101 protein-coding genes and 1 other RNA gene (1 of these 102 running past the window's edge) are annotated in these 115,343 nt (G+C 50.7%); 24 read left to right on the top strand and 78 right to left on the bottom strand.

Annotated features, from left to right (window positions below; genetic code table 11):
• On the bottom strand, window positions 1-3,169 hold the 5' portion of the coding sequence (locus tag V3O24_RS18505; RefSeq protein WP_331308318.1) for an EAL domain-containing protein. Its footprint begins 740 nt before the window's first position; the window shows 3,169 of its 3,909 coding nt (coding positions 1-3,169); its start codon is at window positions 3,167-3,169; the stop codon falls past the left edge of the window.
• 246 nt (window positions 3,170-3,415) lie between these two features.
• Window positions 3,416-4,957 carry a murein biosynthesis integral membrane protein MurJ gene (gene murJ, locus V3O24_RS18500; RefSeq protein ID WP_331308317.1) on the bottom strand — a complete coding sequence of 514 codons (1,542 nt, stop codon included), beginning with the start codon at window positions 4,955-4,957 and terminating at the stop codon, window positions 3,416-3,418.
• A gap of 98 nt (window positions 4,958-5,055) precedes the next feature.
• Here murJ and rpsT point away from each other — a divergent pair, with 98 nt between their 5' ends.
• Window positions 5,056-5,319, top strand: coding sequence for a 30S ribosomal protein S20 (rpsT, locus tag V3O24_RS18495; protein ID WP_331308316.1), 264 nt, complete (start codon window positions 5,056-5,058; stop codon window positions 5,317-5,319).
• Between the two features lie 73 nt (window positions 5,320-5,392).
• Here the strand turns inward: rpsT and proB are convergent, their stop codons facing one another.
• The 4 genes from proB to rplU form a co-directional block, all read right to left on the bottom strand.
• Window positions 5,393-6,514 (bottom strand): glutamate 5-kinase, encoded by a 1,122-nt coding sequence (gene proB / locus V3O24_RS18490; RefSeq protein ID WP_331308315.1) that lies wholly within the window; start codon window positions 6,512-6,514, stop codon window positions 5,393-5,395.
• Window positions 6,501-7,535 (bottom strand): Obg family GTPase CgtA, encoded by a 1,035-nt coding sequence (gene cgtA, locus V3O24_RS18485; protein WP_104422057.1) that lies wholly within the window; start codon window positions 7,533-7,535, stop codon window positions 6,501-6,503. The genes proB and cgtA overlap by 14 nt, the downstream gene beginning before the upstream one ends.
• A 147-nt stretch (window positions 7,536-7,682) precedes the next feature.
• Window positions 7,683-7,940 carry a 50S ribosomal protein L27 gene (gene rpmA / locus V3O24_RS18480; protein ID WP_104422058.1) on the bottom strand — a complete coding sequence of 86 codons (258 nt, stop codon included), beginning with the start codon at window positions 7,938-7,940 and terminating at the stop codon, window positions 7,683-7,685.
• A 17-nt stretch (window positions 7,941-7,957) separates the two neighbouring features.
• Complete coding sequence (gene rplU, locus V3O24_RS18475; protein ID WP_331308369.1) at window positions 7,958-8,269, bottom strand: 50S ribosomal protein L21; 312 nt, start codon at window positions 8,267-8,269, stop codon at window positions 7,958-7,960.
• A 256-nt stretch (window positions 8,270-8,525) separates the two neighbouring features.
• Between rplU and ispB the strand changes: the two genes are divergently transcribed.
• Window positions 8,526-9,536 carry an octaprenyl diphosphate synthase gene (gene ispB / locus V3O24_RS18470; RefSeq protein WP_181049802.1) on the top strand — a complete coding sequence of 337 codons (1,011 nt, stop codon included), beginning with the start codon at window positions 8,526-8,528 and terminating at the stop codon, window positions 9,534-9,536.
• A 33-nt stretch (window positions 9,537-9,569) separates the two neighbouring features.
• On the opposite strand, the gene V3O24_RS18465 is transcribed toward ispB, so the two are convergent.
• From V3O24_RS18465 to V3O24_RS18440, 6 genes are all read right to left on the bottom strand, one after another.
• Complete coding sequence (locus V3O24_RS18465; RefSeq protein ID WP_104422059.1) at window positions 9,570-9,986, bottom strand: hypothetical protein; 417 nt, start codon at window positions 9,984-9,986, stop codon at window positions 9,570-9,572.
• A gap of 171 nt (window positions 9,987-10,157) precedes the next feature.
• Complete coding sequence (gene phoU, locus V3O24_RS18460) at window positions 10,158-10,874, bottom strand: phosphate signaling complex protein PhoU (RefSeq protein ID WP_104422060.1); 717 nt, start codon at window positions 10,872-10,874, stop codon at window positions 10,158-10,160.
• Between the two features lie 13 nt (window positions 10,875-10,887).
• A complete protein-coding gene (gene pstB, locus V3O24_RS18455) occupies window positions 10,888-11,721 on the bottom strand; it encodes a phosphate ABC transporter ATP-binding protein PstB (protein WP_104422061.1) in 834 nt (277 codons plus the stop codon).
• A gap of 3 nt (window positions 11,722-11,724) precedes the next feature.
• Window positions 11,725-13,386: a phosphate ABC transporter permease PstA gene (gene pstA / locus V3O24_RS18450; RefSeq protein WP_331308314.1), complete on the bottom strand. Its 1,662-nt coding sequence runs from the start codon at window positions 13,384-13,386 to the stop codon at window positions 11,725-11,727.
• Window positions 13,383-15,680, bottom strand: coding sequence for an ABC transporter permease subunit (locus tag V3O24_RS18445; protein ID WP_331308313.1), 2,298 nt, complete (start codon window positions 15,678-15,680; stop codon window positions 13,383-13,385). Before V3O24_RS18445 ends, pstA begins: the two co-directional genes overlap by 4 nt.
• A gap of 184 nt (window positions 15,681-15,864) precedes the next feature.
• Window positions 15,865-16,848, bottom strand: a complete 984-nt coding sequence (locus tag V3O24_RS18440) for a phosphate ABC transporter substrate-binding protein PstS family protein (RefSeq protein ID WP_331308312.1) — start codon at window positions 16,846-16,848, stop codon at window positions 15,865-15,867.
• Window positions 16,849-17,121: 273 nt separating this feature from the next.
• Here V3O24_RS18440 and V3O24_RS18435 point away from each other — a divergent pair, with 273 nt between their 5' ends.
• Both V3O24_RS18435 and V3O24_RS18430 read left to right on the top strand, forming a co-directional pair.
• The gene (locus V3O24_RS18435) at window positions 17,122-18,663 is read left to right on the top strand and encodes a CHAD domain-containing protein (protein ID WP_104422065.1); all 1,542 of its coding nucleotides are present in this window, start codon (window positions 17,122-17,124) and stop codon (window positions 18,661-18,663) included.
• A 140-nt stretch (window positions 18,664-18,803) separates the two neighbouring features.
• Window positions 18,804-19,106: a BON domain-containing protein gene (locus V3O24_RS18430; RefSeq protein WP_104422066.1), complete on the top strand. Its 303-nt coding sequence runs from the start codon at window positions 18,804-18,806 to the stop codon at window positions 19,104-19,106.
• Window positions 19,107-19,175: 69 nt separating this feature from the next.
• On the opposite strand, the gene V3O24_RS18425 is transcribed toward V3O24_RS18430, so the two are convergent.
• The 15 genes from V3O24_RS18425 to V3O24_RS18355 all read right to left on the bottom strand — a co-directional run bounded on the left by V3O24_RS18425 (window position 19,176) and on the right by V3O24_RS18355 (window position 32,974).
• On the bottom strand, window positions 19,176-19,499 hold the full coding sequence (locus V3O24_RS18425) for a hypothetical protein (protein WP_104422067.1): 324 nt from the start codon (window positions 19,497-19,499) through the stop codon (window positions 19,176-19,178).
• Window positions 19,500-19,978: 479 nt separating this feature from the next.
• Window positions 19,979-20,590 (bottom strand): urease accessory protein UreG, encoded by a 612-nt coding sequence (gene ureG, locus V3O24_RS18420; protein ID WP_104422068.1) that lies wholly within the window; start codon window positions 20,588-20,590, stop codon window positions 19,979-19,981.
• Window positions 20,591-20,598: 8 nt separating this feature from the next.
• Window positions 20,599-21,273, bottom strand: a complete 675-nt coding sequence (locus tag V3O24_RS18415) for an urease accessory protein UreF (RefSeq protein WP_331308311.1) — start codon at window positions 21,271-21,273, stop codon at window positions 20,599-20,601.
• On the bottom strand, window positions 21,263-21,694 hold the full coding sequence (ureE, locus tag V3O24_RS18410) for an urease accessory protein UreE (RefSeq protein ID WP_104422283.1): 432 nt from the start codon (window positions 21,692-21,694) through the stop codon (window positions 21,263-21,265). The genes V3O24_RS18415 and ureE overlap by 11 nt, the downstream gene beginning before the upstream one ends.
• A 2-nt stretch (window positions 21,695-21,696) precedes the next feature.
• Window positions 21,697-23,400, bottom strand: coding sequence for an urease subunit alpha (ureC, locus tag V3O24_RS18405; protein ID WP_331308310.1), 1,704 nt, complete (start codon window positions 23,398-23,400; stop codon window positions 21,697-21,699).
• Window positions 23,397-23,714, bottom strand: coding sequence for an urease subunit beta (locus V3O24_RS18400; RefSeq protein ID WP_331308309.1), 318 nt, complete (start codon window positions 23,712-23,714; stop codon window positions 23,397-23,399). The genes ureC and V3O24_RS18400 overlap by 4 nt, the downstream gene beginning before the upstream one ends.
• A gap of 231 nt (window positions 23,715-23,945) precedes the next feature.
• The gene (gene ureA / locus V3O24_RS18395) at window positions 23,946-24,254 is read right to left on the bottom strand and encodes an urease subunit gamma (RefSeq protein WP_331308308.1); all 309 of its coding nucleotides are present in this window, start codon (window positions 24,252-24,254) and stop codon (window positions 23,946-23,948) included.
• Window positions 24,255-24,487: 233 nt separating this feature from the next.
• The gene (locus V3O24_RS18390) at window positions 24,488-25,309 is read right to left on the bottom strand and encodes an urease accessory protein UreD (protein ID WP_331308307.1); all 822 of its coding nucleotides are present in this window, start codon (window positions 25,307-25,309) and stop codon (window positions 24,488-24,490) included.
• A 54-nt stretch (window positions 25,310-25,363) separates the two neighbouring features.
• On the bottom strand, window positions 25,364-25,624 hold the full coding sequence (locus V3O24_RS18385; protein ID WP_331308306.1) for a DUF2442 domain-containing protein: 261 nt from the start codon (window positions 25,622-25,624) through the stop codon (window positions 25,364-25,366).
• Window positions 25,625-25,839: 215 nt separating this feature from the next.
• Window positions 25,840-26,622, bottom strand: coding sequence for an ABC transporter ATP-binding protein (locus V3O24_RS18380; protein ID WP_331308305.1), 783 nt, complete (start codon window positions 26,620-26,622; stop codon window positions 25,840-25,842).
• Entirely contained in the window at window positions 26,622-27,401 is a 780-nt protein-coding gene (gene urtD, locus V3O24_RS18375) for an urea ABC transporter ATP-binding protein UrtD (protein WP_331308304.1), read from the bottom strand. The genes V3O24_RS18380 and urtD overlap by 1 nt, the downstream gene beginning before the upstream one ends.
• A complete protein-coding gene (gene urtC / locus V3O24_RS18370; protein ID WP_331308303.1) occupies window positions 27,398-28,480 on the bottom strand; it encodes an urea ABC transporter permease subunit UrtC in 1,083 nt (360 codons plus the stop codon). Before urtC ends, urtD begins: the two co-directional genes overlap by 4 nt.
• 3 nt (window positions 28,481-28,483) lie before the next feature.
• On the bottom strand, window positions 28,484-30,076 hold the full coding sequence (gene urtB, locus V3O24_RS18365; protein WP_331308368.1) for an urea ABC transporter permease subunit UrtB: 1,593 nt from the start codon (window positions 30,074-30,076) through the stop codon (window positions 28,484-28,486).
• Between the two features lie 235 nt (window positions 30,077-30,311).
• Window positions 30,312-31,610: an urea ABC transporter substrate-binding protein gene (gene urtA / locus V3O24_RS18360; protein WP_331308302.1), complete on the bottom strand. Its 1,299-nt coding sequence runs from the start codon at window positions 31,608-31,610 to the stop codon at window positions 30,312-30,314.
• Between the two features lie 131 nt (window positions 31,611-31,741).
• Window positions 31,742-32,974 carry a hypothetical protein gene (locus tag V3O24_RS18355; RefSeq protein ID WP_331308301.1) on the bottom strand — a complete coding sequence of 411 codons (1,233 nt, stop codon included), beginning with the start codon at window positions 32,972-32,974 and terminating at the stop codon, window positions 31,742-31,744.
• A 203-nt stretch (window positions 32,975-33,177) separates the two neighbouring features.
• Here V3O24_RS18355 and V3O24_RS18350 point away from each other — a divergent pair, with 203 nt between their 5' ends.
• From V3O24_RS18350 to V3O24_RS18335, 4 genes are all read left to right on the top strand, one after another.
• Complete coding sequence (locus V3O24_RS18350; protein ID WP_331308300.1) at window positions 33,178-33,918, top strand: hypothetical protein; 741 nt, start codon at window positions 33,178-33,180, stop codon at window positions 33,916-33,918.
• Between the two features lie 801 nt (window positions 33,919-34,719).
• A complete protein-coding gene (locus V3O24_RS18345; protein WP_331308299.1) occupies window positions 34,720-37,773 on the top strand; it encodes a response regulator in 3,054 nt (1,017 codons plus the stop codon).
• Window positions 37,763-38,698, top strand: a complete 936-nt coding sequence (locus tag V3O24_RS18340) for a response regulator transcription factor (RefSeq protein ID WP_331308298.1) — start codon at window positions 37,763-37,765, stop codon at window positions 38,696-38,698. The genes V3O24_RS18345 and V3O24_RS18340 overlap by 11 nt, the downstream gene beginning before the upstream one ends.
• Before the next feature lie 126 nt (window positions 38,699-38,824).
• On the top strand, window positions 38,825-41,212 hold the full coding sequence (locus tag V3O24_RS18335) for an ATP-binding protein (protein WP_331308297.1): 2,388 nt from the start codon (window positions 38,825-38,827) through the stop codon (window positions 41,210-41,212).
• A 92-nt stretch (window positions 41,213-41,304) separates the two neighbouring features.
• Here V3O24_RS18335 and V3O24_RS18330 read toward each other — a convergent pair whose 3' ends face one another.
• Window positions 41,305-42,861, bottom strand: a complete 1,557-nt coding sequence (locus V3O24_RS18330; RefSeq protein ID WP_219820737.1) for a virulence RhuM family protein — start codon at window positions 42,859-42,861, stop codon at window positions 41,305-41,307.
• 125 nt (window positions 42,862-42,986) lie between these two features.
• Here V3O24_RS18330 and V3O24_RS18325 point away from each other — a divergent pair, with 125 nt between their 5' ends.
• Window positions 42,987-43,847 carry a hypothetical protein gene (locus V3O24_RS18325; RefSeq protein ID WP_331308296.1) on the top strand — a complete coding sequence of 287 codons (861 nt, stop codon included), beginning with the start codon at window positions 42,987-42,989 and terminating at the stop codon, window positions 43,845-43,847.
• Window positions 43,848-44,161: 314 nt separating this feature from the next.
• Here V3O24_RS18325 and V3O24_RS18320 read toward each other — a convergent pair whose 3' ends face one another.
• The 8 genes from V3O24_RS18320 to coaBC all read right to left on the bottom strand — a co-directional run bounded on the left by V3O24_RS18320 (window position 44,162) and on the right by coaBC (window position 55,098).
• Window positions 44,162-46,420, bottom strand: a complete 2,259-nt coding sequence (locus V3O24_RS18320) for a TonB-dependent receptor (protein ID WP_104422088.1) — start codon at window positions 46,418-46,420, stop codon at window positions 44,162-44,164.
• A gap of 505 nt (window positions 46,421-46,925) precedes the next feature.
• Complete coding sequence (locus V3O24_RS18315) at window positions 46,926-47,516, bottom strand: Uma2 family endonuclease (RefSeq protein ID WP_331308295.1); 591 nt, start codon at window positions 47,514-47,516, stop codon at window positions 46,926-46,928.
• A 245-nt stretch (window positions 47,517-47,761) separates the two neighbouring features.
• Complete coding sequence (locus tag V3O24_RS18310) at window positions 47,762-48,337, bottom strand: SPOR domain-containing protein (protein WP_331308294.1); 576 nt, start codon at window positions 48,335-48,337, stop codon at window positions 47,762-47,764.
• Between the two features lies 1 nt (window position 48,338).
• The gene (gene argS, locus V3O24_RS18305) at window positions 48,339-50,099 is read right to left on the bottom strand and encodes an arginine--tRNA ligase (RefSeq protein ID WP_331308293.1); all 1,761 of its coding nucleotides are present in this window, start codon (window positions 50,097-50,099) and stop codon (window positions 48,339-48,341) included.
• Between the two features lie 275 nt (window positions 50,100-50,374).
• Window positions 50,375-50,770 carry a hypothetical protein gene (locus V3O24_RS18300; RefSeq protein WP_104422092.1) on the bottom strand — a complete coding sequence of 132 codons (396 nt, stop codon included), beginning with the start codon at window positions 50,768-50,770 and terminating at the stop codon, window positions 50,375-50,377.
• A gap of 126 nt (window positions 50,771-50,896) precedes the next feature.
• On the bottom strand, window positions 50,897-53,422 hold the full coding sequence (locus tag V3O24_RS18295) for a phosphomannomutase/phosphoglucomutase (protein ID WP_331308292.1): 2,526 nt from the start codon (window positions 53,420-53,422) through the stop codon (window positions 50,897-50,899).
• 24 nt (window positions 53,423-53,446) lie between these two features.
• Complete coding sequence (dut, locus tag V3O24_RS18290; protein WP_104422094.1) at window positions 53,447-53,902, bottom strand: dUTP diphosphatase; 456 nt, start codon at window positions 53,900-53,902, stop codon at window positions 53,447-53,449.
• Window positions 53,899-55,098 (bottom strand): bifunctional phosphopantothenoylcysteine decarboxylase/phosphopantothenate--cysteine ligase CoaBC, encoded by a 1,200-nt coding sequence (gene coaBC / locus V3O24_RS18285; protein WP_331308291.1) that lies wholly within the window; start codon window positions 55,096-55,098, stop codon window positions 53,899-53,901. Before coaBC ends, dut begins: the two co-directional genes overlap by 4 nt.
• An 86-nt stretch (window positions 55,099-55,184) precedes the next feature.
• Here coaBC and radC point away from each other — a divergent pair, with 86 nt between their 5' ends.
• Together radC and V3O24_RS18275 are read left to right on the top strand one after the other, a co-directional pair.
• Window positions 55,185-55,859 carry a DNA repair protein RadC gene (radC, locus tag V3O24_RS18280; RefSeq protein WP_104422095.1) on the top strand — a complete coding sequence of 225 codons (675 nt, stop codon included), beginning with the start codon at window positions 55,185-55,187 and terminating at the stop codon, window positions 55,857-55,859.
• Between the two features lie 3 nt (window positions 55,860-55,862).
• On the top strand, window positions 55,863-56,114 hold the full coding sequence (locus V3O24_RS18275; protein ID WP_331308290.1) for a hypothetical protein: 252 nt from the start codon (window positions 55,863-55,865) through the stop codon (window positions 56,112-56,114).
• A 292-nt stretch (window positions 56,115-56,406) separates the two neighbouring features.
• Here the strand turns inward: V3O24_RS18275 and amrA are convergent, their stop codons facing one another.
• Window positions 56,407-56,964, bottom strand: a complete 558-nt coding sequence (gene amrA, locus V3O24_RS18270) for an AmmeMemoRadiSam system protein A (protein ID WP_331308289.1) — start codon at window positions 56,962-56,964, stop codon at window positions 56,407-56,409.
• Entirely contained in the window at window positions 56,951-57,730 is a 780-nt protein-coding gene (amrB, locus tag V3O24_RS18265) for an AmmeMemoRadiSam system protein B (RefSeq protein ID WP_331308288.1), read from the bottom strand. The genes amrA and amrB overlap by 14 nt, the downstream gene beginning before the upstream one ends.
• A gap of 324 nt (window positions 57,731-58,054) precedes the next feature.
• On the opposite strand from amrB, the gene amrS reads away from it, so the two are divergent.
• Window positions 58,055-59,140 carry an AmmeMemoRadiSam system radical SAM enzyme gene (gene amrS / locus V3O24_RS18260; RefSeq protein ID WP_331308287.1) on the top strand — a complete coding sequence of 362 codons (1,086 nt, stop codon included), beginning with the start codon at window positions 58,055-58,057 and terminating at the stop codon, window positions 59,138-59,140.
• Between the two features lie 287 nt (window positions 59,141-59,427).
• A complete protein-coding gene (locus tag V3O24_RS18255) occupies window positions 59,428-59,601 on the top strand; it encodes a hypothetical protein (protein ID WP_181049803.1) in 174 nt (57 codons plus the stop codon).
• Window positions 59,602-59,706: 105 nt separating this feature from the next.
• Here the strand turns inward: V3O24_RS18255 and V3O24_RS18250 are convergent, their stop codons facing one another.
• The 6 genes from V3O24_RS18250 to V3O24_RS18225 all read right to left on the bottom strand — a co-directional run bounded on the left by V3O24_RS18250 (window position 59,707) and on the right by V3O24_RS18225 (window position 65,617).
• Window positions 59,707-60,408, bottom strand: a complete 702-nt coding sequence (locus V3O24_RS18250) for a helix-turn-helix domain-containing protein (RefSeq protein WP_331308286.1) — start codon at window positions 60,406-60,408, stop codon at window positions 59,707-59,709.
• Between the two features lie 190 nt (window positions 60,409-60,598).
• Window positions 60,599-61,354, bottom strand: a complete 756-nt coding sequence (locus V3O24_RS18245; protein ID WP_104422099.1) for a DUF5765 domain-containing protein — start codon at window positions 61,352-61,354, stop codon at window positions 60,599-60,601.
• A gap of 263 nt (window positions 61,355-61,617) precedes the next feature.
• A complete protein-coding gene (locus tag V3O24_RS18240; protein WP_331308285.1) occupies window positions 61,618-63,240 on the bottom strand; it encodes an NAD+ synthase in 1,623 nt (540 codons plus the stop codon).
• A gap of 180 nt (window positions 63,241-63,420) precedes the next feature.
• Window positions 63,421-64,596, bottom strand: a complete 1,176-nt coding sequence (locus V3O24_RS18235; RefSeq protein WP_331308284.1) for a YncE family protein — start codon at window positions 64,594-64,596, stop codon at window positions 63,421-63,423.
• 93 nt (window positions 64,597-64,689) lie between these two features.
• On the bottom strand, window positions 64,690-64,962 hold the full coding sequence (locus tag V3O24_RS18230; RefSeq protein WP_104422101.1) for a DUF4242 domain-containing protein: 273 nt from the start codon (window positions 64,960-64,962) through the stop codon (window positions 64,690-64,692).
• Window positions 64,963-65,014: 52 nt separating this feature from the next.
• Window positions 65,015-65,617: a TetR family transcriptional regulator C-terminal domain-containing protein gene (locus V3O24_RS18225; RefSeq protein WP_331308283.1), complete on the bottom strand. Its 603-nt coding sequence runs from the start codon at window positions 65,615-65,617 to the stop codon at window positions 65,015-65,017.
• Between the two features lie 247 nt (window positions 65,618-65,864).
• On the opposite strand from V3O24_RS18225, the gene V3O24_RS18220 reads away from it, so the two are divergent.
• On the top strand, window positions 65,865-66,356 hold the full coding sequence (locus tag V3O24_RS18220) for a hypothetical protein (protein WP_331308282.1): 492 nt from the start codon (window positions 65,865-65,867) through the stop codon (window positions 66,354-66,356).
• The gene (locus V3O24_RS18215; RefSeq protein WP_331308281.1) at window positions 66,349-67,566 is read left to right on the top strand and encodes a (Fe-S)-binding protein; all 1,218 of its coding nucleotides are present in this window, start codon (window positions 66,349-66,351) and stop codon (window positions 67,564-67,566) included. The genes V3O24_RS18220 and V3O24_RS18215 overlap by 8 nt, the downstream gene beginning before the upstream one ends.
• A gap of 49 nt (window positions 67,567-67,615) precedes the next feature.
• On the opposite strand, the gene speD is transcribed toward V3O24_RS18215, so the two are convergent.
• Together speD and V3O24_RS18205 are read right to left on the bottom strand one after the other, a co-directional pair.
• Window positions 67,616-68,422 carry an adenosylmethionine decarboxylase gene (gene speD / locus V3O24_RS18210; RefSeq protein WP_104422105.1) on the bottom strand — a complete coding sequence of 269 codons (807 nt, stop codon included), beginning with the start codon at window positions 68,420-68,422 and terminating at the stop codon, window positions 67,616-67,618.
• 5 nt (window positions 68,423-68,427) lie between these two features.
• The gene (locus tag V3O24_RS18205; RefSeq protein WP_104422106.1) at window positions 68,428-68,844 is read right to left on the bottom strand and encodes an OsmC family protein; all 417 of its coding nucleotides are present in this window, start codon (window positions 68,842-68,844) and stop codon (window positions 68,428-68,430) included.
• A gap of 137 nt (window positions 68,845-68,981) precedes the next feature.
• On the opposite strand from V3O24_RS18205, the gene crp reads away from it, so the two are divergent.
• On the top strand, window positions 68,982-69,638 hold the full coding sequence (gene crp / locus V3O24_RS18200; RefSeq protein ID WP_331308280.1) for a cAMP-activated global transcriptional regulator CRP: 657 nt from the start codon (window positions 68,982-68,984) through the stop codon (window positions 69,636-69,638).
• Between the two features lie 2 nt (window positions 69,639-69,640).
• Here crp and V3O24_RS18195 read toward each other — a convergent pair whose 3' ends face one another.
• From V3O24_RS18195 to V3O24_RS18070, 26 genes are all read right to left on the bottom strand, one after another.
• Window positions 69,641-70,510, bottom strand: coding sequence for a DUF3014 domain-containing protein (locus V3O24_RS18195; RefSeq protein WP_104422108.1), 870 nt, complete (start codon window positions 70,508-70,510; stop codon window positions 69,641-69,643).
• A 310-nt stretch (window positions 70,511-70,820) separates the two neighbouring features.
• Window positions 70,821-72,632 (bottom strand): translational GTPase TypA, encoded by a 1,812-nt coding sequence (typA, locus tag V3O24_RS18190; protein ID WP_104422109.1) that lies wholly within the window; start codon window positions 72,630-72,632, stop codon window positions 70,821-70,823.
• 185 nt (window positions 72,633-72,817) lie between these two features.
• On the bottom strand, window positions 72,818-73,210 hold the full coding sequence (locus tag V3O24_RS18185) for a rhodanese-like domain-containing protein (RefSeq protein ID WP_104422110.1): 393 nt from the start codon (window positions 73,208-73,210) through the stop codon (window positions 72,818-72,820).
• Window positions 73,211-73,523: 313 nt separating this feature from the next.
• The gene (locus V3O24_RS18180; RefSeq protein WP_104422111.1) at window positions 73,524-74,444 is read right to left on the bottom strand and encodes a LysR family transcriptional regulator; all 921 of its coding nucleotides are present in this window, start codon (window positions 74,442-74,444) and stop codon (window positions 73,524-73,526) included.
• Window positions 74,437-76,395, bottom strand: coding sequence for a nucleoside-diphosphate sugar epimerase/dehydratase (locus tag V3O24_RS18175; protein ID WP_331308279.1), 1,959 nt, complete (start codon window positions 76,393-76,395; stop codon window positions 74,437-74,439). Before V3O24_RS18175 ends, V3O24_RS18180 begins: the two co-directional genes overlap by 8 nt.
• 68 nt (window positions 76,396-76,463) lie before the next feature.
• Window positions 76,464-77,462 carry a glycosyltransferase family 4 protein gene (locus V3O24_RS18170; RefSeq protein ID WP_331308278.1) on the bottom strand — a complete coding sequence of 333 codons (999 nt, stop codon included), beginning with the start codon at window positions 77,460-77,462 and terminating at the stop codon, window positions 76,464-76,466.
• A gap of 216 nt (window positions 77,463-77,678) precedes the next feature.
• Window positions 77,679-78,665 carry an SDR family oxidoreductase gene (locus tag V3O24_RS18165; RefSeq protein ID WP_331308277.1) on the bottom strand — a complete coding sequence of 329 codons (987 nt, stop codon included), beginning with the start codon at window positions 78,663-78,665 and terminating at the stop codon, window positions 77,679-77,681.
• Between the two features lie 3 nt (window positions 78,666-78,668).
• Window positions 78,669-79,808: a glycosyltransferase family 4 protein gene (locus V3O24_RS18160; RefSeq protein WP_331308276.1), complete on the bottom strand. Its 1,140-nt coding sequence runs from the start codon at window positions 79,806-79,808 to the stop codon at window positions 78,669-78,671.
• Window positions 79,805-80,038, bottom strand: coding sequence for a hypothetical protein (locus tag V3O24_RS18155; protein ID WP_331308275.1), 234 nt, complete (start codon window positions 80,036-80,038; stop codon window positions 79,805-79,807). Before V3O24_RS18155 ends, V3O24_RS18160 begins: the two co-directional genes overlap by 4 nt.
• Window positions 80,039-80,057: 19 nt before the next feature.
• Window positions 80,058-80,897 (bottom strand): glycosyltransferase family 2 protein, encoded by an 840-nt coding sequence (locus V3O24_RS18150; protein WP_331308274.1) that lies wholly within the window; start codon window positions 80,895-80,897, stop codon window positions 80,058-80,060.
• Window positions 80,894-81,772 (bottom strand): alpha-1,2-fucosyltransferase, encoded by an 879-nt coding sequence (locus tag V3O24_RS18145; RefSeq protein WP_331308273.1) that lies wholly within the window; start codon window positions 81,770-81,772, stop codon window positions 80,894-80,896. The genes V3O24_RS18150 and V3O24_RS18145 overlap by 4 nt, the downstream gene beginning before the upstream one ends.
• Window positions 81,773-81,813: 41 nt before the next feature.
• Window positions 81,814-82,566 carry a DUF268 domain-containing protein gene (locus V3O24_RS18140; RefSeq protein ID WP_331308272.1) on the bottom strand — a complete coding sequence of 251 codons (753 nt, stop codon included), beginning with the start codon at window positions 82,564-82,566 and terminating at the stop codon, window positions 81,814-81,816.
• 1 nt (window position 82,567) lies between these two features.
• On the bottom strand, window positions 82,568-83,482 hold the full coding sequence (locus V3O24_RS18135) for a glycosyltransferase family A protein (protein ID WP_331308271.1): 915 nt from the start codon (window positions 83,480-83,482) through the stop codon (window positions 82,568-82,570).
• Entirely contained in the window at window positions 83,476-84,594 is a 1,119-nt protein-coding gene (locus tag V3O24_RS18130; RefSeq protein WP_331308270.1) for a glycosyltransferase family 10, read from the bottom strand. Before V3O24_RS18130 ends, V3O24_RS18135 begins: the two co-directional genes overlap by 7 nt.
• Window positions 84,595-84,610: 16 nt before the next feature.
• Window positions 84,611-86,056 (bottom strand): hypothetical protein, encoded by a 1,446-nt coding sequence (locus tag V3O24_RS18125; RefSeq protein WP_331308269.1) that lies wholly within the window; start codon window positions 86,054-86,056, stop codon window positions 84,611-84,613.
• Window positions 86,053-87,000 (bottom strand): NAD-dependent epimerase/dehydratase family protein, encoded by a 948-nt coding sequence (locus V3O24_RS18120; protein WP_331308367.1) that lies wholly within the window; start codon window positions 86,998-87,000, stop codon window positions 86,053-86,055. Before V3O24_RS18120 ends, V3O24_RS18125 begins: the two co-directional genes overlap by 4 nt.
• Window positions 87,001-87,016: 16 nt before the next feature.
• A complete protein-coding gene (locus V3O24_RS18115) occupies window positions 87,017-88,726 on the bottom strand; it encodes a thiamine pyrophosphate-binding protein (protein WP_331308268.1) in 1,710 nt (569 codons plus the stop codon).
• Between the two features lie 24 nt (window positions 88,727-88,750).
• On the bottom strand, window positions 88,751-90,064 hold the full coding sequence (gene rfbH / locus V3O24_RS18110; RefSeq protein ID WP_331308267.1) for a lipopolysaccharide biosynthesis protein RfbH: 1,314 nt from the start codon (window positions 90,062-90,064) through the stop codon (window positions 88,751-88,753).
• 13 nt (window positions 90,065-90,077) lie between these two features.
• Complete coding sequence (rfbG, locus tag V3O24_RS18105; protein ID WP_331308366.1) at window positions 90,078-91,157, bottom strand: CDP-glucose 4,6-dehydratase; 1,080 nt, start codon at window positions 91,155-91,157, stop codon at window positions 90,078-90,080.
• Window positions 91,151-91,918, bottom strand: coding sequence for a glucose-1-phosphate cytidylyltransferase (gene rfbF, locus V3O24_RS18100; protein ID WP_104422125.1), 768 nt, complete (start codon window positions 91,916-91,918; stop codon window positions 91,151-91,153). Before rfbF ends, rfbG begins: the two co-directional genes overlap by 7 nt.
• Complete coding sequence (locus V3O24_RS18095) at window positions 91,915-92,145, bottom strand: hypothetical protein (protein WP_104422126.1); 231 nt, start codon at window positions 92,143-92,145, stop codon at window positions 91,915-91,917. Before V3O24_RS18095 ends, rfbF begins: the two co-directional genes overlap by 4 nt.
• Before the next feature lie 4 nt (window positions 92,146-92,149).
• Window positions 92,150-93,553, bottom strand: coding sequence for a mannose-1-phosphate guanylyltransferase/mannose-6-phosphate isomerase (locus V3O24_RS18090; protein WP_258076519.1), 1,404 nt, complete (start codon window positions 93,551-93,553; stop codon window positions 92,150-92,152).
• Between the two features lie 299 nt (window positions 93,554-93,852).
• Complete coding sequence (locus V3O24_RS18085) at window positions 93,853-94,311, bottom strand: EVE domain-containing protein (protein WP_104422128.1); 459 nt, start codon at window positions 94,309-94,311, stop codon at window positions 93,853-93,855.
• 31 nt (window positions 94,312-94,342) lie between these two features.
• Window positions 94,343-94,522, bottom strand: a non-coding RNA gene (gene ssrS, locus V3O24_RS18080) — 6S RNA.
• Window positions 94,523-94,543: 21 nt separating this feature from the next.
• The gene (locus tag V3O24_RS18075; RefSeq protein WP_104422129.1) at window positions 94,544-94,843 is read right to left on the bottom strand and encodes a cell division protein ZapA; all 300 of its coding nucleotides are present in this window, start codon (window positions 94,841-94,843) and stop codon (window positions 94,544-94,546) included.
• Window positions 94,840-95,061, bottom strand: a complete 222-nt coding sequence (locus V3O24_RS18070; RefSeq protein WP_104422130.1) for a TIGR02449 family protein — start codon at window positions 95,059-95,061, stop codon at window positions 94,840-94,842. The genes V3O24_RS18075 and V3O24_RS18070 overlap by 4 nt, the downstream gene beginning before the upstream one ends.
• Before the next feature lie 150 nt (window positions 95,062-95,211).
• Between V3O24_RS18070 and V3O24_RS18065 the strand changes: the two genes are divergently transcribed.
• The 5 genes from V3O24_RS18065 (at window position 95,212) to V3O24_RS18045 (ending at window position 100,353) form a co-directional block, all read left to right on the top strand.
• Window positions 95,212-95,751 (top strand): UPF0149 family protein, encoded by a 540-nt coding sequence (locus V3O24_RS18065; RefSeq protein ID WP_331308266.1) that lies wholly within the window; start codon window positions 95,212-95,214, stop codon window positions 95,749-95,751.
• Between the two features lie 47 nt (window positions 95,752-95,798).
• Window positions 95,799-97,109, top strand: a complete 1,311-nt coding sequence (gene pepP, locus V3O24_RS18060) for a Xaa-Pro aminopeptidase (protein ID WP_331308265.1) — start codon at window positions 95,799-95,801, stop codon at window positions 97,107-97,109.
• Window positions 97,109-98,320, top strand: a complete 1,212-nt coding sequence (gene ubiH / locus V3O24_RS18055; protein WP_331308264.1) for a 2-octaprenyl-6-methoxyphenyl hydroxylase — start codon at window positions 97,109-97,111, stop codon at window positions 98,318-98,320. Before pepP ends, ubiH begins: the two co-directional genes overlap by 1 nt.
• Window positions 98,321-98,324: 4 nt before the next feature.
• A complete protein-coding gene (locus V3O24_RS18050) occupies window positions 98,325-99,545 on the top strand; it encodes a UbiH/UbiF/VisC/COQ6 family ubiquinone biosynthesis hydroxylase (RefSeq protein ID WP_331308263.1) in 1,221 nt (406 codons plus the stop codon).
• A 265-nt stretch (window positions 99,546-99,810) separates the two neighbouring features.
• Window positions 99,811-100,353, top strand: coding sequence for a hypothetical protein (locus tag V3O24_RS18045; protein ID WP_331308262.1), 543 nt, complete (start codon window positions 99,811-99,813; stop codon window positions 100,351-100,353).
• A gap of 524 nt (window positions 100,354-100,877) precedes the next feature.
• Here the strand turns inward: V3O24_RS18045 and V3O24_RS18040 are convergent.
• On the bottom strand, window positions 100,878-102,314 hold the full coding sequence (locus V3O24_RS18040) for a DUF2971 domain-containing protein (RefSeq protein WP_331308261.1): 1,437 nt from the start codon (window positions 102,312-102,314) through the stop codon (window positions 100,878-100,880).
• Window positions 102,315-102,755: 441 nt separating this feature from the next.
• Between V3O24_RS18040 and V3O24_RS18035 the strand changes: the two genes are divergently transcribed.
• The gene (locus V3O24_RS18035) at window positions 102,756-107,084 is read left to right on the top strand and encodes a DEAD/DEAH box helicase (RefSeq protein WP_331308260.1); all 4,329 of its coding nucleotides are present in this window, start codon (window positions 102,756-102,758) and stop codon (window positions 107,082-107,084) included.
• A gap of 219 nt (window positions 107,085-107,303) precedes the next feature.
• On the opposite strand, the gene V3O24_RS18030 is transcribed toward V3O24_RS18035, so the two are convergent.
• Window positions 107,304-108,647 (bottom strand): sigma-54 dependent transcriptional regulator, encoded by a 1,344-nt coding sequence (locus V3O24_RS18030; protein ID WP_331308259.1) that lies wholly within the window; start codon window positions 108,645-108,647, stop codon window positions 107,304-107,306.
• Entirely contained in the window at window positions 108,644-110,272 is a 1,629-nt protein-coding gene (locus V3O24_RS18025) for a HAMP domain-containing sensor histidine kinase (RefSeq protein WP_331308258.1), read from the bottom strand. The genes V3O24_RS18030 and V3O24_RS18025 overlap by 4 nt, the downstream gene beginning before the upstream one ends.
• A 293-nt stretch (window positions 110,273-110,565) precedes the next feature.
• Between V3O24_RS18025 and sucC the strand changes: the two genes are divergently transcribed.
• Window positions 110,566-111,735, top strand: coding sequence for an ADP-forming succinate--CoA ligase subunit beta (gene sucC / locus V3O24_RS18020; protein WP_331308257.1), 1,170 nt, complete (start codon window positions 110,566-110,568; stop codon window positions 111,733-111,735).
• Window positions 111,732-112,598 (top strand): succinate--CoA ligase subunit alpha, encoded by an 867-nt coding sequence (gene sucD / locus V3O24_RS18015; RefSeq protein WP_331308256.1) that lies wholly within the window; start codon window positions 111,732-111,734, stop codon window positions 112,596-112,598. The genes sucC and sucD overlap by 4 nt, the downstream gene beginning before the upstream one ends.
• Window positions 112,599-112,672: 74 nt before the next feature.
• On the opposite strand, the gene V3O24_RS18010 is transcribed toward sucD, so the two are convergent.
• Genes V3O24_RS18010 through cbiB form a run of 3 tightly spaced genes read right to left on the bottom strand, consistent with a single transcriptional unit; the run spans window position 112,673 to window position 115,141 of the window.
• Window positions 112,673-113,701, bottom strand: a complete 1,029-nt coding sequence (locus V3O24_RS18010; RefSeq protein WP_331308255.1) for a lytic murein transglycosylase — start codon at window positions 113,699-113,701, stop codon at window positions 112,673-112,675.
• Between the two features lie 49 nt (window positions 113,702-113,750).
• The gene (locus V3O24_RS18005; RefSeq protein ID WP_331308254.1) at window positions 113,751-114,248 is read right to left on the bottom strand and encodes a bifunctional adenosylcobinamide kinase/adenosylcobinamide-phosphate guanylyltransferase; all 498 of its coding nucleotides are present in this window, start codon (window positions 114,246-114,248) and stop codon (window positions 113,751-113,753) included.
• The gene (cbiB, locus tag V3O24_RS18000; RefSeq protein WP_331308253.1) at window positions 114,245-115,141 is read right to left on the bottom strand and encodes an adenosylcobinamide-phosphate synthase CbiB; all 897 of its coding nucleotides are present in this window, start codon (window positions 115,139-115,141) and stop codon (window positions 114,245-114,247) included. The genes V3O24_RS18005 and cbiB overlap by 4 nt, the downstream gene beginning before the upstream one ends.
• Between the last annotated feature and the right edge of the window lie 202 nt (window positions 115,142-115,343).

Raw genomic sequence — 115,343 nt, 5'->3', positions numbered from 1 at the left:
CAAGTGCGCTGGTTTCCAGCACCTCCAGCTCCAGCGAGAACGGTTTGATACCGGGATACCGCGCCAGCAGAGTGCGCAGCCGTTCGACAAAGTCACCTTGCTGTAACTGCCGAGCACCGACATTGACGCTGACCGGAATATTCAGTCCGCCCTCTCGCCAACACTCCAGTTGAGTCAGCGCGGTGTCGATGACCCACTCGCCCAACTCGACAGCCAGCGGATGATCCTCGATCACAGGCAAAAATACCGCCGGCGGCAACAGCCCTCTGTCCGGATGTTGCCAGCGAATCAGCGCCTCAACGCCGATGACCGTACCTTCGCGCATATTCACCTTAGGTTGGTAATACAGCACGAACTCCCGTTCCGCCAAGGCATGCCGGATGCGTTCCAAACTTTCATGATGCCCACGGGTAAGCCGGTCTTGCTCGGTGTCGAAAATGTGGTAGCTATTTTTACCGGCCAGCTTGGCCTGATACATTGCCTGATCCGCTTGGCGCAGTAATTGATCGGCGTCCACATCATCCTGCTGCTGGGGATAGAAAGTGACGCCGACGCTGGCCGACACCTGGAGGAGCAACGCACCAAAATGCACGGGCTCGGCCGCCGCAGTGAGCAGGCGGGTGAGCATCGTTATGCTGTGTTCGCTGTCGGCCAAGTCGAGCAGAACGGCGACGAATTCGTCACCGCCCAAACGGGCAAGGGTGTCGCCTTCACGCAACGCCTGCTTCATGTTTGTGGCTACGGACATCAGCAACTGATCGCCGGCATCGTGTCCATGGCTGTCGTTGATAGCCTTGAAACCATCCAGGTCGATATAAGCCACCGCCAGTTGCCGTCCGCGTCGCTGAGCCTGGGTCATGGCCTGATGAAGACGATCAGCCAGCAGCACACGATTAGGCAAGCCGGTCAAAGCGTCGTAATGGGCGACATGCTCAAGATACTGCTCATTCTCCTTGAGCGCGGTAATATCGGTGGAAATCCCCATTAATCCCCAAATCGCCTTGCTCTCGCCGTCTTCGTAAATCGGCGTTTTGACTTCCAAATAGACGCGTCGCCCTCCCTCGGCATAGATAACCTCAACTTCCTCCGTCGTTTGCTCGCCTTTGAACACACGAGAGTCAATCTCTCGCAGCTGCTTGATTGTATCCGGCGGGAAAAAGCGGCTATCGTCGCATCCCACCAGTTCATCGGCTGAACAACCAAACAACTCCAACGTTGGGCGATTGGCATAAACGTAACGGAATCGGGTGTCTTTCATGTAAATATATGAGGAAACATGATCCAGCGCATCGCGAAATCGCTGATTTTCGGTGTTCGCGGTTTTCAACATCAATTCCGCCTGTTTGCGTTCGGTAATATCCGCCGCCACGCCATGGAGTCCGACAATAGCGCCACTCTCATCTCTGACAGCCTCCCCACGCGCCCATAGCCAGCCATGCGCCCCATCGGCCCTGATAGTCTCCAGCTCAAGTTCGTAAGGTATTCCCAAGCTTTTTGCCTTGGCTATTGCGTTATTCACTTTATTCCAGCTCGAAGGGGTAAACAACCGAAACTGCTCGGTGTAATCCGGCGGCGGCGACTTTGAGTTGAGACCGTATATCCGGTAAAGCTCCTCCGTCCAATGAACCTGATTGGTAACCAGATCCAGCTGCCAGCTGCCAACCTGGGCGATACGCTGAGCTTCTTGCAGCTCTGTTTGACTTTGCCGGAGTTCATCCTCCAGTAACTTGCGCTCGGTAATATCCGTATGCGTACCAATCATGCGCAAGGGTTTGCCGTCATCACTGCGGCTGACCACCACGCCTCGATCGAGCATCCATTTGTAACTGCCATCCTTGCAAATGACACGGTGTTCGGTGGCGTAAAGTGGAATCCCGCCCTCAAAATACGCTTGCAGAGTGAGCAACGTTTCGGCTATATCGCTGGGGTGGACACGTTTTTTCCATTCATCCAGGCTATTACCGATCTCGTCTTCGGAAAAACCGAGCATTTCCTTCCAGCGCTTGGAAAAAAACACCGTGTTATCCGCCAAGCTCCAGTCCCATACCCCGTCGCCGGCGCCTTCGAGCGCGAACCGCCAGCGATATTCGCTTTCGGCCAACAATTGCTCACGGCGTCTGATCTCTTGGGTCAGGTTATTGGCGATACCGGCAGCATTGACTTGGGTATTGATCACCGACAACATCAAGCCGAACAGCAGGATGCTGAACGCAACACCACCGAACAAGGCGGTCCAGGCCGGCGCATAGCCGATATCGAATGTTGCGCCCATGCGATCAAATGCCAACAGCCACTGTCGGCCGTTAAAATCAATGGTTCGCTGCTGCTGGAGCAGCACTTGCATGTCCGGCGTTGCGACGATCTTGCTGGTGAATAGCAACGATGCTGGGGTTGCTTGCGGCCCGTCGTAAATCTGCAGGTTGATAGCTTGGCCTTCACGATGCTGCCAATCGCCCAAGATCCCGGCCATCAGATCGTTCATCCGGTATGGCGCATAAACCCATCCATTCAGCGCTGCTCGTCTATGCTCGACGGTGTCGTGAACCATGCCCTTGCGATAAACGGGGACATACATCAAGGTTCCCGCCTGAACTTCGACGCTGGTTTCCTGCACCAATTCGACCTTACCGGACAACGCCGCTTCGCCGGTATCCCGCGCCTGCTCCATCGCGGTTCGCCTTACCGGCTCGGAGAACATGTCGTAACCGAACGCGCGCAAATTGCGGTCGCGGAAAGGTTCGATATAAACGACAGCGGTGTAAATGGCGCGGTCGCCCGATGGACTCAAACTGTAATCGGGGAATCCTTCACGGCGAATGCGGGCGATGTGGTCGCTCAGCTGATCGGGTGTAATGACTTGGGCAAAGCCGATACCCTGTACGCCGGGAATGCTGCCCTGCACGCTCAATATTTCCGTGTAGGCGCGCCAGTCTTGGCGAGTAACGGCGTCTGACGCATTAAGAAGGGCAGCGCCGCCGCGCAGCGTTAAGGCGTAAGCGCCAAGACGCTCCTTAATCTTCAGGGCGACTTGGTCGCAGGTAAAGGAGAATTGCCGTAGAGCATCCGCCTCCATACTCTGTTTAATTTGAAGGCTGGCGAAAACAGCGGCCAACACCCCAAAACCAAGCAGCGCGCAGGCGAGCCAAATTTGTTTGGTGGTTCTGTTCATACGCAACCCGCTGGTTTAAGGGCATCCCAAGCACTATAGCAAAATCAGGAACAATTGCCATCCAATAATACATAGCCTTCGACTTTAGCGCCCTCCCCAACTGAGCCCGGCACAAAACGAAGGATCAATACTGAGCGCTTTGGAAATCTCTATCGGTCTTGCCTACCTCTAGCGAGCTACTTTATCGTTGTCGGCATTGTTTAAATAGGAGTTTTACAATGTAAAGTTAAGTCCAAGTTATTAAATTTAACTATGTTTCTGTCCGACAAGATGCTTTACTCTTAAACCCGTTAACAGCAATGTCGCGGTATAAACGATCAATCCTATCCCTATCCATTTAACCAGATTGATTACTCGCGCTGTCGAATTCCAGCCATACCACCAACCGGCATCAACAAAATGATACAAGCCGGTGGACATTACCCCGGCAGCCAGCGATACCCTGGCTAAAAACAGCCACCAACCCTCAGCCGGATGATAAACCTTGTCCCTGTGCAATTTTCTCAACAACAAAGCGGCATTAAAAAAAGCGCCCAGCGAAGTCGCCAACGCCAGCCCCGCATGAGCCAGCGGAAAAACCAACGCCAGATTCAGGCCTAGACTGACCAGCATCGCATAAACGCCGTAGCGAACCGGCGTTTTCATGTCGCCGCGCGAGGTAAAGCCCGGCACCAGCACCTTGATCAGGATAAAACCCAACAAACCCAGCGAATAAGCCTTCAAGCTTAATCCTGTAAAATGCACGTCGCTGACGCCGAATTCATTATATTGAAACAGCGTCGACAGCATCGGCTCTGCCAGCATCACCAATCCAATGGTGGCGGGCAAGCCTACCAAAACGACCAGCCGCAATCCCCAATCCAGTGAATTTGAAAAAGCGGCGGTATCTTCCGCAGCATGGCTTTTGGCTAAATTCGGCAAAATGACCGTCCCCAGCGCAAGGCCCAAAATACCCAACGGAAACTCCACCAGGCGGTCGGAATAATACAGCCAGGACACGCTGCCGACGGTTAAGAACGACGCAATCAAGGTATCCAACAGCAAGTTAATCTGCGTCACTGAAACGCTAAAAATCGCCGGCAGCATCAGGCTTATAATCCGTTTAACACCCGAGTCGTTAAAGCCCAGCCTCGGTCTTGGCATCAGGCCCAAGCGCATCAACGCGGGAAGCTGAAACAACAGCTGCACGACGCCCGCCGCAAAAACGCCCCAGGCTAGGGCCGTAACCGGCTCGCCCATCAAAGGCGCCAGCCAGGTCGCGGCGGCTATCATGCAAATATTGAGGAAAACCGGCGTTAAGGCGGGAATCGCAAATTTCCCATGCGCATTTAATATGCCCCCGGCAAAAGCCACCAGCGCGATAAAAAACAAGTAGGGGAAGGTGATTTGCAGCAATTGCACGGACAATTCATACTGGGTTCCCTGCCACATAAAACCGGGAGCCAGCAGCATGATCAATGCAGGGGCCGCCACTACGCCGATCACCGTAATCAGCAGTAAAAGCACCGACAGGGTTCCGGCTGTTTTATCGATAAACTGTTTTAACGCGGCCTTGCTGCCCCGCTCTTTATAATCGGACAGCACCGGAACAAAGGCGTGTGCAAAAGCGCCCTCGGCGAATAAACGGCGCAAAAAATTGGGAATCTTGAATGCGACAAAAAATGCGTCTGTTGCCGAATCTACGCCGAAAATCTGTGCAATCAACATATCCCGGATAAAGCCGAGTATCCGTGAAATCAAGGTCATACTGCCGACCACCACCGTCGACTTAAAAAGCTGCCTGCTCAACGCCGCTCCCGTTATGATGCGTTAAAAAGTTTGACAATAATAGCATTTATAAAGATAATGTAAGGCTTAATTAACTTACCACCAAGAATCGAGAAACTATGGCTAATACAGCACAAGCTAAAAAGCGTGCGCGACAAGCGGAAAAAAGCCGTATTCGCAACGCAGGACAACGTAGCAACTTACGCACATTTATAAAAAAGATCATTGCCGCAGTTAAGCTGGGCGACAAAGAAAAAGCGCAAGCCGCATACAACACTGCTGTGCCGATTATCGATTCCGCAGTTACCAAAGGCATTATTCACAAGAATAAAGCCGCACGCGGTAAAAGCAGACTGAACGCAAAAGTAAAGGATATCGCTTAATCGCTTTAATCTTACTCAATAAAAAAGGCCGGACTCATTGAGTTACGGCCTTTTTTATTGCTTATCGAATCGCCTAAATTATCACCAAGTTGTCCCGATGTATCAACTCAGAATCGTCGAAATAGCCCAGAATACCCTCAAATTCCGAACTGCTCTTGCCTGCTATTAATTGGGCGTCGACATTGCCGTAATTAATCAGCCCACGCGCAATCTCCAAGCCGCTTTCATCCATACAAGAAACCAACTCGCCGCGCTCAAACCGGCCCGATACCGCTTTAACGCCGACAGCCAGAAGGCTTTTGCCTTCATTTTTCAACATCCTGACCGCGCCCGCATCCAGGACTAACTGCCCCTTAACCTGCAACTGTCCGGCAAGCCAGCGCTTCCTGGCTACCAACGGCTCTATGTCCGGCAATAGATGGGTACCCAAATCGGCTCCAGCAATGACGGCGGTAATAACATTATCGACAGCGCCCGCAGCAATCACCGTGGCCGCCCCGGATCTGGACGCCAGCCGCGCCGCCCGCACTTTGGTGCACATGCCGCCCCGACCCAAGCCGCTACGGCTGTCACCGGCCATCACATCCAACCGATCATCATTAGCACTGACCTCGGAAATCAATTTCGCCTCGGGATTTAAACCGGGATCGGCCGTAAACAAACCCTTTTGATCGGTCAAAATAATCAGCAGATCGGCCTCGACCAGATTAGCAACCAGCGCCGCCAGCGTATCATTATCGCCAAAGCGGATTTCTTCGGTCGCCACCGCATCATTTTCATTAATAACCGGCACCACGCCAAGCTTAAGCAAAGTCAGCAACGTGCTTCTGGCGTTTAAATAGCGCTGTCTGTCCGACAGATCATCATGCGTTAACAGCACCTGCGCCGCATGCAGCCGATGCTGCTGGAAATTATCGTCAAAAACGCGCACCAGGCCCATTTGGCCGACAGACGCCGCCGCCTGCAATTCATGCAAGGTCTTGGGTCGCGCCTTCATGCCTAGACGGCACATGCCTTCCGCGACGGAGCCTGAAGAAACCAGGATCACGTCGATAGATTGCCGCCTTAAACCAGCCATCTGCTCAACCCAGGCAGCAATGGAGACCTTATCAAGCCCCTGCCCACCCTTGGTCAACAAAGAGCTGCCTATTTTGACGACAACCCGCTTAACGTTGGCAAAATCAGTCCTGCTCACTTTTTTCCCGCCGTTGCAGTTCCAAAAAATTCATGATGGCGAACATCAGCTCTCTCGTACCATCCCCATTAATCGCCGCAATCTTAAAGACCGGCCCTGTCCACCCCAGCTCATCGACAATCGTCTGGCACCGTTGATCGACTTCTTCCTCAGGCAGACGATCGATCTTGTTCAGCACCAGCCAGCGCGGTTTGGCGGCCAGCTCATCACTCCATTTCTCGACTTCATGAATGATTTTCTTAGCAGCCTGCACCGGCGACTCCGCACTTTCGTATGGCTCGACATCAATCACATGCAACAGCAAGCCGGTGCGCAGCAAATGCTTGAGAAAATGCAAGCCGAGACCCGCACCTTCAGCAGCCCCTTCGATAACACCGGGAATATCGGCAATAACAAAACTGCGCAAATCATCAACGCTAACCACACCCAGATTGGGATGCAAGGTTGTAAACGGATAGTCGGCAACCTTGGGCGTTGCCGCCGATACCGAGCGAATCAAACTGGATTTTCCCGCATTGGGCATGCCCAGCAAGCCGACATCGGCAATCAGCGTCAATTCCAGATTAAGCCTGCGATGCTCGCCCTCTGTGCCTTTGCTTGCCTTTTGCGGCGCCCTGTTAATGCTGCTTTTAAAGCGCGTATTACCCAAACCATGAAAACCGCCTTGGGCAACCAGCAAGGTCTGACCGATTTTGGTTAAATCGCCGATGACCTCCCCCGTTTCCGCATCGGAAACCAGCGTCCCGAGCGGCACCGGCACATAGCAATCATCGCCTTTCCGGCCGGTGCAATTACGGCCCATGCCGTTCTGCCCGCGTTGCGCCCTATGCACGGCATGATAGCGAAAGTCCACCAGCGTATTTACATTCTCTGCCGCAATCAGATAAACGCTGCCGCCGTCACCACCGTCACCGCCGTCCGGGCCACCCATCGGAATGTATTTTTCGCGCCGAAAACCGATAGCGCCATTGCCGCCATCACCCGCCTCAACACGAACTTCCGCCTCGTCAACAAATCTCATAAATCACACGCCGCCAAACTTCAAATCCAACCGATAAAAACAAAAAAAGCCCCGCCATAACAACGGCGGAGCTTTTTTAAAGTTGCCGGGCTACACTACCCGGCTCAACTGTCCCGCCATAATTATAGCGCGATACAGTCGTATGTCTTATGCAGCAACAATACTGATAAATTTGCGGTTATTAGGCCCTTTAACCTGAAAAACCACTTTGCCGTCAGTCGTTGCAAACAAGGTATGATCTTTTCCGCAGCCTACATTGTCACCCGCATGAAACTGGGTTCCACGTTGACGAACAATAATATTACCCGCTGTTACACTCTCACCGCCGTAACGCTTAACACCTAATCTTTTCGCATTAGAGTCGCGTCCGTTACGGGTACTACCACCAGCTTTCTTATGAGCCATCTGTAACTCCTAATATCTTAAGCGGAAATGCCAGTAATCTGGACTTCCGTATAGTACTGACGATGCCCCATTTGTTTCATGTGGTGCTTACGTCTTCTGAATTTAATAATTTTGACTTTTTTGTGCCTGCCTTGAGACAGGACAGTCGCTGTAACTTTGCCGCCTTCAATAAAAGGCATGCCAACTTTAACAGCATCGTCAGACTGAATCATCAGCACTTTATCGAACTCAACGCTGTCGCCTGTGCCTAGCTCCAGTTTTTCTATTTTTAAGAAAGTACCTTCTTCTACGCGGTACTGTTTACCACCTGTTTGAATTACCGCATACATCGGCGCAAGCTCCATCAAGCATTAATCTGTTTAAAGTGAACAAAAAATTATATTTTTAAATCCAAGGCAAGTCAATCTAAATTAAATTAACGCCCTAAATATTTAATAAAATAGCATAAAAAAGCCATTATCATCAACCCGCTCAAACAATAGCATGGGCGGTTAACCCCTTATTAAGTTATAATAGTTTAGCAGACTTTGATTTTCATGGCTATTGCTATGAAAAATAACCCAAACTTACACGCAACACGACATAATGGCATCGCATTCACAATCCCCCGCTAACGCTCCTGCTCCCATTGATTTCGATTCAATTAAGCAATTAACTACGGTTGAGGCAAAAGCCGTCGATCAGCTCATTATTAACGAGTTAAGTTCCGACGTTATCCTTATTAACCAGGTAGGCCACTATATAGTCGGCAGCGGCGGCAAAAGATTACGCCCGATGCTATTGTTACTGGCAGCCAAGGCACTGGGGGGCACCAACGATAAGCACCTGCTTATGGCTGCTGTCATTGAGTTTATCCACACCGCCACACTGCTGCATGACGACGTTGTTGACGACTCCGACCTCAGGCGAGGTAAAGAATCCGCCAATGCCGTCTGGGGTAACGCCGCCAGCATATTGGTAGGCGACTACCTTTACTCCAGCGCGTTTGAAATGATGGTGCGTACCGGCAATATGCAGGTAATGGAAATCCTGTCAAAAACCACCACAGCCATCGCCGAAGGCGAGGTTCTGCAACTTTTAAACTGTAATAATCCCGAGACCACGGAAGAAAAATACCTCGAAGTTATTGCCCGGAAAACCGCCATTTTATTCAGCGCCGCAACCAGATTAGCCGCCGTTCTCTCCGGGGCATCAGCTGAAACAGAACAAGGTCTGGCTCAATACGGACAACATCTAGGCATTGCTTTTCAACTAATTGACGATGCACTCGATTACAAAGCCAGCAAAGATGAGCTGGGCAAAAATCTCGGCGACGACCTTGCCGAAGGTAAACCGACCTTACCACTGATTTACGCCATTCAAAACGGCGACGAAAACGAAGCCAAAATCATTATTGACGCAATCAAAAATGGCAACCGCGACGCGTTTAACGAGGTTTTCACCGTGGTGCAACGCACTAAAGCCATTGATTACACAGAACAGCGCGCGGACGAAGAAGCGCAAAAAGCGATAGCGGCATTAAGCGTCCTGCCTGACTCCGCTTACAAAGAAGCATTGACTTTATTGGCAAAATTTTCCGTCCAACGAAATTATTAAACCGGGCAAGCCCCAGCTGTCGGCGGAACAAAACTACGCAGACTTATCTTTTAAAAGCGCGTTGTAAGCATGCGCTTTTTCAAGCAGCAGGTTATATTTACGTTCAACCTTATCCATTATTTCGGTTAAAAACTGCATCACCTCGGGGTTTTCAACGCCTTCCGCCGCCGACAACACATAAGCCTCCAATTCGCTAACCGCATCGGCATCGACTATCTCATCAAGCAGCGCCGCAGCATCGGAAACATTCACCGCCTTAACCAATTTATTTGCAACCAAACCTTGCTGCAATAACTGTTGCAAGGCTTCAACCGCCTGAACCATCTCCTGCGCTTTCTCATTAACCCCCTGAAGCAGGGTTAAATGATCGGTGAACTCAAGAAATTCGTTGACCGCTTTTTTCAGCTCATACAAGCGAAGCTCATGTTTTGCCTTGATTGTTTGTCGCATAGCCCTATCCAATTCTCCAAAAAGTGATACTGAAACAGCAATAATTACCCTGATCAGTTCAAATAATACCTGATAGCTCTCGGAATATCCGCTTTTCAGAACACGAATGGGAATAATGACGGCGAACTCAGACTCCGGCCGTTACAATATATGAAACGACCCTTCACTTTCCTACTCTTTCATTTTTCTTTCCAGCTCTTCCTGGGTCAAATGCCGGACATCTTCGCCTTTCACCATGTAAATCAGATGTTCGCAAACATTGCAGGCATGATCGCCGATTCTTTCCAGTGAACGGGCCACCCAGAGCACATTCAGCATCCGGGTGATGTTTCTCGGATCTTCCATCATTTTCGTGATCAACTGCCGGATAATACTGCCGTATTCGCGGTCAACATTTTCGTCCAGTCCGGTAATCGCCGTTACATCCTCTATATTCATCCTGGCAAATACATCCAGAGCCCCGTGCAGCATTTCCTGAACCAATTCAGCCATGTGCTCCAACTCATAATATTGGTCGTGCTTGTTGCTGTCGGCATTCGATAATTGTATCGCCATTTCGGCAATGCGCTCAGCCATGTCGCCGACGCGTTCCAGCTCGTTAATCACCTTGATGACGGCGATCAACAATCTTAAATCGAACGCCGCAGGCTGTCTCAACGCTAAAATCTGCATACATTCCTGATCAATCGCCATTTCCAGCGCATCAACCTGATTGTCCTGCTTGATAACCAGCTCGGCCATCTCCACGTCACCCGTCGTGAACGCGGTTACAGCCAGCTCTATTTGCTGCTCAACCAACCCGCCCATCGTTAAAACTTTGTTGCGCACATCTTCCAGTTCTTTATTAAACTGACCTGATATATGCTGCCCTATTTTGCTGTTGTCCATTACTTGCTCCTGGTTAGCCGTACCGACCGGTAATGTAATCTTCGGTCTGTTGTTTTCTAGGGTTGGTAAACAACTCGCTGGTCGTCCCCATCTCAATCAATTCGCCCATAAACATAAACGCCGTGTAGTCGGAAACCCGTGCGGCCTGCTGCATATTGTGCGTCACAATAACTATAGTGTATTTTTCTTTAAGCTCGTTGATCAGCTCTTCAATTTTTAAGGTTGAAATAGGATCCAGCGCCGATGCAGGCTCATCCAGCAACAGCACTTCAGGCTCTATCGCAATCGCCCTGGCGATCACCAGACGCTGCTGCTGCCCGCCTGACAAACCCAACGCGTTATCGTTCAATCGGTCTTTGACTTCATCCCATAGTGCGGCGCCGCGCAAGGCGCTTTCGACCGTTTCTTCCAATATCCGCTTGTCGTTGATGCCCTGAATCCTAAGGCCGTAAGTGACATTTTCGAAAATGGACTTGGGGAATGGATTGGGCTTTTGAAATACCATGCCGACGCGTCTGCGTAACGCGGCCACATTGACGGTCTTGTCGTAGATGTTTTCATTATCCAGCAGAATCTTGCCTTCGATGGTAACGTTATCAACCAGATCGTTCATCCGGTTGATGCAGCGCAGCAATGTGGATTTGCCGCACCCGCTGGGCCCGATATAGGCGGTCACCTTTTTCTTGTGCATTTCCATGCTGACGTCATGCAACGCCTGTTTTTGAGCGTAGAAAAGATTTAAATTCTCTACCTTGATGCAGGGCTCGTTCGGCTCATCAGTTTTTTTCTGATCGCGTAAAATTGAACTTACATCAATACTATGTGTACGTGCGTGTTGTGCTGTCATTTTTTAACCTTCCAGTGCCCGGTATTTTTCTCGCAGATGATTCCTGATTAAGATAGCTGATAAATTCAGCCCAACAATGACCAGTACCAACAATAATGATGTCGCATAAACCAACGGTCTTGCCGCCTCGACATTGGGGCTTTGAAAGCCGACATCATAGATATGAAATCCTAAGTGCATAAATTTTCTGTCCAAATGCAAGAAGGGATAATTGCCGTCCAACGGCAACGTCGGCGCCAGCTTGACCACGCCAACCAGCATTAACGGCGCCACTTCGCCGGCCGCCCGCGCCACCGCCAGAATCAATCCGGTCATCATCGCAGGGCTTGCCATCGGCAATACCGTCAGCCATAAAGTTTCCAGTTTAGTCGCGCCCAGGGCCAGACTGCCTTCGCGTATAGACCTGGGAATACGCGCCAAACCTTCTTCGGTCGAGACAATAACGACCGGCAAAGTCAGCAAAGCCAGCGTGATCGATGCCCACAATAACCCCGGCGTACCGTAAACCGGCGCAGGCGCGGCTTCCGGGTAAAACAATTGATCGATGTTGCCGCCCAGAATATAGACGAAAAAACCCAAACCGAATACGCCGTAAACGATGGAAGGCACACCCGCCAGATTGTTGACCGCAATCCTGATCAAGCGGGTGATAAAACCCTGCTTGGCATATTCGCGCAAATACACCGCCGCAATGACGCCAAACGGCGTCACGATAACCGACATCATCAGCACCATCATCACCGTACCGAAAATGGCAGGAAAAATCCCGCCTTCCGTATTGGCTTCACGCGGATCATCCGTTAAAAATTCGACCACTTTAACGCCGTAATGGCCGATTTTGTCGAACATACTCATTGTGTTTGGCCAGTAAACCCTGACGACTTTAGCCAACGGAACTTCAACTTCCTGGCCGCTTTCGGTTTTTGCGACCAAGCTGTCCCTTCTTATCTGCTTGTACAGCTCGAGTAACTGGGCTTGATATTTTTTATATTCAATTTCAAGCTCCGCCTTCTCGACGCTTATCCGTTGCTCGGCCGCCGCATCCCAGCGGTTTTTCAGTTGCAATCCTTTCTGCTCGAGCCTTAACTGATCCAGCTTGTAATTGATCCCGCCGACTTCTTTTTTTTCCAGATGAGCTATTTCGTCAAAAACCGCTAAAGCCTCATTTATCCGGGTCTGAGCGACAGGCCCGGCCTGCTCGCCTTCCGCGATAACCTTGCCGCTTTCCTTGACCGCAACCAGCTGACCGTAAAAATTGCCCCACTCGCGGCGTTCCACCACCATCAACTCGGCGGGAGACTGTTGCTGCTTAATATTGCGCTCCAGTATCCAACGGAAATCGGTGCCTGTAATATCGCGATTACCGGTTTTAACCAAGTATTGCACCAGGGTATCTTCGTCATCGGCCATGATGTGACCACTGGACTTGGCCATCGCCGCCGGCGTGATACTGGTATCGACATGCTCGCCGATAATCGTCCGGGTTTGTCCGTCCGGTTCCTGATAGCTGAATTGTACGACTGGAGCGGGCCAGAAATGGCCCGCTCCGCGAACGACAATCAAGCCCAGCACGCCGACCACCATAATAAGACAGGTACTGACCGCCGCCGCATTGAGCCATACCCAGGGGGCGCCGCTTTTAAACCATGCTTTAATCCTGATCATAATGAACTGTATTTTTCCCGTAAGCGCTGACGAATAACTTCGGCCAGCGTATTAAAAACAAAGGTAAACATAAACAGCACCAGGGCCGCTAAAAACAAGACCCGGTAATGCGTACTGCCTACTTCCGATTCCGGCATTTCCACAGCGATATTCGCCGCCAGGGTACGCATACCCTGAAAAACGCTCAAATCCATTACCGGTGTATTTCCGGTCGCCATTAACACAATCATGGTTTCCCCGACGGCCCGGCCGAAACCGATCATAATGGCGGAAAAAATCCCCGGACTCGCGGTTAACAGCACCACCCTGATCATGGTTTGCCAAGGCGTAGCGCCCAGCGCCAGAGATCCGACAGTCAAATGCTTCGGGACGCTGAAAATGGCGTCTTCGGCAATCGAAAAAATGGTCGGGATAACCGCAAAGCCCATCGCTACACCGACGACCAACGCATTGCGCTGGTCGTAACCGATGCCGAATTCAGCCTTAAACCAGTCGCGCAAGGTGCCGTGAAACAAAAACGTTTCCAACGGTACGCTGACCTTAAAGGCAAACCAGCCGCTCAGCAAAATAACCGGAACCAATAACGCAGCGTCCCAACCTTCCGAAAGTCTGTGGGCAATGGGCTTGGGTATAAACTGCCAGGCAAAAGCAAACAGCATGACGCCTACAGGAATAATCATCAACATAGCGAACAGCCCGGACAGGTGTTCTTCCATAAACGGCGCCAACCAAAGGCCGGCGAGAAAGCCCAAAATAACCGTCGGCAGCGCGCCCATGATTTCAATCGAGGGTTTCACGTATTGGCGCATCTTCGGCGCCATAAAATAAGCGGTGTAAATCGCCCCCATCAGCGCCAGCGGTATGGCGACCAACATCGCATAAAACGCCGCCTTCAGGGTGCCGAAAACCAATGGCGTTAAGCTGTATTTGGGTTCAAAATCATTATTTGCCGAAGAAGATTGCCAGATGTAATCGGGTTTGGGATAGCTTTCATACCAGACTTGCTGCCAAAGCGATCTAATCGAAACCTCGGGATGTTCATTATCGATATGCCAGAAGTGCATTTTGCCGTCCGCCGACTGCACCAACATCGCATTGGCTCGCGGCGACAACACCGCCGCCGTCGGCAAGGCGCCGCTTATGCGTTCCTTAACCATTTCCCGTTCGGCGGTTGAATGATAAATGCCCACGATCCCGTCGGCATCTGTCGTCATAAAGCCTTTCCGGCGTTGTTCGGCATTAATTGCAACAACCGCCTTATCGGACACTTTAAATGACCTGATTTTTTGCATTGCCGGCCGGTTCAACTTGTCTTTAACCATACTCCATTGCGACACCAAGCCGCTGGAATCGCCTATCATCAGCGAAAGATCGCCGTTTAAAAAAGCCACGCTGGTGATTTTTTGTCCGGCGCTTACCACATTCTGTTGCTGCCTGATAGCCGGGCTGTTTTTGTCACTGATGTCGAAAAAGCCCATCTGCCCGTCGTTGCTGATCAGATACAGGTTGGATTCCTCCTTGTCGATTAAAATATCGGCAATATTCGCCGCCGGCTGTTCAAAAATTGAATCCGTCCGTGTCAATGCCGCTTCCTCGGCAAACAGCGATTGTTCTTTTTGGAAATTGACCAGGCGGATTTTACCGGCGCCCTGCGGCGTATCGGCTGTTTTTACGACGATCGTTGTTGCATCATTGCCCGCCTTAACCGCTATTTTCTCCAAGGCCGCACCGGACTCGTCCATCACCAAAGGCTGTTCGCCCAGCGGATATTTAAGCGACGGAGTAATAACCCGCACGTTGTCAGGGTAAGTAACTTTATATTGATGCTTAACGACAACCGCCCTACCGTCGGATAAACCGTAAATGACCGCACCCTCATTGATAGGGCTGCCTTGGGCAAAGCTGGTGATATGCGCCCCCTCGGGGATTGCCACCGCCTGCGTTAACAACGTTTTACCGCTGGCCACCTCAAAAAACACCACGTGCCCGCTATCGGTAAAACGGGCTCCCACCTCGTTTTGCTCTTCCATTTCCAGCAGCAAGGTGTTGCCTAAAGCCTGCTCCGGCACTGCGTATTCGCTGACCGGTTGCGCGGTCGCCGAAATAAACAAGGGGTAGACCACATACAGCAAATAAAAGAAAATCAGTACGATAGCGACGATTACACCCAACCCGCCGACCACGACGCCATAGCGGGCCAAGGCATCTTTAACGAGTCGCCAACGTTGATAAAGCTCACCGGAACTGATTTTTATGGAAGGAGGTTGTTTTGTAGGGGGGGTTATTTCTGACATGCTAAAGAGACTAGAAATTAAATGTGACAATGATATAACAAAAAAAAACGGTCAAGACTCACAAAGCAAATCTGGACCGCATTTTTGTCCGTTGTTTTTCTTTCTGAGGGGGAAGATAACAACACATTCAGACCGACATCCCTGTCTATGCGTCCTTGCGCAACACTACATCCAATCCTTAATCTTATTTAAGCGTAGCCAGTACCTTGTCGACAACTTTCGCCGGCAGGGGAATATAACCGTCTTTTATGACCACTTGCTGACCTGTTTTTGACAATACCATTCTGATAAATTCATTGTCTAACGGCGCCAGCGGTTGGTTCGGCTTCTTGTTGACATAAATATACAAGTAGCGTGTCAACGGATAAGTGCCGGCAATTGCATTTTCAGGCGTTGCATCGACAAAAGTCTTGCTGCCCTTCTTTGCCAGAGGCACCATTCTAACGCCTGATGTGGAATATCCCATACCGGAGTAGCCGATACCGTTAACCGATGAAGTGACCGACTGCACAACCGATGCAGAACCGGGCTGCTCGTTTACATTGTTTTTAAAGTCGCCTTTGCATAAAGCGTGTTCTTTAAAGTAACCGTAAGTGCCTGAAACCGAGTTACGGCCGTATAACTGGATGCTCTTTGATCCCCAAGCCGCAACACCTGCATCGCCCCATGATTCAATGCTTTTTTCGCCGCCGCATTTATTGGTGGAAGAGAAGATCGCATCGACTTGTTCCATGGTCAGACCCTTGACCGGGTTGTCCTTGTTGACAAGAACCGCCAGCGCATCAACAGCTACCGGAATAGCGGTAGGCTTGTAGCCGTATTTTTCTTCGAAAGCTTCGAGTTCGTCATCCTTCATCTCGCGGCTCATAGGACCAAGATTTGAGGTGCCTTCAGTCAACGCCGGAGGCGCAGTAGAAGAACCCGCAGCCTGAATTTGAATATTTACGTTAGGATAAACGCGGTTGAATTCTTCAGCCCAAAGCGTCATCAAGTTGGCCAGCGTATCGGAACCGACGCTGGACAGGTTGCCGGAAATACCGCTGGCTTTTTGATACTCGGGAACCGCTGCATCAACCGTTTGCACGGCGCCCGCCACACCACTAAACAATGTAGCAACACCAAAACCCATTGCAGCAACCAACGCTTTGGCTTTAAAAGATACTTTCATAATCAACTCTCAAAATAATTTAAAGTGGCGCTATTATGTAAATAGTATATGACAACAATATTACAGTATAATCTTTTTCATTATCCATCGTATCGATTCAGGGAGCGCAACATCTCAGTTGACTCTCTTAAGCGCCGCTTAAAACCGCCTCTAATAAGCGCCTTTCGGGTGCCGGCCAATTGATATTCAAAACTGTCATTAAATATTAATACTACGCAGTTATGATTGAGAGTTCACATGTCAGACTACTCCTGCACCCGCTCCGTGGCAAATATGTCCTTACAATTTGAATTTCCCGTCAATTTAACCGCCGAACAATTTATCGCTAAATTAAGTCATGAGGCAGGAACCCAACTCGCGTCAACGCAGACTTCCAGCAAAACCTACTATGACAGCTTTGACTGGCGTTTATATTCAAACGACATCACTTGCGAGTTTAATCGGACAAAAACCGCCTCATCCTTAACACTAAGATCGATTAAAAATGCTCGGCTTATCGCTACCTCGCCGCTTAAGAAAGTCCCTTTATTCGGCAAAGAATTCGAACCGGGAACAATCCGCGACACCCTGGAGCCGTTACTGGAAATGCGCGCATTATTAGCCGTTTGCACACTGGACTATGAAATTTATCATCTCAACATCATTAATGAAGATGAAAAAACCATACTCCGGCTGATAGTCGAAGAATACGGCCATTTCAATAACCGCGCCCTGCTGCAACCGGTAAAAGGCTACGACAAGGCGGCCGAACACATCACCGGGCTATTGACCGGCACACTGGGATTAACCGCCACCGAAGAACCCGTCCTGCTAAAAGCCTTGCAATTCCAGGGGCGCAAACCTAAAGATTATTCATCAAAATTGAATATCAACCTGGACCCGGACATGCGCGCCGATATTGCCGCAAAATATATCTACAGCCACCTGCTAAAAGCCATTAAAGCCAACGAGCAGGGCACGATTGCCGATACCGACAGCGAATTCTTGCACGACTTTAGGGTTGCGGTCAGAAGAACCCGCGCCGGACTCAGCCAGATCAAAGGCATATTGCCCGACAACATTAACGCCTATTATGTTGATTTTTTCTCCTGGCTGGGCCAGATCACCGGACCGGCAAGAGATTTGGATGTTTATCTGCTGAATTTTGACCGTTATAAAAGCAGCCTGCCTATTTCTATCAGGGAAGACCTCAATCCTTTATACGATTTTCTACTCGCCAAACAGCAGAAAACCCAGAAAGAGCTGGCAAAAAAACTGCAATCGGACAAGTACCTGTCCACCTTATCCGAGTGGGAGCAGTATCTTAAAGAGCCCTCGTACAAAAAAATGCTTGAGCAAAATGCCAAGCTGAGCATTAAAGAACTCGCCGACCGGAGAATATGGAAAGTTTTCAGCCGCGTGTTGCAGGAAGGCGATGCGATTACCGGCTCGTCACCCGCCGAAGCCCTACATGATTTAAGAAAATCCTGTAAAAAGCTGCGCTATTTGATAGAGTTTTTCCAAAGCCTTTATCCCGAGCAGCAAATAAAACACCTGATTAAGCACCTGAAAGGACTTCAGGAGGTTTTGGGCGACTTTCAGGACTACGCCGTTCAGGAACATAATCTAAAACTGTTCAGCGAAGAAATGATGGCGCTTAACCTCCCCGCCAATACTTTTTTAGCCATGGGCGTGTTAATTCAGGATCTTGATAGCCATAGAGACAGGGCCCGCCAAGACTTCGCGTCGAGGTTTGAAGATTTTAAGCAGGAGGAAAACCGGGCTACATTCAAATTGCTGTTCGCTCCGGCAAAATCTCACAATCATCCTCATTAAGCGTGGAATACATCTATCCGATATTATTGTATTATTTAGACGTGGCGTTATTTTCAGCATGGGCCGTTCTGGTATCTTAACACCGGAAATAACCGTTTTTTAAACTGACATCCGATCAAACTATATTAAGGTTAAACATTATGAGTAAATGCAAGTTGATAATAGGTCTTTTATTGGTCATGTTGATTGCCGGTTGCGCCGGAGGGGCTAAACATGAAAGTACCGGGGAATATATAGATGACGCGGTGCTGACTACCAAGGTTAACACGTCAATATTGGGCGATTCCAGGCTTAAACTACTGCAAATCAACGTTGAAACTTTCAAAGGCGTTGTGCAGCTGAGTGGGTTTGTTGATTCCGCTGCCGCCGCCGCCAGAGCGGTGGAACTTGCAAGAACGGTTAAAGGCGTTAAGTCGGTTAATAACAGCTTAATTGTGAAATAATTGTGTAGGTCGGATGACTCCTGCAAGGATGCGGGAGTACAAACTGATCCCGGTTTAATCGGTCTTACATCAGGCTAACGCCAGCTCATGCTCGTCCAATGCAAATCTTGATATAACGGCCGCCTCGGCCGCTTCAACCTGTTGACGCGCCCCGGCAACGGTTCCTTCGCCGCTCTCGGTTGACGTTCCAGACGCGATTCCACTTTCTGCATTCATGCAATCGTCGGCAACCGCTCCCGCGGCCATGCCGTCGTCACTTTGCCCATACAGATACAACAGCTCCATAATTTCAGCGCTCAGAGCAAAATCAAAGTTGGCGCTAAGTTCGTCGAGTCCGGTATCGTGTACGGGTAAAAACTGCTGCGCCTTGGCCGCCACCCAATTGATAATCATCAAATTGCCTTTTCATTTTGTTAAGTTCCACTGATTATGCAATATTCCAATTAAATTTATGTGACAGTTACAAGACAATAAGATGACATTAAAGTTTCAACGCCTCAGCTGAATTCATAAACCTAGAAAAATCATTTCGTCCACGAAAAACACCAAAATTTCAAAGAGTTATCAAGTCGCGGCTCGTCACCCAAAGGGTGAGCTACTAAATAACTATAGCGTTTCGTTTTGTTTCGTGTCTTTCGTACTTTTCGTGGATAAACTGCGGTTTTTAGGATAAAGGTAAACTGTACGAAGGAACGGACGATTTTAGCGGTGCGAAATATGTTCGGCGCGCTTAAGTAACCGTTCAAAAGTCTTTTAAACATTTTTTACTCACCACGAAGGACACGAAGTTAACTATTTTTCTTCGTGATCTTCGTGGTAAATAAGGAGACAAGTGGTTTTTTCATTTTGTTAAAAAACTTTTGGCTACCTACTTAATCCAGCATTCCCGCCTGAATAATAAAATCTTCAACCGCTTTAAGGCCTTCCCGGCTCTTCAAATTGGTAAATACAAACGGCCGTTCTCCGCGCATCTTGCGCGCATCGCGGTCCATAACCTCCAGAGACGCACCGACATAAGGCGCCAGATCGATCTTGTTGATAACCAGCAAGTCCGAACGGGTAATTCCGGGGCCGCCTTTGCGCGGTATCTTGTCGCCTGCCGACACATCGATCACGTAAATCGTCAGATCGGCCAGTTCAGGGCTGAAGGTCGCACTGAGATTATCGCCGCCGCTTTCGACCATGATAAAGTCGAGATTTTCAAACTTCATGCTTAATTCATCGACCGCCGCCAGATTCATCGACGCATCCTCCCGGATAGCGGTATGCGGGCAGCCGCCGGTCTCCACACCCAAGATGCGTTCTTCCGGCAGCGCCTGGCTGCGGATCAAAAACTGCTGGTCTTCCTTGGTATAAATGTCATTGGTCACCACGCCGATTTCAAAATTGTCGCGCATTTGCTTGCACAACGCATCGACCAAAGCCGTTTTACCGGAACCAACCGGGCCGCCGATACCTACTCTTAATATTTGTTTAGCACTCATATAATCCCTCAGGAACGAAATAATCTGGAATACTGCATTTCATGCCGGCTGCTGGCTAAAGCCAAGCCAAACGCGCTACCGCCGATGTCATGATCGGCAATGCTGAGCGCCTCGTCAGCTAAAGCCGGAATTTTACCGGCCAAATCGGTCAACAACCGTTGCCCGGCGACTTGTCCCAACGGCACCAGCTTGACCGCGCATAACACCTGGTTCTCCAACCAGCTCCACAAATAACCGATGACTGTTTCGCGTTTGGGAACGCCCCAGTTCACAGCGGCAAAAGCGAATACCGTAGCCAGCGTGGTTTCGGGTTTGCGTATCCAGGGCTGCATACCGTCAATCACCAATGAATCCAGCAGCCGCGCCAAGGCTTGGCCGGTGTGCCGGTCTTCGGCCCTTAATTCGGAAGTCTCCCGGCAGGCAATCAGGGTTCCGCTCCAATATTCAACCCGTTCAACATCGCCGCATTCCCAGGCGTCGTAAAGCCGCGCCAATATCGGCAGATCGACACGCGCCAAACAAATCGCCATCAAGCCGTTAAGCCATTCGCCGGTATCGCTTGCATTGCTTATCCAGCCATCGTCAACCGCGCGTTCCAAGCCCTGGGAATAACAGAACATGCCTATCGGCAAGCCGGGGCTGACCAGTTGCAGCAAACGCAATAAGGCCAGATCAGTGACCATGGCCGTGGTACGCGCCCTGCTCCGGTTCGAAAGGCAACACTTCATGGCTGACCGTCAAGCCCAGCCCTTCCAGCATATGATCCAGCACGTGATCGGTCAGGAAGCGAAGCTCGCCCGGCAGAATCTGCAACGCGACATGGCGGTTGCCCAAGTGATAACAAGCCTTGGCGAAGTGTAGCGCGTCATCGGTGCGCACCACCGATAGCGGCTCCGGCGCCGCATCGACCAGCACCCGGTAACGGTCGGGGCCGGTCAGCACCGAGCCTTTGCGCAACACTTGGCCGCGCGGCAAAAACAGCCCAATTTTGGCGCCGCTGTCGGTTTTAAGCAGCAGGCGGCTTTTCTGGCGCGATTCATACGGCAACGTGATCACATCGTCCGGGGCGGTCTCCAATGGAGCCAGTTCAGTCAATTTCAGCATAATCAAAACAAAAAATAACGTTGGGCAAAGGGCAGCACATCGGCCGGTTCGCAAGTCAGCAGCAAGCCGTCGGCCCTGACCGAATAAGTTTGCGGATCGACTTCGATATGCGGTTGGTAGTGGTTATGGATCAAATCTTTTTTGCCGATGGTTCGGGTGCCTGCGACTACGCCTATCCTTTTGTTAAGTCCTAAAGTTCTTGGAATATCGGACTCGACCGCGATTTTAGGCAAAAAGAACATCGAAGTCGCCGATGCGGTCCTTCCGAACGACCCGAACATCGGCCGGTAATGCACCGGTTGCGGCGTCGGAATCGAGGCATTCGGGTCGCCCATCGGCGCGGCGGCAATAAATCCGCCTTTAAGAATCAGGCTGGGTTTGACCGCGAAAAAAGCCGGGTTCCACAACACCAAATCCGCCAGTTTACCGACTTCGACAGAGCCGACTTCGTGCGCGATGCCGTGGCTGATGGCCGGATTAATCGTGTACTTGGCGATATAACGCTTGATGCGGAAATTATCGTTAAGCGGCGAATCTTCCGCCAGGCTGCCGCGCTGCGCCTTCATTTTATGCGCGGTCTGCCAGGTGCGGATAATCACTTCGCCGACCCGGCCCATCGCCTGGGAATCCGAGGAAATCATCGAAAACGCGCCCAAGTCATGCAGAATATCCTCGGCCGCGATGGTTTCTCGGCGAATCCGCGATTCGGCAAACGCCACGTCTTCGGCAATGCTTGGGTCAAGGTGATGGCATACCATCAGCATGTCCAGATGCTCGTCGACGGTATTGATCGTGTATGGCCGGGTCGGATTGGTCGAAGACGGCAGCACGTTAGCCTCGCCGCAAGCCCTGATAATATCCGGGGCATGGCCGCCGCCTGCGCCTTCGGTATGGTAGGTATGGATAGTGCGGCCTTTGAACGCGGCAAAGGTGTCTTCGACAAAACCGGATTCGTTCAAGGTGTCGGTATGAATCGCGACCTGCACATCGAAGCGGTCGGCCACCGAAAGACAGCAATCGATAGCCGCCGGTGTCGTGCCCCAGTCTTCATGCAGCTTCAAGCCCATCGCACCGGCCCGGACCTGTTCTTCCAACGCAACCGGAAGACTCGCATTGCCTTTACCGAGCAAGCCGAAGTTCATCGGAAACCCGTCCAGCGATTGCAGCATGCTGTGAATATTCCACGGCCCCGGCGTGCAGGTTGTCGCATTGGTGCCGGTCGCGGGGCCGGTGCCGCCGCCGATCATCGTGGTCACGCCGGACATCAGCGCTTCATCGATTTGCTGCGGGCAGATGAAATGGATATGCGCGTCGATGCCGCCGGCGGTCAGGATTTGTCCTTCCCCGGCGATTATTTCGGTGCCGGGGCCGATGACAATATCGACGCCCTGTTGCGTATCGGGATTTCCGGCCTTGCCGATGGCGGCAATGCGGCCGTTCTTGATGCCGACATCGGCTTTGATAATGCCCCAGTGGTCGACGATCAGCGCGTTGGTTATCACCAAATCCATCGCCACGGTGGAATCGACCTGGCTTTGGCCCATGCCGTCGCGAATGACTTTGCCGCCGCCGAATTTGACCTCGTCGCCGTACACCGTGCGGTCGGCTTCGACTTCTAAAAACAAGCCGCTGTCGCCCAAACGCACCCGGTCGCCGGTGGTCGGCCCGAACATATCGGCATAAGCTTGCCTGCTGATCCTGCTCATAAATTGTCCTCCAATGCGCCCATCACGTCCTGACGAAAGCCGTAAATCCTGCGCAATCCGGCAAAGGCCACCAACTGTATTTCGCGTTGCTGGCCGGGCTCAAAACGCACCGCGGTACCGGCCGGAATATCCGGCCTGAATCCGCGCGTCGCCGCACGGTCAAACTGCAAAGCCGGATTGGTTTCAAAAAAATGATAATGCGAGCCGACTTGAATCGGCCGGTCGCCGCTGTTCGCAACCACCACGCTAATCGTCGCGCGGCCTGCGTTCAGTTCGATGTCGCCATCGGCGGGGATGATTTCTCCGGGTATCATGACTACTCCTAATGCATATACGTAGGTAGCCAAAAGTTTTTTAACAAAATGAAAAAAAACATTTGTCTCCTTATTTACCACGAAGAACACGAAGAAAAATAGTTAACTTCGTGTCCTTCGTGCTCTTCGTGGTGAGTAAAAAATGTTAAAAGACTTTTGAACGATTACTTATTTGGCGTAGGGCGTACCGTGCGCGCCCGTTCCGCTGCTTATCGGCGCGCACGGCACGCCCTATTTGTATTCGATCGGGTTATGGACCGTGACCAGCTTGGTGCCGTCCGGAAAGGTCGCTTCAACCTGCACGTCGGGCAGCATTTCGGCGACGCCGTCCATTACATCGTCGCGGTACAGCAGGGTGCGGCCTAATTCCATCAATTCGGCGACCGTGCGACCGTCGCGAGCGCCTTCCATAATCGCGGCGCTGATAAAAGCCACGGCTTCCGGATAGTTGAGCTTCAGGCCCCTGGCTTTGCGGCGTTCGGCCAGCAGGCCAGCGGTAAATATCAGCAGTTTGTCTTTTTCGCGGGGTGTTAATTGCATTGTTTTAGTCCAATTTTATTCAGATGTTTTCCTGTATCCGATTTATTCACCACGAAGGCACGAAGAACACGAAGTTTTTGCTAGTTCCCAAGCTCAAGCTTGGAAATTCAGTAAGCTCTAGCTTTCTGTCTCGCGAAGCTAAAGCTTCGCTATATGGGTTCCCAAGCTTGAGCTTGGGAACCAGCATATTAAATTTTTCTTCGTGTCCTTCGTGTCTTCGTGGTGAATAAAACTCAAGTCGCCCAAATTCGCGGAGCACAAGCTTTGCGTTGTACCGAGTCCGGCCGCACAATCGCCCAAACCTGCTCGAAAAAACCGCGCAGCCGGTCGCTTCTGTCATCAACAGCCCTACAGACCAACAGTTCATCAATAAGCGTCACGCCGCGGCCTTTGCTCTCGCCGATTAATTGCTGGACTGCGGCCAGACTTTCAGCTCCGGCAGGGCCGGCAAACAAGGTTCCGCAAGCCGACAAGCCCTGCAATCCCCAACGGGCCGCAAAAGCTTTGGCATCCAGATGCAGGCGTTCCAAAAATAAAGGCCGACCTTGGCCGTAAACCTGCCAGCTCATATCCGCCAAACCGACATCGAAACTCTCGCCGCAGGCAGGCCTTCCTAAAGACAGAATTTCCCAGCCGATAAAGCGAGCACCTTGGGCCAATTCGACGTTAACAGCCGATCTTAACTGCGCGCCTTGATAAATAATAGTCTCCTGCGGCAGCCATTCCAGCGCCGCGTCTTTCTCCACTTTGATCGATACGGTCTGGACGGCCAACTCGCCACCGCTGCGATAAAACTTTCCAGCCGCCGGCGTGGTAATCAAGGCATGACTGTGTTGTTCGGCATTGATGCAAAGGTCCAACCGGTCGCCGCCGACAATACCGCCCGGCGGATGCAGGATGTACACATGGCAGACGCCGCCTTCCGGGTAAAAAGGCCGTTGTACGGTTAGCGGGCCTTGATGACGACGGTGCGCCAATAGCGTTTTGCCGTGCTTTTGTTCAAAGCCGAGTTCCAGTTTTGCTTGCCAGCCTTTTATTGATAAATTTGCGTTCACAGTGTTTTTTCAGTTTGTACGGCGGCATTAATAAAAAGAGACGCACAGCGTACCCTACGCTGTAGGCTGTGAAACTAAAGGAAAAGTCTCCGGGTGACGAATTGAATCGACATGCAAATCAATATCCAATTCCGGCCAATAAAGATGGTGTGGTTGGGGACGGTCAACATGGAAAAGTTCTGTTACCGGCGCTTTACGAAACCACGGAAACTCCAAAAATGAAACGAATAGTTCCTCCTTTTCATCAAGCAGTATCCAGAAACCGTGTTTTGTAACGCCGGAAACCTCAACCGGGGAAATGTCTGTGCCAAGCATCTTTAATCTCCTGTTTCTCGTTCCCACGCGCCGCGTGGGAATGCAGTGCCGGACGCGCTGCGTCCCGTATACGCAAAATGTTGATCATGATCCGCGGCGCAGCGCGCCTTGACCGCATTCCCACGTAGCACGTGGGAACGAGGAAAAAGGAAAGTCATCAATCGATGAATAATTTCCCTCAATTCATCCTATCATGCCTTTACATTTCATAACCATCAAACCGTCAAATACCGCTTAACCATCTCATCGCTCAATTCATTCATCGCCCCGGCAGCCACGCCGCGGCCTCTATCCATGATATAAAACCGGTCCGCGACTTTCCGCGCAAACGGCAGTTTTTGTTCGACCAGCAACACGGTCACGCCCAATTCGTTTTTGATCTTGATAATGCCTTCGCGCACCTCGTCTTTCGCTTCGTCGCCTTGTTTCAGTAAGGGCGTCGTTATGCCTTTGGCACGGTTCAAACGAATAATCACATCGCCGATTTCGCTGACGATATTCGGCTGTATGCCTTCGGTCGGCTCGTCCAGGATCAGTAGCTTTGGATTCAGCACCAAGGCCCGGCCGATAGCCAATTGCTGCTGCTGACCGCCGGACAAATCGCCGCCGCGCCGTTTGAGCATTTGTTTCAGTACCGGAAAAAGCTCATAGATATGTTCCGGGACTTTTTTAATGCCTTGCTTGCGCGCCGCGCGCAGGCCGATTTTCAGGTTTTCCTCGACCGTCAGCAACGGAAAAATCTCCCGGCCCTGCGGCACAAAACCGATGCCCAGCTCGGCGCGGTGTTCCGGTTTGGCAAGGGTTAAGGCCTCGCCGTTATAGTCGATAGCGCCGTCGCGAACCGCGATCAGTCCCATGATGCTTTTAAGCAGGGTGGTCTTGCCGACGCCGTTGCGGCCCATTAAACACAGGCAGGAACCGGCCGGCAACTCCAGATTTACATCCCACAAGGTATGGCTGCCGCCGTAATATTGATTCAATCCGCTAATTTTAAGCATTAGTCACCCAAATAAACCTGTATCACGCGTGGATCGTTCTGCACCTCGTCCATGCTGCCTTCGGTCAGCACCGAGCCTTCATGCAACACCGTCACATGCTTGGCAATCGAGCGGACGAATTCCATATCATGCTCGACCACAACGATGGAGCGCTCGCCCTGCAACGACAGCAGCAGTTCCGCGGTGCGTTCCACTTCCTGATGGGTCATGCCCGCAATCGGCTCGTCGACCAGCATGACTTTGGGCTCCTGCATCAGCAACATGCCGATTTCCAGCCATTGTTTCTGTCCGTGCGACAGGATGCCCGCCGGTTGCGACCTCAGTTCAACCAATCCTATCGTTTCCATGACTTGCTCGATGCGGTCGCGCTGGGTTCCGTTCAACTTGGCGAATAAAGTCGCCCATGCGCCCTTATCGGTCGCTAAAGCCAGTTCCAGGTTTTCGAATACGCTGAGCATTTCGAACACGCTGGGTTTCTGGAATTTACGGCAAATACCCGCTTGGGCGATGGCCGGTTCGTCCATTTGCAGCAGGTCGATGGTTTGCCCGAAAAACACCGAGCCGGTATCGGGCCGGGTTTTGCCGGTAATCACATCCATCAACGTGGTTTTACCGGCGCCGTTCGGGCCGATCAAACAGCGCAATTCCCCTGCATCGATATACAGCGAGAGGTTATTCAAGGCTTTGAAGCCGTCGAAACTGACGCTGACATCTTCAAGATAAAGAATCGGGCCGTGACTGACATCCAATTGGCCCGGCTTAAGCGCTATGCCGTTCATTGTTTTTGCTCCTGCAATCGACGTTGCCAGAACCCGACCAAGCCGTCAGGCAATAGCACGGTCACCAAAATAAAAGTCGCGCCGAGAAAAAACAGCCAGATTTCCGGCATCCAACCGGTCAACAGGGTCTTGGCGTAATTGACCAGCACCGCGCCGACGATTGCGCCGTACAGCGTGCCGCGGCCGCCGATAGCGACCCAGATGACGATTTCCAGCGAGTTCAACGGCGAAAATTCGCTGGGATTGATAATGCCCACTTGCGGCACATACAAAGCCCCGGCAATCCCGGCCAGCATCGCGGCAAACACGAAAATCCATAATTTGAACATTTCCACGCGATAACCGAGAAAACGCACCCGCATTTCCTGATCGCGAATCGCCGTTACCACCCGGCCCAGTTTGCTGTTGACGATCCAGCGGCTGACCAGGAAGGCCAGCATCAGGATCAGGCCTGAAGCCATCAACAAGCAGGCGCGCACCGAATCGGACTGGCTGTTAAAACCGAGAATTTCCTTGAAATCGGTCAAGCCGTTGTTGCCGCCAAAACCCATCTCGTTTCTAAAAAAGGCCAGCAACAGCGCGTAAGTTAAAGCCTGGGTAATAATCGACAGATAAACGCCGGTCACCCGCGAGCGAAACGCCAGCCAGCCGAACAAAAAGGCCAGCGCGCCGGGAACCAGAAAAATCATGAGCGCGGCAAACCAGAACTGGTCGAAACCGTGCCAGTACCAAGGCAGTTCTTTCCAGTTAAGAAATACCATAAAATCGGGCAGCAGCGGATCGCCGTAAACGCCGCGGCTACCGATCTGGCGCATTAAATACATGCCCATCGCGTAGCCGCCCAACGCAAAGAAAGCGCCGTGACCCAAAGCCAGAATGCCGCAATAACCCCAAACCAGATCCAGCGACATGCCCAGCAACGCAAAGGTCAAATATTTTCCCAACAGCGATACCGTGTAAGCGGAGAAATACAGCGGCGAACCCGGTGCAAACACCAGATTGCATACCGGAACAATCAGGCTGATTGCGGCCAATACGGCCAGCACCGAGAGCGCGGCTTTATCGTTTTTTAACAGCATCGCTTAGCCCTCCACCGCTCGGCCCTGTTGCGGAAATAGTCCGCGCGGACGTTTTTGAATGAATAAAATGATGAACACCAACACCAGTATTTTCGCCAATACCGCGCCTGCGTAGGGTTCAAGCAATTTATTGGCGATACCCAACGAAAATCCCGCCACCAGCGTACCCCATAAATTGCCGACGCCGCCGAACACCACGACCATAAACGAATCGACGATATAAGCCTGTCCCAAGTTCGGGCCGACATTGGTGATCTGGCTTAACGCGACCCCGGCGACTCCGGCAATGCCCGAGCCCAAGCCGAAGGTCAAGGCATCGACCCGGCCGGTCGGAATGCCCATGGCCAAGGCCATCTTGCGGTTTTGGGCTACGGCGCGCACTTCCAGGCCCAGGCGGGTGCGTTTGAGGATTTGCAGCAACAACACGAACACCAGCAAGCAGAAAATCAATATGTATAGGCGGTTCCAGGTCAGCGACAAAAAGTCGTTGATTTGCAAGGTGCCGCTCATCCATTCCGGCGTCGCGACACTGCGGTTTAACGGCGAAAATATCGAGCGCACGGCCTGTTGCAGAACCAGGCTGACGCCGAAAGTCGCCAACAGCGTTTCCAGAGGGCGGCCGTATAAAAAGCGGATAATGCCGCGCTCGATAATAATCCCGGCCAGCGCCGAAATGATGAACGCCGCCGGAACCGCAATCGCCAACGACAGCCCCAAATGGTTAGGCATCAGTTGTTGGGTGACGTAGGTGGTATACGCGCCGAGCATCATCAGCTCGCCATGCGCCATGTTGATCACGCCCATCACGCCGAAAGTAATGGCCAGGCCGATCGCGGCCAAGACCAGCACCGCGCCGAGGCTTAAGCCGAAAAACAGGGTTTCGATAGCGGCATAGGCTTGCAGCTGTGAATTGATTTTTGACAACGCGGCTTCGGCCTGATTGCGCACATCGCTGTCCGCCTCCAGATAATGGCCGTCGCTATCTTTTTCGACCAGTCCGTTTAGCCGGTTAACCACATTCCGGCCGGCTTGGTCCTTCAATAAATCGATTGCGGCCAAGCGCACCCTTTTGTCGGGGCTGTTTAATTGTTCCAGGCCTAAAATAAGCTTGATCGCATTTTGTACGCGTTCGTCCTGTTCCATGATAAGTTGGCCGCGCAACAACGCCAAACTCTGGTCATCAATGGATTGACCCATTGCGCTGACGGCGGCGAGTCTTATCGCGGCATTGTCGTCATTCAGCTGCAAACGGCCGATTATTTTCCTCAATGAAGTTCGCAGGCTGTTATTAACGGTGATTTTTTGCGTGGCGGAGCGTTCCACCATGCCCAGATTTTCTCCGCTTTCGGCGTCGGTAAGCTTGTAGTCCGTTTCGACTTCTTCGCCGATGACCAGTTTCCCATCGGCCTTAAGATTGAATAATCGCCCGTCGAGCAGCGCTTGCAATACGGCAACGGCCTGCGGCTTTTCCACGGCGGCCAGTTGTTCGATAGCCTGCCCACGCTCCTGCATGGACCCGGCTTTAAGATTCGATAAAGCGGCTGAGAAGGCATCCTCGGCGGCATTTTCCTGACCGATACTCAAGGTTGGCGACATCAGGATAAATCCCAAGATTACCCGGCAACACCATCTGAAAGAATTCGGTTTCATAATACTCCATACTTTAAATAAACCTAAAAACCAAAGTTTGTCCACGAAAGACACGAAATAAATTAGCATGCTGTGTTACACCATTCATCGCTTTGAGCAATGATTTACAACTTTGTAAGTTTTTTAAATGTTTTCGTGCTTTTTGTGTTTTTCGTGGATCAAATGTTTTTTTAATTACCGATCAAAAATTCTGCCCGGAGCACTTCTTGGTTTTGGTGTTGTAATTGCCGCAACTGATAGGCGCTGTCCAGTCGGCGATAATCGGTTTGCTTTCCGGCAAGAAGTCGGACCAGGCATCGCCATCGACCAGCTTGTTGGTTTGCCAGACCGTCTGCAATTGGCCGTCGTCCTGGATTTCGCCGATTAAGACCGGTTTGCTGATGTGATGGTTAGGCAACATTTTCGAGGTGCCGCCGGTCAGGTTCGGAAACTCGACGCCGATAATCGCTTTTTGCACCGCGTCAGGATCGGTCGAGCCGGCTTTCTCGACCGCTTTGACCCACATGTTGAAACCGATGTAATGCGCTTCCATCGGGTCGTTGGTCACGCGTTTCGGGTTTTTGATAAAGTCATGCCATTGGCTGATAAACGCGGCGTTTTTAGTGGTATCGATGCTCATGAAATAGTTCCATGCGGCCAGATGCCCCACCAACGGCTTGGTGTCCATACCCGACAACTCTTCCTCGCCGACCGAAAAGGCGATGACCGGAATCTGTTCTGCGGAAATGCCCTGATTGCCTAGCTCCTTGTAGAACGGGATATTGGCGTCGCCGTTAATGGTTGAAACAACCGCCGTTTTCTTGCCGGCCGAACCGAATTTCTTGATGTCCGCGACAATACCCTGCCAATCGGAATGCCCAAACGGCGTGTAATTAATCATGATGTCCTTTTTGGCGACGCCTTTGGAGACAAGGTAGGCTTCAAGGATCTTGTTGGTGGTGCGCGGATAAACGTAGTCGGTGCCCGCCAGTACCCAACGTTTGACTTTTAAATCGTTCATCAAATAATCGACCGCCGGAATCGCCTGCTGGTTAGGCGCGGCGCCGGTATAAAACACATTCTTCGACGATTCTTCGCCTTCATACTGCACCGGGTAAAACAGCAGGCCGTTAAGCTCTTCTATGACCGGCAATACGGATTTTCTCGACACCGAAGTCCAGCAGCCGAAGATCGCGGCGACTTTATCCTTGGTCAGCAATTCGCGGGCTTTTTCCGCAAACAGAGGCCAGTTGGAAGCCGGATCGACGACCACCGCTTCGAGTTTTTTGCCGAGCAAACCGCCTTTTTTGTTCTGCTCGTCGATCAGCATCAGCATCGTGTCTTTCAGCGTGGTTTCGCTGATCGCCATGGTGCCGGACAATGAGTGCAGCACACCGACTTTAATCGTGTCTTCGGCGTGTGCAGCACCCGCCGCCAGGATTAATGCCGCTATCGCACCGGCGATACCGAGTAAGCGCAGTTTTGAAGATAATTTTTTCATATTAATAAATCTCAAATAGTTAAAGAAAGGTGGCCTAAAGGCTAAAATTCTGGGCCTTTCATCTTTTGCCTTTTCATCCATCAGCCAAAATCCGTGACATCTGTGTTCTATTTTCTAGCGGCTAAATAGATTTATATCTGCCACTGAAAGCCGAGTTTGACGGCATTGCTGTGTTCGCCTGTAGCCGTCGACGTGTAATTCAGGCCTTTGGTCATAAGATCGCCGTATTCCCAGCTCAAGGACGCGCGCGCGTTATGGCCGTCGATCACGTAGTTCACGCCGCCTTCGTAGGAATTACGGTTGGAACTGCCGCCAGGCAGGACGTTCACATAACGTAGATACGGCTGGACTTGGCCGATGCCGATTTTTTGCGGGAACAAGTACATGCCGCTGACGTCATAGGCGTTGCCTTCGAACATCGAAAAACCGCCGCCCGCATTGCGCGAGGCCTGGCTGTAGCCGTTGGAAATGCCGTAATTTTTGTATTCGCCGTTTACCGTCACCACGCCGCTGTTGGGCAGCACTTTTTCCATCAGCACGTCGACTGCGGTGCCTCGGAAGTCGCCATGATCCAAAGCGGTACCCGCGCCGTCTTCCTGATACTGGTTGGACACGGCGACGGTCAGGATGTCGCCGCCTTTGCCGTAGTAAGTGCCGGAGGTGTAATAGCCTGGATTCTTCTCGACATCCCAGAAGTTGTAGGCAAAGCGCTGGCTGTACAGAATATTGTCGTCAATATTCGCGCCGCCTCTTAAGCCGCGGAAAAAGCCGACGGCATATTGCAGGCGGCCGTCAAACGCCGCACCCCAAAAGGTCGCTCCGTCGTCACGGCCAAAAGAACCGGCCGAAGTGCCGTCCGACTTGATCGTCAAATTGTAATCGGCCGGCTCGAACGGCGTGCCGGAACTGAAAATATTGTATATCGCGCTGTAAAACGGACCGTTCATTTCCCGGCGTTCGGCAGGAACCAGCATGCGGCCTACCCAGAGGTTCGCCATCGGGACGTACTCAAACTTGCCGATCGCATCCAATACCCGCACTTCGCCGCCATTGCTACAGGTTTGGCAATCGGTATTGAACTCCACCTTCAAATATTTGTGGATTTGCCCGTTGAGGTACAGACGGATATTGTCCAGATTAAAGTCGTTGCTCCACTTGTTGCCGCCAGCGCCGGCACCGCTTTCGGCAGCCTGAAAGCTGGTGCGTAAACCCGCACCGATGCTGACCCATTTGGTGTCGTCAATTTTGAAAGTTGCGCCGGCTTGCGAAGCCGGGACATAGCCGACCGCCAACGTTAACAGGCTTAATGCCGGAAGAAGTTGCTTGCTTCGTATTCCGGCCGTTGTTTTTGTAGAATCACTCATGTCAGGTTCCCCAGAATTTAAAAGGTGATTTGATATTGCATCCGGGTTATCCGGATGCAGCCAGGAAGTTGGCTGGGATTCATTATTTTGCTCGGGGGAAATTTGCACAATGCGTCATCTGACTCATCAGTCAAATGACGTATATCCATCAACCGGCAACTCGTCTACAGTTGAGGAACCTGTCTCACACCATCCGGAGTCGCATGAATAAGCTGATACAAGGCCCTGTAGGGAGCCTGCTGTCCAAATCTATCGCAATGGCCTGGTTATTAAGCGCCTGCGCACCGGGCCTGGAAAAAAAGCCGATACAGCTCGACACCGCATCAATTAAGCGGATTGAATTCAAGATCGGTACGGTCAAGCAACCTTCGTTGAAATCGACATTGGCTGGGCGGGATGTGGCCGCCCGGATTGGCAACAATCTGGCCGGCTGGGGTTATCCGGTCGGGGCTAAAGACAATCAGGCTTTCAGCCATAGCTTAACCGCTGAAATCGGCTTGATTGAGCACAGCGAAACGCCGCCCGGATTTTCATTTTCTTCCGGGAATTCCGATCCGAGGGCCCTCGATTTTCAAAAAGCCAAAGTGCTGCCGATCGGCTGCGAGCTGGCCTCTATCGCACAGCCGACCCAGACGAGCTATCTGCATATGGACTTTGTTGCCGGCAATGCGGCCAGCGAAGCGCAGTTGGTCGATCACATCAGCACCGTCTGTTTTAATCTGTTGAGCGAGCTTAACTGGCCGGATAAAACGCAAAGCGAGCCGTCTTCAAGTTTTAAGCCAAGCTGGATACCGGAGGTGCGCATCGAAACCGTCACCAGACCGGAAGAAGCCGTCAAAGCCGATGAGCCGGGCGTGGAAAAGGAAAACGAAGGCCGTAAACAGATCATCATTCACAATCAGGGATCGCCGGTGATTTTAAAATTCGGCCATGAAAGGCTATAAGCGCCTGATATAAGCTGCTGACTTGTATGCAAGCCTGGAGTGCAGGCTCGACCTGGTGTGCAAGCAGAGCTTGCACACCAAAAAACCGGAAAACTTTAGCTCGATTACTTCTCGATTACTTATTGGGCGTAATTGAGGCTAACCGCACCACTTTAGTTCAATGCTTTTATAGATAGCTTGCTGTTTAGCGCATAGGCTTTGCTAACGAACTTTGGTGTAGTTATTGCTTAATCTAAAAGCCGCAGTTTTTAGATTCAAGAGGTAGTGATTGAACATAGGTAGTGAACAGGTTAAGTAATCGTTCAAAAGTCTTTTAACATTTTTTACTCACCACGAAGAGCACGAAGGACACGAAGTTGACTATTTTCTTCGTGATCTTCGTGATCTTCGTGTCCTTCGTGGTAAATAAGGAGACAAATGGTTTTTTTCATTTTGTTAAAAAACTTTTTAGCTATCTACTTATGGCTCACCTTATAAAAAACCATCGAGGAAACCAAGATCCGACAAAGTGTCTCAAAAATCCGCCGCGACTATAACGCCTGGGTCGCCAACGAAACGCTGGAAGACTATGCGCTGAGATTCGCACCGCGCACCTTCCGCAAATGGTCGGAATTCCAGGTCGCCAATACCGCGTTCGGCTCTACCTCATTCCTGGTTCTGGAAGCCATCGGCGGCTTCCTGTCGATCAATTACGGTTTTACCAATGCGTTTTGGGCTATTCTGGCGGTTGGTCTGATTATTTTTATCACCAGTTTCCCAATCAGCTATTACGCCGCCCGCTATAACATCGATATTGACCTGATGACCCGTAGCGCCGGTTTCGGTTATATCGGCTCGACGATAACCTCGTTGATTTACGCCTCGTTTACTTTCACGTTGTTTGCGCTCGAAGCATCGATCATGTCCTTGGCTATCGAGTTGTATTTCCACATCCCTATCGCCATCGCGCATATTATCAGCGCCGTTACCGTCATTCCTCTGGTGACTTTCGGAATCACCACGATCAGCCGCTTGCAGATGTGGACACAGCCGCTGTGGCTGGTGCTATTGATTGCACCCTATATTGCCGTGTTCATGCGCGAACCGGACTCGATGATGACGGTGCAAGCCTATTTTTGGATTGCGGCTAGCGGTCAGGGCTTTAACTGGCTGATGTTCGGCAGCGCGACCACCATCGCCTTTTCAATGGTGGCGCAAATCGGCGAGCAAGTCGATTTCCTGCGTTTTATGCCTGTGCTGACTGAAAAAAACCGAATGCGCTGGTGGCTGGCAACCATTACCGCGGGTCCGGGATGGATTTTGTTCGGCATGGCTAGGCAGCTGGGCGGAGCGTTGCTGGCTCATCTTGCTATTCGCCACGGCATAGCGCCGATCCATGCGCATGAGCCGACGCAAATGTATCTGGTGGCTTACGCCGACTTGTTCGGCAATACCGAATTAGCGTTAACGGTCACTACGTTGTTTGTGGTGATTTCCCAGATTAAAATCAATGTCACTAATGCTTATGCAGGCTCGCTGGCTTGGTCGAATTTTTTTTCGCGGCTGACTCACAGCCACCCCGGCCGGGTTGTGTGGCTGGTGTTTAATGTTTCCGTTGCCCTTTTACTGATGGAATTCGGGGTATTCGGCGCTTTGGAAAAAGTATTGGGACTATTCTCCAATATGTCGATAGCCTGGATCAGCGCGGTTGCGGCGGAATTACTGATCAACAAGCCTCTGGGCTTGAGCACTAAAGCCGTTGAGTTCAAACGCGCTTACCTGCCGGATCTCAACCCGGTCGGCACGCTGTCGACCTTATGTGCCTCGATAGTATCGATATTGGCTTATTTGGGCTTTTTCGGCGCGTTCGCGCAGGCCTTTTCAGCGTTTATCGCCTTGAGTCTGGCCTTTCTGCTGGTCCCGTGCATCGCTCTGCTATACGGCAGTCAGCGCTATCTTGCGCGCGACATCCACCTTAATAATCAGGCTCCGGTCAGTCGCTGCACTATTTGCGAAAATCATTTCGAACACGAAGATGTGGCGTATTGCCCGGTCTATGAGGGCAGTATTTGCTCGCTTTGCTGCACGCTGGACTCGCGTTGCATGGATGCCTGTAAACCGGGCGTGCGCCTGGACGACTATCTGCAAAGCTTTGCAGAATGCTGTTTGCCGGGTTGGATGAATCTGGGCGTCAGGCTGCGCCTGATACGCTTTAGCCTGTTGTTTTTGTTTCTGGCCGTTTTAACCAGCATATTTGTAGGCATTATTTACTATCAGGATTTATTGCTTGCCGAACACTACCTGCCGTCGTTCAATCTGTTGCTGGCGAATTTTGTTAAGGTTTACGCCTCATTGCTGGTCTTCATCGGTTTGTGTACCTGGTGGCTGATCCTGAACGACGAGAGCCGGCGCGTTGCGCATGAAGAAATCGCCAAGCAAACCCAGCGCCTGTTGATGGAAATCGATGAACATAAAAAGACCGACGCGAAATTGCAGCAAGCCACCAAAATGGCTGATCGCGCCAACAGTGCGAAAAGCCGTTTTCTCAGCAGCATGAGCCATGAAATACGCACGCCGTTAAACAGTATTGTCGGCTACGCGTATATTTTGCAGAAAGACCCGGCGATACCGGCGCACAGACGGCAGGCGGTGGATATTTTAAAGCGTAACGGCGATCATTTATCCGCGCTGATCGAGGACATTCTGGATATTGCCCGCATCGAAGCGCGTAAGTTCGAACTGCGCCAGGAGCCTATCGATTTTCCGGGATTTATTGAGCACCTGGTCAGTGTGTTTAAGCTGCAAGCCGAACAGAAAGGCCTGTCTTTTTACTGCCAGATTATCAACACTCTGCCGCAACGGGTCCGCGGCGACGAGAAGCGGGTCGGACAAATATTGATCAACCTGCTCGGCAATGCGGTCAAATTCACCGTGGCCGGCGAGGTTATCTTTCGTATCGGTTTCAGCTGCGGTGTAACGACGTTCCAGGTCGTTGATACCGGCCCCGGCATCCATAAAGATCAACTGCAAAATATTTTTCAGCCTTTTACCCAATTACCGAATGAGAATTTAGACGCCGGCAGCGGTTTGGGTCTAACCATTAGTAAGATTCTATGCGAAATCATGGGCGGCGAACTGGTTGTGGTCAGCGATCAGGGCAAAGGTTCCACCTTTACCGTCAGGCTGCTGCTCCCCAATCTGGGCAGCGAACAGCAATACATTCACGAAGAAGACATTATCGGTTATCAGGGCAAGCGCCAAAAAATCCTCATTGTCGATGATCAGCCGGATCATCGGCAGCTGATACTGTCTATTTTAGAGCCCTTAGGTTTCGTTTTGATTGAGGCCGGCGGCGGCGAAGAATGCCTGGATAAAGTCGAATATGATGCGCCGGATCTTGTTCTGCTGGATTTATCGATGCCCGGACTGGATGGCGCCGCAACCGCCCATCTCCTGCGCCAAAACGGCAATGCAACGCCGATTGTTGTGTTAAGCGCCAACGCTTATCCGGCCGATCGGCTCAATGCCGTTAATGCCGGTTGCAACGATTTTTTGGTCAAGCCGATACACGTCAGCGAATTACTCTACAAACTTAAACTGCATTTGGCGTTAAACTGGGTCTATCAGGATGATGAAACCGAACTGCAAATTTCCGACCAGTCGCCGTCACTAGACATTGTTCAGGAATTAACCGGCTATGTGCGAATCGGCGATTTACAGGGACTTAATCAATATTTGACCCGACTCATTCAGCACCATCCTGAATATAGCTATTTTGCGCAGAGGATGATGTCGCTGGCCGGCGAATTCGATCTACTTGAAATCAAGAAACTCTTGCATATTGCCAGTGAGGCGCTAAGCGGCAATGACCGGTAAATCTTCTCCTATTATCGGAATTGCCATGATTGTCGACGATACGCCCGGCAATCTGGCCTTGTTATCGGACACGCTCTCGGAAGCCGGTTACCGGGTGCTGGTTGCCACCGATGGCTTATCGGCGCTGGAACAAATCGCTTATCTGAAACCGGATATTATTTTGCTGGATATTATGATGCCGGGCATTGACGGCTTTGAAACCTGTAACCGGCTTAAATCCTCGCCGGAAACGGCCGATATTCCAGTATTATTTATGACCGCGTTAAGCGAACTGGACAACCTGTTACGCGGTTTCGATGAAGGCGCTGTCGATTATATTGTCAAACCGATTCGGCCCCCGGAAGTGCTGGCCAGAGTGGAAGTGCAGCTGACTCAGACCCGAAATCTGCGCCGCGTTGAAAATGCTTTAAACAACAGCCCTTTTTCCGCGTTGGCAATCGATTCAATTGGCAATATCACCTGGTTAACGCCCGGCGGCATCCGCTGGCTGGATGAGTTTCTGCAAAAACACGGATTAACGGGTAAGCATGACGTCGGTTCGCCGCTGCCCAAACCGCTGCTCGACTGGATTAACCGGCGCTCAGGGCTGATTGATAAATCCGAATCCTTTGAAAGTTATCGAGCCGGAGCCGGTTTTCTGGCAAAAATAATGCCGTGCCAAAGCGCCGGCGAATCTCTGCTGGTTTTAGAAAAGCATTCACACGAGTGGGATCTTGATTGGATAAGAAGCTCCCTGGGACTTACTGTGCGTGAAGCGGAAATACTGATGTGGATTTCCAGGGGTAAAACCAACAAGGACGTGGGTCTTATTCTGGGCAGCAGCCCGCGTACCATCAATAAGCATCTCGAACATATCTTTGAAAAATTTGGCGTGGCCACCCGCGCCGCGGCGGTTTCTATGGTGTTGCAGCGCCAGCAATTCTAAAGTTAAAGGCCATCATGTTTTTTTAGCATCGTGAGCGAGCCGCCGGGCTGTTTGGTTGATAGCGGACAATGCGCTAAAAAATGCTAGAATCACCGTTTTTGCGCAATCCGAGAACGTCTCTTGTCCATGCCTAATACCTTAAAGCTCCCCCTTGAATCACTGAAACTGAATGTCGATTTGGCGGGCTTTGAGTTCCCCACCGCGCCGAAGCTGCCCGAGACTATTTTAGGCCAGTCCAGAGCCCAATCGGCGCTTGAATTCGGCATCGCGATGAACAATCCCGGCTACAATGTTTTTGTGATGGGCGAGCCGGGATTGGGCCGCTTGTCGATGATTACCAACCATCTGCATACCCAGGCAAAAACGCTGCCCGCGCCGCCCTCCTATGCTTATGTCGATAATTTCGGCAATCCGAGAGAGCCGATGGCCGTTGAGTTGCCCGCCGAACACGGCCAGACGCTCAGCAAGGACATCGAAAAACTGATCGACAACCTGCTGGCGACCTTTCCCGCCGCGTTCGAAAGCCCGACTTACCAGCAGAAAAAGAGCGCTATCGAACGCCATTTTAACCAGTACTATAACAATGCGATCGATCTGGTCGATAAAAAGGCCCAAGCATTGGACATTGCATTGTTCAGGGAAAACGAATCGATTTCTTTTGCGCCTATCCGCGACAACAAGGCGCTGAATGAAGACCAATTCACCCAATTGCCGCTGACGGAACGGGAAGTCTTCCACAAGCGTGTCGAAGAACTGGAAGAATACCTCAGCGATGTCTTGCTGGAATTGCCCCAGTGGCGCAGAGCCATGGTTGAAAAAATCAAGCAACTGGATAACGACACCATCGATCTGGCGATAGAGCCGTTGTTTGCCGAACTGAACGACAGTTACCAGAATATCGATGATGTGATCACCTTCCTGGCGGAAATCAAAAAAAACCTCGGCAACACCATTGCCGATTACCTGATGCCCAGCCGGACGCCGGAGCCGCAGGACAACACCAGCAAGCGGCTGCTGCTGACCGAGCTGTACGCGCCCAACATCCTGGTCGATAACAAGCAGGAATGCGGCGCGCCGGTTATTTACGAACCGCACCCGATTTATCAAAACCTGTTCGGCCGCATCGAATACGTCAGCGACCAGGGTACGCTGGTCACCAATTATCGCCGGATTTGCGCCGGTTCATTGCATAAAGCCAACGGCGGTTACCTGATCCTCGACGCCGAAAAACTGCTGAATTATCCGTTCGTCTGGGAAGGCCTTAAACGCGCGCTGCAATCCGGCCGCATTGAAATCGAATCGCCTTATTCGGATCTGGGCATCAACACCATCACCCTGAAGCCGGAAGTCATCCCGCTGAACGTCAAGGTGATCCTGGTCGGCTCCAGGGATATTTATTATCTGCTGGAAGAGCTGGATGATGAATTTAACGAGATGTTCAAAATCCTCGCCGACTTTGACAATTACATCCCGCGTAACGACGAATCGATGCAGCGCTTCATCCTGCTGATGATCAAGCAGGCCGCGGATTCGGGTGCCAAGCCGTTGACGCGGGCGGCCATCGAATGCCTGATCGAGCACAGCTGCCGTCTTGCCGAAAACCAGCATCATTTTTCCGCCCGGATCAAAGACTCGCTGGAAATCATCGCCGAAGCCAACCTGTTTTGCAGGCCCGACGACCAGCCGGTTTGCGACCGCTCGCATATCGAACAGGCGCTGGCCGCAAGAGAGCATCGCAACGGCAGGCTGCCCGAGAACATCCTCGAAGAAATGCTGGTCGGCACCATCCTGATCGACACCGAGGGCGACGCGATAGGCAAAGTCAACGGCCTGACCGTGATGGAAGTCGGCGGCAGCAGCTTCGGCGCGCCGGTGCGCATCACCGCCAGCGTTTATCCCGGTTCCAGAGGCATCGTCGATGTCGAGCGGGAAGTCGAACTGGGCCAGGCCATTCACTCCAAAGGCGTGATGATCCTGACCGGCTATCTGGGACACACCTATGCCCAGCAATTTCCGTTGGCCGTATCGGCCAGCATCGCGATCGAACAATCCTACGGCTATATCGACGGCGACAGCGCCTCGCTGGCCGAGCTGTGCTGCCTTATTTCCGCGCTGACCCGGATACCGATCAAACAGACCTTCGCGGTGACCGGCTCGATCAACCAGTACGGCGAAGTGCAGGCGGTCGGCGGCGTTAACGAGAAAATAGAAGGCTTCTTCAGGCTGTGCCAGGCGCGCGGCCTTAACGGCCAGCACGCCGCCATTATCCCAGCCGCCAACAAGCGCAACCTGATGCTGAAACAGGAAGTAATCGATGCGGTGGCAAAGGGTCTGTTTGCGGTTTATGCGGTTTCCAGCGTCGATCAAACGCTGGAATTATTGACCGGGGAATCGGCTGGCGCGCTAGATAGCGAAGGTATGTATCCTGAAAACAGTATTAATTTTAAAGCCATCTCAAGGTTGAAGGAGATTTCAGATATGGCTACTGATGAGGATGATAAGGAGGAGGTTTAGCGTAATCCTCTGTATTATGTAGCAAGAGCATAAAAGATGAAAAAAATAAAGGCGTGGACCGAAATGCTCCTCACGCCTGAAGATAACAAAAATTAATCGGATAGCTTTTTGTTCGTTTTTATATTATCGATAACTTTATCGAAATCTGATTTGTATTCTCTGTCTTGAATTACTCTAAATTTTTCAAATTCTTTTAAGGCATGTCTATTGGCCTCTTCTCGACGCACTTTTCCATAATCAGAAAGCACATCATAGGCATTGAAATCCAAAAAACCATCTAACTTTTCTGTCCAGTCCTTCATTGATAATGGCTTATGCCTTCTAGCAAAATTCTCGGCCCAGTCTAAGTACATTGATACGAGTCTATTTAAATTATCAATTTCATCTTTTGATAAGTAGTTCTTACCGACAGTAACATCTAATTTAGTGATTTTTCCTTTTTTGCCTTCGTTCTTCCATGTTTGAACTCCCATATGAGGCTTTGTCGCATCGGCTCTCAATTTAATAAGTTCGGATGATGTATGACCATGAATTGCATAATGTAATTTATCTTGAACATGAGCATAAAACTGCTGTGTTATTGGTGAATCTTTGTCGTAGTCAATACTGCATTGCGCATATATGTCCGTTACTTTTTGATAAAATCGTCTTTCAGAGGCTCTGATTTCCCGGATCTTTTCAAGCAAATCATCAAAATAATCTTTGCCAAAAAGTTGATTTCCTTGTTTAAGTCTTTCATCATTCAAAACAAAGCCTTTAATCAAATAATCTTTCAAAACTGTTGTTGCCCATTTTCTGAACTGAGTTGCCCGAACAGAGTTTATCCTATAACCTACTGAAATTATTGCATCTAAGCTGTAAAAATTGGTGTCATAGTTTTTGTCATCTGATGCAGTTACTCGAATTTTTCGAGTAACTGCATCTTCATCTAATTCATTGGTTTCAAATATGTTTTTTAGATGATAAGTCACGGTATTTGATTCAACATCAAAAATTTCCCCCATCCCTTTTTGTGATGCCCATACTGTTTCATCGCCTATCAATACTTGAACCTTAATAGTGCCATCCTCTGCCGCATAAAATAAAAAAGGTGAGTCTTCCCTATAAACTTCATTTTCTAACTGAATGGCCTTTGATATTTCTTGCTTTGATACCGCCTTAGTTTCCATAGGAGTTTGATAGTCTTGTTCAATGGTTGGCTGCTCAATGAAATCTTGCGCAGAAAGATTAATTCCTCTGTCTAATGCCAACATTAATAGTTTTGGATGCCATCTTGCCGGAATAGATTCCGCCTTAACCCAATAGGCTACAGTGCTCTGACCTTTGCCAATCAATGCTGCCAATGCGGTTTGCCCGCCAAACATATCAACAATAGCTTTTACATTCATAAAATTCACCTTTTTATTTTGATAATCAAATTGTACTATCAGATATTTTGCTGTCAATATCAAATTTATTGTTATGTTTTTTGATACTGATAAGCCGGGTAACGCTGTAAAGCTGTAAGGCGGATTCGCGGCAGCAATCCGCCATGTCAGGATGATCGAACAGCCCTTTGCCCGGATTTTTCCAAACAGGGCAAGAACGATATGGCGGCTTATTTTTGATGTTACACGTTTTTGGCAGTATGCTACCGCGAAACCAGCCACGAACTTTATCCGCAAAAAACCCGATTGCTTACCCGCAACAAAGAATGGGGCAGATCCTGCCTTTTATACAACATTGGAATCAAACCCAATATTACCCACGCTGTCAAAAACTTAGGAATCATATTATGAAGACTCAATTTCGCTATGTGTTTGAACTGCTTGCATTGCTATGCCTGTTGTCCGGCGTTGCCCGGGCGGAGGATATGCCTGCAACGTGTACGCAGGATTGCCCGGCCCCCTTTGTTAAAAATGAGTTCTGGACGACCGAATACGGCCCTGCCGCGGCCAATATCACATTATCGCCGACCAACTTCCTGGCCTGCTCTTCCAGTGGATACGCACTTTGCTACTATTCCGGCCCGAATGCCGCGCCGGCAAGCAAAATCCCAAAAGAGACTTTACCCAGCTTACCCTGCACAGTGTCCAAAGATAACCCGAACGTTGCAGATTGCCGCTGCTATGCGGAGTCAGGGGATTCGTATGTTGATATTAATTCCATTATTAATACCGAAGCTTATGTCGAAACCGTTCGTGTCTGCGGCCTGAATGGCGAGAAATGCCGCAATATGGTTTCGGAAGCCGCCGGGAAGGCATTGGCGCTGCTCGGCAAGACTGTCCCCTATCTTCCGACAGCCCCGGTTTGCGGTTATTTGCAGGCAGGCGCGAATGGCGTAGCACCGATGGTGCCAAAAGCTGAATTACTCTCTACTTTCAGCTTTGCCAAGATAAAAAGCTATGGTAAAGATCAGACCAGTTGCGCCAGTTCTCCGGCCCCTTATGCGGGTTGTATGACAGCGCCTTGCACCTTTGAACGGGATCCCGACGGTAAGCCGACTGGATTCGCCAACTGCCAATGCCCGATCTATTCGGGGCCTTATCAGATTGGGCAAGCCGAGGCATCGTGCAACGCCGGCAGCGGCTATGTCTGGTCGGCGGCCTATGCTCCGCCGTCTAAGAGCGATACGGCCGCGAATGGGGGTAAATGACCGCCCATCGCTTTTTGACTTCATTGCCACACATCGGCAATCGCAACAACGCTAAGTAAGACGGGGTTTGTAACCCCGTCCGAATGTTATCGAATTGCCTCTGCCGCTCTAAGGAAGCGCTGATTTAATCCTTCGGCAAGCTCGGGATGAACGGTAGGTTTTTGATTCCGCTGATGGTTAGGCAAGGCTCTGTTCAGCGACGGCGGTCTACTGTTCAGGATTTTCGGGACACTGTCATTACAGTAAGTCGCCATCCCGGCAAGAATATGTCTCGCATTCTTTCCGGGATGGCGACAACAGTATTATCAAAGCCCTCAGATGTCGAAATCGACTTCAAACCCGCCATAGGCGAATATGGGCATCCCTGGACGGGGGCCATACGGCTGCCTGGAAACCAAATACTCTTCGTTGGATAGATTTTGTATGCCGCCAAGAATCTTTACGCCTTTGACGATTTTATAATATGCCGAGACATCGGCAATGACGTAATCGTCCGTTTTGCCGAAGCGCGAGTCGGCGGCACCCGCACCGTTTACTTGATACGCGGTGTTGTTAGCGCTGGCAAATGTTTCCCCGACATAATTGGCGGAAACTTCGACGCCATACCGGTCAAAATGCAATCCGCTGCCGAAACTGAGCGTATATTCGGGAATATACGGGATGCGGTTGCCTTTTGCGCCGTAACTGAAAATCGATTCGGCGTCCGTCGAAGTCGCGGCATTGAGCTGCTCGGTATCGGTGTATGTAAAGGATACGAAGTAAGGGTTGCGGAAACCCCAACCGAAAGCATTCCCGGCGTCGAAGTTCATCGCCAATTCGACGCCTCGGCTGTCAACCATGCCGAAGTTTTCGCTTTGTCCGGTTCCTGCACCGCCGATATTGTTGACCACCAGTAAGTTCTCAAACTGGGTATAGAAACCGGTGAGCTCCGCTGAAAAAGCGCCATGTGTATAACGCCCGCCCAGCTCGTAAGCGTTGCTGGTTTCTTCTTCCAGCTTGTCAATCACGGAGTTTTGCGGGCTTGGCGGCGAGAATCCGCGATGCGCGCTGGTGAACATCATGAAATCGTCGTTAAAGCGGTAATCCAGACTGGCGCCCCCGGCATATAAGTCCAGTGAGCTGGAACCGTTGGTATTCGGCGCTTTGTTGTTTATATACGTTTGATTCAGATGTTCGTAGCGGATACCCGGCGTAAAACCCCATTTGCCCAATTCGATACGGTCTTTCAGGAAGAAGGCATAGGCATTGGTAAGCCCTGAGCGGTCATCCTGGCTGCCCGGCGCGCCAACGGTGCTCCCGGAAATAGTGCCGCTCGACGTCTGGTTGTAGGTGGTGTCGTGTTGAAACCGGGTTTCCTGGTCTTCGTGGTAACGGAAACCGCCGTTCAACTCATGATGCGTAGCGCCTAAGTCAACACGGTAAGTCGCTGCGGTTTCAACCCCGCCCAGATAATAACTGCGGTTGTTGTCCCGGACACGCAGGGTACACGCACGATCGCCCTTAAGGCAGGCAAGGCCGTTGCCCCCGTTAGCTCCGGCCAGTGCTGAGGCCAGAGTTCCGCTGATCCCAGTGCCGCTAATGCTGTCCAGTTTGCTCCAGTTACGGTCGAACTCGCTATAGTACGCGGTTGTAACAATATCCAGGTTATCGGTCGGCGAAATGAAATAACGGGCAAAGCCGCCCAAACGGTTGGAATCGATGTTGTCGAAACGCGTTGAAGAGTAGCGCCGGTATGGATCGCTTCTAAAATCCGCTTCACTCGTGCCTAAGTAGGTTTCATCGGCATCCATGCTGGAATAGCCGAACTTGACTTCCATTTTTTGGTATAAATCGGTATTAGGCTCCCAGGATAAGCGCGCCATAGGCTCAACCTGCTGGAAGCCGGTTTGGTCGCCGTTATGGAAATCGGCGGTTTGATCAATGGTCTTGAATCCGTCTGAATCCCGATAAAAGCCTTCCACCAAATAACCGAAACGCCCGTGCTTGGTTTCCAGCGTGTTACCGACATAACCGTGGCTTCTGACTTCGTTATAACTGCCGTAGATCGTCTTGAGATAGGCTTTGCCGGTGTTGGGAATTGCGGTCGACAAATAATTGAGCACGCCGCCTGTGATATGCGGGCCGTAACCGATTTGGCTTGAACCTTTTAAGACTTCGACGCCGCTCATGCGCCCGCCGGCCGGGTTGTAATAAGCGGCGGGCGCCGAATAGGGCGCAGGCGCGGTCAATACGCCGTCTTCCATGACTGTGATTTTGGCGCTACGCGTCGTATCGACGCCGCGGAAGCTGATATTAGGGAATAAGCCAAAACCGTCTTCCTCACGGATATTGACGCCGGGGGCGCGTCGCAATATGCGGTTAATATCGCTGTAACTTTGCTCACGTATCTGTTCGGTAGTAATAACCTGCGCAGACGCCGGCATGTCTTTTACCTCCGCAGGACTGCCAACGATGCTGACTGTACCCAAGGTTTTGATTTCAGTGGGTTTGTCCGCGCTTTCTGCGCCGGATGCAAAACTACCGGTGATAACGGCCAGTGATAACGGCACAAAGAGTCGATTTGTTCGTAACATACAATTTTCCTTTGCTAGACGGTTCGAACAGAGCTGTATTGAAGCAAAAAGCCCAAATAAACCTCAGAATAAGTGAGTCAATATCTTACCCAACCAGCAAATGATAATCAATGTTATTCGTAATTCAGGATGCGATCGTACCTGCTTGACATGAACCTAAAAACCGCAGTTACGCATTGTAAATGAGCGGAGGTAAGCCTCTGCTTCGATAATGATCTTTTGAACATGGTCGAAAGTTCCTTACACTCCAACTGCAACTTTTGGATTATTAAAGGTGAGGCCATAGTCTATTGATGGCAGGCTGGATATGCGGAACCGCATAATAGAGGAACACTCAGGATCTTGCGTTATACACTTCTCTCGGAACAAGGTTTAGGGATTCCCTATTTCGCAACGTTTTGCCTAGTCTTTTCTTCGTATCTTCGTGGCGAATCAACCCGTCTTTGTTCTGAATGGGCGGTTAATCCGGGCGCATCGCGCGCTTTTTCACTTTGCCCGACGATCGTCAATAATCAACCGGCAATCGCGTAACCAATTCATCCCAGCGGATCACAATATCCGGCAACACGCCGACTTGGGTTTCGCCATTTAATTCATAGAGTTCGGGCTTTCCGTATTCATCGCCGATCAGCCGGTAAACGGTCAGCACCCGATCAACCGGGTGAATCAGCCAATATTCTTTTACGCCATGGCGTTCGTAAAGATTGCGTTTTCTTATTTGATCGTGACCGGCCGTGGACGGAGACAGCACTTCCACGATCCAGTCCGGCGCGCCGCGCACACCGCGTCGGTCCAGTTTTCCGCTGTCGCAGACCACCAATACATCCGGCTGCACGACGGTATCGATGCTTTCGTCCGCTTCATTCTGTTTCGGCAGACGGACGTCGACCGGCGCAATGAAAGCGCGGCAAGGTTTTCCGGTTAAAATGTTTGCCGCTTGGCGATAAATTTCTCCCGCCACATCCTGATGCGCCAAGTCGGGAGCCGGAGACATCGCATAGGCGCTGCCATCGATCAGCTCATAGCGCATATCGTCAGGCCAAGTCAGGTAATCGCCGTAGCAATGGTGTTGAGTATCCTTTAATGCTAAACCCATATCAATTCCCCCCCCGTGTATTTTATTGATTGAAAAAAGCATAGCACAGCGCATAGGCTCCGAATACTATTTTGGGGCTTTGATAGGTTTGCCGTCCCTTCAGGGCGTGAGCAGAAAGGAGTCAGGCAGAACAATCCTGCCGGGCGAAACGTAGAGGGGGAGGAGTATGTAACGGCCGCCTTGCATGAATTTGAAATGGCGATTGTTAACGTCTTCGTGGTGATGTGCTGTTCTTTCTAAGCGCTTTAGCGGCTGGTTTCCATGACGATCACGTCAATACCGTTTTCCCTTAATCTGGCGCGAATGGCGCTGACGCTGGTCATTTGGGCATAAGGCCCCATTTTGACTCGATTCCAAACCACATTGCCGACTTTGGCTTTCTCGACTTTGGATTCAATCCCCATCAACGCCAGCTTGGCTCTTAAGCTGTCGGCATCTTTAAAGTCTTTAAACGAACCGGCCTGTAAAATATAACTGGCGGTTTTTGCCTGCCCTACCCGCTCTTCCCTGGCGCGCGTATTAATTTCGTAATCCGGCACGATGACTTCTTTTTCAGGCAGGATGGTGTAAAAATCAAACTGCGGCAACACCGGCCCCTCAGGCTTTTTCTCCGGCTTGGGCGCTTCGCTTTTTGCCGCTTCCGGCGCTGCCGCTACATCCGGCTGCGGGGATGTTTGCTTCGATCCGATATTGCTTAAATAAACCAAGAAGACTACAAACGAAATTATCAATGCCGTAATCAGCATCCAGCGCCACAGACTAAGGCTTTCCGACTTTTGTCTGTGATTGTGCTTCGCTCTGTGTTTGTAGTCTTTAGCCATGTTACATTGCTTCAGGTGTGTTGATATTCAGCAAGTTCAAGCCGTTCGCCAATACCTGTTTTACCGCGCAAATCAGGTTGAGCCTTGCGTTGCGCACCTTTGCGTCATCAACAAGGAATTGATGCGCATTGTAGTAAGTATGGAACTCGGTCGCCAATTCGCGCAGGTATTGAATCAGCTGATGCGGCTCGTATTGCAACGCGGCGCGTTCCAGGGTTTCGGGGTAGCGCGCCAGCGTTCCCAGCAGGTTGGTTTCGTGTTCCTCGGCCAATAGCGTCAGGTTGGCCATGCCCAGCAGCAAGTCGCGCTCCAGGTTTTTCTCATCCAGTTGACGCAACACGCTGCATACCCTGGCATAGGCGTACTGCACATAAAACACCGGGTTCTCGTTGGATCTGGAGGTCGCCAGTTTCAGGTCGAAATCCATATGCTGTTCCGACCGGCGCATCACGTAAAAGAAACGCGCCGCATCTTTGCCGACTTCATTGCGCAATTGCCGCAAGGTCACGAATTCGCCGGAGCGGGTCGACATTTGCACTTTTTCTTCGCCGCGATACAGCGAGGCAAACTGGACCAACAGCACTTTCAACTTGGATTCATCGGCGCCCAAGGCCTGAATCGCGGCCCTGACCCTGGGAATATAGCCATGATGATCGGCTCCCCAGATGTTGATGATGCGATCGAAACCGCGATCCAGCTTGTTCATGTGGTAGGCAATATCGGACGCGAAATAGGTGGATTGGCCGTTATCGCGAACCACGACCCGGTCTTTTTCGTCGCCCAACTTGGCGCAGGCAAACCAGGTCGCGCCATCCTGTTCGTAAAGATGGCCGGCGGCGCGTAAGCGCCCCAGCGCTTGTTCCACCGAGCCGTCATCCATCAGCTGGCGTTCCGAAAACCATTCCTGATAATCGACGCCGAACTCGCTCAAGTCCAATTTTATATCTTCCAGGATGTTGTTCAGGCCTATTTGAAAAAAGTCCTGGTATAGCGATGCGCCCAGCAAGGTTTTGGCGCGGGCGATCAACGCATCGATATGTTGTTCCTTGTCGCCGCCCGCAGGTTCATCGGCCGGGATGTCTTCAAATACCAGCTCTACAGGTCTGCGATATTCGTTACTGGCGTTTTTATGAATGTCCCAGGCAATTTCGCGAACATATTCGCCCCGGTAGCCGTTGCTGGGGAAATTCACCACTTCGCCGCATTCCTCGAGGTATCTGAGCCAGATGCTGGTGGCGAGTATGTCCATCTGCCGGCCGGCGTCATTGACATAATATTCGCGGTGCACGTCAAAACCGACCGCCTGCAATAAATCGGCAACGACAGAACCGTAGGCGGCTCCACGGCCATGTCCGACATGCAAGGGACCGGTAGGATTGGCCGACACAAACTCAACCTGGACTCTTTTGCCCTCGCCGACTTGACTCAAGCCGAACTCACGGCCTTCATCGTGGATTTGCCGGATAATTTGAAATTGGGCCGTAGGATCGATAAAGAAGTTGATGAAGCCGGGACCCGCCAACTCAACTTTAATAATTGCCGCATCTTGCGGCAATGCGACCATCAGTTTCTCAGCCAGCTGGCGCGGATTGGTCTTGGCCGGTTTCGCCAGTATTAATGCCAGATTAGAAGCAAAATCGCCGTGTTGCGGATCACGGGTACGGTCTATAGTAATATTCGGGGTAATGTCCTGTGCGAGAACACCGTCAGATTTAAGTGTTTCAACGGCTTGCAGGATAAGTTCCTCTATCTTTTTTTTCATTGCTTCACTGCGTAGGTTAGATCAAGTAAATAGGTGTGCATTATCCATTAAAATCATTCGATTATCCATCCAAACAACATCAATGCCCGGCGGCAGGCGCCATCCTGGGCTCAAAGCGTTTTTTGTCTGGTGAAAAAGCGGGCGGGGGGAGACGGCGACTGCATGGGCAGATATTCGCTCCTGCAATATCTGCATTCAGTACATCCTTGTGGATTATGCAGGAGCGGTTGCCGAGACTTAAGGGTTATACTTAAGTCTCGGCGACAGGGGAGAGCTTACTTTTTGTTAAAGTACATGTAAGTGCCGTACTTATTGTCTTTAAGCACCATAGTCGAATCGGTTTTTTCGACTAACGAATAAACATCGAATTTACCCGCCCGACCCAATATGCTGACCTTTAAATTACCGTCTTCGACAATATAGTCGACGGCAGGCGCATCATAAGGGTTGCCTCTGACCTGAGGAATATCTTTTTGGATCAGTTGGCTGTTATCAAATACCCAGGTCATGCCCATCAACTTTTTCTCGGTATCTTCCGGCGATTTTTTTGTATATTCCAGAAACCAGCTGCCGAGGATATCTTTATTAGACGTCAGGGCATCGGCAAATGCAGACGCGCTAAACAGGCCAAACAACAAGGATAAAGCAAGTAATAGTTTTATTTTTTTCATTATTTTTTCCTGGGTTAAAAAACTGGAACTATAAACAACTAGATAGCGCGGCTATTGTACAAGAAAGCGGGTTAAATAGTATTTAACTTTATAGGGTTTATCCGGCGATACGCTTTTACAGGTTTGTTAAAAAGGCAATGCAATATCGGGCTTGATTTTTTTCATCAGCTGCCTGAATTGCTCCTGAATGCTGAGCATGGCGGCTTCCGAATCGGCCTCAAAACGGATAACCAGCGACGGCGTGGTGTTGGATGCCCGCACCAGTCCCCAGCCGTGCGAAAAATCGACGCGCATTCCGTCTATATCGGTGATTTTACCGCCGGTAAAATTGGCGGCCTTAAGCAGGCTGTCCATAAAGCTGAAGTTTTCGCCCTCTTCCAGCGCGACATTCAGTTCCGGGGTGTTGATGCTGTCGGGAAAATCGGCGAAAACCTCGGCGCTGCTGCGCGTGTCTTTGGACAGTATTTCGATCAAACGCGCAGCCGAATACAAGGCATCGTCAAAACCGAACCAGCGATCGTTAAAGAAAATATGCCCGCTCATTTCACCGGCCAACCTGGCGCCGGTTTCCTTGAGCTTTGCCTTCATCAATGAATGCCCGGTTTTCCACATCGTCGGCCTGCCGCCGAATTTTACAATCTGATCGGCCAGATGGCGGCTGCATTTCACATCGTAAATGACTTCCGATCCGGGTTTTCCGGCCAACACATCCTTCGCAAACAGCATCATCTGCCGATCCGGCCAGATGATTTTGCCGCTTGAATCGACCACGCCCAAACGGTCGCCGTCGCCGTCAAAAGCGATGCCGATGTCGGCCTTGTAATGTTTGACCGTTGCAATCAATTCGCTGAGGTTCTTGGGGTTGCTGGGATCGGGATGATGATTCGGGAAAGTGCCGTTGATGTCGCAGAACAGCTCCACCACTTGACAGCCCAGGGTTTTGAGCAGCTTCGGCCCCAGTTCGCCGGCGACGCCGTTGCCGCAGTCCAGCACCACGGACAAGGGTCTGGCGATATGTATATCCTTGGAAATAATGCCGATGTATTCATTGCCGTATTGGCTGTTCCGCTCGATGCCGCCGGATTTGCCTGTTGCATAGGCCCGGTTGTCAATGCAGGTTTTAAGCTCTCGGATGCTTTCCTCGGCCAGCGTTTCGCCGTTGATGACCATCTTCAGGCCGTTGTAATCGGCAGGGTTATGGCTGCCGGTAATCATCACGCCGGAACGCCCTTCGGTGTGTTGTGCGACAAAATAAAGCACCGGCGTAGGCACCATGCCTATATCCAGCACATTGAGCCCGGTTGCAATAATACCTTTGGCCAGGGCTTCCGCCAGGACAGGGCTGGACGTTCTGCCATCGCGGCCGACCACGACTGTTTTAACGCCCTGCGTTTTAGCCTGGGTACCCAGCGCACGGCCGATGTCGTAAACCACTTCTTTGGTCAGCGTCTTGCCGACGATGCCGCGGATGTCATAAGCCCGAAAAATAGTACCTGAGTCAGCTGTTTTTTTTTTGGAAAGCGGCATGTCGAAGAAATCCGGCACGGTTTTTTCAGCGATTTCCGGTTTTCCGGTTTCGACAGCCGGATTGCGGTCTTTGTCTTGCTCCGCCTCTCCCGGCCATGAGGTCGTACCGCCTGCGGTCTTGAGATCGTCAAAGTCGTCGAAAAAACCGCTCATTTCAACATCCACAGGATTTTTATCCCCGGCTATATCGTCATCCTGATGATCCATAACCCGTTTAAACTGCGCCAGAGTTGAAACAACCGCATTCATTTCAGCCAACTTAAGCGGGTAAGTTGGCTGTAGCTTATGGGTCATCATGTCCTTACAGGCTTTCAACAGGCTGCCCAGATCTTGCGTCAGCAGATCCGAAAGCTTCCGCCATCCGATGAAAAAAGCCAGCAGCGCCAGCAAGGCGCAAAGCGCGATGATGCCGGCAATGAGCATCGGTTCCGTGGAAACTGCGCTGTCGGCATATTGGTAGTGCAGCTCCCAACCGGTGCCCGCTACCTTGATTTGCGCATCATCGTTCGGTTCCGCACTGGCAGGCTCGCCGGCCGCACCCAACACCAGCGCCGCCTGTCTCAATTCAAGATGTCCGTCCTTTAACCCGGCCGCCTGCACGGTCTTGCTGATAAAGCCGTAATTCAAGCTGGCCAGAATAACGCCGACCACCCGATCGTTTTGGACAATCCTGCGCGTTATCGCCAGATGCCGGTCAGGCCCGCTGTCGCCTTGTATAGCAGGCAGCTGATTTTTGGTAAAAGTCTCCCGCACCATGTCCAGATCGGCATAACCCATTTTCGGCGCGCTTTTGTCGTCAAGCTCGGTGACGCCGGGCAGCAACAGCCTGATCTTCAGGACCTCGGGCAAATGTTTTTCAAGCTTTGCGGCCACCTGCGGCATCAGCGCCGTGTCGGCGCTGGTAACCGCAGCCAACACTTCGGGGTCCTGCGCCATTTTTTCCAGCGTATTGGTTAGCAGATTGACCTGTGCGGTTATGCTTGATGCGACACTGTTTGCAACAGCCAATGTTGCATTCTGCTTGGCCTGCGTGATTTGAGTCGTGCCGACCCAGTAAACGCCGGCACCGGCCGCCAGAATCATTAAAACTGCAATCGCCGCCAGTAAAGAAAATAGTCGTGCCATGTTTGCGCCTCTGAAAGGAAAAGCTTAATGCCTGCCTGTATGACCAAAGCCGCCGGAACCGCGCAAACTTTGATCAAACTCGTCGACTTGTTCAAACTGTACCTGCTCCACCGGCACAAAAACCATTTGCGCGATGCGCTCGCCAATATTAATGGTAAAAGCGCTGTCGCCCCGGTTCCAGCAGGAGATAAAAACCTGGCCCTGGTAATCCGAATCGATCAGCCCGACCAGATTGCCCAACACGATGCCGTGTTTATGGCCCAGGCCCGATCTGGGCAATAAAACGGCGGCCAACTGGTGATCGTCAATATGAATCGCCAGACCGGTTGGAATCAACACGGTCTCACCCGGCTTTAACTCGACCGGCTCATCCAGACAGGCGCGTAAATCCAGGCCCGCCGAGCCCGCTGTCGCATACTCGGGCAGCGGAATGTCCTTGCCTAAGCGGCCGTCCAGAATTTTAAGCTGTACTCTTTTCATATTTTTTTATGTTCCATTCTTTCTGCGATTAAGCCGATTAATTGTTCGGCCAGATGATTTTTGTCGGTCATTGCGAAGTCTTTCCGGCCGTTTTTCCAGAAAACCTGCAATGCATTCTGCTCGCTGTCGAAACCGCCCAAATCGCGCCCTACCCAGTTTGCCGCGATCATATCCAGCTTTTTCCGCGCCAATTTGTCCAGCGCGTATTGTTCAAGATCGTGAGTTTCCGCAGCAAAGCCGACCGTGAACGGACGGTTAGGGAGTTGTGCGACTTCCGCCAGAATATCTCTGGTTTTTTGTAGGATCAGCGTGGTTTGTCCGGCCTGTTTTTTTATTTTCTGTTGTTCCGGCAGCACCGGACTGTAATCGGCAACCGCCGCCGCGCCGATGTAAATATCGTGCTCGGCGGCTTCGGATAGAACAGCCGCATGCATTTGTGCGGCCGTTTCCACGCTGATAAGTTCCACGTTAGCGGGCGAAGGCAGCGACACCGGGCCGCTGACCAACGTAACCTTTGCGCCCGCTTTTAATGCGGCGGCGGCAAGCGCATAACCCATCTTCCCGGAACTGCGGTTGGTGATGTAGCGCACCGGGTCCAAAGGTTCGCGGGTCGGCCCGGCGCTGATTAAAACCTTAAACCCGGCTAAACACTGCGCCGCCGGTTCCGCCATTAATCGTCTGCAAATTTCCGCAGGCTCGGACATTCTGCCGAAGCCGGTTTCGCCGCAAGCCTGATCGCCCTGTTCGGGGCCGATCACGGTAACGCCGTGGCTTTTAAGTTTCTGGATATTTTCCTGGGTGACCGGCTTATGCCACATGGCCTGGTTCATCGCCGGGGCGACGTAAACCGGACAAGTCGCCGCCAGATAGAGCGTCGACAATAAATCGTCCGCCAAACCGTGACTGCATTTTGCAAGGGTATTGGCCGTTGCCGGCGCAATAATCAGCGCATCGGCCCAGCGCGCCAGACTGATATGGCCCATCGCATGCTCTTCATCCGCATCCAGCAATTCGCTATGCACCGGGTTGCCGGACAGCGCCTGAAAGGTCAACGGGCTGACAAACTGCATGGCCGACCGGGTCATCACCACGCGCACGGCTGCGCCCTGTTTTCGCAACAGCCTGACCAGCTCAGCCGACTTGTAGGCGGCAATGCCGCCACTGACGGCCAATAAAATATGCTTGTTAATAGTCATGCCCTGAGACTTGAACAAAACCGACATTATGGCAAGTCTAAAGAAATTCTTCTATGCTTAAATACCAACCGCATCAGGGAGAACCTATGTCCATTAAAGATTGGTCGGCAGAAGACCGGCCCAGAGAAAAACTGTTGCAACGCGGCTCAGCCGCTTTGACCGACGCGGAACTGCTGGCTATTTTTCTGCGCACCGGCTCGCCCGGCAAATCGGCGGTCGATCTGGCTCGAGAGCTGCTCGCCGATTTTGGTTCCTTGAATGCCTTACTAGGATCAGACCAGCAACGCTTTTGCCGGGGCAAAGGCTTGGGCGAGGCCACTTATGTTCAGCTCCAGGCTGTTCTGGAAATGGCCCGGCGACATTTCAAGGAAGCATTGCAACGCGGCAACGCCTTGACCAGCCCGGAAATCACCCGCTCTTATCTCAGCGCACAACTGCGCGGCTACAGCTATGAAGTGTTTGCCTGCCTGTTTCTCGACAATCAGCATCGGGTCATCCAGCTGGATGAATTATTCAGGGGCACCATAGACGGTGCCAGCGTTTATCCGAGGGAAGTCGCCAAGCAGGCGTTGCGTCATAATGCGGCGGCGGTCATCTTCGCCCATAACCACCCGTCCGGCATTTCCGAACCCAGCCAGGCCGATAAACATATCACCGAAAAACTTAAGCAAGCATTAGCCTTGTTCGATATACGGGTGCTGGATCATTTTATTATCGGTGACGGACAGCCTTATTCGTTTGCCGAGCATGGCTTGTTATGAGGTATGAAACGGGCGGATAGCGGCAAAAATCTGCCATTATCCGCCGTTTCTAATACCGGCGCACAAAGGCCACGAATAGCACCACTCCCTAACCGCATGTATTACAATAAAAATAAAGTGAATGGCGCTTTTTATGCTTTTAAAAAATCAAGTCTGGGCAAATTTTTTAAGAGAGACAGGCATAACCCGGCAAAATATAAAACAACGCCTTTTTTCACTGGTATCCTCATTTCAGCATTATTGGATGTTTACTAAATTGCCAGGGATTTACTATTTTGACTTTAATACAAAAACTGTCCGCCGATAACAATATCAAGAACATTAGAGCGGCAGTCTTGGACTGGGAGAAATTATCATGAAAAGCATAGTCTGGATATTTAACGTCATTGTTCAACTTACATTAATGGTCGTACTGTTGTTTGACCGCAGGACTTATCTGCACTGCGTTGACCTTGACAGTTAATTGAAAAGGTAGGGGACGATTTATAAAAAGTTGCGGGGCAGTCTCTGTTTTTTGTTCAGGGACTGCTGTCCGCTGTAACGGCGCTCAGTCTATTACTTCGGCGTGATAACGGTAAATTCGGATAGTGTTGGACCAATAGTCGGGCGGTAATCCGGCTTTTTGTTTTAAATGCCGTAAAAACTGCCTGGGTTCCGGCAATGACTCCCATACCGAAGGCAAAAAAGTGCCGCGCCGATGGCCCTCTTGTAAAATCAGTCCGTCAATACCGGGTTGCAATTGGGATACTAAATCCTGCTCGGAGCTAAACGATACCGGCTCTGCGGGCGTCAGTATCGACAAATGTATTTCCAGGCCGCCCAGTTCGGAAGCGTCCAGCGGCGGGAAGCGCGGATCGTTGAAGGCGGCCGAAAAAGCATTCTCGGCAATATCCTCGGCTAACGGCCTGACCGCTTCCAGCATGCCGATGCAGCCGCGCAACTGACCGCTTATCTCCAAGGTAACAAAAGTGGCGCGCAGTTCTGTCAGTTCTGCCGGATAATCGTCCAGGTTGACTTTTAGCGGCCGACCTTTCTGCAATCCATGCACGATGGAATTCTTCGCCAAATCCAGCAGGCGTTGCCGGTTTTCCTTATTCAATGACATAAGCGCCGTAACCTACTACGCTGGACTTATCCCCTGCGGTGTCGCCGGAGTTGCGAAGATCGATGGTTTTAATCGACAGCGATTTTTTCCGCGCCAGTTTCAGCAGTCCGCTGACCGGCACTCTACCACAGGCGGATTCGAAATCGAGCTGCTCATATTCCAGCTTTTCTATGGTTCGGCTGGTTGATTTATCCATCTGCCGGGCCGTTGCGTAATTATGGTAATGGCTCAGGTCGGAACTGATCACAATCAGCGTTTCTTCCCCTCCCCACAGCGTATCGAGCACCTGACTGACTTGTTCCGGCGAAGCGTCGCCGGCAACAATCGGCACGATTTCGAAGTTATCCAGCATTTCCTGTAAAAAAGGCAGATGCACTTCCAGACTGTGCTCGTATGTGTGCGCCTGCTCAATGTATTCGACAAAAGGCAGTTTGACTATTTTCTGCACGGCTTCCTGATCGACAAGGACGCGCCCCAAAGGCGTGGTAAACGTTTCCGCGCGGCTCACAGCCAAGCCCCTGAACGCTACGCGATGGGAGGGGCCGATAAGCACCACGCGGGTTATCCGGTCATGGGCTTTTTTTAGCCGCGCGTAGGCGCTTGCGGCGATCGGGCCGGAATAAATATAACCGGCGTGAGGCGCGATGATGGCTTTGGGGACTTTTTCAGCGGATGCCGCATCGCTCAAATATTGGTCCAGCATCAGATGGAGTTGCTCGGGGTTTGCAGGGTAAAAAGAACCTGCCACGGCGGGTTGTCTGTTCATTAACTTGTCCTGTTTTTCGGTAAAAAATAATCCGTACAACGGCATTATCAGGGTAACGGACGGGCTCTTGGCGCGGAGCTGTCGCCAAAGCAATACGGATAATCCGCAAGACAGTAACGCTTAACTGTTACCGGGTTATTAAACCATGAAAAAACACTCTAAAAGTAGAACGGAATGATAAGAACAAAGCGGTTTGGCATCTATACGTGTTACTACTTAAGCCGATGAAAATCGTTTATTTTGTCCCGTTAATAAGTCATGCTAGAAAGCGAAACGTTATAACCTGAACAGTGCCGTTTGTTTGGCGGAACCGGGAGAAAAACCATGACTGACTTTATCACCAACGATACCGTAAAAACCCGTTACTGGCACACGCTGGAAGATGGCCGCGTGCAATGCGATCTTTGCCCCAGATTTTGCAAGATGCATAAAAACCAGCGCGGCCTGTGTTTTGTCAGACAGAATCTGGACGACCAAATTGTGATGACCAGTTACGGACGGTCCAGCGGCTTTGCGATTGACCCTATCGAAAAGAAACCGCTGAACCATTTTTTACCCGGCACCTCGGTGTTCTCGTTCGGTACCGCGGGCTGCAATCTGGCTTGCAAGTTCTGCCAGAACTGGGACATCAGTAAATCCAGGGAAATGGACACCTTGATGAGCAAGGCCTCGCCCGATGCGATTGCGCAGGCGGCGCGGGATAACGGCTGCGACAGCGTGGCTTATACCTATAACGATCCGGTGGTTTTCCATGAATATGCGATTGACACCGCCAAGGCCTGCCGCAGTCTGGGTATAAAATCGGTGGCGGTATCCGCAGGTTATGTTTGCGAACAGCCCAGGGCCGAATTTTATCAATGGATGGATGCCGCCAACATCGACTTAAAAGCCTTTACCGAACGTTTTTATCACGAGATTACCGGCGGCCACCTGGACCCGGTGCTGGAAACGCTAAAATACATCAAACATGAAACATCGGTGTGGTTGGAGCTGACGACGTTAATTATTCCCGGCGAGAACGATTCGGAAGCCGAACTGGAAGCCATGACCCAATGGGTGGTCGAAAATCTGGGGCCGGATGTGCCGATGCATTTTACCGCGTTTCACCCTGACTGGAAGATGCAGGACAAGCCGCCCACGCCGCTTGCATCATTATTACAGGCGCGGCAGATCGCTTTAAAAAACGGAGTGCGTTATGCCTATGTGGGCAATGTGCATGACAAGCCCGCAGAGAGCACCTATTGCCACAGTTGCAAAAAGTTACTGATCGGCCGCGACTGGTACGAATTATCCGAATGGAATCTGGATGCGTCAGGAAATTGCCGCTTTTGCGGCGAACGCTGTGCGGGGGTATTCCATCCCAAGCCGGGGAACTGGGGCGCGAAGCGGCGGGCGGTTATCATGAAGTGACCGGAATCGCTGGTACGACTCCAAGCCGGAAATATATCGTCCCTAAAACGCAGTTGGAGCGAGTGAAAGCCTGTCTGGGCATGAGCGGCTTTCACTCGCCGCCCGCTTGGTGAACCTCAGCACCATCTAGCGCTCACGCCAAAAACAAGCTGCCAGTAAAAACAGCCCCGTTAACAAAACAGACTTTTCTTGATCTGTATCAAATTATTAATGACGAAGTTTGTTTAAATATCCCCGCATTAACGTAAAACCTATTCATTTTTAAATAGATACTTGTGGAGATGTTTATGAGCGAAGCAAAAGAAAAAGACAATTTCTGGTTGTATGTCGGTGGCGTGGTATTGGCTATGGTCGCTGTAGTGGTAACAATTAAAAGCAGCGAACACGACAAATACGAATCAACTAAAAAAGCCATTGCCGAAGATTCCTCTAACTCGGCTTACAGGAACAGCAAGCTCTAACTTAATTTCAGTTTTCCCGCTACGTTAGCGATCGAGTCTAGCGGCAGCGGGAAACAAAGATTATTCAGCGAATCCTCTCTTCCAGGCTGTCCGGCAGTTATTCTGTTAGCTGGACAGCTTTTTTTTATCTATTATTTTCAACCGCTTGGCTTTTATTTCTATCATGTTCATGGCCTGAAAATGATGAAAGATACGGCTGACTGTTTCCTGGGTTATGCCCAAATAATTTCCGATTTCCTCGCGCGACATGCTGAACCTGAATTCCATCTCGGAATAACCCCGGAGTTTCAGCCGGTCCGATAAAGCAACTATGAAGTACGCAACGCGTTCCTCGGCGGTACGGCGATTGAACAATGCTTTTTGCACCTGAAAATCGAATTGGTCGCACGACCTTTGCAGCAAGATGTGGCTTAGGTTCGACGTGTTGCCGACCAGCATGTCCAAGCGATACGCCGGCAGATGGCAAAAATTGACCGTTTCCAGCGCAATCGCCGTACAGTTGTGAGTTTGCTTGGCAAAACCGTCAAAGCCCAATAGTTCGCCGGGCAGAATAAAATCGACGATCAGCTCGTTGCCGTCGCCATCGTAACTTAATAATTTGGCGCTGCCCGAACGCAACGCGATGATGCCCCTGAACGTGCTGCCGGCATGATAAATAACTTCCCCTTTTTGGCGTATGTTGTTTCGGTTGACTCTTAACGCCAATTCCCCGACATCGGAGGGATCGAGGCCTTTAGGAATGCATAATTTGTCGAGATTGCAATTTACACAGGTGACAGCCGAATAGGATGTCTGCTCATTCGCCATAATCAAAGTATCCTTCCATTGAATCCATTTAACAAAAAAATCACACTGCTTTATTTATATAAACTGACAGTCGCAGCCGCGTAGGTCGGGTTAGGCGCGCATAGTATGAGCTTTAAATTTCTCCGCACCGTAGCCCGACATGGAACGCAAAGATAAGTCGGGTTATGCTGAAACTAACCCGACCAACGCACTACAGCGAATCGCCGATATACTTCTTATAAAAAGGCCAAGTCTTAACGTGCAGGTATTTTCTGATCGGGGATTTAATGACCGATACGCACAAAGCGATAGAAAACAGGCACCAGACCGCCGCATATTCGTTGGGATCGGTAGTGGTAATGTCGGAAATAAACGGCCCGATTAAATAATGGAAACCTACGAAACGCCAGGAACCGTAAATGATCGGCAGGTAAAAAGCGACCACGATATAAGTAAATGCATGCAAGCCCCAGTTAAAGCCGAACAGCCAGCCGACAGGATCCGACATCAAGCCGTTCAGCGGCATTTGCCAGGCGATATGCCAGGAACCGGAGGTGGAGCAGACACTCGGCCCGCAAAAGCCTTCCACGCCGATATTACAAGACCCCGCCCAAGCAAACGGATACATCTTAATCAGCATGAACAGCGTACCGATCGCGCAAATGGTATAGACCGTCGTGCGAATTTTTAATTTGACGCTTTCCGGGATGAAGTACATCGCGACCATGTTGACAAAAAACGGCTGGAACGAGACGTGCAGATAGCCCAGCAGCGTCAGTATCTGATTGCTCGGATTGTCGCATAAATCGATATAGACGTAAGTTGCCGCCTGTAATAATTCCATTAAGGCAAAATAAGTTAGCGGAATCCAAAGTTCTTTCGACTCCCCTTGTTTGATCGCAACGTAAGCTGCGGTACTCAGACCTGCGACGGCTAAAACGCCTGACGCTTCACCACTCCAACACATATAACTGACCCTTTTTTAATTATTAAATACCGTCTAGCCAAAAACCTGTAGCTGAGCTAGCAGTAATGTTTTATTTAGCTATGCGGATGTTTTTTGCTAATAGGCAATATCGACAGCCAACACAGCTATAGCCTTGTTTTTATAACCCGCCGACAGGAACATTACGTGATCGAAACAAACGGTTGAAAACCCGCCCATTGTATTACAAATAGACAGGAATTGAGAAAGGGTAATCCATTACCTTAAGACTTGAAGCAGCGGTTTCAACCCGGCGACTTAATGCCCCGATAACCGGAAGTGATCGGATAACGCCGGTCGCGGCCGAACGCCCTGGAGGTAATCCTGATCCCCGGCGGGGATTGCCTGCGTTTATATTCGTTACGGTCGACCAGGCTGATGGCTCTGGCTACATCTTCGCGCCTGAATCCGGCGGCGATGATTTGATCGGCGGATTGATCCCTTTCGATATAACGCTCCAGTATCGGATCCAATACGTCGTAAGGCGGCAATGAATCCGCATCGACCTGATCCGGCGCCAGTTCGGCCGACGGCGGGCGGATAATGACCCGCTCCGGTATCACTTGGGATAAGGTATTGCGGTAACGCGCCAACCGGTAGACCAACAGCTTGGGTACGTCCTTGATCGGCGCAAAACCGCCGGACATGTCGCCGTACAAGGTCGCGTAACCGACGCTCATTTCGCTCTTGTTGCCGGTGGTTAATAACAGTTTGCCCTGCTTGTTCGACAAGGCCATTAAGATCACCCCGCGGCAGCGCGCCTGGATGTTTTCTTCGGTGGCGTCTTTAGCGGTCCCTGCAAAAATATCGGACAGCATGCCGGTGAAGGCGTTAACGGCGGGTTCTATCGGAATGGTATGGTAATGCACGCCCAAGGCTTTCGCTTCCAGCACCGCATCTTCGTTACTCATGTCTTGGGTATAACGCGACGGCAGCAGCACGGCTTCGACTTTATCCGCGCCCAAGGCATCGACGGCCAGCGCCAGAACCAGCGCCGAATCGATGCCGCCGGACAAGCCCAAAATGGCGCCCTGAAAACCGTTCTTCCTGACATAATCCTTAATGCCCAGTACCAGCGCCTGATACTCGCTGGAGATTTCATTATAAAGCGGCGCGCAGGTGCTTTTTGCCGGGTGACTGCCGTCAAATTCGACCACGCTGAGCTGTTCTTTAAACTCCTCGGCGCGGAAAACCACTTCTCCGTCCGCGTCAACGACAAAAGACGCGCCGTCAAAAATCAGTTCGTCCTGCCCGCCCACCTGATTGACATAAACCAACGGGATCTTCGCGGCTTTAACCTGGCTGCAAATAATAGCTTCGCGCTGATGGATTTTTCCCGAATTAAACGGCGACGCGTTCAACGTCAGCAACAGCTCCGCTCCCGCCTCTTTGTTGTCTTCGATAATGCCCTGCCGCCAAACGTCTTCGCAAATGGTCAGCCCTATAAACGTGCCGTTAAACTCGAACACGCAGGGCTGGTTGCCCGCCGTAAAATAACGCTGCTCGTCGAATACGCCGTAATTGGGCAGGGCTCGTTTGCGGTAACAAGCCACTATCGCGCCCTGGTGCAACACCGCAGCGCTGTTATAAAGCTTGTCGCCGTCGCGCTCGGGAAAGCCGACAATCAGCGCAATACCTTCAACCCGGTCGGCCAGCTGATAAAGCGCGTTATTGGCTTCGGTAATAAAATCGGCGCGCAATAACAAGTCTTCCGCCGGATAGCCGGTCAGGGTCAGCTCGGGAAAAACGATCATCTCCGCGCCCAATTCATCGCGGGCATGAATCGCGGCACGGGCGATATTATCAACATTCGCGGCGATGTCGCCGACCAGGAAGTTGGTTTGGGCCAGGGCTATTTTTAGGGTCATTCGCAAAACATCAGGTTAGTTAGAATTCCATGCAGCTCACCCGCATCACGTTAGGATCTGGTTACAAATAACTACTATTTTCGGTCGTCAAACCGTTCGTGCAGAGCCCTTCGGCTGTGCTCAGGGCGAACGGAAAAATTTCATCCGATCCCTATCGGGAAGTTATTACTGACCATATCCTTAGTGCGCAGTATCATGGTGCCATTTCGGCATCATGATAATACAGTTAGGATTAAGCCCTTGCTTCTTAAATGTATCGATAGTGGCTTTTACTTCCATTTTATTCAGGTCGATCACGGTAATTGAACCGTCGCTCATATCCGGCAAGTTTAAAAAGCTGTTCTGCACGACGGCATACTGCTCATCGGGCGAAAGCACCACATGGTGAGCGCCGCCTGCGGTCGGTATGGCCTTTATCAAAGTCGGCTTCTGCTTGGATTGGCTGATGTCGAAGATATTCAAATAACCGGGATTGGCCGTTGTAATATACATGCGGTCATTTTCGTCATTGAAATAGATTTCCAAAGGGACGCCCTGTTTAACCGCATTAAAATCGAACACTTGCTGGAAATCGAAGTTCTTGTTGCCCGCATTCCATGTACCCGTCCACAACGCGCCGCCGAACATGGTGTTGATATAAGCCGTCGGCGGATTCGATCCGGGCAGGAACACCGCCTCTACCGGAGACACGCCGGAAGGAGAAGGCTTATCGGACAATTTGTGGCTGGATAACACGTTGCCGCTGGACGCTTCGATAACGGTCACGGTTTCGCCGGCATCGCCCAGATCCGACGGACGCACGGTGCTGGTGACCATGATGCGGTCTATATCCTCATTGATGCTGATGCCGTGCGGATAGCGGATAAAAGCGTTTTCCGAATCGGCCGCAATCACTTTGATCTGCTTATCGGTTTGGGCATCGCCGACTATCACGTTGCTTGAGCCCATGCAGGTCATGTACCAGGTCTTGTTGTCCTTGGAAAAGGCTACGTCTTCGGCGACCTTGCAGTCGGGCATATCGACTTTTTTGGGCCGGTAAGGAACATGGGTCATGTCCATTACATGCAGCGCGCCGTTGCCCAATGAAGTGATATAGGCTTTGCTGAGATCTTTGTTGTAGAAGATATGATGGGCGACCAAGTCGTCCGGCAACGGGATGTCATTCAGGATTTTGGCAAAATTTTTCGATGCAGGATCGACGTCGATAATCGCGATGCCTTCCCGTCTTGGGGTTTGGCCCGGTTTGCTTTCGTAATTAACCATCGCCAATATTTCTGCGTATCCCAGCACCGGGCTAAGCAGCGCCGTGCAAACAAGCAGCGAGCGGGCGAATTTTATTGTATTTTTTGTTGTCATCGTGGTTTCTCTGATTACTTTGCTGAATGCGGTTAAATCCGCAGGTGGATTTAACCGCATTGGGAGCTGGGATAGATGAAGCGGGCTAATGAGTTATTCTGCGGTAGTGGGATCGATTATGGTCCTGACCAGGGAAATGCGGTTGGCAGGAAATCCACCTTTTTCGGCATGTTCTCTAACCGCCTCTTCATCCGGCGCGATGTAGACGCAATAGACTTTATCGTCGGTCACATAGCTTTCGACCCATTGGATTCTTGGCCCCATTTCGTTAAGAACGCCGCATGATTTTTGCGAAATGTCCTGCAACTCGCGATAAGCCAATGAACCCGCGCCGGGGATTTCACGTTCGATAATATATTTTGGCATCTGTATCTCCTGGTTGATTGTAAAAACGATGGGGCGGCTTTTTAAAACGCAATCAGGATTGCGCTTTAAAAAAATCGCCTAATAAATCCTGGCAACACTGCTTGAGCGGTGCGGACGACTTTTCAATTTTCATTCTTAACAAGGCTCCCTGCCAGGCGTTAACCAGCAGATCGGCCATGTCTTCTGCCGACTTGTCAGTTCTTACCGTGCCTTGTTGCTGTGCCTGGGACAGACCCGATTGCAACAAATCCCGGTAACGGTTAAGTGCGGATTGCAGCGATTTTTGGCAAAGATCGCTGGTATCGCCGATTTCGCCCATTAAATTGCCCAGCAGACAGCCTCCTTTGAAGTCCGCTTTCTCAAGCTCGGCAATCCCCTCGTCAAAATAGCGCCGCAGCGCGCCGAGCGCATCGCCTTCGGACTGCTGTAAATGCGCGGTCAATTGCTTAATAAACGGCTCGATATAATGCTGGATAACTTCCGCGCCGAAGTTTTCTTTACTACCGAAGTAATTATAAAAAGAGCCTTTCGGAATCTGTACCGCATCCAGAATCGCTTTCAGTCCGGTGCCGTGGTAACCCTGCTCCATAAGCAGAGTTACACCCTGATTTAACAGGTTTTCCCGGTTGATTTGTTTTTTTGTAGTCTGCTGCATGGCTAGATAATACGACCGGTTGTCTCATCTTGTCAAAAGGTTTTATGTTTAAAAAAGAGGCAAACAGCTAAGGGCTAAAGGCGCCGGAATTTGAAACCTGATTTTTTCGCCTTTCGCCCTTCGCCCTTCGCCTTACAACCGACAACTTGATATTCCTTCCGGCTGTTTTCGTGGCCCAACAAATTCAAGCCTCATGGCGACAGGGTTTGGTATCATAGGCCGCTAAATTCACTTAACAGGAAACAACATGGGGAATCAGGTCGAACGCGAACAACTAAAGGCTGATCTTATGCTGCCCTGGGTTATTGTCGGCATGATGCTTACCATGCTGGCGGCTTACATCATTATTTGCCACACCTTGGGCGAACAGCTGCAACAGCCGCTACCGGAAGCCCAACGGGTACTGCTCAGAACGGTGTTTTACGTGATTGCAATTGTGACATTTCCGCTGACCAACCTGATCCGGCACATCCAGCTTCGCTTGAATCAAACCATGCCTTGCTCCGCCGCGACGCCCGGGAACATTGCCAAAAGCCGTTATCTGGTGACCGTCATCGTTTCGATGTCGCTGATTGAAGTTGTCGGAATTTTCGGCCTGATCATGTTTGTGTTCGGCGATGGTTTCAACACCTTGTACATACTCACCGGGCTATCGGCGCTGGGGCTGTTTTTATACCGGCCAAAAGTCGATGAATACTCAGAAATAATTGAAGCAATCTCTGCACAAAACCATGAATAACTTATTAGCCGACGCCGACATCTGCGTTAAATGCGGTTTATGTCTGCCGCATTGCCCCACTTACAATAAAACCCAAAACGAAAACGAATCGCCTCGCGGCCGTATTGCATTGATTCAAGCCTGGGCGGGCGGGCATCTGGAAACATCAAAAAAGCTGGTTGAACATGTCGACAATTGCCTGCTATGCCGTTCCTGTGAACGGGTTTGTCCGGCCGTGGTGCCTTATGGGCGGTTAATTAATAATTTTCGTGAGCAAATAAAAGGCGATCGCGACGCCACACTGTCGGTATCATTACTGAAAAGAGTGTCCCACAACAAAACCGCCGGCCGTCTGGCGCAATCGGGTTTAAGGTTTTATCAAACCACGGGATTGCAAACAACGGCGCGATTGCTCGGGTTGCCGGGCTTGCTAAGACTGGATAAAGTCGATCGTCTGCTGCCTGATTATCATGAATCAAAACCTTTGGCCCCACATTATCCGGCAACTGCCGAAGTGAGAGGCAACGTAGGCTTGTTTATCGGCTGCATGGGTTCTTTGCTGGATCATGAAACCGTCAATGCGGCAATCAAGGTATTAACTGCGACCGGGTTTAATGTATCTATACCCGAACAGCAAACCTGTTGCGGTGCGCTGGATTTGCATGACGGCGATAATGAAACATCCGAACAGCTGGCCGCAGCCAATTGCAGCGCTTTTGCGGATAAAAACCTGGACGCGATAGTGACCATCGCCAGCGGCTGCGGCAGTCAGATGCAGGAATATCAACAAACCGAGTTTGCCGGGAAAGTAATTGATATCAGCCAGTTTCTGATCAAATCAGGCTGCAATCTCAGCAACCAACTGATGCCGCTTGCGGCATCGGTATGCCTGCATACCCCGTGTTCGCTAAAAAACGTCATGCGCGAGGAGCAGGGCGCGGTAAAGCTGCTGCAACAAATTCCCGATATTAAAATGACCCAGCTGTCTGCAGCTATACAATGCTGCGGTTCGGCGGGCAGCTACATGCTGGACCATCCGCGAATGGCGCAAGCCTTGTTAAATGATTTATTGAATGTGGCTTTAGAAGGTCAGCCCGAGTATCTGGTCAGCTCCAACATAGGTTGCGCGCTGCATATATCGGCAGGCCTAAGAGAGAGAGGAGTGGCGCTGGAAGTGCTTCATCCGATTACTTTAATTGCGCGGCAATTAAAACATAACCAGATAACTTAATGCAGAAGACACTGCCGGGGCGAATTCATTCGCCCCGGCAGATCAAGCATCAAGCCTTAACTTCTTCATAACGCTGACGGTAGTTGTGACCATAAAAAATTTCGGTCACTTCTTTATGCAGCTTGCTTTCTATTTCCGCTTTTTGCTCGGCGGACAAATCGCATTCCTTCTCGAATAAGTAATTCTCCAGCTCGGTTTCCTTGAGCATCATTTTGGTGTGGAAAATATTTTCCTGGTACACATTCACATCAATCATCTGGTAACTTTCTTGCGTGTCTATCGCAATATAGTCTTGAATAGACGTAATCTTATGATCGATATAATGTTTTTTACCTGAAATGTCACGGGTAAAACCGCGCACTTTATAATCCATGGTCACGACATCGGATTCGAAGCTGTGAATCAGGTAATTGAGCGCTTTCAACGGCGAAATCCGGCCGCAGGTGGAGACGTCAATATCGGCGCGAAAGGTGCTGATGCCGTTGTCGGGATGGCTTTCGGGATAAGTGTGTACGGTAATATGACTCTTATCCAGATGCGCGAGCACCGTTTCAGGCAAGGGGCCGGGAGACTGGCTGTTCATACTCGGCGGCGGCGGCGCTTCGCCTTCGGAGATCAGCATGGTAACGCTGGCACCTTGCGGCTCATAGTCCTGACGGGCGATATTAAGGACTTGCGCACCGATAATTTCAGCGACATCCTTAAGAATTTGGGTCAGTTTGTCGGCGTTATAAGCTTCATCAATATACTCGATATAAGCCTGCTGTTGTTCAGCCGGAGCGTAACAGATGTCATAGATATTGAAACTGAGCGACTTTGTTAAATTGTTAAAGCCGTGTAATTGCAATTTATTCAACGTAGTTAAACCTCGATAACTTCAAAATCATGGGTGATTTCCACTGCCTTGCTTAGCATGATGGAAGCAGAGCAATATTTCTCTGCGGATAATTTTACCGCTCTTTCAACAGCAGATGCTTTTAAATCATGGCCGGTGACAATAAAATGCAGATGAATCTTGCTGAACACGCTAGGGATCGCGTCGACCCGTTCGGCGGTAACCTCAGCCACACAGTGAACCATATCGTTTCTGCCTTTTTGCAAAATCTGCACCACATCAAAAGATGAACAACCGCCGACGCCCAGCAAAAGCATTTCCATCGGACGCACACCCATGTTACGGCCGCCGTGATCGGGAGGGCCATCCATAACTACAGCATGTCCACTGCCGGTTTCGCCGACGAACATCACGCCATCGACCCATTTGACTGTTACTTGCATTTATTTTCCCGGTTAAAAATGACGCATAGAGTAGCATAAAAATACTTATTGCCAGAGTGACAATATTGATTTTTTTGTTAAAATCCTGCATTGTTACCCAGACCCGCCACGGCACTAAGGACAGATGAATTACACCTATGACACTTACCCCCCAAGAATCCCCCTATAAAGCAGCGCTGGAGCATTTTTTACGCTTTTGCCATATAAAGAAATATCCCGCCAAAACGACCATCATTCGGCCTGGCGACATAGGCGACCGCTTATATTTTATCATAAGCGGCTCGGTCAGTGTTTGCGTGGAAGACGCCGACGGCGGACACGAATTGATACTCGCTTATTTGAATAAAAATGAATTTATCGGTGAAATCGGCGTATTTAAAGGGGCCGAACCGCGAAAAGTCAGCGTTAAAACGCGCGGCGAATGCCATTTGGCCGAAATCAGCTACGAACGGCTCCGCCAGATTTTGAGAAAAGATCTGGGGGAACATGGCCCCGACATTCTTTTCATGATAGGCGAGCAATTATCGTCACGACTGTTAAACACCAGCCGTAATTTATGCGATCTGGCGTTCATGGATGTAGAAGGTCGAATTGCCCGGACCTTGCTGGATTTGTGCAAAGGCCCAGAAGCGATAACCCACCCTGATGGCATGCAACTGCATATCTCCAGACAAGAAATCGGCCGCATGGTCAGTTGCTCCAGGGAAATGGCCGGGCGCGTCTTAAAAGAACTGGAAAATAAAAAACTGATTAGTGCGCACGGCAAAACGATCGTGGTGTTTGGCACGCGCTAAAACTATTCTTTTGTATTAACCAATCCCTCAACCAGAATGCGCAGTTTATTTTGGATGATGCGGGTATTTTCAGGCCCCATGCGCAGCATCTGTTTATGTACCGGGTTTGCCGCTTCAAGCTGCCGATCGGCAAATTTATAGTTTATCGAGTGCCTTAGCACTGCAAGCCGCCCGTCAACAACAGGCGCAGCAAGAATGACCGACGCCGCTTTGGTGAAAATATCTTCCAGGCTGTACTCATCCGGGTAACTGAACTCCCTGAATACCTGCAACAATAACGGCCTGAATTTTTTATACACTGCCAGCGTCGCCTGTACATCCAGTTCATTTATTGCCGCCGCCAGCCAGTCATAGCGCTGATAGCTCTTAGTCGATATAAACAGCGAGCCATCCTGTTGCTCGACTGCAAACGGCTGATCCGGCTGAAGAAAGCGCAGATGCTTTTCAAGCCGCAAGCCTTGCGAAAAATCGTTAACAATGACAACGTATTTCCTGACCAACTGATCCGTATTCAGCCGCCCGGCAAGCGCTGGAGAAATGCCTGTCATTTCCTCCCGGAACAGCGCGTCGCTATGGTCAAGGTCGGGCAAAATAAATGCAGTTTCCTGTTGCAGTTCGACAATGTTATCTGAAACGGCTTCTTCCACTGCCACTCCCTCTATCGATTCCTTGATCGACAAAGCACTCATTGCATCCATCTGTCCAAAACCTGAAGGAAGCGCCAAAGTACGGGATTCAGGTTCTGTTACGGCGGCGCTTTGTTGATGCTTAAAATAAAACCAACCGGCGCTCGCCAAAGCGGCCAAAATAATCGTCGCCACAATCACGGCTCTGCCGATTTTTTTACCTTGAGATTGATCGTATCGATTCATGTTTAAAACCTTGGAATGTAGGGCTCAACTCGCTTATATGCGGTTCGTGGCAATCCATTGTATCGGTAATAAAAAAATAGTTGCCGGAACAACGCCTCCGATTTTGATCGACTGTAACCACCAAACGCAAACCTAATGTTTTTTCAGGCTTGGCTCAACTGATTTTTAGCCTATGAATTCTACAGAGTTAAGTCTGATCGAGCGGCCTTTGCGGCCAAAAACGCAAAAAAGGGGGGAACCGGACGGTTCCCCCCTTTTGTGAATACGGCTTGCCGGTTAAGGTGAGCCGATGAGCATGATGCCCGCTAACTTAGCCCTTGGTCGCTCTTTTACGCTCGTTTTCAGTTAACAACTTCTTGCGCAAGCGTATCGATTTTGGCGTAACTTCAACCAGTTCGTCTTCGGCAATAAATTCCAACGCTTGCTCCAGCGTCATTTTCTGAATTCTCGCCAGCACCAAGTTTTCATCCGAACCCGAAGCGCGCATATTGGTTAGCGCTTTAGGCTTGCAAGGGTTAACGGTTAAATCATTGGAACGTGAATGCAGACCGACCAGCATGCCTTCGTAGACCTCGTCACCATTAACCAATAATAACTCGCCTCGCTCTTGTAACGGATGCAATGAGTAGGTGACGGCTTTGCCGGCAACCATTGAAATCATTACGCCGCGTTGACGGCTGCCCACGTCGCCCGCTTTCATCGGTCCGTAGTGGTCGAATACATGGTACAACAGACCTGAACCTGAAGTAGCGGTCATAAACTCGGTCTGAAAACCGATTAAACCGCGCGACGGCATCATGTATTCCAGACGGATGCGTCCTTTGCCGTCAGGTATCATGTTAGTCAAATCACCTTTGCGTTCGCCCAGTTTTTCCATGATCGCACCTTGGTGGATTTCCTCCACTTCGATGGTGACCATTTCAAAAGGCTCGCACTTTACCCCATCAATTTCTTTGACGATAACTTCAGGACGCGATACGCCCATTTCAAAACCTTCGCGGCGCATATTCTCAATCAAAACCGACAAATGCAGTTCGCCGCGGCCGGATACCTTGAATTTATCAGGATCCGCAGTGTCTTCAACTTTCAACGCAACGTTATGTTGCAGTTCTTTGTCTAAGCGGTCGCGAATTTGGCGCGTGGTGACGAATTTGCCTTCGCGTCCGGCAAACGGCGAGTTATTGACCTGGAACGTCATACTGACCGTCGGCTCATCAACCGACAATGGCGGCATGACTTCTACGGCATCGGGATGGCAGATGGTGTCTGATATTTCCAACTTTTCAATGCCGGCAAAAGCAATAATATCGCCTGCTCGCGCCTCTTGAACTTCAACGCGGTCCAAGCCGTGAAAGCCGTAAACCTGCAGCATGCGGCCTTTACGCTCAACACCTTCCCGATTAACGATAACCAGCGGCGTATTGGGCTTGATAGTGCCGCGTTGAATCCGGCCGATACCGATAACGCCGGTGTAGGTGTTGTAATCCAGGCTGGTCACCTGCATTTTGAAAGGGCCATCGATATCAACAGGTGGCGGGCTTACTTTGGAAACAATCGTCTCGAATAACGGGGTCATGTCGCCGCCGGAGATATTGTGATCCAATCCGGCATAGCCGTTGATTGCAGACGCATAAACGATAGGGAAATCCAGTTGTTCATCGGTTGCGCCCAAGCGGTCGAATAAATCGAAAGTTTGGTCGACAACCCAGTCAGGACGAGCACCCGGACGGTCGATTTTGTTGATAACCACAATCGGCTTCAATCCCAGCGCAAACGCTTTTTGGGTCACAAAACGGGTCTGCGGCATAGGGCCGTCCACCGCATCAACCAGCAACAGTACCGAATCGACCATCGATAACACCCGCTCCACTTCGCCGCCAAAGTCGGCGTGTCCCGGGGTGTCGACGATATTGATGTGATAGCCGTTCCAGTCCAGCGCGGTATTCTTGGCCAGAATGGTGATGCCGCGTTCTTTTTCAATATCGTTGGAGTCCATAATGCGCTCAGTCACTTTAGTATGAGCGGCAAACGTGCCGGACTGTTGCAATAATTTATCAACCAGGGTCGTTTTGCCATGGTCGACGTGGGCAATAATTGCAATATTTCTTAATTTTTCGATCACTTTTATGGTCTCTAAGGTTTAAATAAACAAATGTAAGACGCGCGATGCACACCTTTTTAAACATGATGAATGCGTGATGCACTCTAATGGGTTAAATGCGGGGGAAGAAAGGACGGCGCCGCCGTCATGACTGCTGTTTAGATTTTGTTGGACGCACCCTGCTTGGTCCAAATTTGGCTATAAGATTAACTTTGCTCCCAAGGCAGACCCTGAAAGCGCCAGCCGCCAAGATTACCCCGATGCTTATGCTCATCCAGGGCGCCTTCAAAACCGTCAACAATATTAATTAACAACTGATAACCGGCCTCTTCCAATGCTTTTGCCGCATCCAGCGAACGTTGGCCGCTACGGCAAAGCAATAAAACCGGCGTATTGCAATCAGGTGCAACCTTTTTAACTTCGGCAACAAACTGCGGATTGACTTGCCAATCGGGCGCTTCTTTCCAGGGAATGGATATAGCGCCTGGGGGATGCCCGACAAAGGAATGTTCAACTTTCGTTCTTACATCCACTAATACCGCATCTGAATTATTTTGCAACAAATCCCATGCGTGTTGCGGAGCTAAATTTTCTATCATCTTATTAATCTCTACGTGCGTTTTTGGCCGACAAACCTGGCTTCATTGCCAACCCCTGATGCTGCTTTTTCTTGCGTAAAGGCTGATAAAACAGTAATTCCGGTCGCCTATTATCGCATCCCCTAGGCCACGGTCAAGAAATCGACTCACGACGACGCCATCAGGACGGCGCTATAATGGAGCATTTTTCCTGGCAAGCATTGATATTTAGCCCTTGCCTACAAGGATATAGGTAAAAAAAGGAAGCTCCACCTGTTCAAATAAGGCGTTACATTACTGAAAATACCGGGCAACGTCCGCCAAAAACACGCGACTAATCAACACTCTGATTGCGTTCCCCGCGGCTAACCCGGTATTCCAGAAATTCCTGCAAAAAATCCATAAAACCCCTGACCTTTGCCGACAAATACTTTCGATGGGGATATATGGCATGGACATCCAGAGGCGGCGAGGTGTAATTTTCCAGAACAGCTTTCAGTTTGCCCTTTTCAATATCCCTGCCCACGATATAAGTCGGCAACATCACCAAGCCCAAGCCGTTAATTGCGGCGATGCGTATCGGGTCTGCGACATTCGCCTGCATCCGGCCTGAAACCGTTATCCCCGTATAACCGGCTTCGCCTTTGAACAGCCATTTATTCCTCGGCGCGATAGCCCAGTTGACCAGGCAGCTGTGATCCTCCAAATCTTCCGGCGTCTGGGGAACGCCGTATTTCTCAAAATACTCCGGCGAACCGCAAACAACCAACGACGAACTGGCTAATTTCCGTGCAAACATGCTGGTATCATCCAAAGCGCCCAAAGAAATAGCGACATCGATCCCCTCGTCAATCAAATCCCCCGGACTGCTCTGTAAAATCATCTCGACGGTCAAGTCAGGATGTATCTTCAAAAATTCAGCTACGGCCCAAGCGATATGCGTCGCCCCGATCACCGGCGGCGCACTGACTCTTAAAATCCCCCTGGGCTCGGTCTGCAAATGCGTGACAGCGGCCTCCATCTCCTCAACCTCTAGCAACACTTGCTGGCATCGCTCCAAATAGGACGCGCCCACGTCGGTCAGGCTTAAGCTGCGCGTGGTTCGGTTGAATAATCGCGTACCCAGTACACCCTCAAGATGCATGATATGTTTGGTCGCCATGGCTCTGGAAATATCCAGATCGCGCGCGCCGCCGGCAAAACTTCCGGCCTTTGCCACGCGGACGAAAACGTTCATGCTGGTCAATTTATCCATTCACAATCCGCCTGTCTTCTTTCCACAACACGTCTTCGATTTCACATTGCGGTACAAAACCGGTAACTGCGTCGGCCAAAACAGCCCTAACCCGTTCAAAGTCATCATCTTGTGTTGCCTGCTCCAATACCGCCAACATTTTCTCCAGTTCGGTCCACGGAATCACCTGCTCCTGCGCGCGCATAATTCTTTCGTGCCCGGTTTTTGAAACGTTATCGCCAATCAAAAGTTCTTCATACAGCTTTTCTCCAGGCCTTAAGCCTGTATAGCTAATCTCTATGTCGCCGCCCGGATGCTCTGCATCTTTGATTTCCAATCCGCTCAAATGAATCATTCTCTTGGCTAAATCAACAATACGGATAGGTTCGCCCATATCCAGCACAAACACATCGCCGCCCTGACCCATTGCACCGGCCTGAATGACCAGCTGCGCCGCCTCTGGTATGGTCATAAAATAGCGGATGATTCTCTCGTCGGTCACCGTTACCGGCCCGCCTCTTGCGATCTGTTCCTTAAACAACGGCACCACGGACCCTGAAGATCCCAATACATTGCCGAAGCGCACCATCGTAAAACGGGTGTTTGTATTATTAGCCTGATTAAAGCTGAGCGCCTGCAAAATCAATTCAGCGAAGCGCTTGGTCGCTCCCATCGTATTGGTTGGCCTGACCGCTTTATCCGTTGAAATAAGCACAAAGGTCTCAACCTCCGTCTTTATCGCGGCCATTGCCGCATGCAAGGTGCCAAATATATTGTTCCAGACCGCTTCGCCCGGATTTCTTTCGACCATCGGCACATGCTTGTAAGCCGCCGCGTGATAGATCGTCCGCACCTTGAAAGTCTTGCATATTTTTTCGCAACGCTTAGCGTTTACCACCGAACCCAATACAGGAATCAGTTTTATTTCTTTATCGTTCTTGGCTTTGGTTAATAAATGCTGCAACTCTTTTTCTATCGCATAAAGCGCAAATTCACTGATTTCAAAAAGAATCAACGACTCCGGCTGCAACAGAATGATTTGCCGGCAAAGCTCGGAGCCGATAGAACCGCCTGCGCCGGTCACCATTACGACCTTGCCTGCGATATTGGCATGCAGCAGCGATTGATCGGGGGCCACAGCGTCGCGTCCCAGAAGGTCGGCAATATCAACCTCCTGTAGCGCATCAACGGTGACCTTGCCTTGGGCAATCTCGGACAAACCCGGCATCGACATCACATGAACCGCAAAAGGCTCCAGCAAGCGAATAATTTCACTTTTACGCGCCCGATTAGCTGAAGGCATAGCCAGCAGAACGTCTGAAACCTGATATTTTTCTATCAAGTACCGCAAAGAACTGAGCGGATAAATCCGGAGACCGTTGACCTTTTGTTTATGCAGCAACTCGTCGTCATCGATGAACGCGACCGGCCTGAATTCACGTCCATAGCCTAATGCGGAAGCCAACTGTACGCCGGCGTTTCCCGCGCCGTAAATCACTACATTTTTTTTGCTGTGATTTTTTGCACCTCGGCCTACACCCAGGTTTAAATAAACCTCACCCAACCACCAACGCGCAAAAAAACGGCTTCCGCCCACCAGCAGCATCATATTCAACCAGTTGAGCGGTAACACCGTCCGGGGGACGCCTTTGATTCCGGACTCGTACAATACAAACGCAAAAAACAACGCATAAAGCGTAGTCGCCTGAATTATGGTCCATAACGCCCTGACCTCTATGTAACGGATAATCGCACGGTACAAGCCCAACTTAACAAAAATCGGTACGGCTATCACCGGGGCCGCAGCAAATAGATACCACTCATCGTCTTTAGGAATGTACAGCTCTCCCCAACGCAAAGAAAAGGCCGCCCAAAGAGCAAACATCGCAAAAAAAACATCGGCGCTAATCAAAATAAATGCCTTCTTCTGACGCGCAAGACCAATGAACCAGTTCGCTAATCGTGACCTCATCAATTATCCCTGTTTTTCTATAGCAATTTTCATTAATAACCGGCTTCATTATCCCCGATTCAACAAGCTCACTCGGCATCCCTGGCTTGAGCCAGCCGATCACCGGCCTTGTAACGATATGCCAACAACAATAACGGCAAATACGCCACCATGAGTCCAACAATACCGTCTAACTTTTCCAATGCAACCAAACCCGCAACAGGCATCAACCAAAAAACATTAATAGCGCCTATTGCCAGGGTGACTGGTTGATGGGCGCCTATGATGCGGGATGCATATTGATAGGCATGGCTATGGTGCGCCTCATAAAACTTCTCGCCCCGCAATACGCGACGACACAAGGTAACGGTTGCATCAACAATGAATACACCCAACAAGATCAGCCACACCCATAATAACCCAGGTTCAATCCTTGCCGCTTGCACCGAAAGCAGCGCCAATATGATACCCAAAAAACCGCTCCCTACATCTCCCATAAAAATACGGGCGGGAGGGAAATTCCAAACAAGAAATCCCAACACTGCTGAAGCCAGAAGAACCGGCAACATCCAAGCGGTTGAATCGGGCGCAACAAGCCACACCATCAAAGCCCCCCCGCAACAAACCGTAACCGCCTCAATACCGGCAAGGCCATCAATGCCATCCATGAAGTTGTACAAATTGAGCAACCAGACTACATACACGGCCGCAAACGCGTACCCAAACCATCCCAAATCCAGCGAATACCCAAAGGCTGAGACAGGAGGAAAGCCACCCAGCCAATAAAGACCCCAAGCCGCCGCTCCGAAATGTACCAATAAGCGCCAGCGTGCGGCAATATGTCCATGATCATCCAAAAAGCCGGTTACCGCAACAGCGCATCCGGCACCCCATAAGGCCAAGCATACAGGGTTCGCCAGCAGATCAAATCTATTGAGGAGGGGGAGAGCCGCCAAAAACGCTGTCACAATGGCGACACCGCCGCCACGAGGCGTTGGTGTCGAGTGTGAACTGCGTTCATTAGGAACATCGATTAAGTTCCTCGCCAACGCGTACCTGCGCAAAAAGCCGGTAAGCCCCCAAGACACGGCACTCGTTAGCAAAAGAAACCACAAAAAAATCATTTGTACCTCTATTTAATAATTGACAACTGTATGGACAGGTGTTTGCTCTTCGGCAACTGCTCCCAATAATATGAATTATTTCCTTGAGCTTACTATGAGTGCCAACAACCTTTCCCGGCAGGAAATTGTCGGAGTGAAAAACTGAATTACTTAGATTGAATGTTTCTGAGATTAAGCAGCTTATGATTTTTGTAAAAAATCTGCGGCGGTTTTTTTCAACGCATCATCCACTCTCACTGGCGGTCGCCAGCCTAGCAGATCGGACGCTTTGCTGATGTCGGCTTGAAGCGAACCACACAACCGCTGCGCCATCTCACGCTTACCCAACAACATGGCGCCGGTCTTTAATAACCAGGCAGGTATAGGGAATAGTTTAGCGGGTTTGCCCAATGCGATGCCCAAACGCTGCAACAATTCGGTAATAGATATGTCCTCACCGTCCCCGGCCAAAAACGTCTGGTTGGCAGCGGCAGGATGATCAATGCAGGTTACGATCAAATCAACCAAATTATCCAGCGCCACCAGTGTACGCTTATTATGAATCCCACCCAAAGGTAACGGGACCCCCGTCTCAAGCCAACGCATCATGCTGCGAAAATTGGCTTTCACCCCCGGTCCGTAGACCAACGGCGGGCGGATGATCACCACTTCCATACCGGTTTCATCAGCCAACTGCCGCAATGCATCTTCCGCTTCAAGTTTGGAAATGCCGTAAGGATCAACAGGTGCAGGCCGATCTTCGGCGGTATAAGGCTGTCCTAATGGCGTAAATTCACCATTGACCTTGATCGAACTGATAAAAATAAAGCGCTGTACGCCGGCGTCGGCTGCCTGCCGGGCAAGATTAAAGGTACCCTCAACATTTACCTTGCGAAACGCACCCTGCGGATCGGCTACGCTAGCTTTCATTACATGCACATGCGCGGCAAGATGAATGACCACTTTTATACCACGTAGCGCATCCGTCCAATCCGTTTCACCGTTTATAGTCCCGATTGACATGGTCTCAATATTTTCGACCTGAAAATTTACAGAGCGCGCCACCGCACGAACAGATTGCCCCTGCCGACGCAACTCAGCACAGAGTGACCTGCCCACAAAACCATTTGCTCCGCTAACAAGCACCGTCTTCGATCTTGAGCTATGCAATGTCCCCGTCTCCCTCATTTATTAATCACAACGCTTCGTCAATAGCTGGCCATAAAGCGCTAACATTCCCTCGGAAATTTTGTGGCTGGGAAACAACTCTAGCGCACGCGCACGCGCAGCAGTGCCCATTTCATGCCTCAGAAACCGATCATCTATCAGCTTCAGCAAAGACTGTGTAAGACCAGCAACATCTCCAGCCGAAAACAACAAGCCTGTTTTTCTGTCTTCCACCGCGTCAGTAACTCCATAAATACACGTAGCCACGGTCGGGACTTCAGTAGCCCCCGCTTCAATAATGACCTGACCAAAGCCTTCGCGATAGCTGGGCAGGCAAAAAATATCCGCGGCGGCCATATAGCGCTCAGGGTTAGTTGTAAAGCTCACTCTGCGCAAGCGATCCCCATATGCACCACAAATTGCTTGCACATAAGCAAAAGAAATATCCTCTTCAGCGCCAACCAATACCAACACTGCATCTGTTCGCTTTGATGCAATCTCGACAAACGCAGCAGCAAGATCGAGTATTCCCTTATCACGATTTAATCGCCCTAAGAACAGGATTATGGTTTGCTCCAAGCTTACGTCCAACTCTCTTCGCACCTTCTCCCGCACTTGAGCATCAGGATGAAACTGATCGGCATCAACGCCGCAGATTGAACCATGCCCAATTACGATGCCGTTTCCTTGAGGCAAAATACCTTCAGAAACCAAAAAATCCCGTTGCGACGGACTATCCATTAAGATCTGATTAGCGAATAGCACTATCAGCCTATCGAACATTTTAAGTGATCCGCGTTTCCATCCTTGTTTTGTCGCCCAAACCTGTCCGGTAAAAATATGCATCCGATTGGGAACCCCGGCCGCCCAAGCAGCCAACATGCTCAACAGTCCTGTTTTAGGCATAATGGAATGCACGAGATCAAATCGTTCACGGCGAAACAAAATCATCAGCTGAATCAAAACCATTAAATCGCGCCAAGGTGATGCTTTGCGCTCAATGGGTAGTAGAATGAGTCGAGCGTTGATGCCATCGAGCAAGTGGGCGTCGGCGTTATTACAGACCACAGTTACATCATACTTTTCCGCAGCCGCTCGAATGTGTCCTCGCAAAAAAGCGTGGACCACCGCAGGGATAGTGGCTACATAACAGATTTTTTTCACGATGCTTTGGGTTCCGTTGCAAGACCGTCAAAAATATTACGCCAGTCAAACAACACTAAGACGTTACTAGGCAAAACCGCTCCAGAAACCGCACTCGCATAGGCACCGCGTTTACTGAGCATTACCGGTTGGTGTTTTACAAAAAATGGAATAGTCGAAAGCTGTTTAATCCGAACACCTTGTATTCTTGCTGGTTCACAACGAATAGATTGCCACGAGTCAGTCGTCATACTTTACTATCCAAAAATATCAAGAGGCGCTGTTAATCAAAAAACGCCATTTTACAATACTCCACCTTCGGAAGTATTTTAAAAACGAAAAACTCGAAACCAGTATAAACATGAAAAATGGAATAAACCCGGCACTAAAAATTTTTTGATAAGTATCCAATATGCCTTGTTGCGCCCTCCACAGGTTGCCCGTTAATCCCCCATCTCCAAACTCTTCTTTGAATGAATAAGCCATTGGACTATTCAAAAACCAGGCTGACTGACCATTAAATACAAGGGTGAGCCAAAGCAAGTAATCTTCTGCATAGCGCTTTTCAGGGAAAAACCGGAAAGAGACTTCCCGTTTTAACATGACTGAACGTGTAGGAAGGCAATTGGAGAACAGCAATCTACATTCATTGATCCGGCGAGCTAGCAAGCTTTCTGGTAATTCCGGCAATGCAACGCCTTCCGATATTTTGATGCTCGGATGACCCGACAATACGACATCCGGGTGCGCCGCCATCCATTGATATTGAATCGCCATTTTTTCCGGATGCCAGCTGTCGTCCGCATCCAGGAATGCAATATAGGGTTGTGATGACTGCTCCCATCCTGCGTTACGCGCACTACCGGGCCCACCGTTCTTATTGAGCTGCAAGATCTTTATGTTCGTTTCTTGATGCTCCTGCCGAAGCCGATCCAGAACGGCCAGCGTTTCCCCCCCATCATTGCTGAAGTCATCAATCAATATGATCTCTTCCGGGGGGCGTGTTTGAGCGATCACTGAATCAACCGCACGCTGGATAGTATCCGCACAACGATAACACGGAATAATCACGCTTACAGGCGTATGCACTGAGTCATACCGATCACTCATAGCCGAATCCATTCATTAGGCATCAAATCGCGATCATCATTCCCGTTGCAAAACCAGCTTCTAGGCGCGACAACCAATTTCTCTGGGCTAGGATTTAACCACGCCCCCCACCAGCTAAACGTGCTATTTGCAATAATATGATGCTTGCATAAGCTCATCAGCTGCATATCTCTGTAGCTTTCTGCTTGATGATTATGATCGACATAAATACAAGGAAATTCCACGGTTAAATTTTGCCTTACCCACTCCATATCATCAGAAAAAACATAAAACACCGGTCGTTCAATGCGTTCGGCGATATAACCGATCGCCTTATGATAATAGTCTGACGAGCAGACTTCCATTATTTTTCCGGTTTTGGAATCGCTGACATAATCCCCACGACGGACGTGTAAACTTATTGACTGGGTATTTGCAATTTCCAATGCCAACTCAGAATTTCGCCCAGCCAATGGCTCCCGAAAAGTAAAATCCCGGCGAATAACACTTTCAAATAATTTGAAGTAACGTTCCGATTGCCAGTAGCCAAACAAATAACAATCATCATTCAAATTAAAGAAGTCGGACCAATAATTAAAATGGGGCTCAACCACAATCTTCTTGCCCCTGAGTCCTGAAAACTGAGGGCGACGCAGCACTTTCTTGACCAAACGATTTACTCTCCAGCCTAATAACTGACGCATCGTCGATACCTCTGCCCTTTCCGCAATCACATTGAACACCCGGCTCAATTCAAAACCATGATGCAAGCGGTAATCCGAAAAATCGCTCAAGTCGAGAAGAAGCTTCTGGCTGTTCGCAAGCGAAAGTGCGCGTCCGGCAGCATACTGGAACATCTGGTTACCGATACCCCCAAGAATATGACTAACTACCACACGCACCTCATAAGAATATTACTCATAATCGACCAAAACCATCAGGGCTTTTGAAAATGAAATAGCCCGCAACCATACTCAAAATCGTTCGCGGCCTCCACTGCTCTTTTTTCACTGTATTGGCCGGCATCATCCACATAGGAAAATTCAATTAACTTCATATCTGGAAACAACTTTAATACTGAAATTGGCGAGTGTACCCTATGGGCATTGAAGCAGACTCTTTCGCGCCCAACCGGCAAAGAAATAAACAGGTTGCCACCACGACTCACTATGCGCTGTAATTCACGCGCCGCTTTTGTGCTGCCGTAAGGATCAATCGGGTCGCCATAGCGTCCAAGGCCAATATGTTCAATAACATGAAGACATGATAACGATTCGATAGAATCATCTGGAAACGGCAGGTTCAGAATATTCCCCGCAATAGAAGTTAATCCCGGCAGGGATGCTTTAAGTGGCCGATAATCGACAAAAACCGTTTCGACTTGAGCGCTCAGTACGCTAATGGTGAGAACGCTGGAACCAATATCGACATGCTTAGCAATTTCCGCAGCACCGATACGTCTGGCAAGCCATGCACCCTGATAAAAATAGTGAGCATCGAATGGTGTATGAGTACTCCAATCTCCCAAGCACGGTTGCATATCAAGAACGCGGATTTTTTCCGCGCCCGTTTCCCCTGCATAGCGAAACCAATGGTTGAAAAAACGTGGTAAATAAAGAATGCCAAGCAGTGGACGAGGATATAGAAAAGCCAATAACCAGTGTTTTAGAACTTTTGCGAGCAACTTCATTTTATCGTCTCTGAAAAACATATTTAATACACCAAGCTCCGACTATTCTTACAGCATCAGCAAATCTAAATTTATCGTCCCGCAGAAGGGTTGCCATCAAAGATAAATTCCCCTTTTTGACTGAGTGGAAAAGCCGTTTAAGATTCCTAGCCGTATGCTGCCTTACCAATAAATCACGCAGTTTAATTCTCTCTGCATCATTCATGCACGTTCTTGACCAATAAAATTCTTCGAGCCGGTTCATTAGATCATATGGAAAGTGGCTTGAATCCTGACCAGCATGCACCCGACACTCGTATAGCGGCGTAACTTGATACGCAATAGATCCAATTTCCGCCAAATCACAAAAATATACGGCGTCAAAAACCTTGCCAAATTCTTCTCTGAATTTAACTGAACGGACTGCGTGACTGCGATATATCGCTGGGGAGAGGGGTATACATGAATTACCTGCATATTTCAAAGCCACATGCCCACTACATGTGTACAACTCAATAGGTTCACCACCGACGGTGGATACAAGCGTTTCTCCAGTCTTATTACCAGCTTCATCTATAAAATATCCATTACATGAAACAGCCAAAAGACTATCGTTAGCCTCCAATAAGCCGATTTGAGTCTCAAGAAAATTGGAGCACAACCTATCATCATCGTGAAGCAACACAACATATTTGGAGTCGTTGCTAAGCATGGCTCTGCTGAAATTCCAGATAAATGGATGGTTATTCTCGGCCCCAACCCATTGGACCCCACGTCCTATAAACTCTTCTATACTTGCATACACATCCTTATTACTACCATTGTCGTAAATGACAATTTTCTTAGGTTGTTTAGTCTGTGAAAGAACGGAATGCAACGATTCGCGCAAATATGCGGGACGATTATAGGACATGATACATACAGTAACGTCTAGCATGTCTTAGCCAACCTAATTACGTTTCTCGCAAAGCCTTCATAGGAGTGAAGCATCCCGGCTTCTGTTCTCAAATAATCCCGCCCCGCTCTGATCATTCTTATGGCATCATGCTCATTCGCTGAATTCATATAATTATCAACTTGATCGTAAGAATTAAAATTTCGCATATCAACAAATGACTCTACTGGAACAAGTGTTTCAATATCCGGGGCACCCAAATATAATGGAACGGTTCCAGCGACAAAGCAATCAACCATTTTTTCAGTCATATATCCCGGCAATACCATATTCTCAAAGCAAATTGAGAAGCGGTAGCCACTTATTGTTTCCAGCTTGTTTTCGCATCGTCCCAGATACTGGTCTTTGACAGCATCTCTAAGCCTATTGCCCCATACCATCGGCAGCTCATCCAAATCTCCCCAGCCTGCACCGTACAAATCCAGCTCTTTTTTACTTGCAAAGTACTCAATTGCTTCAAAACGTCGATCATGAAGCGATGCGGCTAATGATTTACGATACGCTGGAGAAATAAATTGCCAGCTCGCCGATTTAACTTGCCGTAATACATTGATCAGGCTCAGCCGCCCAGGAATAAATAAATTTTTAGCTCTGTATTTATTCGCGGCAACAAGTACCAGCTTTTTCCTATCCTTCCATGAACGAATTTCTTGCATATCATCGAAATAAAAAGAAGGGAATCTAAATTGAAACCTTGTCTTTTCTCCTATAGCGCCGCCCTGTTCATTTAGAAAACCGAATCCCAAATTAAACTTAAATCTATCGGCAATTTGGACAACGCTGTCGTAAAAAAACGGCGCGTAGAGTGGCGCTTCAAAACAAGTAATCAAGAATGGCATAGCTCCCAAATCGAGCAATTTAGCTGCATCCGTCGACGTCATGTCCTGTATTACATACACCTCTTTCGCATCCCATTTTTTTGAAGCAATATTTGCAAGCGCAACATCACCTGATGCTACATTTATCCCAGATTCTGCAGCCATACGATACACGCATGTTATCCAGCCAGAACCAGGAAAACGGTAACTCCATTGCTTATCACGCAATTGATCTTTATTAAATTCTTCGATATCGCTACAGAACGCAAAATGCATAAACCGCTAACCTAAATCAGGTATGAGAGATCACTGCTTCTCTCCGCAACACAGGAAGTAGCATTGAATATTGAAACAACAAAAATAATAAGCCAATAACGCACAACCGTATAAACGAAAATAAATGACTTCCGTCATAGTCCAGTAATTGACTTAAAATTTTTGCCGTCACCAGTAACACAACTCCCATAATTGCGCTTTGCACAAACAGCCTGAGAGGCAAGGCTACTGCCAAGTGATTTTTGGTTATGCCAATAGTTAACAGCAAGGTCACTATCGATGAAAACACCAAACCAAGCCCAACGCCATCTGAACCGTAAATCGAAGTCAGGTACCAGATTAACGATATGGACATTGCAGCTCCAACCAGATTTGGAAGCAATAGTAGTTTTGTATTCATTCGAGCATGAGCGACCATACCAAACACAGCAGTTGAAATTCTTGCCGATTCAGCCAACGAACCCCAGACAACAAATTGTGCGGACTGTCTGAAGCTTGGCCCAAGCAATAGCTTGGTTAAATCGGGTGCTGTCGCCATAATAAAAAAGCTCGTTATCAGCATAGAAGGGAGAATAGCTTGAGCATACTCGCGCCAAGCATTGGACTGCTCACTGAGATTATCATTGCTTATGCGCTTATAGAATTTCGGCTGAAAATAAGTCGCAAAAATAGATTCAAATCCTGCGATCAAACCGGCACTTATGCCATAGCCGGCAACAAATATCCCAAGCTCAGTCAATCCTAGGCGTTCTTCCATCAAATAACGATAACCCTGACTCTGAATCCATCCCAGTCCAACAGCCAATGCCACTGGGTATGCAAAACTAAAGAGCCCATGTAAGTTCCGCCAACGAATGGTCAATGGCACATGAAGAGCTTTCGTTTTTTGCAATCGTACAAAAAGCACCCTCGTTCCAATCACTCCCAGCAATGTTTGCCCCAATAGCAATCCAAGCAGCCAGTACTGTGCTGATGCTTGCACCATTTGTACAAGTAACGTGGCACACGCAAAACTTGCGGCTATCGTAGCAACCGTCAACGCGACGAACTTTCTACTATCTCCCAACAAATTCAGCGAAGGAATCGCCGTTTGGTTGATCGTATTGAAAAATAATGACCCGCAAACAAACAAAAGAAGCCAGCCAATAGATATTCCAAAGCTTACCCATTCGTTTATATAGAGCAGCAGCAAAACCATTCCGGCAATGAGTGCAACAAATATCAGATAATTTACATAGCGAATCAAATAGTGCCACGCAACTCCACTTTCCTGCCAAGCATGCAGGCGGCGATTGATAAACATGCCGACAGGATTAACGAGGAATAATGCAAAGAACGCAATGGTAGTTATTACCAACGAAACCTTGCCCATTTCCTCAGGCGACAGTAGTGTTGTCGCGACGCGCATCATTACGAGCGCAAGCAGAAATTGTGCAGCCCTGCCAAAGATGATGGCGATCAATTGCTTCCGGCCTGCGTTGTTTGCTTCTGAATTATTGCGATCGCTTCTTGCATAAGCCCCTCAAGCGAGGTCAAACCGGGATAATATCCAAAATCTGCTGCTCGTCTGTTAATTGAGTAGTAATAAGGCTTGCTACCTGTTGCATTAATGTCGGCTGAGGCCTTGATTATCTCATACCGCAAACCAAAATTTTCTTGCATGGCCGCCAATAGATTAGGCTTATCAACGGGAGCAAGAGTAAAGCAGTCAACGGCCACATTGGCAGCAGGTGCGGAAAGAAGCGCACTGACCAATTTATAAAAATCGGCCGGATGCAGGTAGTCGCGCACGATATAATCCGATGAAGTCTCCAGCACTGTCTTATCGCGAATGGCGCGCAAAATATCCGTAATCAGGAATCGCGCTGAAAGATCTTGTGTGCGACTGAAATAATTGAACACCCGTATATCGATGATAGATAACTCAGGATGGGCGCGATGCCTGCATTCCGCATGCAGCTTAGCGACGCCATACCATTCCTGCGGGGCCAGATCGTTTATCGCCACAACCGCCGGCGTATTTCGGGCAGCCGGTTCGTTGAAACTTGACCCGTAGGCGGCACCGCTGCTCAAAAACAGGTAACGGCATGCAGGGTGGGTTTGCAAATAATTCAGCACCAGCTCATCAAAACGCAAGGTAATATCAAAAATCGAATTGCCCATTTTTAGCGCCCGTTCCGGGTTGCCGACACCAACGAAGTTTATGACGGCATCGAATTCATGATTGGCAAACCCGGAAAATTCATCTACCGGATAGAGACCTGAAAGACCTACAGACATTAACCATTTGGCCGCCTCGTCGGGATAGCGCGCAAATAAGTGCAGCTGTTTGTCGTCCGCCGTGGAAAACGAAACGATCAAGTCTCTGGCAATTTGGCTGGTCGCTCCCAGAATGGCAATTCTCATCATGTCGCCGGATCGATTAGGCGTTTAGCGGGGGGAACTGCTCATCCAGCTTCGCCCCAAAAGCCAAGCGGGGCCGGCATTCCGTCGCGCCATCCATCATAATTTCGATCAGCAGCGGGCTTTTGCGCTCCGCTATCAGATTCAAAGCGCGCTCTGTATCCGCCGCGTTGCCGACACGATGGGCTTCGATCCCGTAGGCTGTTGCAATATCGGTGAAGGAGGGGCTGCTGTAACCTTTCTGAGTCGATTGGTTCCGGCCGTCAAAATACATATCCTGGAAATTCTTGACCATGCCCAACGCTGAATTGTTCATTACTATAATAGCCAGATCCAAGCCCAGCCTATTCAGAGTATCCAGCTCCTGGATATTGATTTGCAGGCTGCCGTCTCCGCTAATCACGACCACTTTGTTCCTGGATTGAACGGCTATCCCCAATGCTGTAGGTAATGCAAATCCCATCGCGCCCATCCCGCCGCTGTAATGAACGGCCTGGTTGGGCGTCAAGCGCAGGCTTTGTGCCGCCCACATTTGATGATTGCCGACATCGCAGACATAATCGACGGCATGCTTGTCCAAGATACGATTTAGTTTTTTGACAACCTCACTGGGACTGATTTCCCAGTCCGCATATTCATTAAGCTGAGCCCGGTCGCGTTGTTTTGACAGCTCGGTCAACCAGTTCTTGTCCAGGCTTGGAAATACGCTTGCTTGAAGCGGAAATGCCTTGAAAAAACTGTCCGCCGTTGCACAAATATTCAGGTCGGCCTGAACGCGATTAGCCAATTGCGACGGATCAATGTCTATCTGGACGATATGCGCATGACGGGCAAAGTCTTCCACGTCGGAACCCGTTTGCCGGACATCGAGGCGCGCACCCATTACGATCAGTAAATCACAGTTTTGTACCGCCCAATTGGCCTCGCGATTGCCATAACTGCCGATCATGTTGAAGTAATTGTTTCCTGCGGTCACCCGCTCATGCCCCATCAGTGTAGACACATACGGGACGCCTAGGGCATCTGCCGCCAGCAGCCAATCGCTCATCGAGTCGGCCCAACGCGCTCCGCCGCCGATACAAATCAACGGCCGCTGCACATCCTTACAAAGCGCTTCCAAATTCTCCAGATCATTCAAGCCTATTTCCGGCCCGGTGTTGATGTCCAGCGGAACATTCAGCCATTTTTCAACCCATGCATCAGGAATCTCGGCGCGCTGGACATCGTTGGGAATATCCAGCAACACCGGGCCTTGACGCCCACTCAGTGATGTCGATAACGCTTTATGCAATTCCGACAGCAAATCTTCGGGGTCATCCACTCGCACTGCATATTTTGTCAATGACCGTACAACTTCAACAATATCCAGCTCCTGAAATCCTTGCTGCCTGATGGCCTGTTCACCTTTGAGTTCACGGGTGTTGACTTGCCCCGTGATGAATAAGCAGGGTACGGAATCGAACCAGCAACTCCCGATACCGGTTACCAGATTGGTTGCACCCGGACCGCTGGTCCCCATCGCCAGTGCGATGGTTTTCCCTTTGGTATATCTTGCCACGCCTTCCGCTGCGAACGCAGCAGATTGCTCATGGTGCATCGAAACGATGTTGAATTGCCCCGATTCGGCGAAGCTGTCTAAGAGATGGGTGATCATGCCACCCACGAGTTCGAAACAGGTCTGAACTCGATGGTTTATCAGAAATTTGGCGACTGCGTCAGAGGCTTTCAATGCGAATCCTATGTTCTCGTGATTTTATGAGATCACGCCAAGAAACGTTTCGATTTTCTCGACCACGAACGCCAGCTTCTGTTCATTCAGGCCGGGGTAAACACCTATCCAGAAGGTATTGTTCATTATCTCATCGGTGCGGGTAAGTTCGCCGCTGACACGATAGGTTCTATCTTTGAAATAAGGCTGGCGTGTGAGGTTACCGGCAAACAAGAGGCGTGTGCCTATTTTGTATTGATCCAGATATTTCAGCAGCTCGACCCGCTCAATGCCCGCCGATTCCCTTAGGGTAATGGGAAAGCCAAACCAGGATGGCTCGCTATCCGCAGTAGCCTCGGGAAGAATCAGCAGCGCTTCGCAGGATTTCAGCCGTTCTTTAAGAAAGGCGAAATTGCGTTTGCGTGCGGCTATAAATTCCGGCAAGCGGTCCATTTGCGCTAAAGCGCAGGCTGCCTGCATGTCGCTGATGTTGAGGTTATAGCCCAAATGCGAGTAGGTGTATTTGTGATCGTAACCTTTGGGCAGAGTTCCGAGTTGCCAGCCAAAACGTTTGCGGCAGGTATCGTCGCAGCCGGGCGCGCAGTAGCAATCACGTCCCCAATCGCGGAAGGATTCGATGATTTTTTTCAGCTTGCGGTCTTTGGTAAAAACGATGCCGCCTTCGCCCATGGTGATGTGATGAGCCGGATAAAAACTGCATGTGGCGATATGACCGAAGGTGCCGACATGCTGGCCTTTGTAGAGCGAACCCAACGCGTCGCAGCAATCTTCAATGACCCACAGATCATATTTTTGCGCGATAGCCATCACGGCATCCAGATCGAACGGATTGCCCAAGGTGTGGGCGACCATGATTGCGCGGGTGCGTTCAGTCACCGCTGCTTCGATTTTTTGCGGGTCGATGTTGTAGGTCGGAATATCGACATCGACAAACACCGGCACCATACCGTTCTGCAAAATCGGGTTAACGGTGGTAGGAAAACCTGCCGCAACCGTAATGACTTCATCGCCCGGCTTTAACGCGCGATCACCCAGTTTGTAAGAAGTCAGCGCGGTAAACGCGAGCAGGTTGGCCGCAGAACCCGATGTAGTCGTCAGCGCGTAAGGCACGCCGACAAACTCGGCAAAGCGCTGTTCAAAGGCCTTATTGAAACGTCCGGTGGTCAGCCAGCCATCCAGGGAGGCATCGACCATGTTTTTCAATTCGCTGGCGCCAAGCACTTTACCGGATGGAGGGATGACGCTGGCGCCGGCTTCAAATGCCTGCTCCGCGAAATGCAACTCACTGTAACGCTCAACCAGATCGAATATCTGTTGTTTCAACTCTGCCTTGCCCACTTCAAATTCCCGCTTAATTGTTTAAATCATTGTCATATGCCCGGATCTGACGCAAGGTCAGCTCATGCATGTCTTGCCCGTCCCGATATGCCCGATGCCACTCAACAATCGCAGCCAATGCGTGTTCGAGACGCCATCTTGGGTGCCAATCCAGCTGTGCTTTCGCCTTGGAACAATCCAGTTTCAGATAATGCGCCTCGTGCGGATGATCGCCCTGATCCAGCAACCAGCTCGCGCCATCGCCCCAAGATTTAGTCAGGCTATCCACTATCCATTGCACGGGCTTGGCATCTTCATCGGCCGGACCGAAGTTCCAGCCTTCTGCATAGGCCGCGCCTTCTTGATAAAGCTTTTGCGCCAGCAATAAATAACCGGATAACGGCTCCAGCACATGTTGCCAAGGACGGATGGCATGTGGATTGCGAATATTCACCGGCTTGCCTTGAGTGATGGCGCGCATAATGTCGGGAATAAGCCGGTCTTCCGCCCAATCGCCGCCGCCGATCACATTGCCCGCTCTGGCCGAGGCTAATGCCACGCGATGATCTGTAAAATTACCGGGATTGAAATAGGAGCTTCGATAAGCGGATGCCACCAGCTCAGCACAGCCCTTGCTGTTACTGTATGGGTCGTAGCCGCCCATCGGTTCGTTTTCCCGATAACCCCATACCCATTCACGGTTCTCGTAACATTTGTCGCTGGTAATGTTGACGATTGCCCGCACACTGCTCGTCAGTCTTGCGGCTTCCAACAAATGCACGGTACCCATTACGTTAGTGGAGTAAGTTTCTATCGGGTTAGCGTAGGAATAGCGCACCAAAGACTGAGCCGCCAGATGTATGACAATCTCGGGTTGATATTCTTCAAACACGGCTGAAAGCGCCGCAAAATCGCGTATATCGGACTCGATGCTAACCATGCCTTCGGCAACATTGGCGGCATCAAATAAACTGGGATGTGTGGGCGCTGCCAGTGCGTAGCCGATTACTCTTGCACCCATAGCTTGCAACCACAAAGAAAGCCAGCTTCCTTTGAAACCGGTATGGCCGGTTAGCAGTACGACTCTATTGGCCCAGAATGATGGACTTACCATATTTTCCACGGCGCCTTTCCGCCGGCCCATAACGCTTCAAGATAGTTTTTATCGCGCAAGGTATCCATAGGCTGCCAAAAACCGGAATGGAAATGAGCAGCCATTTGTCCGTCTCTGGCAAGTTGCTCCATAGGTTCGTTCTCCCAAACCGTATGATCGTCTTTAATGTAACCGAGCACTTCTGGCGAAAGTACAAAGAACCCGCCGTTAACCCAATTACCATCTCCCTGCGGTTTTTCCTGAAAACCGATTACACTGCTCCCGTTCAAATTAAGCGCGCCAAATCGTCCCGGCGGCTGCATTGCTGTCAAGGTAGCCAGTTTGCCATGCTGTTTATGGAATTCAATCAGCGCAGTGATATTCACATCACCAATGCCATCGCCATACGTGCAGCAAAAATCTTCGTTGCCTATGTAATCGGCAACACGCTTAATGCGGCCGCCGGTCATGGTTTCTTCGCCGGTATCGACCAATGTTACGCGCCATGGTTCAGCGTTGCGCTGATGTACTTCCATCTGGTTACTTCGCATGTCAAATGTCACATCGGACATGTGCAAAAAGTAATTGGCAAAATACTCCTTAATCACATAGCCTTTATAACCGCAACAAATGACAAAGTCATGTATACCGTGGGCTGAATAGGTTTTCATGATGTGCCAGAGTACGGGCTTGCCGCCAACATCAACCATAGGCTTAGGCCGGATTGATGTCTCTTCACTAATCCGTGTGCCTAAACCGCCGGCAAGAATAATTGCTTTCATGCCTGATTGCCTCCGAATGCTTTGTAAGTCAGCTTAATTTCGTCTTTCAAGCTGGTGCTTGCCGCCCATTCCCGTTCACTAATTCTGGAGACATCCAATAACTTGCGCATAAACAACGATGAGCGCCGTTTGGCGTCATGCACTACATAGTCACTTTGGAGCGGGAATTCAGCCAGATAATCACCATCCTGCTCGGCAACTCCGGCAATTAATGCTGTTTTATTCATTCAGCTATGTTCGGCCATAAGTATCATCGAAACGCACGATATCGTCTTCCCCCACATACTCGCCGCATTGCACCTCGATAATTTGCAACGGAAGAGTACCGGTGTTTTCCAACCGATGCCGGTGCGTCTTGGGAATATAGGTTGATTGGTTAGGCTCCAGTTGGATTTCCTGCTCGCCGTTGGTGATTTTGGCTGTACCGGACACGACAACCCAGTGTTCGGAGCGGTGATTGTGCATTTGCATCGAAAGTTTGGCGCCGGGATTGACCACAATACACTTGATCTTGAAACGTGGACCTTCTTCCAAAACCGTGTAGGTTCCCCATGGACGATGTACCGTCAAATGCGTTTCCGTCAGATGGGGGTGCGTTTTCTGAACTTGTACAACCAACTGCTTAATGTCTTCGGTGCGGCTGCGATCGCAAATCAACGTCGCATCAGCCGTTTGAATCACCGCAATATTGCTTACGCCTATCGTTGCCAGTAGGCTGTTCGAACTCCATAGCAAGCTGTCTTGCGTATCCAGCGACAGTACGTCGCCGTGGGAAACATTTCCTGCTTCATCCTTGCCGCGATGCTGATAGATAGACTCCCAACTGCCGAGATCGCTCCAGTTCATCGCGACAGGCACTACCGCGACTTTTTTTGCCTTTTCCGCCAGACCGTAATCGATGGACAGATTCGGCAGCTCTTCATAAGACGCTTCGACGTCCGCCGTCCCACGCATTGAGGTTATTGCCCGGTGAATTTCCGGCTGATGCTGTTCCAGCATTTGCATAAAATCGCCTGCACGAAATACAAACATGCCGCTATTCCACAAATAGCCGTTGTCAACAAAGCGCTTTGCATTTTCAAGATCCGGCTTTTCAACAAATCGGGATACGCTCAAAACCGGGTTGACTGCATCAAGCCCCAGGGACTCGCCGGGCTGGATATAACCGTAGCCGGTTGCAGGCTCATGCGGCGTGATGCCCAGCAATACCAGATAACCCGCCGCCGCAGCCAGTTCAGCTGAGCGCCAAGCTGACAGGAAGTTTTGTTCGTTGCCGATTGCATGATCGGAAGGGAAAACACCGATCATCGCTTTCCGGTCCTGCTTAAAAATCTCCCAGACCGCCCACGCAATCGCGGGCAGGGTATTCCGGGCGCAGGGCTCGGCCAATACTGCGGCAGGAAGCCGTGCATCAACTTCCGCCAATTGGCCTTTTACCTCAAACTTGTGATCCTGATGGGTAACCGTTAACAAACGCCCGGCATCGACATGCTTGAGCAAACGGCGTGCTGTTTGTTGCAGCAATGTTTGCTCTCCGTCGAGCGGAAGCAATTGTTTGGGACGTAATGTGCGCGAAAGCGGCCAAAGTCGACTGCCGCTGCCGCCGGCAAGAATAATTGCATGACTATTGCCCATGATGTCCTCAGACATAAGAAAGCAACAGGAACAACTTCGACTGAGCAATTTGAATGACTAAAATATCTCTCACACCGTTCCCTTAAAAAATGGGCGTAATTCCGTCCTAATCACGCCTTGTTAATGTATCAATTGTTTCATAGCCAGGCCGATTTAGCCAGACCTTAACATTACTCCAGACAACCTGAATCTGTACTGATGGCAGGCAAATTTATCCACACATTACTTGCATGAATGCAACGAATACAATCGCAAGGATCGGAGAGGCGGAACCCATATTAATTTAAACTCCACCCGCTTTACTCCAGCGAAAGAATAAACTCCCACTGGTCTTTACCGACCGGCATTATGGATAATCGGTTGCCGCGCCTTACCAGCGCGAAGTCCGCCAACTCTTCCTTATCTTTTAATTCTTTAAGGGTAATGGTGCGGGACAATGTCCTGAGGTATTTAACATCAACCATGATCCAGCGGGGATGCTCGGGATCGCTTTTGGGATCGAAATGCTTGTCATCGGGATCGAACGCGGAAAAATCCGGGTAGCCTTCCTTAACAACTTCCATAATGCCGACTATGCCCGGCACGTCGCAATTGGAATGATAGAAGAAAACCTGATCGCCCAGCTTCATGTCGTCCCGCATCATGTTTCTGGCCTGGTAATTACGCACGCCATCCCAATGTTCGGTCCGGTCGGGTTTGTTGTACAGATCGTTAATCCCGAACGTATCGGGTTCGGATTTCATTAGCCAGTAATTCATCGGGATTTTGTTTTAGTGAGGATGTTATGGTGCATCTCCCGCCTGCGCCGTAATGTGCTTTCGTCCTTGAACCGGAGGTTCAAGTGGGGACGTGGCCGGTAAATCAGGCTTCCCGTATGGAACGGGCATGCACACCAGTACTGGTATCCGCCCCCGGGGTAAAAACAGGTTCAGGAAACACCCAGCACACTCTCGAACGCTGCAGGAAATGCAGGAAAGTATTTTAGCGTGTTTAATGATTTTCTAAAACGTTTTCTATTTTGTGAGTCATTTTTGCCAGGCATTCGCTCAATGTTTGGTTGAGCTGGGCATTTTGACTTTTCATCAGCTGCAACTCGTGTGCCAAGTTAAGCGCCGCCATCACCGCAATCCTGTCGGCGCCGGCCACTTTACCGGAATCGCGCATTTGCCGCATTTGAACGTCGAGCTGCTGAGCCGACTGAATCAGGTCGCTTTGTTCGTCAGGGGCGCAGGCAATTTTGTATTCTTTGCCCATAATCATCAGGGATACAGGCTGGGGCTTCTTGTTCACGATCCGTTCTCCATTGCTTTCAGGCGGGTAATCATGGCTTCAACCCGGGTTCTGGCCAGAGTGGTTTTTTCCAACAGCTTGGCTTTTTCTCTGACTAATGAATCCTGCTTGGTTTTCAGCGAACTGTTTTCGTTTTTTACGCTGGCGTATTGCTGGATCAGCTGATCCAGCTTGTCCTCAAGGTCTTTTAACTCTAAAGAATGATTTGATTGTGTCATGGTGGCAACTAGGTTATTGCAATGTAGTTAAGCAGAATATTGCCTATCTACCGGGCGATTCAGGATTAACAAATATTATCCAAGTTTATGATCAATGGTAGCATAAGTGATATTTTTAGTCCGCGATAGTGAAATTATTATGTGGAATTTATGACTTATCAAACAATTAGTGAAATAGTAATGCAAGGCGACGCCGAACTTACCGCCGCGCAAGCTCACGGCATGGCGGCGGGCATGTTGTGCGTTAATGAACAGGCTCAGAGCGCCGCGTGGCTAACCGAGCTGTTTCGGCATGGGACACCGGTTTCCGATCAAAACAAAGAGGTGCTGACGCATTTGTTCGAGGAAACGCGTAGCTTATTGGTCAGCGATGACTTCGAATTCGACCTGTTGTTGCCGGACGATGAGACCTTGTTGAGCGAACAGGTCGAGGCGCTAACCCACTGGTGCCAGGGCTTCCTATTGGGCGTGGGATTTACTCAGGCCGCTTCCGACTGGTCCAGGGAAACGATTGAAATACTGAAGGATATTGTCGAGTTCACCAAGCTGGATACGGAGGCTGAAGGCGAGGAAGATGAAAGCGATTTTATGGAAATTACCGAATACATCAGATCGGCGGTTTTATTGCTGCGTAGCGAATTGAATAAAGAAGACGCAAGGCAAAAGACAAAAGGCGAAAAAACCGCTTGAACTTTTAACCTTTTGCCTTTCGCCCTTAACCTTTACCTGATCTAAACATGAAACAAAGCGAATTTAAAAAACGCCGCAAACAATTAATGCAGCACATCGGCATCGGCAATATTGCGCTTATCGGCAGCGCCGCAGTCCGAACCCGCAACCGGGACGTGGATTACCCGTTCCGGCAGGATAGCGACTTTTATTATTTGACCGGCTTTAATGAGCCGGATTCGCTGGCGGTTTTTATCCCCGGCCGCAAGCAGGGCGAATACATTTTATTTTGCCGCGAATTCGACGAAAAAAAGGCCTTATGGGAAGGCGCGCATGCGGGCCTTGAAGGCGCCACCGCACATTACAAGGCTGACGACTCTTTTCCGATTGACGATCTGGACGACATTTTGCCGGGCATGCTGGAAGACAAGGCCAAGGTTTATTATCCGATAGGGCGGGACTCCGATCTCGACCACAATTTATTGCTCTGGATAAACCATATCCGCAGCCAATCCAGAACCGGCGTTACTGCGCCGGGCGAACTGGTTTCTCTGGAGCATATCCTGCACGAAATGCGCCTGTTCAAGAGCCCCGAAGAACTCAAACTGATGCGCCGCGCCGCCGAGGTGTCCGCCAACGCCCATGTCAAAGCCATGCAGAAATGCAAGCCCGGACTGTACGAGTATCAGATAGAAGCGGAGCTTATCTATAACTTTATCCAGGACGGCTTGCGTGCGGTGGCTTACCCATCGATAGTGGCCGGCGGCAAGAACGCCTGCGTACTGCACTATACAGAGAATGCCGACAAGTTAAAAAGCGGCGACCTACTGCTGATCGATGCCGGCGCGGAATGCGACCATTACGCCGCCGATATTACCCGCACTTTTCCGGTTTCAGGGCGTTTCAGCGAGCCCCAACGACAGCTTTATCAACTGGTGCTGGATGCCCAGACGGCGGCGCTTGCACAGATCAAGCCCGGACTGCCGTGGCATCTGGCGCACGATGCGTCGGTTGAGGTGCTGACCAAAGGCCTGGTATCGTTGGGCTTGCTCAAAGGCAAAATCTCAAAACTGATCAAGGATGAAAAATACAAACAGTTTTACATGCACCGGATCGGCCACTGGTTGGGCATGGACGTGCATGATGTCGGCGACTACAAACTGGACAAGGAATGGCGCCTGCTGGAACCCGGCATGGTGTTGACCGTCGAACCGGGCCTGTACATCCCGGCGGATTGCATGACCGTTGACGAGCAATGGCGCGGCATAGGCATCCGTATCGAAGACGATGTGCTGGTCACCGCAGAGGGACACGAGATTTTGACCGGCGGCGTGCCCAAAACCATTGCGGAAATTGAAAGCTTAATGCAGGCGACCTGATGCGACATGATTACGACTTAGTGATTGTCGGCGGCGGCTTGGCGGGTAACTGCCTGGCGCTGGCGTTAAAAGACACCGGGCTGAAGATTGCAATAGTTGAAGCAAACACCCGCGAACAACACCATGATTCTCCGGCCGGTGACCGGGCCTTGGCTTTGGCCGCCGGCACCGTGAAAATGCTTGAGGCGCTGGGCATCTGGCAAGGCGTCAGCGAGGCCGCCACGGCGATCAAAAACATCCATATTTCCGATCAAGGCCATTTCGGTAAAACCCGGCTTTCCGCGCAAAAAGAAAATGTGCAGGCGCTGGGCTATGTGATTACCGCGCGGGATATTGAAACGCATGTCGCCAAGCGGGTAGCCGAGGCCGACATGGAACTGATTTGCCCCGCCCGTCTGGTCGGCTCGATGGCAGGTAGTGATGCCGTCAACATCAGCCTGAAACGCGGCGAGGAGCCGTTAAATATATCGGCCAAACTGCTGGTCGGCGCGGACGGCGGCAACTCCTCGGTGCGCAAGCTGCTGGAAATAGCCCAGCACAGCACCGAGTACGGACAGACCGCGCTGGTGACCACGGTAAAATCATCGATACCCCATAACAATACCGCATTCGAGCGTTTTACCGCTTCCGGGCCGCTGGCCTTGCTGCCGGTTGATACAGCTCATTGCGCCGTGGTCTGGACGCGCAGCAGCGAAGATGCCGAAGCGCTGATGTCCGGCAGCGAGGCGGATTTTTTGGCCGAGCTGCAACAGTGTTTCGGCTATAGATTGGGCCGGCTTAGTTTGGCGGCTCCTCGGCGCGCGTTCCCGTTGTCGCTGATACGCGCCGAAAAAATGATCGCCGATAGAACCGTGCTTATCGGCAATGCAGTACATCAGTTGCATCCGGTTGCGGGACAGGGATTTAACCTAGGTTTACGCGATGTTGTGCAGCTGGCCGAAATGATCATCACCCGGCATGAAGCCGGTCAGGATATAGGCGCCGCCGATTTCTTAACGGCTTATGCCGAATCCCGGCAGAAAGATCATGACCGGACCATCAACTTTACCGATACCGTAGTGCGGATTTTTTCCAACGATTGGCTGGCATTGGCTGCCGCACGGAATATCGGCCTGGCGGTGCTGGATCATATTCCCGCCGCAAAAGCATTGCTGACGCGCCACGCGATGGGTTTGGCCGGGCGCTTGCCCCGCCTGGGCAGCAGGAGATAGAACAATGACCGAGCGTTATGAAGTCATCGTCTGCGGCGGCGGCATGGTCGGTGCGGCAACCGCTTGCGCGTTGGCGCAAGGCGGCGTCAAGGTTGCGTTGCTTGAGCGGTACAACCCGGTAAGACAGTGGCCGCCGGAGCCTATCGATATTCGCGTCTCCGCGCTGACTAAAGCCTCCCAAAATATTCTGGAAACGGTCGGCGCTTGGCCGGGCATGGCGCGGCGCGGCGTTTGCGCTTACCGGGACATGCGGGTATGGGATGCCGCCGCCGACGGCGAATTGCATTTCGATTGCGCCGACACCGAATTTAATGAACTGGGCCATTTGGTCGAAAACCGGGTCACCGTCGCCGCCCTTTGGGATGTGCTGGACACCTTGCCCTCGGCCACCTGCATAACGCCGGCAAAAGTCGTCGATATGCAGCTAAACGACAGCGGCAGGCAGTTGCGGCTGGAAGACGGCCGCATCCTGGAGGCCGATCTGGTGATTGCCGCCGACGGCCGGGATTCCGCATTAAGAACGATGGCGGGCATTGAAATCACCGGCTGGGACTATCATCAGGACGGCCTGGTCGCTACGGTCAGCACCGAAAAGAGTCATCAGTTCACCGCATGGCAACGATTTCTCGACGAAGGACCATTGGCTTTTTTGCCGCTGAAAAACGGGCAGTGTTCGATTGTCTGGACCTTGAGCTCGGAAACGGCAAAAAACCATCTGGCGCTTGCCGACCAAGATTTCCTGCAAGCCCTGGAACAAGCCTCAGGCGGCATTCTCGGCAAGATGCTGGACGTCGGCCCGCGCGCCGCATTTCCGTTGCGCTTTCAATACGCAAACCGCTATATCGATCAGCGTTTCGCTCTGTGCGGCGATGCCGCCCATGCGATGCATCCCTTGGCCGGACAAGGCGTCAACGCCGGGCTGTTGGATGCCGCAGCCATTGCGGAACTGGTCATCCAAACCAAACGGGAAAAAAGGCCGTTATCCGGTTCGCGCTTCTTGCGCCGTTACGAGCGCTGGCGTAAAGGCGATAACCTAATGATGATGGCGAGCATGGATGTGCTGAACAAGGCTTACGGCATGAGCGCAGAGCCCTTGATCCGCTTACGCTCGGCGGGCATGAACCTGATTAATCACTCGGCGGTGGTCAAAGCTTATTTCAACAATTACGCAATGGGTTTACGCGATGACCTGCCCACGCTGGCGAAAGGCCGGATATGCTGGTAACCGCCACATGCCAGCGCTAAGTACCGGCCAGGTTTACGGTTTTTCGCATTAGAATTTTGCCTGCACACCGGCTTCTGGTATATTCCGGCTCTAGCGATACGGTTTACCTGCATGACAGCAGGGCATAGAGTAGTAATGTAAAGTCATAATTGACTTCAAAGGACTGAGGGGGCAAAGGGTAGGCACAAGACCCGTCCCTGCTAACCGGCGGCGCTTAATTTCAGAGCAGTGATGAAAAATTAACTTAAAGAGGTGGAGAGCCATTATGACTGAAGGATTGTTTATATTAACTACTATTTTTGTCGCCTATATTGTCTATACAATCATCGGCGAACAAAAAGCAACTGCTAAGTCCCATGCGCCGGCAGCCGCTACGGAACAAGCCAAACCACAGGCGGCGGTCTCAACCGAAAAACCCGCTGCAGCTAAACCTGCTGCGCCTAAAGCGGCGGTAACCAAAACAGAACAGCCTAAAACCGCTGCGAGCAAAGCGGCTGCAACAAAGGCAACCGCACCTAAGGCGGCGGCTAAACCGGCAACAACCAAGACAGCTCCGGCCAAACCGGCCGCCGCTAAAAAAGCCCCAGCTGTCGCAGTAAAGAGCGCCGGATTAAAAGATCCGAAAACAGGAGAAGTTACCACGGCATACAGCAATTACCGCTTCACCAAACGCTGGATAAAAGACGCATTGGTTGAAGAAGGCTTGTTGGAAAAAGTCTATGCCGGCAAGGAACTGGATGCAGAGGCTGAAGCGAAAATAAAAGAGGCGATAGGAAAGCTGGAAGCCATGAAGAAATATCAGGCTTAAGCGCAAGTTTCAAGTTTCAAGTTTCAAAAAATAATGAAGGGGAGGCCGGATTAGCCTCCCCTTTTTTAATGAGCCTCACCTAGGGAAGCGCTGATTAAATCCTTCGACAAGCTCAGGATGAACGGTAAGTTGTTGATTCCGTTCGTGGTGAGCTTGTCGAACCATGAATGGAATCAACTTGTTCTGCGCTTCGCTTAAAACGGATCAGTTTGAATCCGAGGCAAAGATGGCATGGTCACTGTCACGGAAACACCTCTTTTAAAGATGTTAACAACTTTCCCGAAAGAAAATTTTGCGCCCGTCAGGTTATTAGTTGGAACCAGCCTGGCAAAGGCATCAACTTTACGATGCACTGAGTGCAAAAAATTGGCCGACCCCAGACTTTCGTGACTGACTCAGTTCGACCCAAAAGCGACAATTGGTTTAATTTTGTCAATGTCGGCAAATAGATAATAAGCCGATGTTGGGTTTGCAGAAGTAGGCTGGGGTTCATTGTATTCAACCCAGCCTACTGAATTTGATGACTATTTATTATATCTAACCAAATTCATTTCTTTATGTTCAATACACTTTTTTTCAGGTGAATAATATGCTTGGTAGAACTTAAAATCTTCTCTTCCTGTCTCCTCTAATTTCTTATCAAGAATTTCCATTATTTTTAGCTTGTCTTCATTTTTTGTGTTAATTCCAAATATTAGGCCTTCAAGGGACGAAAAGTCGTATATCAGAGTTCTATCTTTTTTATCTGAAAAGTCAGTCATTGAACTTGCTAAAATAAGTCGATATTCATTCTCATATTTCCAATCCTTTGACTTAACTGTGATATCTCTATAGAAGTTATCCCAGTATGTCTGACGCCATTGTTCTTCCGAATTATGTATATCGTCTGCACATTCGCTTCTTTCTCCTTTTTCGTTATAGTACCAAGCAGCATTCAAAGTAGGATGTGGTAGTCTTCCTATAGATCTGAAAAAGTTAACTTGACCAATACCTTTTATATAGTCGATAGGATAGAATTTGTGTTGTGCAGTGCCATATATTGCCCCACCACTTCCCCAGCCAACTATTTTGTTTCTCAAAGATATATAGAAATTGTCACTGTTCATTTCTGGTTTAAACACTAGGCAAACACCGGTATGACCATTACCATAATGCCCCCAAACTGCCGAGTTACGGCAATCTGACATAAAACAAGCGGTATACCATTCAGGAAAAACAAGCTTTTCAATTTTCTTTATATATTCTTCTGGGAACTCAACGAGGACTAAGTTTTTATTTTTAGTATCTCGGCTAAGAATATTGTTGTATCTCTGAATAAGGTTAACTTGGCTGTGAATGTGTCTTTGAGTAGAAAACAATACATCTATCAGCTTTTCTCCCCTATCTTTTTCTTTTGAAGATTTTTCAATGGCATCCCAAAAATCATCTTTGATCAATCTTCCTATTGATATAACAAGATCTGCACTTTGTTTGACTCTCTTAGGAATTAGATTCTTTTCTTCATAAATACTAAATATTGTTTCCAATGCAATAGGATGGATGCTGCTTAAATAGAACAACAATTCATCCCGGCGGACAGGCGTTGATCTTTCAGAGATTTTGTTGATATAGATACTAATAGTGTTATTGCTAAAAAATCTACAAGATATTTTCTTAAACAAATTTTTGTATTCTTCGGTCGGTAAATCTAACTCCGAAGAGAAAATAGGAATATGTTCTATAGATATTGGATGCTCCTCTCCTGAAATGACAAGTAACGAACAGAATCTTTCTAGGCATAAAAGATAGTGTTTAAATAAATTCTTCCATGCAATAGCATCGCCATTCCAGAAAATATCCCTAAAACCCTCCATTGGGTCATTCAATTCGTTAGGCTCGGCGAAATAGATACTCTGCTTTTGTAATTCGTCAAACTCACCTAGCAAGCTATTGATAGTTCTAAGCCTGTAGAGTCTTTTCATTGATGATTTCTCTTAATTTGAAATGGCAATAACGGGCATTGGATCGTAACAGTAATTATCTGTCAGGACCTGTTTAATATCGCCGGATCAAATCTGAACATTTAAAACTGCTCACTATGTTTATATCAATCAGAAATTTGATCGCGTAATGCTTAATCATTAGTCCTTAATGCCGCATTGATTTGGCGCTGCATTCACTTCATCTATTGCGGTCTTAGGCCGAGAAGGGTTTAAGTTCGTATATATCAGAAGGTAAAGCGCTACCCTCACCTTAAAAGCCAACATCATACAAATCTTGTTGTTTTTAAATCAACCGCCATCTTACTGGCCTGATAAATGGATGCTGATTTGCAGGGATGACAGAAATCCGAGTAGTGGCTGGATTGACGATCCGATTCCGTTCATACTGGCCCCCGTATTCTCAAGCTGAATTCCGATGCCATGCCGTTAACATCGTTTCATCCCGTAGTCGCCCAGTGGTTCAATACACATTTCGACGCCCCCTCGGACGTCCAGCGCCAGGCTTGGCCTGCCATTCGTGCGGGCGAATCCACGCTGATCGCCGCCCCTACCGGCTCGGGTAAAACCCTGGCGGCGTTTCTTGCGGCCATCGACCAGTTGGTGCAACAGGGGCTGGAATCGCCGTTGCCGGATGAAACCCGGATTCTCTATGTATCACCGCTCAAAGCGCTGTCTAACGACATTCACAAAAACCTGGAACTGCCGCTGAACGGCATCCGCCTTGCACTGCTGGAAAACGGCCTGCCCGATGTCGCTATCCGGGCCCAGACCCGCACCGGCGATACCTCGACGGCAGAACGCGCGGCCATGAAGCGCCATCCGCCCCATATTCTGGTCACCACGCCGGAATCTCTTTACATATTGCTGACCTCGGATTCAGGACGCGAGATGTTGAGTTCGGTGCGCAGCGTTATCGTCGATGAGATTCATGCGCTGGCAGGGAACAAGCGCGGCGCACATCTTTCGCTTTCCCTGGAACGCCTGGCGCAGCTGACCGCAACGCCGCCGGTGCGCATCGGTTTATCCGCCACGCAAAAACCGGTCGAACTGATGGCGCACTTCCTGACCGGAATCCAGGCGACGCAATGTACGATTATCGATACCGGCCATAAACGGCAGCGTGATTTACAAATAGAAGTCACCGGCTCGCCGCTGGAAGCTGTCATGGCGGCGGAAGTCTGGGGCGAAATCTACAATCGTCTGGAACAGTTGATCGAGCAACACCGCACGACACTGATTTTTGTGAACACCCGCCGTCTGGCCGAACGCGTGGCCGCGGCGCTGGCCGAACGCTTGGGCGAAGAATTCGTCACTTCCCATCACGGCAGCCTGGCCAAGGAACACCGGCTGGCCGCGGAGCAGCGTTTAAAACAGGGCTCACTCAAGGCCCTGGTGGCGACGGCTTCACTCGAGCTCGGTATCGACATCGGTGAAGTGGATCTGGTTTGCCAGCTGGCCTCGCCTCATGCCATATCAACCTTTCTGCAGCGGGTCGGGCGATCCGGTCACAGCCTTGGCGCTACGCCGAAAGGACGCCTGTTTCCGCTGTCGCGCGATGATCTGGTGGAATGCACGGCCATGATGGCAGCGATTCAACGGGACGAACTGGACCACATTTCAATTCCCGAGCATCCGCTCGATGTACTGGCGCAGCAAATCGTCGCCGAAATTGCCGGCCGCGAGTGGCACGAAAACGACCTTTATCAGGCCTTTTCCGCCGCATGGCCTTACCGGGAACTGACCCACGAGCAGTTTATAGACGTCGTCAAAATGCTCGGCGACGGCTTTCATACGCGGCGCGGCCGACGCGGCGCTTATCTGCACCGGGATGCCGTTCACGGCATGCTGCGGCCTCGCAAGGGCGCGCGGCTGACCGCGCTGATTAACGGCGGGGCCATTCCCGATCAATTCGATTACGATGTCATCCTGCAACCGGAAGGCATTTTTGTCGGTACCTTGAATGAAGACTTCGCTTTTGAAAGCCTGCCGGGCGATATATTTCAACTGGGCAACAGCTCGTATCGAATGCTCAAGATCGAACAGGGCCGCGTCTATGTTGAAGATGCCCACGGCCAGCCGCCCAATATCCCGTTCTGGATCGGTGAAGCGCCCGGCCGCAGCGATGAACTGTCGCTTGCGGTATCGAATTTGCGCGCGGCCGTAGATGCCAAGCTCGAACAGGGAGAAGACGAGGCTTATCGTTATCTGAAAGAGAACCTGCTGCTTCCCCATGCCGCGGCGGAGCAACTGGCGCACTATCTGGCCGCGGCCAAGGCGGCTCTGACGGTATTGCCTACACAGCAGAAAATCGTGTTTGAACGCTTTTTCGATGAAACCGGCGACATGCATTTCGTCATCCACTCGGCTTACGGCTCCCGGATTAACCGGGCCTGGGGCCTCGCATTGCGAAAACGCTTCTGCCGCCGCTTCAACTTCGAACTACAGGCCGCCGCCGGCGAAGACACCATTGTGTTGTCGCTAGGTCCAACCCACAGTTTTCCGCTGGATGAACCCGCGCAGTACCTCAAGGCGGCTACGGTCAAAGACATCTTGGTACAGGCGCTTTTAGCCGCCCCGATGTTTCCGTCGCGCTGGCGCTGGGTTGCCAACACCGCGCTGGCCGTGCCGCGCAACCGCGCCGGAAAGAAAGTCCCGGCCTATTTTCAACGCAACGACGCCGAGGATCTTATCGCCCTGGTCTTCCCGGATCAGCTCGCCTGTCAGGAAAACATCGCCGGAAACCGGGAGATTCCCGATCACCCGCTGGTCAACCAGACCTTATCCGACTGTTTGCATGAGTTGATGGACATCGACGGCCTGGAACGGCTGTTGACCGGCATCGAAGGGGGAACGGTCACCGTCATTGCCCGTGATTTGGCCAGCCCTTCCCCGCTGGCCCTGGAAATACTCAACGCCCGGCCCTATGCCTTTTTGGACGACGCCCCGGCCGAGGAACGCAGGACTCTGGCGGTGCAGCAGCGGCGGTTCATGGACCCGCAAAGCGCCGCCGACATCGGCCGCCTGAACCCCGAGGCCATCGCAAGGGTGCGGATCGAAGCCTGGCCGGAAGCCCATACCCCGGATGAACTTCACGACGCGCTGGTGGTTCTGGGGTTTCTGACCGAAACCGAGGGCGAACGCGGCCCGCTTTCTAACTTGCACGACAATCTTGCCCACGGCTGGCCCAGCCTGATGGAAAGCCTGCAAAAGAGCAAACGCGCGACCGTCATGACCCTTGCCGATGACACGCGCCTATGGATTGCGGCCGAACGCTTGGAGGTTTTGCAACTGCTGTTTCCGAAGGCCGTTATTCATCCTTTCATCGACCCGGTTGCCGCTGGTGAAGCAAGCGATCAGGACAGCGCCGCAACGGAAATCATCCGCAGCCGCCTGGAAGGTTTGGGGCCGGTCACCGCAGCGCAACTGGCAGATCCGCTGGCGCTTGACATCGCCGCTATTGACCGCGCCTTAATCGCTTTGCAACAGGAAGGCTTCGTGATTCAAGGAAGGTTTACACAGGAAAACACTGCGACCGAATGGTGCGAACGCGGCTTATTGGCCCGTATTCATCGCTATACGCTCAAGCAATTGCGCACTGAAATAGAGCCGGTAGCTCCTGCGGACTTCATGCGTTTCCTGTTTCGCTGGCACGGCCTGGATGATCCGGGCGAGGGAGAAGCCGCCTTGCAACAGCGCTTATTGCAATTGGAAGGTCTCTGTCTTCCGGCCGTCAGCTGGGAGGCCGACATTCTGCCGGCCAGAATACGTTTCTATCTGTCTTCAGATCTCGATAAATTGTGCGGCTCCGGCAAAATCACCTGGCTGCGTTTACAAGCTCCTAGCGGGAATGCGTTGAACAAACGTAAAAACCCTGCCGGAAAATCCACCTCAATCAGCTTTATTAGTCGGCCTAATCTTCCGCACTGGCGCGTCTATGCGCCGCTGCCGGCCAATGAAGCGCTGGATTTGTCCGGCAAAGGGCAAAAAGTCTACGATGCGCTGAAGCAATGGGGCGCCAGTTTCTTCGAGGACTTGCTGGCAGAAACCGGCCTGCTCAAATCGCAATTGGAAGAAGCGCTGGCGGAACTGGCCGCCTGGGGACTGGTTACGGCCGACAGTTTCCAGGGTTTGCGCACGCTGATCACGACGCAGAAAGTCCAGCAACGCCGCAGCAAAAAATATCCGCATCACGATCCGTTCGCCGCCTCCGGCCGCTGGTCGCTAAACCGGCCAAACCAGCCCGTCGAAACCGACCGCTATCAGCACTGCGAATACATCGCGCGAGTCCTGCTGCGCCGTTACGGCATTGTCTTTCGCAAGCTGCTGGACCAGGAAGACATTCTGCCCCCGTGGCGGGAATTGTTATATGTGTTCCGGCGCATGGAGGCGCGGGGCGAGCTGCGCGGCGGCCGCTTCGTGCAGGGCTTCGCCGGGGAACAATATGCCTTGCCCGAAGCGGTAAGGGCCCTGAGAGAAATCCGCAAGCAAACCGGGCAGGACGATCTTATTGCCATCAGCGCCGCCGATCCGTTGAATTTAACCGGTCTGGTTACGCCGGGACAACGCGTACCGGGACAGCCGGGTCAGCGCATTTTATACCGAGACGGAATTCCGATTGCCCATAGCGCGCACGATAAAATCAGTTTTCTTGTGCGCGTTGAACCGCAGGATGAATGGCGGATCAAGAATGCGTTGCTGCGTAAACCAAGCTTAACCGCTTACCAACACACGGCCCGCCCGCCGGTTTGATCTGTTTTTTAACGGCAACCTCATATGAAATAACTTGAGCAAGTTTTATTTTTCATTTTTTAACCATGAAGGACATGAAGCGGCATGAAGGTTTAAGCCTTCATGTCCTTCACGCTCTTCATGGTAATTGCCTAAATTAATTGATGCACGATCCTAAGTTGCCGATTCCATTCGTGGTGAGCTTGTCGAATTGTTAAGCGCTTCTTTAGCGAGCGGGGCTCAATAATCCATATCGAGCTGCTTCAAGCGATAGCATAACGACCTGAGCGACAGCCCCAGCTGTTCGGCGGCGGCTGTTTTATCCCAGTTGTTGTCTTCCAGCGCCTGGGTGACGGCTTTTCTTTCAATTTTTTCCAGATGTTCCGCCAATGATCCCAAGGAGGGGTCAAAATCCTGCGATTTAGCGACCTTCTGGCTGTCTACCGGCAGATTCAAATCGTCTGCCTCGATGCTGCTGCCGTCATACAACGCAAGCGCCCGCTCCAGGATATTTTCAAGCTCGCGCACATTGCCCGGAAAATGATAGCGTTGCAATGCCGCTAATGCCGATGCCGACAAGACCGGCCTATGCTGTTTATCGGCATCGGCCAGTTTGACTAATATCTGATCGACAAGGACCGGTATATCGCCGGGCCGCTCCCGCAACGGCGGGACATGAAGATCGATCACATTGATACGGTAATATAAATCCTGCCTGAAACTGCCGTCCTTAACCATATCGCCAAGGTTTTTATGGGTCGCGCTGAGCAAACGAATATCGACCGGAATTTCCTGCTGCTCTCCGACCGGGCGAATCTTTTTTTCCTGTATCGCGCGCAGTAATTTGACTTGCAAGGACAGCGGCAGGTCGGCGACTTCATCAAGAAACAGGGTGCCGCCTTCCGCGGCCTGGAAAAAGCCTTTTTTGTCGCTGACCGCCCCGGTAAAGCTGCCTTTTTTATGACCGAAAAATTCGCTTTCCATCAGCTCGTGCGGAATCGCTCCGCAGTTAATCGCGACAAAAGCATGGTCGCTACGGGAGCTGCGCTGATGAATCAGCCTTGCAACCAGTTCCTTGCCGGAGCCTGATTCGCCGCTGATATAGACCGGGGCCTGGCTGCGGGCGAGTTTATCTATTTTTGCCCGGATCTCCTGCATGATTACTGATTCGCCCAGCAGCGAGTCGCGCGGTTGCCTTGCTTTAACAGAGCCTGCTTCGGAAAGTTTTAACGCATTGTTAACGAGCAATCTCAGCGCGGACAAGTCAACCGGTTTGGACACAAAATCGAAAGCGCCTTTTTTCATCGCCAGAATGGCCGACTCCATATTGCCGTGCGCGGTAATAACGGCAACCGGTATCGAATCGGGAAGCGTTTGTATGAAATCGACCAGCTCCAGGCCGTTGCCGTCCGGCAGTTTCATGTCGGTCAGGCAAAGATCGAAGGGCTTTTGCCGCAACAAGGCCTTGGCTCCGGCAACGTTTTCAGCGCTGCAGGTCTGGATAGCCATCCTGTTCAGCGTGATTTCCAACAGCTCCCGGATATCGGGCTCGTCGTCTACAATCAATGCCAATGGTTTATTCATAGTTCGATTCTGGTCTGTTCCGCATTTAACAAGCAAAGCCGAAAACAACTCCGGTTATCGGCCGTTAAATAATAGCTCAATTTCGCCTGATTTAATTCGGCCAGCTCTCTTGAGATATAAAGGCCTAATCCCGTACCGCTGGACGATGTGGTAAAAAAAGGTTCAAACAGGTGGATCTGGTGTTTGCGGCTGATGCCGGAACCGTTATCGACGACTTCTATGCAGGGCGCCTGTCGTATCGCGAAAGCGCGTAAAATGATTGGCCCTGACTCGGGCTTTCCGTATTTCAGTGCATTCCGGCACAGATTGTCCATAATCTGCCTTAAATGGCCCGGATCTATCAGCGCGCATAAGGATTCCGCAGGGCACGAGAGCTTGAACGCATCGATGTTCACATTGTGTTCAAGCGTGAAATTGTTCAGGTAACTGTCCAGCCACGGCTTTAGCTGAATCTTTTCCCGTCTTGAGTCGGTTCTTCTGGATAGCTGTAAAATATCGTCAATAATATGGTTGACGCGGACCGAGTGAGTTTGGATGATTTCCGTCAGCCGACGGTCCTGGACGGATAACTGCGGATTTTCCGAGAGCAATTGCCCTGCATGGCTGATCGCGCCCAGCGGGTTGCGTATCTCGTGGGCAATGCTGGCGGTGAGCCGGCCCAGCGATGCAAGCTTGCTTTGCTGCACCTGCTGGTTATAAAGCGCAATATCCTCGAGAATGATCATGTAAAAAAACTCATGCCCGGTCGGCAGGGGCATGAACCGGCTATGAATTTCGGACTGGTTCGGCAGTTGCAGCAGCGCAAGATTCTGTTCGGGATCGGACAGCCAGGTTTGAAATGCCTGCGATAATTGTTCAGAAATATCGCCCAGCGTGACCGGCAGCACCGGTAAATTTGCCAGCCGTAATGCCGACTCATTGGCCATCTGAATCATCTGCTGCTTGTTGGCGATAATGATGCCCGATTGCAGATGCTGGATAATGTACTTGTTCAGGTCCTCGAGCTTGGTAATGGTTTTTTTCTGTTGATCGGCCAGCCGTAATATTTGTTCGCTACGCTTTGCGAGGATATAGGACAGCAAGGCGATGGTAAAAAATGACGCTCCCAGCATTCCGGCGTTGGCATACGAGGTCGAATGAAAGCTGTGCATGTGGGCGGCAACGACTTGTTCGGCCAATACGGCCAGACTGGCCATCGCGGCAAATACCATCGCGCAGCGGCCGCCGATCAACAAGCCGCCCGCCGCGATGGATACCGCAAGCAAGGCGCCCATGCCGCTGTTGATACCGCCGGAGGCATGCATGATCAAGGTCAGAATGAATATGTCGGTAAAAATGAGCAGTTGCGCCTGCGTCGTGTAGCTCGTCAGCCGCCAGGCTATGCAGATGCCCGACAGGATTGACAGCAGCAAGTAGCTTTGGCTGGTGTAGACGAATAATCGGCTGTCGTAAGTGCCGAGCAATGAAGACCCTGAATACTTGTAAAACAACACAACAAACAAACCGGCCAGGATAAGCCGATAGCCTAAAAACACTTTCAGCAATAACCAGGCTTGTTGGGCGGGAATGCCGTAACCTTTGGAGAACGGGCAGGGATAAATGGTCTCGTCGGTATTTGGCGGCATGTCGGTTTTTAGAATGGCGTTTTACAGGGACTTCGTTAAAATGCTTAACAACGGAAACTATTCAGCCACAGATTGACGCAGACGCACACTGACAAAAGATTAAAGGCAAAGAGCGATCATATAGCAGATTTTTTCGCCTTTTGTCTTTTGTCTTTTGTCTTTTGTCTTAATAAAGCAATCTGTTTAATCTGTGTTGATCTGTGACTAAACAATCGCATTAATCGTAGCATTTAGTTGTCATCCGTGTGTGAAAAATACCCGCCGGACCTTACCGGTCAATCGAGGAGTCGTAAATGAATATTCATGAATACCAGGCTAAACAGTTGTTTCTGCATTACGCGATACCGGTGCCTGACGGCAAGCAGGCGACCACGCCCGAAAGCGCCGAACAGGTTGCCAAGGAGCTGGGCGGCGAGGGCTGGGTGGTTAAAGCGCAAGTTCACGCAGGCGGCCGGGGCAAGGTCGGCGGCGTGAAGCTGGCCAAGAGTCCGGCTGAAGTGGCCGGGTTCAGCCGGGACATGCTCGGAAAGCGGCTGGTGACCAAGCAGACCGGCGCGGAAGGACTTCCGATCAACTCTGTGCTGATCGAAAAAACCTACCCGATCAAACGCGAACTCTATTTGAGCGTATTGGTCGACCGGGGCAGTCAGCGCATTATTTTTATCGCCTCGGCAGCGGGCGGCATGGATATAGAAACCGTCGCCCACGAAACGCCCGAACGGATTATCACCGTTCCGGTCCATCCTGCCGCGGGTCTTCAAGGCTATCAATGCCGGAAAGTCGCCTACGCCTTGGGACTTAAAGGCGTGCAGATCAAAGCGCTGGGCAAAATCATGCAAGGCTTGTACGACCTGTTTTTAGCCAAGGACGCCAGCCAGATTGAAATTAACCCGCTGATAGAAACCGACAGCGGCGAACTGATGGCGCTGGACGCCAAGATCAATTTCGACGATAACGCGGTAGAGGCGCATCCCGATATAAAGGCGATGAAAGACCCCGCTCAGGAAGATGAAAAAGAAAACAAAGCCCAGCAATTCGGGCTCAATTACATCACCCTGGAAGGCAATATCGGCTGCATGGTCAACGGCGCGGGACTCGCAATGGCGACGATGGACCTGGTTAAACTGAAAGGCGGACAACCGGCCAATTTTCTCGATGTCGGCGGCGGCACCAGCGTTGAAAAAGTCTGCGAGGCGTTCAAACTGATCCTGTCGGATCATAGCGTCAAGGCGGTCTTGGTGAATATTTTCGGCGGCATCGTCCAATGCGACATTATCGCGGCGGGTATTTTGGCCGCCGTCGAACAGGTTCATGTCGCGGTACCGGTGGTAGTGCGCCTGGAAGGCACCAATGCCGAACAGGGCCGGGCCTTGTTAAGCAACACCGGATTGAATCTTTATGCGGCGGATGATTTGGCGCACGCCGCGGAACAAGTCGTCGCACTGGCTAAGGAGGCCGCATGAGCATTTTAATCGATAAAGACACTAAAGTGATTTGCCAGGGCTTTACCGGCAAACAAGGCACTTTCCATTCCCAGCAGGCGCTGGACTACGGCACAAAGTTGGTCGGCGGAGTTACTCCTGAACGCGGCGGCGAAACCCATTTGGGTTTGCCGGTGTTCAACACCGTGCAGGATGCGGTCAACGGTACGGGAGCCACCGCCAGCGTCATTTACGTGCCGCCTTTTTACGCGGCTGACGCGATTCTCGAAGCGGTCGATGCCGGGATACAACTGATCGTCTGCATCACCGAAGGCATACCGATATTGCAAATGCTGCGCGTTAAAGCGGCGATGGAAGGCACCGGCGCATTATTAATCGGCCCGAACTGCCCCGGCGTGATCACCCCCGGCGCATGCAAAATCGGCATCATGCCCGGCCATATCCACCTGCCCGGATCGATCGGCATCGTGTCGCGCTCCGGCACCTTGACCTATGAATCGGTGCATCAAACCACCGCGCAAGGCTTGGGGCAAAGCACCTGCGTCGGCATCGGCGGCGATCCTATCCACGGCATGAACTTCGTCGACGTGCTGAGCCGTTTTCAGGCCGATGACCAAACCAAAGGCATCGTGATGGTCGGTGAAATCGGCGGCGGCGAGGAAGAAGAGGCGGCAGAATACATCAAAGCCCACGTAACCAAGCCTGTGGTCGCTTATATCGCAGGACAAACCGCGCCTCCCGGCAAACGCATGGGCCATGCCGGCGCGATTGTGACCGGCGGCAAAGGCACGGCGGAAGGCAAAGTCGCCGCGCTTAAGGCGGCGGGGATTGAAGTGGTCAGTTCGCCGACCGATATTGGGGTGGCGATGAAGCGGTGCTTGTAAGAGGAAGGAATAAACGTGGCGGGCCGGAAAACTCGGCGTCCGCTACGTTCGTGGTTTGTCAGGCGCGACGATGCTTAACGCCGGGCAAGAAAACTTGCCACCTTGTTGTCCGACTGATAAATGCCGCGCTTTATGGCCTGAGCCAATTGATGCACCGCCATTGCGTATTTATCGCTGTTATTGTATTTCTTGATTACCTTAAAATTGGGATGGACGCGCCAGTATTCGCTGCCGTTGGTTGCGCTCAGCTCAATGGTTGCATCGCCGCTATAGCCTTTGGCTTGTTCCGCTACCGGCATTTTGCTTTGCCAGCCGTTACGTGAAAAATAATGCGCCACGCTGCCGATCGCATCGTGCTGATCCCAGAGGTTACGATGCCCATCGTTGTTGAAATCGACCGCCAAGGTGCGGAAACTGCTGGGCATAAACTGCCCCAAGCCCATTGCTCCGGCCCAGGAACCGACCGGCTTAAGCGGCTCGTAGCCTTCTTCGCGGGTCATCAGCAAGAAGTTCTCCAGCTCCGAGGTAAAAAACTTGGAGCGCCTCTGGGTGTCGAATGCCAGCGTAGTCAACGCATCGAGAATGCGCGTTTTGCCGACATTGCGGCCGAAAAAGGTTTCCACGCCGATAATCGCAACAATATATTCGGGATCGACGCCGTAAGTAACGCTGGCTTTCTGGATCGCATCCGCATTGCTGCTCCAAAAGGCTATGCCGTTATTGATATGCGCATCGGTGATGAATTGCTGACGGTAGCGCGTCCAGCCACCCACCTTCGGGCGAGCGGGTTTGGGACCGTGGTATTGCGGCGGATTTTCCAGGCGAATAACGTAATCCAGGCGCTTGGCTTGCGAAAACAGGCCGTTCAAATAGCTTTCCGAAAAACCATGCTCAAGCACCATGTGCCGGATGAAGTTTTGCACCGGCTGCGAATGGGCATAAGTCCCGGTTAAGGCCTGCGCTCGATCCTCAACCGAATGATCGGGAATAGCGCCGGTAACTTGACCAGGCGCATCGGTTTTAACCGCCGGATTGCTGGCGCACCCGGTCAACGCGAGCGCCAAAGCCAGTTTAAATAAGCGTTTACAGACTGTGTTTTTCACGGTTGTCTCTTGAATGTGTTAAACGTACTAAAAGATACGGAGTCCGCACCTATTTCATTTTGATCTTTAAGCCCGCACTGCAAAAAAACACCTGCTCGCAATGCTGTCCCATCAGTTGAGCCGCTTTGCCGGACAGGTCGACAAACTGCCGGGCCAAACGGTTGTCGGCAATGACGCTGAGTCCGACTTCATTGTGCACCAGCACCATGTCGCAAGTTAACTGTAGCACCGCTCCCAGTTCCTGCAAAATATCCGCTTCGGGAATTTGATAATAAAGCTGGTTGTTCAGCCACATCGACACGCATTCAACCAAAACCGGCCCCCGGCATTTTTGCAATGTTTCAAACAGTTTAACGGGTTCTTCGATAGTGACAAATAAATCTTCGCGGCGTTGCTGATGAACGCGGATGCGCGCCTGCATCTCGTCGTCAAAAACCTCGTTCGTCGCCAGATAGTACGGCTTATCCGTTGCCGCCTGTTCTAAAATATACGCCTCCGCCAACCGCGACTTGCCGCTTTTGATGCCGCCTATGAACAGTGTTTTCATGACAATAAGGCTCCGGCGGCTAAAAGGCTTAGAACGATCAGATCAATGCCTGTTTTCATTTGCAATGCTTTGGTCAATGCAGATTTGTCGACCGGATTAATGGGTAAACCCAGCGTCGGCTTATGTTTTATTTTTCCGTGGTAACTGGCATCGCCGCCCAACGCAACGCCCAAGGCTCCCGCCATTGCCGCGATCGGGTAACCGGCATTGGGGCTTTCCAGTTTGTTGCCGTCGCGCCGTAAACATTGCCAAGCGCGTTGTTTGTCGTCTGCCAATGCGACAATCAGCAACGCGGTCAGCCGGGCGGGAATGTAGTTGGCTATATCGTCGACTATCGCCGCCGTTTTGCCGAAATAAAAATAGCGTTCGGTTTTATAGGCAATCATCGAATCCATCGTGTTGACGGCTTTATATACCGCAATCCCGGGCAAACCGAACAGCAGCAGGTAAAACAGCGGCGCGATAACGCCGTCGCTGAGATTTTCCGCCCAGGTTTCAAGGCCCGCTTTATAGACTTCGGTTTCGGTCATGTCTTGGGTATCGCGGCTGACCAGATAGCTTAGCGCCTGCTTGGGCTGCTCGGCGGTTAACAGGGCGGCGACGCTTTCGTGCAGCATATTCATCGCCAGCCCGGTGGAGGCAAATATTGCCAAAACCGTCAGCGACAGCCAATCCGGCAAGAAACCGCACAGATAAGCCACTGAGATGCTTATCAATAGGGTTAGTTTTATTAAGCCGACCACCAATAGCGCGCCGGGCAAAATCCGGTCGCTGTAAAAGCGCCGCTCAAACGCATTGATAAAATCCCCCATCAATGCCACCGGGTGCTTGCAGGGGAACTCGCCAAAAATTATATCGACAAGATACGCCAAGGCCGCCAATTCAAAAAACATCGTAATGACTCAGTAGTAAGAAAAAATAGAACGCGGATGACACCGATTTGACTGATAAATACAGATAAAGCCATTAAGGCACGTGCATGAAATAACTTGAGCAAGTTTTATTTTTCATTTTTTAACCATGAAGGACATGAAGCGGCATGAAAGGTTTAAGTCTTCATGTCCTTCATGCTCTTCATGGTAATTGCCTAAATTA

Source organism: Methylobacter sp. Wu8 (assembly GCF_036440755.1).
Lineage (GTDB): Bacteria > Pseudomonadota > Gammaproteobacteria > Methylococcales > Methylomonadaceae > Methylobacter_A > Methylobacter_A tundripaludum_A.
The sequence above is the reverse complement of the archived record's forward strand: the minus strand, read 5'-3'. Positions and strand labels throughout refer to the sequence as shown.

Bases quoted from the DNA above. Each gene is read 5' to 3' on its own strand.
- V3O24_RS18355 (WP_331308301.1), bottom strand. From the start codon at position 32,974: ATGAGTGATTCTACAAAAACAACGGCCGGAATACGAAGCAAGCAACTT.
- amrB (WP_331308288.1), bottom strand. From the start codon at position 57,730: ATGAACAGACAACCCGCCGTGGCAGGTTCTTTTTACCCTGCAAACCCC.
- V3O24_RS18240 (WP_331308285.1), bottom strand. From the start codon at position 63,240: ATGACCCTAAAAATAGCCCTGGCCCAAACCAACTTCCTGGTCGGCGAC.
- V3O24_RS18195 (WP_104422108.1), bottom strand. From the start codon at position 70,510: ATGAATCGATACGATCAATCTCAAGGTAAAAAAATCGGCAGAGCCGTG.
- V3O24_RS18130 (WP_331308270.1), bottom strand. From the start codon at position 84,594: ATGCATTTTGCGTTCTGTAGCGATATCGAAGAATTTAATAAAGATCAA.
- rpsT (WP_331308316.1), top strand. From the start codon at position 5,056: ATGGCTAATACAGCACAAGCTAAAAAGCGTGCGCGACAAGCGGAAAAA.
- phoU (WP_104422060.1), bottom strand. From the start codon at position 10,874: ATGGACAACAGCAAAATAGGGCAGCATATATCAGGTCAGTTTAATAAA.
- ureC (WP_331308310.1), bottom strand. From the start codon at position 23,400: ATGAGCAGGATCAGCAGGCAAGCTTATGCCGATATGTTCGGGCCGACC.
- amrA (WP_331308289.1), bottom strand. From the start codon at position 56,964: ATGTCATTGAATAAGGAAAACCGGCAACGCCTGCTGGATTTGGCGAAG.
- cbiB (WP_331308253.1), bottom strand. From the start codon at position 115,141: ATGTTTTTTGAATTGGCGGCCTTGGCGTATCTTGTCGATATAATTTTT.
- sucC (WP_331308257.1), top strand. From the start codon at position 110,566: ATGAATATTCATGAATACCAGGCTAAACAGTTGTTTCTGCATTACGCG.
- V3O24_RS18340 (WP_331308298.1), top strand. From the start codon at position 37,763: ATGACCGGTAAATCTTCTCCTATTATCGGAATTGCCATGATTGTCGAC.
- V3O24_RS18085 (WP_104422128.1), bottom strand. From the start codon at position 94,311: ATGAATTACTGGCTAATGAAATCCGAACCCGATACGTTCGGGATTAAC.
- V3O24_RS18380 (WP_331308305.1), bottom strand. From the start codon at position 26,622: ATGCTTAAAATTAGCGGATTGAATCAATATTACGGCGGCAGCCATACC.
- V3O24_RS18040 (WP_331308261.1), bottom strand. From the start codon at position 102,314: ATGAAAAGACTCTACAGGCTTAGAACTATCAATAGCTTGCTAGGTGAG.
- V3O24_RS18350 (WP_331308300.1), top strand. From the start codon at position 33,178: ATGAATAAGCTGATACAAGGCCCTGTAGGGAGCCTGCTGTCCAAATCT.
- amrS (WP_331308287.1), top strand. From the start codon at position 58,055: ATGACTGACTTTATCACCAACGATACCGTAAAAACCCGTTACTGGCAC.
- rplU (WP_331308369.1), bottom strand. From the start codon at position 8,269: ATGTATGCGGTAATTCAAACAGGTGGTAAACAGTACCGCGTAGAAGAA.
- urtA (WP_331308302.1), bottom strand. From the start codon at position 31,610: ATGAAAAAATTATCTTCAAAACTGCGCTTACTCGGTATCGCCGGTGCG.
- V3O24_RS18120 (WP_331308367.1), bottom strand. From the start codon at position 87,000: ATGAGAATTGCCATTCTGGGAGCGACCAGCCAAATTGCCAGAGACTTG.
- V3O24_RS18315 (WP_331308295.1), bottom strand. From the start codon at position 47,516: ATGGGTTTAGCATTAAAGGATACTCAACACCATTGCTACGGCGATTAC.
- argS (WP_331308293.1), bottom strand. From the start codon at position 50,099: ATGAAAAAAAAGATAGAGGAACTTATCCTGCAAGCCGTTGAAACACTT.
- V3O24_RS18250 (WP_331308286.1), bottom strand. From the start codon at position 60,408: ATGGCGAATGAGCAGACATCCTATTCGGCTGTCACCTGTGTAAATTGC.
- V3O24_RS18205 (WP_104422106.1), bottom strand. From the start codon at position 68,844: ATGCAAGTAACAGTCAAATGGGTCGATGGCGTGATGTTCGTCGGCGAA.
- V3O24_RS18220 (WP_331308282.1), top strand. From the start codon at position 65,865: ATGGGGAATCAGGTCGAACGCGAACAACTAAAGGCTGATCTTATGCTG.
- rpmA (WP_104422058.1), bottom strand. From the start codon at position 7,940: ATGGCTCATAAGAAAGCTGGTGGTAGTACCCGTAACGGACGCGACTCT.
- ispB (WP_181049802.1), top strand. From the start codon at position 8,526: ATGGCATCGCATTCACAATCCCCCGCTAACGCTCCTGCTCCCATTGAT.
- coaBC (WP_331308291.1), bottom strand. From the start codon at position 55,098: ATGACTATTAACAAGCATATTTTATTGGCCGTCAGTGGCGGCATTGCC.
- V3O24_RS18235 (WP_331308284.1), bottom strand. From the start codon at position 64,596: ATGACAACAAAAAATACAATAAAATTCGCCCGCTCGCTGCTTGTTTGC.
- ureA (WP_331308308.1), bottom strand. From the start codon at position 24,254: ATGCAATTAACACCCCGCGAAAAAGACAAACTGCTGATATTTACCGCT.
- V3O24_RS18325 (WP_331308296.1), top strand. From the start codon at position 42,987: ATGAAGACTCAATTTCGCTATGTGTTTGAACTGCTTGCATTGCTATGC.
- V3O24_RS18140 (WP_331308272.1), bottom strand. From the start codon at position 82,566: ATGAAGTTGCTCGCAAAAGTTCTAAAACACTGGTTATTGGCTTTTCTA.
- ubiH (WP_331308264.1), top strand. From the start codon at position 97,109: ATGCGACATGATTACGACTTAGTGATTGTCGGCGGCGGCTTGGCGGGT.
- V3O24_RS18300 (WP_104422092.1), bottom strand. From the start codon at position 50,770: ATGAAAAAAATAAAACTATTACTTGCTTTATCCTTGTTGTTTGGCCTG.
- V3O24_RS18440 (WP_331308312.1), bottom strand. From the start codon at position 16,848: ATGAAAGTATCTTTTAAAGCCAAAGCGTTGGTTGCTGCAATGGGTTTT.
- V3O24_RS18150 (WP_331308274.1), bottom strand. From the start codon at position 80,897: ATGAGTGATCGGTATGACTCAGTGCATACGCCTGTAAGCGTGATTATT.
- V3O24_RS18335 (WP_331308297.1), top strand. From the start codon at position 38,825: ATGCCTAATACCTTAAAGCTCCCCCTTGAATCACTGAAACTGAATGTC.
- rfbF (WP_104422125.1), bottom strand. From the start codon at position 91,918: ATGAAAGCAATTATTCTTGCCGGCGGTTTAGGCACACGGATTAGTGAA.
- V3O24_RS18295 (WP_331308292.1), bottom strand. From the start codon at position 53,422: ATGGCACGACTATTTTCTTTACTGGCGGCGATTGCAGTTTTAATGATT.
- V3O24_RS18180 (WP_104422111.1), bottom strand. From the start codon at position 74,444: ATGGATAAATTGACCAGCATGAACGTTTTCGTCCGCGTGGCAAAGGCC.
- V3O24_RS18030 (WP_331308259.1), bottom strand. From the start codon at position 108,647: ATGAATAAACCATTGGCATTGATTGTAGACGACGAGCCCGATATCCGG.
- urtC (WP_331308303.1), bottom strand. From the start codon at position 28,480: ATGCTGTTAAAAAACGATAAAGCCGCGCTCTCGGTGCTGGCCGTATTG.
- cgtA (WP_104422057.1), bottom strand. From the start codon at position 7,535: ATGAGATTTGTTGACGAGGCGGAAGTTCGTGTTGAGGCGGGTGATGGC.
- pepP (WP_331308265.1), top strand. From the start codon at position 95,799: ATGAAACAAAGCGAATTTAAAAAACGCCGCAAACAATTAATGCAGCAC.
- V3O24_RS18155 (WP_331308275.1), bottom strand. From the start codon at position 80,038: ATGACGACTGACTCGTGGCAATCTATTCGTTGTGAACCAGCAAGAATA.
- sucD (WP_331308256.1), top strand. From the start codon at position 111,732: ATGAGCATTTTAATCGATAAAGACACTAAAGTGATTTGCCAGGGCTTT.
- V3O24_RS18445 (WP_331308313.1), bottom strand. From the start codon at position 15,680: ATGTCAGAAATAACCCCCCCTACAAAACAACCTCCTTCCATAAAAATC.
- V3O24_RS18175 (WP_331308279.1), bottom strand. From the start codon at position 76,395: ATGAGGTCACGATTAGCGAACTGGTTCATTGGTCTTGCGCGTCAGAAG.
- V3O24_RS18415 (WP_331308311.1), bottom strand. From the start codon at position 21,273: ATGGTCACTGATCTGGCCTTATTGCGTTTGCTGCAACTGGTCAGCCCC.
- radC (WP_104422095.1), top strand. From the start codon at position 55,185: ATGTCCATTAAAGATTGGTCGGCAGAAGACCGGCCCAGAGAAAAACTG.
- V3O24_RS18230 (WP_104422101.1), bottom strand. From the start codon at position 64,962: ATGCCAAAATATATTATCGAACGTGAAATCCCCGGCGCGGGTTCATTG.
- V3O24_RS18255 (WP_181049803.1), top strand. From the start codon at position 59,428: ATGAGCGAAGCAAAAGAAAAAGACAATTTCTGGTTGTATGTCGGTGGC.
- V3O24_RS18135 (WP_331308271.1), bottom strand. From the start codon at position 83,482: ATGCTAGACGTTACTGTATGTATCATGTCCTATAATCGTCCCGCATAT.
- pstB (WP_104422061.1), bottom strand. From the start codon at position 11,721: ATGACAGCACAACACGCACGTACACATAGTATTGATGTAAGTTCAATT.
- V3O24_RS18045 (WP_331308262.1), top strand. From the start codon at position 99,811: ATGACTGAAGGATTGTTTATATTAACTACTATTTTTGTCGCCTATATT.
- V3O24_RS18320 (WP_104422088.1), bottom strand. From the start codon at position 46,420: ATGTTACGAACAAATCGACTCTTTGTGCCGTTATCACTGGCCGTTATC.
- V3O24_RS18185 (WP_104422110.1), bottom strand. From the start codon at position 73,210: ATGATAGAAAATTTAGCTCCGCAACACGCATGGGATTTGTTGCAAAAT.
- V3O24_RS18465 (WP_104422059.1), bottom strand. From the start codon at position 9,986: ATGCGACAAACAATCAAGGCAAAACATGAGCTTCGCTTGTATGAGCTG.
- V3O24_RS18435 (WP_104422065.1), top strand. From the start codon at position 17,122: ATGTCCTTACAATTTGAATTTCCCGTCAATTTAACCGCCGAACAATTT.
- urtB (WP_331308368.1), bottom strand. From the start codon at position 30,076: ATGTCGCCAACCTTGAGTATCGGTCAGGAAAATGCCGCCGAGGATGCC.
- V3O24_RS18215 (WP_331308281.1), top strand. From the start codon at position 66,349: ATGAATAACTTATTAGCCGACGCCGACATCTGCGTTAAATGCGGTTTA.
- V3O24_RS18425 (WP_104422067.1), bottom strand. From the start codon at position 19,499: ATGATTATCAATTGGGTGGCGGCCAAGGCGCAGCAGTTTTTACCCGTA.
- V3O24_RS18005 (WP_331308254.1), bottom strand. From the start codon at position 114,248: ATGAAAACACTGTTCATAGGCGGCATCAAAAGCGGCAAGTCGCGGTTG.
- V3O24_RS18050 (WP_331308263.1), top strand. From the start codon at position 98,325: ATGACCGAGCGTTATGAAGTCATCGTCTGCGGCGGCGGCATGGTCGGT.
- V3O24_RS18310 (WP_331308294.1), bottom strand. From the start codon at position 48,337: ATGGCTAAAGACTACAAACACAGAGCGAAGCACAATCACAGACAAAAG.
- dut (WP_104422094.1), bottom strand. From the start codon at position 53,902: ATGAAAAGAGTACAGCTTAAAATTCTGGACGGCCGCTTAGGCAAGGAC.
- V3O24_RS18095 (WP_104422126.1), bottom strand. From the start codon at position 92,145: ATGAATAAAACAGCATTAATTGCCGGAGTTGCCGAGCAGGATGGTGAT.
- V3O24_RS18065 (WP_331308266.1), top strand. From the start codon at position 95,212: ATGACTTATCAAACAATTAGTGAAATAGTAATGCAAGGCGACGCCGAA.
- urtD (WP_331308304.1), bottom strand. From the start codon at position 27,401: ATGAACGGCATAGCGCTTAAGCCGGGCCAATTGGATGTCAGTCACGGC.
- V3O24_RS18385 (WP_331308306.1), bottom strand. From the start codon at position 25,624: ATGCTTGGCACAGACATTTCCCCGGTTGAGGTTTCCGGCGTTACAAAA.
- pstA (WP_331308314.1), bottom strand. From the start codon at position 13,386: ATGATCAGGATTAAAGCATGGTTTAAAAGCGGCGCCCCCTGGGTATGG.
- ureG (WP_104422068.1), bottom strand. From the start codon at position 20,590: ATGAGTGCTAAACAAATATTAAGAGTAGGTATCGGCGGCCCGGTTGGT.
- V3O24_RS18070 (WP_104422130.1), bottom strand. From the start codon at position 95,061: ATGACACAATCAAATCATTCTTTAGAGTTAAAAGACCTTGAGGACAAG.
- V3O24_RS18090 (WP_258076519.1), bottom strand. From the start codon at position 93,553: ATGGGCAATAGTCATGCAATTATTCTTGCCGGCGGCAGCGGCAGTCGA.
- V3O24_RS18165 (WP_331308277.1), bottom strand. From the start codon at position 78,665: ATGAGGGAGACGGGGACATTGCATAGCTCAAGATCGAAGACGGTGCTT.
- V3O24_RS18275 (WP_331308290.1), top strand. From the start codon at position 55,863: ATGAAACGGGCGGATAGCGGCAAAAATCTGCCATTATCCGCCGTTTCT.
- crp (WP_331308280.1), top strand. From the start codon at position 68,982: ATGACACTTACCCCCCAAGAATCCCCCTATAAAGCAGCGCTGGAGCAT.
- ureE (WP_104422283.1), bottom strand. From the start codon at position 21,694: ATGCTGAAATTGACTGAACTGGCTCCATTGGAGACCGCCCCGGACGAT.
- V3O24_RS18035 (WP_331308260.1), top strand. From the start codon at position 102,756: ATGCCGTTAACATCGTTTCATCCCGTAGTCGCCCAGTGGTTCAATACA.
- V3O24_RS18430 (WP_104422066.1), top strand. From the start codon at position 18,804: ATGAGTAAATGCAAGTTGATAATAGGTCTTTTATTGGTCATGTTGATT.
- V3O24_RS18345 (WP_331308299.1), top strand. From the start codon at position 34,720: ATGACCCGTAGCGCCGGTTTCGGTTATATCGGCTCGACGATAACCTCG.
- V3O24_RS18245 (WP_104422099.1), bottom strand. From the start codon at position 61,354: ATGTGTTGGAGTGGTGAAGCGTCAGGCGTTTTAGCCGTCGCAGGTCTG.
- V3O24_RS18025 (WP_331308258.1), bottom strand. From the start codon at position 110,272: ATGCCGCCAAATACCGACGAGACCATTTATCCCTGCCCGTTCTCCAAA.
- V3O24_RS18400 (WP_331308309.1), bottom strand. From the start codon at position 23,714: ATGATACCCGGAGAAATCATCCCCGCCGATGGCGACATCGAACTGAAC.
- V3O24_RS18225 (WP_331308283.1), bottom strand. From the start codon at position 65,617: ATGCAGCAGACTACAAAAAAACAAATCAACCGGGAAAACCTGTTAAAT.
- rfbG (WP_331308366.1), bottom strand. From the start codon at position 91,157: ATGGTAAGTCCATCATTCTGGGCCAATAGAGTCGTACTGCTAACCGGC.